The sequence below is a fragment of the Brevundimonas sp. 'scallop' genome, assembly GCF_011045535.1.
GTDB classification, from domain to species: Bacteria; Pseudomonadota; Alphaproteobacteria; order Caulobacterales; family Caulobacteraceae; genus Brevundimonas; species Brevundimonas vesicularis.
In genome coordinates this window covers 953,911-1,068,822 of the sequence record NZ_CP039382.1, presented here as the reverse complement: position 1 = coordinate 1,068,822, position 114,912 = coordinate 953,911, and the positions used below count along the sequence as shown (strand labels likewise).

The 114,912-nt window shown below is 67.1% G+C and carries 104 protein-coding genes and 1 pseudogene (2 of these 105 cut by a window edge); 39 read left to right on the top strand and 66 right to left on the bottom strand.

What is annotated here, in order from left to right:
- Window positions 1-32: the 3' portion of a class I SAM-dependent methyltransferase gene (locus tag E4341_RS05185; RefSeq protein ID WP_165115689.1), read on the top strand. Its footprint begins 1,054 nt before the window's first position; the window shows 32 of its 1,086 coding nt (coding positions 1,055-1,086); the start codon falls outside the window, past its left edge; the stop codon is at window positions 30-32.
- Between the two features lie 13 nt (window positions 33-45).
- Window positions 46-816, top strand: a complete 771-nt coding sequence (pgeF, locus tag E4341_RS05180) for a peptidoglycan editing factor PgeF (RefSeq protein WP_165115687.1) — start codon at window positions 46-48, stop codon at window positions 814-816.
- Here the strand turns inward: pgeF and lpxC are convergent.
- From lpxC to murC, 9 genes are all read right to left on the bottom strand, one after another.
- Window positions 813-1,712 carry a UDP-3-O-acyl-N-acetylglucosamine deacetylase gene (gene lpxC, locus E4341_RS05175; protein WP_165115685.1) on the bottom strand — a complete coding sequence of 300 codons (900 nt, stop codon included), beginning with the start codon at window positions 1,710-1,712 and terminating at the stop codon, window positions 813-815. The genes pgeF and lpxC overlap by 4 nt on opposite strands.
- Before the next feature lie 186 nt (window positions 1,713-1,898).
- Entirely contained in the window at window positions 1,899-3,485 is a 1,587-nt protein-coding gene (ftsZ, locus tag E4341_RS05170; RefSeq protein ID WP_165115683.1) for a cell division protein FtsZ, read from the bottom strand.
- A gap of 231 nt (window positions 3,486-3,716) precedes the next feature.
- Entirely contained in the window at window positions 3,717-6,983 is a 3,267-nt protein-coding gene (locus E4341_RS05165) for a TonB-dependent receptor domain-containing protein (protein WP_165115681.1), read from the bottom strand.
- A 240-nt stretch (window positions 6,984-7,223) separates the two neighbouring features.
- Window positions 7,224-8,558, bottom strand: a complete 1,335-nt coding sequence (gene ftsA / locus E4341_RS05160; protein WP_066626418.1) for a cell division protein FtsA — start codon at window positions 8,556-8,558, stop codon at window positions 7,224-7,226.
- Between the two features lie 13 nt (window positions 8,559-8,571).
- Entirely contained in the window at window positions 8,572-9,459 is an 888-nt protein-coding gene (locus E4341_RS05155) for a cell division protein FtsQ/DivIB (RefSeq protein WP_165115679.1), read from the bottom strand.
- On the bottom strand, window positions 9,447-10,388 hold the full coding sequence (locus E4341_RS05150; protein ID WP_165115677.1) for a D-alanine--D-alanine ligase: 942 nt from the start codon (window positions 10,386-10,388) through the stop codon (window positions 9,447-9,449). The genes E4341_RS05155 and E4341_RS05150 overlap by 13 nt, the downstream gene beginning before the upstream one ends.
- A gap of 68 nt (window positions 10,389-10,456) precedes the next feature.
- Window positions 10,457-11,737, bottom strand: a complete 1,281-nt coding sequence (locus tag E4341_RS05145; protein WP_165115675.1) for a hypothetical protein — start codon at window positions 11,735-11,737, stop codon at window positions 10,457-10,459.
- A 60-nt stretch (window positions 11,738-11,797) separates the two neighbouring features.
- Window positions 11,798-12,697 carry a UDP-N-acetylmuramate dehydrogenase gene (murB, locus tag E4341_RS05140; RefSeq protein WP_165115673.1) on the bottom strand — a complete coding sequence of 300 codons (900 nt, stop codon included), beginning with the start codon at window positions 12,695-12,697 and terminating at the stop codon, window positions 11,798-11,800.
- Window positions 12,694-14,106: a UDP-N-acetylmuramate--L-alanine ligase gene (gene murC / locus E4341_RS05135; RefSeq protein ID WP_165115671.1), complete on the bottom strand. Its 1,413-nt coding sequence runs from the start codon at window positions 14,104-14,106 to the stop codon at window positions 12,694-12,696. The genes murB and murC overlap by 4 nt, the downstream gene beginning before the upstream one ends.
- A 182-nt stretch (window positions 14,107-14,288) precedes the next feature.
- Between murC and E4341_RS05130 the strand changes: the two genes are divergently transcribed.
- Window positions 14,289-16,376 carry a catalase gene (locus E4341_RS05130; protein WP_165115669.1) on the top strand — a complete coding sequence of 696 codons (2,088 nt, stop codon included), beginning with the start codon at window positions 14,289-14,291 and terminating at the stop codon, window positions 16,374-16,376.
- Window positions 16,377-16,455: 79 nt separating this feature from the next.
- On the opposite strand, the gene E4341_RS05125 is transcribed toward E4341_RS05130, so the two are convergent.
- Genes E4341_RS05125 through E4341_RS05115 form a run of 3 tightly spaced genes read right to left on the bottom strand, consistent with a single transcriptional unit; the run spans window position 16,456 to window position 22,373 of the window.
- Entirely contained in the window at window positions 16,456-17,889 is a 1,434-nt protein-coding gene (locus E4341_RS05125; RefSeq protein ID WP_165115667.1) for an efflux transporter outer membrane subunit, read from the bottom strand.
- The gene (locus E4341_RS05120; RefSeq protein ID WP_165115665.1) at window positions 17,889-21,167 is read right to left on the bottom strand and encodes an efflux RND transporter permease subunit; all 3,279 of its coding nucleotides are present in this window, start codon (window positions 21,165-21,167) and stop codon (window positions 17,889-17,891) included. Before E4341_RS05120 ends, E4341_RS05125 begins: the two co-directional genes overlap by 1 nt.
- A gap of 3 nt (window positions 21,168-21,170) precedes the next feature.
- Entirely contained in the window at window positions 21,171-22,373 is a 1,203-nt protein-coding gene (locus E4341_RS05115) for an efflux RND transporter periplasmic adaptor subunit (protein ID WP_055803768.1), read from the bottom strand.
- 132 nt (window positions 22,374-22,505) lie between these two features.
- On the opposite strand from E4341_RS05115, the gene E4341_RS05110 reads away from it, so the two are divergent.
- Window positions 22,506-23,111, top strand: coding sequence for a TetR/AcrR family transcriptional regulator (locus E4341_RS05110; RefSeq protein WP_240893620.1), 606 nt, complete (start codon window positions 22,506-22,508; stop codon window positions 23,109-23,111).
- A 69-nt stretch (window positions 23,112-23,180) separates the two neighbouring features.
- Here E4341_RS05110 and E4341_RS05105 read toward each other — a convergent pair whose 3' ends face one another.
- Window positions 23,181-24,455: a sugar MFS transporter gene (locus tag E4341_RS05105; protein WP_165115663.1), complete on the bottom strand. Its 1,275-nt coding sequence runs from the start codon at window positions 24,453-24,455 to the stop codon at window positions 23,181-23,183.
- A 199-nt stretch (window positions 24,456-24,654) separates the two neighbouring features.
- Complete coding sequence (locus E4341_RS05100; RefSeq protein ID WP_205751364.1) at window positions 24,655-27,459, bottom strand: TonB-dependent receptor; 2,805 nt, start codon at window positions 27,457-27,459, stop codon at window positions 24,655-24,657.
- A gap of 289 nt (window positions 27,460-27,748) precedes the next feature.
- On the opposite strand from E4341_RS05100, the gene E4341_RS05095 reads away from it, so the two are divergent.
- On the top strand, window positions 27,749-29,566 hold the full coding sequence (locus E4341_RS05095) for an alpha-amylase family glycosyl hydrolase (protein ID WP_205751363.1): 1,818 nt from the start codon (window positions 27,749-27,751) through the stop codon (window positions 29,564-29,566).
- Window positions 29,563-31,206 (top strand): alpha-amylase family glycosyl hydrolase, encoded by a 1,644-nt coding sequence (locus tag E4341_RS05090; protein ID WP_240893619.1) that lies wholly within the window; start codon window positions 29,563-29,565, stop codon window positions 31,204-31,206. Before E4341_RS05095 ends, E4341_RS05090 begins: the two co-directional genes overlap by 4 nt.
- 5 nt (window positions 31,207-31,211) lie before the next feature.
- On the opposite strand, the gene E4341_RS05085 is transcribed toward E4341_RS05090, so the two are convergent.
- A complete protein-coding gene (locus E4341_RS05085; protein ID WP_017505134.1) occupies window positions 31,212-32,225 on the bottom strand; it encodes a LacI family DNA-binding transcriptional regulator in 1,014 nt (337 codons plus the stop codon).
- Window positions 32,226-32,328: 103 nt separating this feature from the next.
- Between E4341_RS05085 and E4341_RS05080 the strand changes: the two genes are divergently transcribed.
- Genes E4341_RS05080 through E4341_RS05065 form a run of 4 tightly spaced genes read left to right on the top strand, consistent with a single transcriptional unit; the run spans window position 32,329 to window position 39,222 of the window.
- Entirely contained in the window at window positions 32,329-34,395 is a 2,067-nt protein-coding gene (locus tag E4341_RS05080) for a glycoside hydrolase family 97 protein (protein ID WP_165115659.1), read from the top strand.
- Window positions 34,392-35,903, top strand: coding sequence for an MFS transporter (locus tag E4341_RS05075; protein WP_165115657.1), 1,512 nt, complete (start codon window positions 34,392-34,394; stop codon window positions 35,901-35,903). The genes E4341_RS05080 and E4341_RS05075 overlap by 4 nt, the downstream gene beginning before the upstream one ends.
- Window positions 35,900-36,841 carry an alpha/beta hydrolase gene (locus E4341_RS05070; RefSeq protein WP_165115655.1) on the top strand — a complete coding sequence of 314 codons (942 nt, stop codon included), beginning with the start codon at window positions 35,900-35,902 and terminating at the stop codon, window positions 36,839-36,841. Before E4341_RS05075 ends, E4341_RS05070 begins: the two co-directional genes overlap by 4 nt.
- 8 nt (window positions 36,842-36,849) lie before the next feature.
- On the top strand, window positions 36,850-39,222 hold the full coding sequence (locus E4341_RS05065) for a glucan 1,4-alpha-glucosidase (RefSeq protein WP_165115653.1): 2,373 nt from the start codon (window positions 36,850-36,852) through the stop codon (window positions 39,220-39,222).
- Window positions 39,223-39,281: 59 nt separating this feature from the next.
- On the opposite strand, the gene E4341_RS05060 is transcribed toward E4341_RS05065, so the two are convergent.
- From E4341_RS05060 to E4341_RS05010, 11 genes are all read right to left on the bottom strand, one after another.
- Complete coding sequence (locus tag E4341_RS05060; protein ID WP_165115651.1) at window positions 39,282-39,977, bottom strand: TorF family putative porin; 696 nt, start codon at window positions 39,975-39,977, stop codon at window positions 39,282-39,284.
- A gap of 72 nt (window positions 39,978-40,049) precedes the next feature.
- The gene (locus tag E4341_RS05055; protein ID WP_255491273.1) at window positions 40,050-41,330 is read right to left on the bottom strand and encodes an ammonium transporter; all 1,281 of its coding nucleotides are present in this window, start codon (window positions 41,328-41,330) and stop codon (window positions 40,050-40,052) included.
- A gap of 280 nt (window positions 41,331-41,610) precedes the next feature.
- A complete protein-coding gene (gene leuB / locus E4341_RS05050) occupies window positions 41,611-42,717 on the bottom strand; it encodes a 3-isopropylmalate dehydrogenase (RefSeq protein WP_165115647.1) in 1,107 nt (368 codons plus the stop codon).
- Complete coding sequence (gene leuD, locus E4341_RS05045; protein WP_066624236.1) at window positions 42,714-43,301, bottom strand: 3-isopropylmalate dehydratase small subunit; 588 nt, start codon at window positions 43,299-43,301, stop codon at window positions 42,714-42,716. Before leuD ends, leuB begins: the two co-directional genes overlap by 4 nt.
- On the bottom strand, window positions 43,294-44,706 hold the full coding sequence (gene leuC / locus E4341_RS05040) for a 3-isopropylmalate dehydratase large subunit (RefSeq protein WP_165115646.1): 1,413 nt from the start codon (window positions 44,704-44,706) through the stop codon (window positions 43,294-43,296). Before leuC ends, leuD begins: the two co-directional genes overlap by 8 nt.
- Window positions 44,699-45,949, bottom strand: a complete 1,251-nt coding sequence (locus E4341_RS05035) for a 2-isopropylmalate synthase (RefSeq protein WP_165115645.1) — start codon at window positions 45,947-45,949, stop codon at window positions 44,699-44,701. Before E4341_RS05035 ends, leuC begins: the two co-directional genes overlap by 8 nt.
- Window positions 45,949-46,200, bottom strand: coding sequence for an ACT domain-containing protein (locus tag E4341_RS05030; RefSeq protein WP_039244600.1), 252 nt, complete (start codon window positions 46,198-46,200; stop codon window positions 45,949-45,951). The genes E4341_RS05035 and E4341_RS05030 overlap by 1 nt, the downstream gene beginning before the upstream one ends.
- 1 nt (window position 46,201) lies before the next feature.
- A complete protein-coding gene (gene ilvG, locus E4341_RS05025; protein ID WP_165115644.1) occupies window positions 46,202-47,914 on the bottom strand; it encodes an acetolactate synthase 2 catalytic subunit in 1,713 nt (570 codons plus the stop codon).
- 19 nt (window positions 47,915-47,933) lie between these two features.
- Window positions 47,934-48,947: a ketol-acid reductoisomerase gene (gene ilvC / locus E4341_RS05020; protein ID WP_165115643.1), complete on the bottom strand. Its 1,014-nt coding sequence runs from the start codon at window positions 48,945-48,947 to the stop codon at window positions 47,934-47,936.
- 3 nt (window positions 48,948-48,950) lie between these two features.
- Complete coding sequence (locus E4341_RS05015) at window positions 48,951-50,690, bottom strand: dihydroxy-acid dehydratase (protein WP_165115642.1); 1,740 nt, start codon at window positions 50,688-50,690, stop codon at window positions 48,951-48,953.
- Between the two features lie 91 nt (window positions 50,691-50,781).
- The gene (locus E4341_RS05010; RefSeq protein ID WP_156494693.1) at window positions 50,782-50,934 is read right to left on the bottom strand and encodes a hypothetical protein; all 153 of its coding nucleotides are present in this window, start codon (window positions 50,932-50,934) and stop codon (window positions 50,782-50,784) included.
- A 258-nt stretch (window positions 50,935-51,192) separates the two neighbouring features.
- Between E4341_RS05010 and gap the strand changes: the two genes are divergently transcribed.
- From gap to fba, 3 genes are all read left to right on the top strand, one after another.
- Entirely contained in the window at window positions 51,193-52,200 is a 1,008-nt protein-coding gene (gap, locus tag E4341_RS05005) for a type I glyceraldehyde-3-phosphate dehydrogenase (RefSeq protein WP_165115641.1), read from the top strand.
- Between the two features lie 165 nt (window positions 52,201-52,365).
- Window positions 52,366-53,562, top strand: coding sequence for a phosphoglycerate kinase (pgk, locus tag E4341_RS05000; protein ID WP_165115640.1), 1,197 nt, complete (start codon window positions 52,366-52,368; stop codon window positions 53,560-53,562).
- Between the two features lie 144 nt (window positions 53,563-53,706).
- Window positions 53,707-54,792, top strand: coding sequence for a class II fructose-bisphosphate aldolase (gene fba, locus E4341_RS04995; RefSeq protein ID WP_055803694.1), 1,086 nt, complete (start codon window positions 53,707-53,709; stop codon window positions 54,790-54,792).
- Window positions 54,793-54,801: 9 nt separating this feature from the next.
- On the opposite strand, the gene E4341_RS04990 is transcribed toward fba, so the two are convergent.
- Entirely contained in the window at window positions 54,802-55,437 is a 636-nt protein-coding gene (locus E4341_RS04990; RefSeq protein ID WP_165115639.1) for a DUF2799 domain-containing protein, read from the bottom strand.
- Between the two features lie 83 nt (window positions 55,438-55,520).
- On the opposite strand from E4341_RS04990, the gene E4341_RS04985 reads away from it, so the two are divergent.
- Together E4341_RS04985 and rpoH are read left to right on the top strand one after the other, a co-directional pair.
- Entirely contained in the window at window positions 55,521-56,540 is a 1,020-nt protein-coding gene (locus tag E4341_RS04985; RefSeq protein ID WP_165115638.1) for an RluA family pseudouridine synthase, read from the top strand.
- A 230-nt stretch (window positions 56,541-56,770) separates the two neighbouring features.
- Complete coding sequence (gene rpoH / locus E4341_RS04980; RefSeq protein ID WP_026108409.1) at window positions 56,771-57,658, top strand: RNA polymerase sigma factor RpoH; 888 nt, start codon at window positions 56,771-56,773, stop codon at window positions 57,656-57,658.
- Between the two features lie 47 nt (window positions 57,659-57,705).
- On the opposite strand, the gene E4341_RS04975 is transcribed toward rpoH, so the two are convergent.
- The 8 genes and pseudogenes from E4341_RS04975 to E4341_RS04940 form a co-directional block, all read right to left on the bottom strand.
- A complete protein-coding gene (locus E4341_RS04975; RefSeq protein ID WP_165115637.1) occupies window positions 57,706-58,518 on the bottom strand; it encodes a response regulator in 813 nt (270 codons plus the stop codon).
- Window positions 58,519-58,625: 107 nt separating this feature from the next.
- Entirely contained in the window at window positions 58,626-59,921 is a 1,296-nt protein-coding gene (locus tag E4341_RS04970; protein WP_066552375.1) for an adenylosuccinate synthase, read from the bottom strand.
- Between the two features lie 75 nt (window positions 59,922-59,996).
- The gene (locus E4341_RS04965; RefSeq protein ID WP_165115636.1) at window positions 59,997-61,157 is read right to left on the bottom strand and encodes a phosphoserine transaminase; all 1,161 of its coding nucleotides are present in this window, start codon (window positions 61,155-61,157) and stop codon (window positions 59,997-59,999) included.
- A 46-nt stretch (window positions 61,158-61,203) separates the two neighbouring features.
- The gene (locus E4341_RS04960; protein ID WP_165115635.1) at window positions 61,204-62,130 is read right to left on the bottom strand and encodes a DnaJ C-terminal domain-containing protein; all 927 of its coding nucleotides are present in this window, start codon (window positions 62,128-62,130) and stop codon (window positions 61,204-61,206) included.
- A gap of 90 nt (window positions 62,131-62,220) precedes the next feature.
- Window positions 62,221-62,481, bottom strand: a complete 261-nt coding sequence (locus tag E4341_RS04955) for a hypothetical protein (protein ID WP_165115634.1) — start codon at window positions 62,479-62,481, stop codon at window positions 62,221-62,223.
- Between the two features lie 32 nt (window positions 62,482-62,513).
- Window positions 62,514-62,888, bottom strand: a pseudogene (locus E4341_RS04950) (hypothetical protein); the annotation flags it as partial.
- Window positions 62,889-63,142: 254 nt separating this feature from the next.
- Window positions 63,143-63,409 (bottom strand): head-tail connector protein, encoded by a 267-nt coding sequence (locus E4341_RS04945; RefSeq protein ID WP_165115632.1) that lies wholly within the window; start codon window positions 63,407-63,409, stop codon window positions 63,143-63,145.
- Between the two features lie 203 nt (window positions 63,410-63,612).
- On the bottom strand, window positions 63,613-64,851 hold the full coding sequence (locus E4341_RS04940) for a phage major capsid protein (protein WP_165115630.1): 1,239 nt from the start codon (window positions 64,849-64,851) through the stop codon (window positions 63,613-63,615).
- Between the two features lie 167 nt (window positions 64,852-65,018).
- Between E4341_RS04940 and E4341_RS04935 the strand changes: the two genes are divergently transcribed.
- A complete protein-coding gene (locus E4341_RS04935; RefSeq protein WP_165115628.1) occupies window positions 65,019-65,345 on the top strand; it encodes a hypothetical protein in 327 nt (108 codons plus the stop codon).
- Between the two features lie 6 nt (window positions 65,346-65,351).
- Entirely contained in the window at window positions 65,352-66,167 is an 816-nt protein-coding gene (locus E4341_RS04930) for a hypothetical protein (RefSeq protein WP_165115626.1), read from the top strand.
- Here the strand turns inward: E4341_RS04930 and E4341_RS04925 are convergent.
- The 11 genes from E4341_RS04925 to E4341_RS04875 form a co-directional block, all read right to left on the bottom strand.
- Window positions 66,154-66,561, bottom strand: a complete 408-nt coding sequence (locus E4341_RS04925; protein WP_165115624.1) for an HK97 family phage prohead protease — start codon at window positions 66,559-66,561, stop codon at window positions 66,154-66,156. The two genes, E4341_RS04930 and E4341_RS04925, sit on opposite strands and share 14 nt — an antisense overlap.
- Entirely contained in the window at window positions 66,558-66,788 is a 231-nt protein-coding gene (locus tag E4341_RS04920; RefSeq protein ID WP_165115622.1) for a hypothetical protein, read from the bottom strand. The genes E4341_RS04925 and E4341_RS04920 overlap by 4 nt, the downstream gene beginning before the upstream one ends.
- The gene (locus tag E4341_RS04915) at window positions 66,785-67,957 is read right to left on the bottom strand and encodes a phage portal protein (RefSeq protein ID WP_165115620.1); all 1,173 of its coding nucleotides are present in this window, start codon (window positions 67,955-67,957) and stop codon (window positions 66,785-66,787) included. The genes E4341_RS04920 and E4341_RS04915 overlap by 4 nt, the downstream gene beginning before the upstream one ends.
- Window positions 67,958-68,083: 126 nt before the next feature.
- Window positions 68,084-68,749, bottom strand: a complete 666-nt coding sequence (locus E4341_RS15645; RefSeq protein ID WP_165115618.1) for an acyltransferase — start codon at window positions 68,747-68,749, stop codon at window positions 68,084-68,086.
- Window positions 68,716-69,174, bottom strand: coding sequence for an acyltransferase (locus E4341_RS15640; RefSeq protein WP_165115616.1), 459 nt, complete (start codon window positions 69,172-69,174; stop codon window positions 68,716-68,718). Before E4341_RS15640 ends, E4341_RS15645 begins: the two co-directional genes overlap by 34 nt.
- Before the next feature lie 38 nt (window positions 69,175-69,212).
- Window positions 69,213-70,340, bottom strand: coding sequence for an SGNH/GDSL hydrolase family protein (locus tag E4341_RS04900; RefSeq protein ID WP_165115614.1), 1,128 nt, complete (start codon window positions 70,338-70,340; stop codon window positions 69,213-69,215).
- On the bottom strand, window positions 70,340-70,627 hold the full coding sequence (locus tag E4341_RS04895; protein WP_165115612.1) for a hypothetical protein: 288 nt from the start codon (window positions 70,625-70,627) through the stop codon (window positions 70,340-70,342). Before E4341_RS04895 ends, E4341_RS04900 begins: the two co-directional genes overlap by 1 nt.
- A 32-nt stretch (window positions 70,628-70,659) precedes the next feature.
- Window positions 70,660-71,886 (bottom strand): DNA-packaging protein, encoded by a 1,227-nt coding sequence (locus E4341_RS04890; protein ID WP_165115610.1) that lies wholly within the window; start codon window positions 71,884-71,886, stop codon window positions 70,660-70,662.
- Window positions 71,804-72,334: a hypothetical protein gene (locus E4341_RS04885; protein WP_165115608.1), complete on the bottom strand. Its 531-nt coding sequence runs from the start codon at window positions 72,332-72,334 to the stop codon at window positions 71,804-71,806. Before E4341_RS04885 ends, E4341_RS04890 begins: the two co-directional genes overlap by 83 nt.
- Before the next feature lie 23 nt (window positions 72,335-72,357).
- Window positions 72,358-72,819, bottom strand: coding sequence for a YcgN family cysteine cluster protein (locus E4341_RS04880; RefSeq protein ID WP_082503429.1), 462 nt, complete (start codon window positions 72,817-72,819; stop codon window positions 72,358-72,360).
- 40 nt (window positions 72,820-72,859) lie between these two features.
- Complete coding sequence (locus E4341_RS04875; RefSeq protein WP_055803632.1) at window positions 72,860-73,198, bottom strand: multidrug efflux SMR transporter; 339 nt, start codon at window positions 73,196-73,198, stop codon at window positions 72,860-72,862.
- A 175-nt stretch (window positions 73,199-73,373) separates the two neighbouring features.
- On the opposite strand from E4341_RS04875, the gene E4341_RS04870 reads away from it, so the two are divergent.
- Entirely contained in the window at window positions 73,374-75,227 is a 1,854-nt protein-coding gene (locus E4341_RS04870) for an ABC-F family ATP-binding cassette domain-containing protein (protein ID WP_165115606.1), read from the top strand.
- Between the two features lie 42 nt (window positions 75,228-75,269).
- Here E4341_RS04870 and E4341_RS04865 read toward each other — a convergent pair whose 3' ends face one another.
- A complete protein-coding gene (locus tag E4341_RS04865) occupies window positions 75,270-75,443 on the bottom strand; it encodes a hypothetical protein (protein ID WP_165115604.1) in 174 nt (57 codons plus the stop codon).
- A 92-nt stretch (window positions 75,444-75,535) separates the two neighbouring features.
- Here E4341_RS04865 and E4341_RS04860 point away from each other — a divergent pair, with 92 nt between their 5' ends.
- Window positions 75,536-76,504 carry an alpha/beta hydrolase gene (locus tag E4341_RS04860; RefSeq protein WP_165115602.1) on the top strand — a complete coding sequence of 323 codons (969 nt, stop codon included), beginning with the start codon at window positions 75,536-75,538 and terminating at the stop codon, window positions 76,502-76,504.
- Here the strand turns inward: E4341_RS04860 and E4341_RS04855 are convergent.
- Window positions 76,501-79,371: a PAS domain S-box protein gene (locus E4341_RS04855; protein WP_205751362.1), complete on the bottom strand. Its 2,871-nt coding sequence runs from the start codon at window positions 79,369-79,371 to the stop codon at window positions 76,501-76,503. The genes E4341_RS04860 and E4341_RS04855 overlap by 4 nt on opposite strands.
- A 727-nt stretch (window positions 79,372-80,098) precedes the next feature.
- Here E4341_RS04855 and E4341_RS04850 point away from each other — a divergent pair.
- The 3 genes from E4341_RS04850 to E4341_RS04840 all read left to right on the top strand — a co-directional run bounded on the left by E4341_RS04850 (window position 80,099) and on the right by E4341_RS04840 (window position 83,270).
- Window positions 80,099-81,139: an ABC transporter substrate-binding protein gene (locus E4341_RS04850; RefSeq protein WP_165115600.1), complete on the top strand. Its 1,041-nt coding sequence runs from the start codon at window positions 80,099-80,101 to the stop codon at window positions 81,137-81,139.
- Window positions 81,140-81,234: 95 nt separating this feature from the next.
- On the top strand, window positions 81,235-82,158 hold the full coding sequence (locus E4341_RS04845) for a hypothetical protein (RefSeq protein ID WP_165115598.1): 924 nt from the start codon (window positions 81,235-81,237) through the stop codon (window positions 82,156-82,158).
- The gene (locus tag E4341_RS04840; RefSeq protein WP_165115596.1) at window positions 82,155-83,270 is read left to right on the top strand and encodes a DUF2336 domain-containing protein; all 1,116 of its coding nucleotides are present in this window, start codon (window positions 82,155-82,157) and stop codon (window positions 83,268-83,270) included. Before E4341_RS04845 ends, E4341_RS04840 begins: the two co-directional genes overlap by 4 nt.
- 250 nt (window positions 83,271-83,520) lie before the next feature.
- On the opposite strand, the gene E4341_RS04835 is transcribed toward E4341_RS04840, so the two are convergent.
- The 7 genes from E4341_RS04835 to E4341_RS04805 form a co-directional block, all read right to left on the bottom strand.
- A complete protein-coding gene (locus tag E4341_RS04835; protein ID WP_017505833.1) occupies window positions 83,521-83,955 on the bottom strand; it encodes a MucR family transcriptional regulator in 435 nt (144 codons plus the stop codon).
- Between the two features lie 150 nt (window positions 83,956-84,105).
- Window positions 84,106-85,323, bottom strand: a complete 1,218-nt coding sequence (locus E4341_RS04830; RefSeq protein ID WP_165115594.1) for a DUF2336 domain-containing protein — start codon at window positions 85,321-85,323, stop codon at window positions 84,106-84,108.
- Between the two features lie 43 nt (window positions 85,324-85,366).
- Window positions 85,367-85,624, bottom strand: coding sequence for a zinc ribbon domain-containing protein (locus E4341_RS04825; RefSeq protein ID WP_165115592.1), 258 nt, complete (start codon window positions 85,622-85,624; stop codon window positions 85,367-85,369).
- Window positions 85,625-85,626: 2 nt separating this feature from the next.
- Complete coding sequence (locus tag E4341_RS04820) at window positions 85,627-86,274, bottom strand: OmpA family protein (protein ID WP_165115590.1); 648 nt, start codon at window positions 86,272-86,274, stop codon at window positions 85,627-85,629.
- Window positions 86,271-86,849: a hypothetical protein gene (locus tag E4341_RS04815; RefSeq protein ID WP_165115588.1), complete on the bottom strand. Its 579-nt coding sequence runs from the start codon at window positions 86,847-86,849 to the stop codon at window positions 86,271-86,273. Before E4341_RS04815 ends, E4341_RS04820 begins: the two co-directional genes overlap by 4 nt.
- A 170-nt stretch (window positions 86,850-87,019) precedes the next feature.
- A complete protein-coding gene (gene cysK, locus E4341_RS04810) occupies window positions 87,020-88,000 on the bottom strand; it encodes a cysteine synthase A (RefSeq protein ID WP_066629471.1) in 981 nt (326 codons plus the stop codon).
- 105 nt (window positions 88,001-88,105) lie between these two features.
- Window positions 88,106-88,867 carry a LytTR family DNA-binding domain-containing protein gene (locus E4341_RS04805; RefSeq protein ID WP_165115586.1) on the bottom strand — a complete coding sequence of 254 codons (762 nt, stop codon included), beginning with the start codon at window positions 88,865-88,867 and terminating at the stop codon, window positions 88,106-88,108.
- Window positions 88,868-89,003: 136 nt separating this feature from the next.
- Here E4341_RS04805 and E4341_RS04800 point away from each other — a divergent pair, with 136 nt between their 5' ends.
- Together E4341_RS04800 and E4341_RS04795 are read left to right on the top strand one after the other, a co-directional pair.
- Window positions 89,004-89,993: a dienelactone hydrolase gene (locus E4341_RS04800; RefSeq protein WP_165115584.1), complete on the top strand. Its 990-nt coding sequence runs from the start codon at window positions 89,004-89,006 to the stop codon at window positions 89,991-89,993.
- A 153-nt stretch (window positions 89,994-90,146) separates the two neighbouring features.
- Window positions 90,147-91,442: a sensor histidine kinase gene (locus tag E4341_RS04795; RefSeq protein ID WP_240893618.1), complete on the top strand. Its 1,296-nt coding sequence runs from the start codon at window positions 90,147-90,149 to the stop codon at window positions 91,440-91,442.
- On the opposite strand, the gene E4341_RS04790 is transcribed toward E4341_RS04795, so the two are convergent.
- Complete coding sequence (locus E4341_RS04790) at window positions 91,439-91,921, bottom strand: Lrp/AsnC family transcriptional regulator (protein WP_066629457.1); 483 nt, start codon at window positions 91,919-91,921, stop codon at window positions 91,439-91,441. The genes E4341_RS04795 and E4341_RS04790 overlap by 4 nt on opposite strands.
- 84 nt (window positions 91,922-92,005) lie before the next feature.
- On the opposite strand from E4341_RS04790, the gene E4341_RS04785 reads away from it, so the two are divergent.
- Complete coding sequence (locus tag E4341_RS04785; protein WP_066552422.1) at window positions 92,006-92,914, top strand: DMT family transporter; 909 nt, start codon at window positions 92,006-92,008, stop codon at window positions 92,912-92,914.
- Here E4341_RS04785 and E4341_RS04780 read toward each other — a convergent pair.
- The gene (locus tag E4341_RS04780) at window positions 92,911-94,404 is read right to left on the bottom strand and encodes a PAS domain-containing methyl-accepting chemotaxis protein (protein WP_240893617.1); all 1,494 of its coding nucleotides are present in this window, start codon (window positions 94,402-94,404) and stop codon (window positions 92,911-92,913) included. The genes E4341_RS04785 and E4341_RS04780 overlap by 4 nt on opposite strands.
- A 203-nt stretch (window positions 94,405-94,607) precedes the next feature.
- On the opposite strand from E4341_RS04780, the gene fliI reads away from it, so the two are divergent.
- From fliI to E4341_RS04765, 3 genes are read left to right on the top strand one after another with little or no spacing between them, the layout of a single operon-like run.
- A complete protein-coding gene (gene fliI, locus E4341_RS04775) occupies window positions 94,608-95,951 on the top strand; it encodes a flagellar protein export ATPase FliI (RefSeq protein ID WP_165115582.1) in 1,344 nt (447 codons plus the stop codon).
- A gap of 8 nt (window positions 95,952-95,959) precedes the next feature.
- Window positions 95,960-96,370, top strand: a complete 411-nt coding sequence (locus E4341_RS04770; protein ID WP_055803572.1) for a hypothetical protein — start codon at window positions 95,960-95,962, stop codon at window positions 96,368-96,370.
- A gap of 43 nt (window positions 96,371-96,413) precedes the next feature.
- On the top strand, window positions 96,414-97,481 hold the full coding sequence (locus E4341_RS04765; RefSeq protein WP_165115580.1) for an endo-1,4-beta-xylanase: 1,068 nt from the start codon (window positions 96,414-96,416) through the stop codon (window positions 97,479-97,481).
- Window positions 97,482-97,562: 81 nt separating this feature from the next.
- Here the strand turns inward: E4341_RS04765 and E4341_RS04760 are convergent, their stop codons facing one another.
- A complete protein-coding gene (locus tag E4341_RS04760) occupies window positions 97,563-97,808 on the bottom strand; it encodes a hypothetical protein (protein ID WP_055753007.1) in 246 nt (81 codons plus the stop codon).
- A gap of 91 nt (window positions 97,809-97,899) precedes the next feature.
- Window positions 97,900-98,094, bottom strand: a complete 195-nt coding sequence (locus tag E4341_RS04755; RefSeq protein WP_017505846.1) for a hypothetical protein — start codon at window positions 98,092-98,094, stop codon at window positions 97,900-97,902.
- A 195-nt stretch (window positions 98,095-98,289) separates the two neighbouring features.
- Between E4341_RS04755 and E4341_RS04750 the strand changes: the two genes are divergently transcribed.
- From E4341_RS04750 to E4341_RS04740, 3 genes are all read left to right on the top strand, one after another.
- Entirely contained in the window at window positions 98,290-99,006 is a 717-nt protein-coding gene (locus tag E4341_RS04750) for a response regulator (RefSeq protein WP_112861390.1), read from the top strand.
- Window positions 98,994-100,307, top strand: a complete 1,314-nt coding sequence (locus E4341_RS04745) for a HAMP domain-containing sensor histidine kinase (RefSeq protein WP_165115578.1) — start codon at window positions 98,994-98,996, stop codon at window positions 100,305-100,307. Before E4341_RS04750 ends, E4341_RS04745 begins: the two co-directional genes overlap by 13 nt.
- A gap of 88 nt (window positions 100,308-100,395) precedes the next feature.
- Complete coding sequence (locus E4341_RS04740) at window positions 100,396-101,775, top strand: serine hydrolase (protein ID WP_165115576.1); 1,380 nt, start codon at window positions 100,396-100,398, stop codon at window positions 101,773-101,775.
- A gap of 63 nt (window positions 101,776-101,838) precedes the next feature.
- On the opposite strand, the gene ctrA is transcribed toward E4341_RS04740, so the two are convergent.
- Window positions 101,839-102,540 (bottom strand): response regulator transcription factor CtrA, encoded by a 702-nt coding sequence (gene ctrA / locus E4341_RS04735; protein ID WP_017505852.1) that lies wholly within the window; start codon window positions 102,538-102,540, stop codon window positions 101,839-101,841.
- Window positions 102,541-102,918: 378 nt separating this feature from the next.
- Between ctrA and E4341_RS04730 the strand changes: the two genes are divergently transcribed.
- From E4341_RS04730 to E4341_RS04720, 3 genes are all read left to right on the top strand, one after another.
- Entirely contained in the window at window positions 102,919-103,275 is a 357-nt protein-coding gene (locus tag E4341_RS04730; RefSeq protein WP_205751360.1) for a chromosomal replication initiator DnaA, read from the top strand.
- Entirely contained in the window at window positions 103,272-103,982 is a 711-nt protein-coding gene (locus tag E4341_RS04725) for a DUF6456 domain-containing protein (RefSeq protein WP_165115574.1), read from the top strand. Before E4341_RS04730 ends, E4341_RS04725 begins: the two co-directional genes overlap by 4 nt.
- 96 nt (window positions 103,983-104,078) lie before the next feature.
- Window positions 104,079-104,486, top strand: a complete 408-nt coding sequence (locus E4341_RS04720) for a hypothetical protein (RefSeq protein ID WP_165115572.1) — start codon at window positions 104,079-104,081, stop codon at window positions 104,484-104,486.
- 140 nt (window positions 104,487-104,626) lie between these two features.
- Here the strand turns inward: E4341_RS04720 and E4341_RS04715 are convergent, their stop codons facing one another.
- Both E4341_RS04715 and E4341_RS04710 read right to left on the bottom strand, forming a co-directional pair.
- Window positions 104,627-105,295, bottom strand: coding sequence for a hypothetical protein (locus E4341_RS04715; RefSeq protein ID WP_165115570.1), 669 nt, complete (start codon window positions 105,293-105,295; stop codon window positions 104,627-104,629).
- A gap of 63 nt (window positions 105,296-105,358) precedes the next feature.
- Complete coding sequence (locus E4341_RS04710) at window positions 105,359-105,796, bottom strand: SufE family protein (protein ID WP_165115568.1); 438 nt, start codon at window positions 105,794-105,796, stop codon at window positions 105,359-105,361.
- Between the two features lie 164 nt (window positions 105,797-105,960).
- On the opposite strand from E4341_RS04710, the gene E4341_RS04705 reads away from it, so the two are divergent.
- Window positions 105,961-107,652, top strand: coding sequence for a HAMP domain-containing sensor histidine kinase (locus tag E4341_RS04705; protein WP_165115566.1), 1,692 nt, complete (start codon window positions 105,961-105,963; stop codon window positions 107,650-107,652).
- Between the two features lie 19 nt (window positions 107,653-107,671).
- On the opposite strand, the gene E4341_RS04700 is transcribed toward E4341_RS04705, so the two are convergent.
- Together E4341_RS04700 and E4341_RS04695 are read right to left on the bottom strand one after the other, a co-directional pair.
- A complete protein-coding gene (locus E4341_RS04700; RefSeq protein ID WP_165115564.1) occupies window positions 107,672-108,151 on the bottom strand; it encodes a hypothetical protein in 480 nt (159 codons plus the stop codon).
- A 120-nt stretch (window positions 108,152-108,271) separates the two neighbouring features.
- On the bottom strand, window positions 108,272-109,084 hold the full coding sequence (locus E4341_RS04695; RefSeq protein WP_137722558.1) for a hypothetical protein: 813 nt from the start codon (window positions 109,082-109,084) through the stop codon (window positions 108,272-108,274).
- Window positions 109,085-109,187: 103 nt separating this feature from the next.
- Between E4341_RS04695 and E4341_RS04690 the strand changes: the two genes are divergently transcribed.
- Window positions 109,188-109,517: a DUF1491 family protein gene (locus E4341_RS04690; RefSeq protein WP_165115562.1), complete on the top strand. Its 330-nt coding sequence runs from the start codon at window positions 109,188-109,190 to the stop codon at window positions 109,515-109,517.
- A 26-nt stretch (window positions 109,518-109,543) separates the two neighbouring features.
- Here the strand turns inward: E4341_RS04690 and E4341_RS04685 are convergent, their stop codons facing one another.
- Window positions 109,544-109,948: a helix-turn-helix domain-containing protein gene (locus E4341_RS04685; RefSeq protein WP_240893616.1), complete on the bottom strand. Its 405-nt coding sequence runs from the start codon at window positions 109,946-109,948 to the stop codon at window positions 109,544-109,546.
- Window positions 109,949-110,057: 109 nt separating this feature from the next.
- On the opposite strand from E4341_RS04685, the gene E4341_RS04680 reads away from it, so the two are divergent.
- A complete protein-coding gene (locus tag E4341_RS04680; protein ID WP_165115558.1) occupies window positions 110,058-110,810 on the top strand; it encodes an SDR family oxidoreductase in 753 nt (250 codons plus the stop codon).
- 58 nt (window positions 110,811-110,868) lie between these two features.
- Here the strand turns inward: E4341_RS04680 and lepA are convergent, their stop codons facing one another.
- Window positions 110,869-112,677, bottom strand: a complete 1,809-nt coding sequence (gene lepA / locus E4341_RS04675) for a translation elongation factor 4 (RefSeq protein ID WP_165115556.1) — start codon at window positions 112,675-112,677, stop codon at window positions 110,869-110,871.
- Between the two features lie 169 nt (window positions 112,678-112,846).
- On the opposite strand from lepA, the gene E4341_RS04670 reads away from it, so the two are divergent.
- Window positions 112,847-113,980: an efflux RND transporter periplasmic adaptor subunit gene (locus tag E4341_RS04670; RefSeq protein ID WP_205751358.1), complete on the top strand. Its 1,134-nt coding sequence runs from the start codon at window positions 112,847-112,849 to the stop codon at window positions 113,978-113,980.
- Between the two features lie 11 nt (window positions 113,981-113,991).
- On the top strand, window positions 113,992-114,912 hold the 5' portion of the coding sequence (locus E4341_RS04665; RefSeq protein ID WP_165115552.1) for an efflux RND transporter permease subunit. 2,172 nt of this gene lie beyond the right edge of the window; only the first 921 of its 3,093 coding nucleotides appear in the window; its start codon is at window positions 113,992-113,994; its stop codon lies off the right edge, out of view.

Genomic DNA, 114,912 nt, shown 5'->3' with positions numbered 1-114,912 from the left:
GATCCCTGGTCGTGCCCGGCTGGGACGCCTGATATAGGTGGGGGCATGAGCGATCTCGCCCCCATCACCCACCCGCTTCTGACCGCCGCCGGCATCGCCCACGGCTTCTTCACCCGCGCGGGCGGCGCCTCGACCGGCCTCTATGAAGGGTTGAACGCTGGCGTCGGCTCCAAGGACGACCCGGCCGCCGTCGCCGAAAACCGCCGGCGTGTCGCGGGCCATTTCAACGCCGACCCCGACCACCTGAACGGCTGCTACCAAATCCATTCCGCCGTGGCGCGTGTGGCCGAAGGTCCCTGGCATGGCGATCGGCCGGAGGGCGATGCCGTCGTCTCGGCCGAGCCCGGCCTGCTGTGTTCCGTCCTGACCGCCGATTGCGCGCCGATCCTGATGGCCGATACCGAGACGCGCATCGTCGCCGCCGTCCACGCCGGCTGGAAGGGCGCGCTGGGCGGCGTCATCCACTCCGCCGTTTCCGCCATGCAGGCCCTGGGCGCAGAGCCTCGGCGGGTGGTCGCCGTCGTCGGCCCCTGCATCGCGCCCGCCAGCTATGAGGTCGGCGTCGATTTCGAAGATCGCTTCACCCACCACGATCCTGGCAGCGACCGCTTCTTCCGCCCCGGAGAGACCGACGACAAACGCCAGTTCGACCTGCCCGGCTTCGTCCTGTGGCGGCTGCAGCAGGCGGGTGTCGGCCAGGCCGTCTGGACCGGCCACGACACCTGCGCGGACACAGAGCGGTTCTATTCGAACCGCCGCGCCTTCCAGCACGGCGAGCCGGACTTCGGTCGATTGATTGCGGTGATCGGGGCTTAGCCCGCGCGCGCCAGCTCCGGCACGCGGGTCACTTCACGCCAGGCGTGCGGGGCGGCCAACAGGGCGCGGACCAGCCTGTTGTTCAGGGCGTGACCGGCCTTGTAGCCTTCGTAGCGACCCAGCAGCGGCGCGCCCAGGACATACAGGTCGCCGATGGCGTCCAGCGCCTTGTGACGGACGAACTCGCGTTCCATGCGCAGGCCGCCGGGATTCAAAATCTCGTCGCCGTCGATGACCACGGCGTTCTCCAGCGAACCGCCACGCGCCAGACCCGCCTTGCGCAACGCCTCGACTTCGTGGGCGAACCCGAAGGTGCGGCAGGCCATGATCTCCTTGCGGAAGGTCGGTTCGTCCACGACGAAGTCGATCACTTGATTGCCGATCACGGCCGACGGGAAGTCGATCTCGAACCGCATCTCATAGCGGTCGCACGGCATCAGGGCCGCATGCTTGTCGCCCTCGACGACATGGACCGTTTCCAGGATCTCGATATAGCGCTGCGGCGTCGGCTGCGGTCGGAAACCGGCCCGATCCAGCAGCTTCACGAACTCCAGCGCCGAACCATCCAGGATCGGCAGCTCCGGTCCGTCCACCTCGACCACGGCGTTCGACACGCCCAGGGCGGCGAAAGCGGCCATCAGATGCTCGATCGTCGACAGGCGAACACCCGCGCCGTTCTCGATCATGGTGTTCAGGCGGGCGTCAACCACGGCCTCGCCCGACACCGGAATGCGGTTGTCGCGGTCGGTGATGTCAGTGCGCACGAAGACGATGCCCGTGCCCGACGGCGCAGGCCGAACCGCCAGCCGCACCCGGCGGCCGGTGTGCACCCCGACCCCGGCGATGATGGCCGGGGCGACGATGGTGCGTTCGTGATGGTCGTTTCTGACCGACAAACCTGAACTCGCTCTTTCCTTTGCGCGCCGCACACCGTGCGGATTGCGCCCTGGGTTTCATGTAGCGGTCATGCCGCAAGCGCGAAATCAAAGTCCGGTTTCGGATTGTTTCGGTCTGAGACACGTCCGAGAACGAGAAACGCCCCGGAGGCGGGCTCCAGGGCGTTTCATCGTCATTTGGGACGTTCAGTTGGCCAGACGGCGGAGAAAGGATGGGATTTCCAGGTCGTCATCGGCCTGTCCCGCCTCCGGTTCTGGCTGTTGGACCGGTTGAGCCGAAGAGCGCGCCTGATGCGACGATTGCGGCGCATAGGACATGTCGTGCTGAGGCTGGGTGCGTTTGCCGCGCCCGAACAGGCTCCAGCCGCTCCGGCGGTGGTCACGATCGTCGTAACCATCGTCGGCTTGGGGCTGCTGGGCCGCAGGCGCGGCGCGCTCGTAGAGATCGCCTTGCGGCGCGACGCGCGGCGCCGGGGCGCGGGTTTCATATTCCTCGACCCAAGGATCGACGATGGGGTCCAGAGTGCGCGGCTGCGGCTCGGCGACGCGGATCACCGGCTCGGGGCGCGGTTCCGGTTCGCGAGCGGCAGGGGCCTGAAAGGTCGGCACGACCGGCGCCGGCTCGATGCGGGGCTCGGGCGCCCGCGAGGCTTCGGCGCGAACTGGCTCGCGGTAGGCGTCACGGGTCGGTTCCGGGGCGCGCGAGGCTTGCGTGCCATACAGGCCGCCGGCCGAGCGACGCGCATCATGGCTGGCCAGCGGCGCGCTGGCGGCCGGCGGAGCGATGGGTTCGATGCGACGCACCTCGCCCTCGTCCATGCCGGTCGCGACGACCGAGACGCGGATCTTGCCGTCCAGAGCCGGGTCGAAGGCCGCGCCGAAGATGATGTTGGCGTCGCCGTCCACTTCTGCGCTGATGGCGTTGGCGGCCTCGTCGACTTCCAGCAGGGTCATGTCCAGACCGCCTGTGATGTTCACCAGCACGGCCTTGGCGCCCTTCAGGCTGGTCTCGTCCAGCAGCGGGTTTGCGATGGCGTTCTGGGCCGCCAGCAGCGCGCGATCGTCGCCCGTGGCCTCGCCGGTCCCCATCATCGCCTTGCCCATCTCGGACATGACGGCGCGCACGTCGGCGAAGTCCAGGTTGATCAGACCCGGCAGGATCATCAGGTCGGTGATCGAGCGCACGCCCGAGTGCAGAACCTGATCGGCCATGCCGAAGGCGTCGGCGAAGGTCGTGCGCTCATTGGCGACGCGGAACAGGTTCTGGTTCGGGATGACGATCAGGGTGTCGACATAGCGTTGCAGCTCGGCGACGCCCGCGTCGGCCAGACGCATGCGGTGACGCCCTTCAAAGGTGAAGGGCTTGGTCACGACGCCGACGGTCAGGATGCCGCGATCACGCGCGCATTTGGCGATGACAGGGGCCGCGCCGGTGCCGGTGCCGCCGCCCATGCCGCAGGTGATGAAGACCATGTGCGCACCTTCCAGGTGCTGATGGATTTCGTCGGCGGATTCCTCGGCGGCGTTCATGCCGACTTCGGGGTGGGCGCCGGCGCCCAAGCCTTGGGTGATGGTCTCGCCCAGCTGGATGCGGCGATCGGTCTTGGCGAAGCTGAGGTGCTGCGCGTCCGTGTTGGCCACGACGAACTCGACCCCTTCGAGGCCGGCGTCGATCATGTTGTTCACGGCGTTGCCGCCGGCGCCGCCGACGCCGAACACGACGATGCGGGGCTTCAGTTCAGTGTGTTGCGGCTTGACCAATGAGAGCGACATTTTCTGTTTCCGACCTGCTGACCCGCCCCTTCAAACCAACCGACCGCCCCGCCGAATCGCTTTGGTTATGAGCGCGTTAAGGATTGCGCCCATGAAGGTTAAGAGAACGTTACGGCGATAATGTGAGTCGGACCGAAGAACACCCCAAACCGGAAGCGTTGCTGGAGTTTTCCTGTCGACAACGAAAAAGGGCGGCTCTTTTGAGCCGCCCTTTCCGCATTCATCCCAGTCTTACCAGGGACGGTAGTTCAGGCTGATCGAGTAACGACGTCCGTAAGGATCGAAGTTGGAGTAGAGCGTAGCGCCCAGCCAACGCGCCTGTTCGGAGTCGAAGGCGTTCTGCACCGTGCCGGTGAGCGTCAGATCATCACGAACCTGATAACGGACCGAGAAGTCGTTCCGCATGAAGTTCTTCGTGTCCAGATATTCGGCAGGACGCGAGTCTGCGTTCTGCACGAAATCACGACGCTGAACGATGTCCTGAGCGGTTTGCCAGTCGGCAACCCATGTCACACGCAGGGGTTCGAAAGGCGTTTGCCAGGTCAGCGTCGAGGTCAGGCGGGTACGCGGATAGAACAGCGTGCTCGACAGTTCGGTGAAGTCGGCGGGGTTTTCGATGTTGTTGAAGTTCTTCTGCTCGATCAGCCAGGAGCCGTTGACCGAGTGTTGGAACACGCCCCAGTTCCGGCCGAGCATGTCTTGCGTGTCGAAGCGGTAGTTCGACGTGAAGTCCAGTCCACGAACGTTACGCTTGGCATAGTTGATCGAGCTTTGCAGGAAGTCGACCAACTGGAAACGGTCGTCGCCTGGGGTGGCCGGAATATCCACGCCCGAGCGAGTCAGCGTCTGGCAAGCGCTGGTGTTCAGCGAAGGGCCGTTGACGCAGTTTTCAGCTGCCACCTGGGCGCTGACCGCCGCGATGACCTTGTCGATGGTGATTTCGTAGTAGTCGAGGACCAGCGAAAAGTTCGGGATGAAGCGCGGCTGAAGGACCGTCGAGAAGGTGAAGGATTCCGACTCTTCCGGCACCAGGTTGGGGTTGCCGCCGTTACGACCGGCAACGCTGCTCGCATAGACCGGGCGATAGGCATTCGCCGCCGTCGGATCGGTGAAGTTGTAGGTCAGACCAAACTGAGAGGCCAAGGCGGCGCAGTTGACGATACGGTTCGCCGCACGCTCCCGATCCGCCAGGTTCTGAATGTTCAGCGTGGCGCAAGGATCAGTGAATGCGAGGAAGGTCTGCGTCTGCGGCGAGTTGGTTTCCGACAGCGTAGGCGCGCGAACCGAGGTGTTGAAACTCGACTTGAACGCGATGTCGCGGATCGGACGGTAGACCAGGTTCACGCCATAGACATCGCTCGCACCGAAGGTGGAGAAGTCGCTGTAGCGATAGGAGCCGCTCAGTTCCGCATACTCGCCCAGGAACGAGTCACGCATCAGCGGGATCGACAACTCGGCAAATGCTTCGTTGGTCTCATATTCGGCGGGCAAGAAGTCGGCGCCGCCGTTCAGTTGGGCGTAGGTTGTGCCCAGCGAGCGGCTGCGGCCCGTACCTTCGGTATATTCCTTGCGGTATTCGGCACCCAGAGCGACGCCGATCGGGCCTGCGCCCCAGAAGTCCCAAAGTTGACCTGAGACCGTAGCCAGTGCGTCGTGCTGTTCGTTGACCTGATCGATCGTCAGCTGAGCACGCACATATTGAAGCGCTTCTTCGCTCTGGTTGCCCAGACCAAACACGTTCAACGGCTTACAGTTTTGAACGACCGACGACTGCGAGTTCAGCGTGCCTGGAACGTTCGGGTTGCGGCTGGTCACGGTTCCGCCGTTTGCCGTCAGGGCTTGGACGCGGCAGACGATGTTGCCCGATCCATCGCGGATGGAGTCCATCGCGTAGGAGAAGCGTTCGATGTCCAGACCGCGTTCGGTGTTCTTGTTATCGACGCGGCCGTAAGTGTAGCCGATATCCCAGTCGATGTTCTTGACGAAGCCAAGATCGCCCGCCGACCCGTTCAGACCGATGACGTAACGCTGCAACTGCTTTTCGTTGGTTTGCGGACGGTCGAGCAGCCAGGCGCTGTAACGCGCGAAGGGAGCAGACGTGGTGCCCGTCTGGACGCCGGCCGCGCCTGCCGTCGCAGGACCATAGACCGGCGTGGTGTTGCCGCGGATAGCTGCGGCGAGGTTGGCCGGCAGGAAGGCGTTATCCGTGCGCGTCGTATAGGCCGACGTGCTGAGGATCTGCATCGAGTTGGCGGCGTTCAGCGTGTCGGCGATGTAGATATCGCCGAACGAATAGCCGGTCGCCAGGTTCGTCGTCTCGTCGACATATTTGGCTTCGGCATACAGATTGATATTGTTCGTGATCTTGAAGTTGGCGCCGACCTGGAAGCGGGCGTTTTCGGACTTCGGCAGCGTCGAATCGACGTTGAAGATCGTGTTCGGGTTCTCGCCGTCGCCGCCCACGTTGATGCCGCGGTTCGTGCCGGTCAGTTGCACCCAGTTTCCGAAATCGGCGACCCGCGCGTTGGCGCCATCGAACACATAGGTTCTTCCGGGGGCTACGCCGAAGCAGGAGGCCGACGTGATCGACGTGGTCGTGCACTGAGCGGCAGGGATCGTGTTCGGATTGTTCAGCGCGCTGGGCTGATAATTGTTAGCGAGGGTGACTTGACCCCAGCGGAGCAGTTGCAGCGTACGACGATCCTTATAAAGCAGGCTGTCGGTGACGCCATCATAAGAGGCAGCCGCCGTGTCGGCGTCGCGGCCGACCAGACCCCAACCGCCTTGCAGCCAGTCGATATCGGCCGCCAGCACTTCGTCCAGCTGCTCGTATTCGCCGAAGGCGTAGAGGTTCAGTCGGTCATCAAACAGGTTCTTGCCTGCCAGGACGGAGATACGCTTGGAATCTTGACCACCGTCGTTCAGCTGAGCCCAACGAGTGTCGATTTCCAGACCTTCGAAATCTTTGCGGAGCTTGAAGTTCAACACGCCGGACACGGCGTCCGAACCATAGACGGACGCCGCGCCGCCCGTGACGATTTCAACGCTTTCGATCAGCAGGCGCGGAATGGTGTCGACATCGACGGCCAAGGTGCCTTGCGGCGATCCAACGTGGCGACGGCCGTCAACCAGCGTCAGCGTGCGGCCCGACCCCAACGAGCGCAGGTTCGGCAGCGACAGGCCGCCCGCGTTCAAAACGCCTGCGGTCGTGTCCGACGGAACCTGCGAGTTCATCAGCGCAGGAATGGTCGCCAGATAGTCGATGACCGTGTTTTGACCGGTCGTCAGCAGGGTCTCGCGGCTGACTTGGATCAGCGGGGTGGGAGCCGTGACCGGATCGCGACGGATACGCGAACCAGTGACGACGATTTCGTCAACCTGAGTAGCGTCCGCGGCTTCAGCGGCGGTTTGCTGCGCCTGGGCCCAGGCGGGGGCCGACACGGCGAGAATGCCCGCCAGAACCGTCGTCCCGAACAAATAATTACGCTTCAGTTTCATAATCAGTCACCCCACTAGAATCGATTTGCGAACAGCCGAGCCGCAAAAGCCCATGGCTTCTCGTAAACCGTCTAGCGAAATATGGCTGTCAGGCAACCAATGTGACCCAAATCGGGCCAGCACGCGTCGATGATGTTACAATCATGACACAGTTCAGCTACCGGGGATTGGTTAGTTGCTGCCGCTGTAATGATGCGTGAGTGGATGGCGCTCGGCGCCTTTGACTGCGACTACACGATGTCAGAGATTGTCGCGGAGCCAGCCCGCCACGCGTCCCACAACATTCCCACGGTGGATGCGTGGCGCATCGGCAGCTGTAATCTGCCGTGCCATCAGCTTTCTTGCAGACACCGCTTCGCGCGGGCCGTAGGCGGCGCGGAGGAGGACGCCGGCGGTGGCGCAGAAGGCGGGACCGGAGGCGGCGTCGGCCAAATGTGGCGCCCGTTGGGGTTTTCCGAGGCGGACGGGGCGGTCGAAGACACGCACCGCCAGCTCGCGCACGCCGTTCAGCTGGCTGGCCCCGCCGGTCAGGACGAGACCCGCGCCCGGCTCCAGGCCGACGCCTGCGTTTTTCAGTCGATCACGGAGCAGTTCGAGCGTTTCCTCGACGCGGGGAGCGATGACGGTCTTCAGCATGGCGCGCGGGACAATGACGGGTCCGGCCGAGGCGTCCTCGCCGCGCGGCGGGGCCTCCAGCATTTCGCGGTCCTCATTGGCGCTGGCCATGGCCGAGCCGTGAAGGGTCTTGAGCCGTTCGGCACCGGCCTTGGACGTCGACAGGCCGCGCGCGATATCGGAGGTGACGTGGTCGCCGCCGACGTTCAGGCTTTCAATATGCAGCAGGGAGCGGCCGCCCCAGACCGCGGCGCTGGTCGAGCCGCCGCCCATGTCGATGCAGACGGCGCCCAAGTCCATCTCGTCCTCTTCCAGCGCGGCCAGCGACGACACGACAGGCGCGGCGGCGACGCCCTGCAGGTCGAGGTGGGCCAGCTCCAAGCAGTGGCTGAGGGTCGTAAAGACGTTCTCGGCCATCGAGACGACCAACAGATCGAGTCCCAGAGAACCGCCCCGCATAGAACGCGGATCATGCACGCCGCGCGCGCCGTCGACCGACCAGGCGATGGGCAGGACGTGGATCGGGCGGCGGTTGGGCAGGCGAATCTGGGCCAGGGCCATGCCGATGGCGCGGGCCAGATCGGCGTCCCCGACCGGATTGGCGCCCAGCGAGACGCGGGCCTGCACCCGGTGGCTGGCCATCTGGCCGATAGCCGTGGTGACGACGACGCCGGAAACCGGGCTCTGGGCGGCGCGCTCGGCGCGTTCGACGGCGTGGCCGATGGCCTGGGCGGCCTCATCCATGTTGATGATCGCCCCGCCCCTCACGCCCTTGGACTGGACGTGGCTGGCGCCCGCGACGCGGATGGTCCGGTCGGCGTGACGCACGCCGTCCGGCTTCATGATGAAGCACGAGACCTTGGACTGGCCGATGTCCAGCGCAGCGACCACGGGCGCACGACCGGCGCGAGGATCAATGCCCCGACCGTGATCATTCGCCGCGCCGCGTTGCTTGGTCATGTCTCTATGGTCCTTAGGCGTCGCCGGCGGGTCGCACGGCGACCTCGTCGGGGGTTCTGAGATCGACGCGGGCGAAGCCCAGGTCGAGCAGGCGTTCGCGCTGGTCCAGCGCATCGAGGCGGATCAAAGCCGCCTCCTGTTCGGTGGCGGGAAGCTGGATCAGGCTGCCGTCTTTGAGACGCAGGTCCCAGCGGCGCTCATCCACGCGCACCAAGGCGTCCACCATCCCCATCAGTCGCGGGCGCTGGGCCAGCAGAGGCAGGATTTCGCCCGCCGCCACGTCGGCGCCTTTGCCTACGACGAGCGGCAAGGTTGGATAACGACGCGCGTCGGCGCCGTCGATGACGTGGCCCCGGTTGTCGATGACCTTGATCTGACCAGCCTCCTGCCAGACGGCGAGGCGGTCGTGTTCCTTGACCTCGACGATCAGGGTGTCGGGCAACAGGCGCACCACGCGCGCCTCCTTGACCCAACCCACGCCCTGAACCCGCGTGCGGATGGCGTCCAGATCCAGGCTTGTGATCGGCTGACCGGAATACAGGCCCAGCGCGCGCTGGATCGCCGGCTCAGCCTCCGGCGAGGCGCCGGTGATGTGCACCCGCTTCAGCGTCAGGCCCATACCGGCCGTCACACTGTCCAGGCCATGCGAAACCGAGGCGCCGATACGCTCCGCGCGAGCGCCCGTGGCCAAAATTCCGACCAGCAGCAGCGCACCGGCGCCCAGCGCGATCACGGCTGTGCGCGGCGAAATATCGACACGGCCGATGGCGGCCATCTTGCCGGGAACGGCGGACGCGTTCTGGGCCCCGCTACGCGACCGTCCCACGCCTTTGGAAGCCGAACCGCGCTGTGGAGCCTGATTAGAACCCTGTCGCCGACCGCCGCGAACTACCGCGGGCATGAGGCGTCCTCCACCATCCACCGAACCAGATCGTCATAGCTCATCCCGGTATGGGCGGCCTGCTCGGGCGCGAGCGAAGTCGGGGTCATGCCGGGCTGGGTATTGACCTCCAACAGGACCAGATCGTCCTTAACATCATCATAACGGAAGTCGGATCGCGACACGCCGCGGCAGCCCATGGCGACATGCGCCGCCTCGGCCTGACGCAGCGCTTTCTCGAACACATGCGGAGGCAGGACGGCCGGCAGGACGTGCACCGATCCGCCCGGCGCATATTTGGCCTCGTAATCGTAGAAGCCCTTGGTCGGGGTGATGTCCGTGACGGTCAGGGCGCGCGGCCCGGCCGGTTCGCCCAGCACGGTGACGCACAACTCCTTGCCGGCGATATAGGGCTCGACGACAACCTGTTCGCCGTACGCCCAGCCCGGCTCGCCCACTTCGGAAACCGGACGGTTGGCGCCCTCGCGCACCAGGAAGACGCCGACGGACGAGCCCTCAGCATTGGGCTTGACCACATAGGGAGGCTCGATGACGTGGCGGCTGGCGACTTCGCGACGATCATAAAGACCACCGCCCGGCACATTGATGCCCGCCGCCCGCAGCACGGCCTTCGACTTGTCCTTGTCCATCGCCAGGGCCGAGGCCAGCACGCCGGAATGTGTGTAAGGAATCCGCAGGGTCTCCAGCACGCCCTGAACGCAGCCGTCTTCGCCCCAGGCGCCGTGCAGACAGTTCAACACCACATCGGGCTTGATCAGACCGGACAGCACATTGGCCAGGTCGCGCCCGGCGTCCACACGACTGATGCGCACGCCCTGCCGCTCAAGCGCCTGCGCGCACTGCTCACCCGACGAGAGGGACACCTCCCGCTCTGCGGAAAGGCCGCCCATCAGGACGGCGACATGAAGAGAAGAGAAGGGGCGGGTCATCGGCGGCTCCAGAACCGACTGGATGCCGCGCAGGTCGTTAACAGCCCGTCAACCAAACCGTAATGGCGTCACTGAAGTGTTGATGGCGCCGGCGTTTCGACCACGACGACTGGGTCGTCCACACCCGTGACCTGGGGCGCAGCCGCCTCTACGACCGTCTCGGATGGCGTCGTCAGGTCCAGCGCGTACAGATATGCGCCCTGACACTGTTCCTTGTCGCCATACGACCATTCCGCTGCGCGGTGACGCAGGCCTGCCGTTGCGGCCGGCGACGTGGGCGCCAACATATCGTCGCGCAACGTCATGTCCGGTCGCAACTGCTCGCCCGACAGATCAAACGCTCCCGCATAGACGGCCTCGCCGTCGCGAACCTCGAATCCGGACGTCCCCAGGCAGAAATGGGTGATGTACTGGCCGACATTGACCGCGCTCAGACGCCAGCGACCAGGCGGCACCGAGAAGATCTGGGTCACGGCCCGCGTGCGATCGCCGCGAACAGCGCCGCGCGTTGGCAGGGCGACGGCGAACAGCGCCGGACGACCGTCCTGCTCCCAGGGCTGAATATCGGGCGCAGGCCCCTGGCGGGTAAAGAACAGCGTGCGGCCGCCCTGCTCCGCCATGCCGGTCAGACGCACGGTGACGAGAGCGTCCCCGGACGCCACGGCGACGTCCTCTGGCTTCAACGCGCGCGGCGGACGCGCGGTGCGCGGGGCCTGCGGGCCTTTGCGGGCGGCCGGCGGCGTGGCGCTTTGCGGCGGCAAGGCCTGAAGGCTCAAAGACGCCTTATCCAGATCGCCCGATTTTCCGATCAATACCGTTTCACCGCGCACCGCGTCGTTGTCATAGATGCGAACGATCTCTCCCTTCGGTTGGTCGGCGCCGACGTGGTCCGCCAGGGCGACGTGGAGGTCCGCCTGCTCCAGCAAATCCAGCGCCTTGCCGTCGGTCTCATCCAGTCGAACGACACGCCAACCGTTCACCACCATGCAGTTTTCGACATTGGCGGCGACGCCTCTGCGCTCGTGCATGCCATTCATCGCGCCCTGGATGACGCCGACCACCAGCATGCCCAGCAGACCACCGGCCGCACCGGCTGCTGCGGCGCTGTTGTCATCAGGCTGCGTCATCCGCGAGGCCTCGGCCAGACACCCGTTCAACGCGGCGTCGTGCTGCGCCAGATCGGCGCCCGCGCGGTTGAAATAGGTGTACCCAGCGCTGGACCGCGTCAGATCGATCCGGTTTTGGCCGCCCTCAAGCGCAGGACCGACCGCCGTGCGGGTGACGAGTTGGGCGTGTGCCGGTTCTGCGGCCATGGCCAGAAGGCCGACGACGGCTGCGAGACGCTTCATCTGATTTCTCCCCCGAGAAATCTTCACCTAACGTGCGGCACATCCCCGCGCAACCGCCGATCAGCGTCGGCCGATCCGCTTGATTTCCCACTCCAGCTGAACGCCGGTCTTGGCCAGCACATCGGCGCGAACCGCCTCGCCCAGGCCTTCAATGTCGGCGGCTGTCGCCTCGCCGGGATTGATCATGAAGTTGGAGTGCAGTTCGCTGAACTTGGCCCCTCCCCCGGTTTCGGCGTGCAGCTTGCCGCGCCAGCCGGCCTCATCCACCAGCTTCCACGACGAATGGCCCTCGGGGTTCTTGAACGTCGAGCCGCCCGTCTTCTCGCGGATCGGCTGGGTCGTCTCGCGACGGCTGGTGATCTCGGAGATCCGGGCCGCTACCGCCTCGGGTTCGTCAGCCGCGCCGCGATAGGTCGCCTCGATCCAGATGATGTCGGCCGGCGCCTGAGAATGGCGATAGGTGTAACCGAAGTCTGCCAGATCGTAGTTGACCCACTCGCCCGCCCGCGTCAGCCCCCAGGCCGACACCAGCACGTCCTTGGTCTCAGAGCCGTAGCAACCGGCGTTCATGGTCAGGGCGCCGCCGATCGTGCCCGGAATGCCGGCGTAGAATTCCAGCCCGGCGATTCCCGCCTTGGCGGTGGCCTTGGCGACCATCGAGTCCAGCGCGCCCGCGCCGGCCGTGACCGTGTCGCCGTCCGTCGTGATCTGCGCCCACGGGCGGCCCGCCAGGCGGATCACCACCCCCTCGACCCCGCCATCACGGACGATGACGTTTGATCCGACGCCCAGAACCGTCACCGGCACGGCCGGGTCCAGCGCCTTTAGGAAGTCCGCCAGATCCTCGGCGTCCGCCGGAATGAACAGGGCCTCGGCCGCGCCGCCCACCCGGAACCAAGTATAGGGCGCCAGCGGCTCGTTCCGCAGCAGCTTGCCGCGCACTTCGGGCAGAGCGATCACGCCAGAGCCTCCAGCTGCGCCGGCAGGCCATAGGCCCAGCTGGTGATGTCGCCGGCGCCCAACAGCACGACGACGTCGCCGGATTTGGCCTCGTCCTTGATCAGGCGCGGCAGAACAGCAGCGTTCTCCAGGGCCTGGACGTGACGGTGGCCGTAGCGACGCACTCCGTCGGCCAGGGCGTGCTTGTCCACACCTTCGATCGGTTGTTCGCCGGCCGGATAGACGTCGACGACGATCACGCTGTCGGCGTCCGAGAAGCATGTCGAGAACTCGTCCATCAGATCGCGCAGACGCGTGTAGCGGTGCGGCTGAACCACAGCGATGACCCGTCCGTCCGTCACCTGACGGGCGGCCTTCAGCACGGCGGCGATCTCGACCGGGTGGTGGCCATAGTCGTCGATGATGCGAACGCCGCCCACGACGCCCGTGGTGGTGAAGCGGCGCTTGACCCCGCCGAACCCGGCCAGGCCGGTGCGGATCGCGTCGTTCGACACATCCAGTTCGCGCGCCACGGCGATCGCGGCCAGGGCGTTCGACACATTATGCCAGCCGGCCATCGGCAGATGGACGCCGGAGATCACATGGGTTTCGCCATTCTGGATGACTACGTCGAAGCGGCAGCCGTCGGGCCCCATCTCGACATTGTCGGCCCGCACCATCGCCTGCGGATTGACGCCGTAGGTCACAAGCCGCCGGTTATCGATGGCCGCGACCAGCTTTTGCACTTCGGGATGGTCCAGGCAGACAGCGGCGAAACCATAGAAGGGTATGTTCTCGACGAAATCCACGAACGCCTTCCGCACCCCGTCGAAGTCGCCGTAGTGGTCCAGATGTTCGGGGTCGATATTGGTGACGATGGCCACCGTCGATTTCAGGCGCAGGAAGCTGCCGTCCGACTCGTCCGCCTCCACCACGATCCAGTCGCCGTCGCCGACCTTGGCGTTGGTGCCGTAGGCGTTGATGATGCCGCCGTTGACCACCGTGGGATCCAGGCCCGCCGCATCCAGCAGGGCCGCCACCATCGAGGTCGTGGTCGTCTTGCCGTGTGTGCCGCCCACAGCGATCGAGAACTGTAGCCGCATCAGCTCGGCGAGCATCTCGGCCCGGCGCACCAGCGGGATGCGGCGCTCGCGGGCCGCCTTCATCTCGGGATTGTCGGCCTTGACCGCCGTCGAATAGACCACCGCTGAAACGCCCTCGCCCACATGGGCGGCGTCGTGGCCGATGAAGATCTTGGCGCCCAGCTGTTCCAGCCGCTCGGTATTGGCGCTGGCCTTGGCGTCAGAGCCCTGCACCGAATAGCCGATCTTAAGCATGATCTCGGCGATGCCGCTCATGCCGATGCCGCCGATGCCGACGAAATGAACGGGACCGAGGTCGAACGGGACGGGGCGAAGGCGTGCGATCATTTTCGCCTCATAAACGCCGCCTCGCCTCCTGCGAAGGGCGCGCCGCCTACGGAGCGAACTTTTCTAAGGACGATCGGGCGCGGCTGTGCGCGAACTCGCACAGAACTATTGCGCCTCCACCGAGTTGTCTTCGGGAACGCGCGCGGCTCCCGCTTGCGCCGCTGCTCCAAAGGACTCCCAAGATGGCCAAGAACGCAAAGCCGGCCGGCGCGCCGACAATCGGCAACGCCGGCGAGGTGCACCAGACCGCCTCGACGCCTGAGACCCGCCTGACCACAAATCACGGGACGCCGATCAGCGACAATCAGAACTCTCTCAAGGCCGGCCCGCGCGGCTCGACCCTGCTGGAAGACTTCATCCTTCGCGAGAAGATCCAGCATTTCGACCACGAGCGTATCCCTGAGCGGATCGTTCATGCCCGCGGCTCTGCCGCCCACGGCTTCTTCGAACTGACCGACAGTCTGTCGGAGTTCACCACGGCCAAGATCTTGACCGAGGTGGGCAAGAAGACCGAACTGTTCACCCGCTTCTCGACCGTCGCCGGCGGCGCGGGCTCGGTCGATACGCCGCGCGATGTGCGCGGCTTTGCGGTCAAATTCTATACGACCGAGGGCAACTGGGATCTGGTCGGCAACAACATCCCGGTCTTCTTCATCCAGGACGCGATCAAATTCCCCGACCTGATCCATTCGGTGAAGATGGAGGCCGACAAGGGCTATCCCCAGGCGGCCAGCGCCCACGACACCTTCTGGGACTTCATCGGTTTGATGCCCGAGAGCATGCACATGGTCATGTGGGCCATGTCGGATCGCGGCATCCCACGCAGCCTGCGCATGATGGAAGGTTTCGGCGTCAACACCTTCCGCCTGCTGAATGCAGAGGGCCAGGCGACCCTGGTCAAGTTCCACTGGCGGCCCAAACTGGGCACGCAATCCACCTGCTGGGACGAGGCGGTCAAGATCGCCGGCGCCGATCCCGACTATCATCGCCGTGACCTGTATGAAGCCATCGATCAGGGCGACTTCCCCGAATGGGAGTTCGGCGTGCAACTGTTCACCCAGGAACAGGCCGACGCCCTGCCCTTCGACATTCTGGACGCCACCAAGCTGGTGCCGGAAGAGGATTATCCGATCCGCGTGATCGGCCGAATGGTGCTCGACCGCAACCCGGACAACTTCTTCGCCGAGACCGAGCAGGTCGCCTTCCTGCCGACCAACATCGTGCCGGGCATCGATTTTTCGGAAGATCCGCTGCTGCAAGGGCGGCTGTTCTCCTATCAAGACACCCAGCTGTCGCGCCTGGGCACGGTCAACTTCCACCAGATCCCGATCAACCAGGCCAAGGGCTGCCCTTTCCAGAACTTCCAGCGCGACGGTCACATGCAGATGGCCGTGCCGAAGGGCCGCGCCAACTATGAGCCCAACAGCCTTGCCGAGGCGGGCGAGGACGGCGGCCCGCGCGAAGATTCTAAGGGCGGTTTCCGCACCGCGCCCATCCCGGTCGAGGGCGAAAAGGTCCGGCTGCGCGCTGAAAGCTTCGCCGATCACTACAGCCAGGCACGGCTGTTCTTCCGCTCCCAGACCGAGATCGAACAGGCCCACCTGGCCAGCGCCATTGTGTTCGAACTGTCCAAGGTGTCGATCGCCCACGTTCGCGAGCGCGTCCTGGCCAATCTGCAGAACGTCGATGAGACCCTGGCCCAGCGTGTCGCAGACGGCCTGAACCTGCCCCTGCCCAAGGCGTCCGACCCCGGTGTGGCGCCCATCGATCTGGACGCCTCGCCTGCCTTGCGCATCGTCGGCAAATATCCCGACACCCTGAAGGGCCGAAAGGTCGCCATCCTGGTCGCCGACGGTTCGGACGGTGCGGTCGTCGACGCCGTGAAGGCGGCGGTTGAAGGCGACGGCGGCTCGGTCTTCATCGTCGCGCCCAAGATCGGCGGGGCCAAGCTGAAGGGCGGCAAGGCCCTGGCCGCAGACGGGCAACTGGCCGGCAGCCCGTCGGTCCTGTTCGACGCCGTGGCGATCGTTCTGTCCGAGGACGGCTGCGCCCAGATGCTGAAAGAAGGCGCCGCAGTCGATTTCACCAAGGACGCCTTCGGCCACCTCAAGGCCATCGGCCACACCGCTGAGGCCCAGCCCCTGTTGGACAAGGCGGGCGTCGAGCCGGATGCAGGCGTGATCGATCTGTCCAAGGCCCCCAAAGGCTTCCTCGCCCCCGCCCGCACCCGCCAATGGGATCGCGAGCCCAAGGTGCGCATGTTGGCCTGACCGAAGTAAACTTGATCAGAACGACAGAGGGCCGGGCGATACGTCGCCCGGCCCTTTCGTTTTCAGCATCGCGACGCGGTCAGCTGTCGGCTTGCCAGCCGCCAGCCAAGGCGCGGAACAAGGCGATTTGGTAGCTGGTGACCAAGGCGTCGGACTGGGCCAGGGCGGCGTCCGCCGCCGCCTGGGTGCGTTCGGCGTCCAGCACCAAGAGGAAGCTGTCGGCGCCGGCGTTGAATCGCAGGCGCGACAGGTCGGCGGCGCGGGCTGCTTGGTCCCTGGCTTCGGTCAGGGCCGCACGGCGGTCCAGCTCGTTGGCGTAGTTGGACAGGGCAGTTTCCGTCTCCTGCAGGGCCGTCAGCACCGTCTGGTCGAAGTTCGCCAGGGCGGCGTCCGAACGGGCGCCGGCGGCCTTGATCTGAGCGCGGGCGGCGAAGACGTTGGGGAAGGACCAGCTGATCAGCGGACCGAAGCTGAAGCGGAAGTTCTGGTCGTCGCCCAGTTCACCCGAGTCCAGCGCGGTGGATCCGAAAGAGCCGCCCAGGCTGATCTGCGGAAACAGGTTGGCGGTCGCCACGTTCACGCGCGCGGCGGCGGCGGCCAGTTCGGCCTCGGCCTGGCGCACGTCGGGACGGCGGGCCAGAAGCGCCGCGCCATCGCCGACCGGGATCGGCTGGCTGAGCTGGGGCGGACGCACGCAGGCGGCGGCGGCCTGGCTGGCCTCGGCCGGGGTGCGGCCCGTCAGGGTGGCCAGGCGGAATAGCGCCTCGTTACGGGCCGCGCGCAGGGTCGGCAGGGTGGCCGCCGTCTGGGCCAGGGCCGCGCGGGCGCTGGCCACGTCCAGCCCCGTACCCGCCCCGCCGTCGAGCAGGGTCTGGGTCAGGTTGGCGGTGTTGCGTTGCAGCTCCAGCGTCCGTTCGGCGACCGCGATCTGCGCATTGGCCGAGCAGGTGTCGGCATAGGCGCGGGTCGTTTCGGCCGCGACCGTCACCTGGACCGTGGCCAGAGCGGCCTCGGCGGCGCGGGCGTCGGCGCGGGCGGCGCGGATGGTGGATTCCACCCGTCCGAACAGATCGACCTCATAGGCCGCCTGAATGCCGACGTCGTAGGTGTCGATCTCGGGCGCATCCTGCCCGGCAGGCAAGCCTTGAACGGTGGCGGCCGAGGCGCGGCTGCGCTGCGCCTGGGCGCTGGTCGTCGTGGTCGGGAAACGACCCACGCGGGCCTCCGACAGCGACGCCCGGACCGCGCGCAGATTGGCGAAGGCGGCCTCGAGCTGGTTGTTCTCGGCGAAGGCCTGCTGGATCAAGGCGTCCAGCGTGGGGTCTTCGTAAAGCCGCCACCAGTCGTCGCGCGCCGCAGCGGTCGAGATGGTGGGGCTAACCGCGCCGACGAAGGCGCCTGTGCCGGCGACGGGCAGGTCGGCGATCGGCGCCTTGGGCCCGACCGCGCAGGCGGCCAGCAGGGCGCTGGAGGCTGCGGCGGTCAGGAAGCTGAGGGTCTTGTTGCGGGTCATCAGATGTCCCCTCCCCGGCCGGTCGCGGGCGCAGGCGCGTTCGGATCGGTCAGGTCGCTGGTTTCGTCATAACGCACGGGCCGGTCCGAAGGACGGTCAGGCGTCGGGGTCGGTTTCTTGCCTTGCGGCAGTTTCGAGGACAGCCAGCGGCTGACCACATAGAAGACCGGGGTGAAGATCAGGCCGAAGAAGGTCACGCCCAGCATGCCCGAGAATACGGACGTGCCCAGCGACTGACGCATCTCCGCGCCCGGCCCCGAGGCCAGCATCAGCGGCACGACGCCGAGGATGAAGGCGAAGGAGGTCATCAGGATCGGACGCAGGCGGGTCTTGGCCGCGGCGACCGCAGCCTCGAACCGGTTCATGCCCTGCTCTTCTTCGGCTTGTTTGGCGAACTCGACGATCAGGATGGCGTTCTTGGCCGCCAGGGCGATCAGAACGACAAGCCCGATCTGGACCAGAATGTTGTTGTCCAGGCCGCGCAGGTTCACCCCGATGATGGCCGCCAGCAGACACATCGGCACGATCAGGATGACCGCCAGCGGTAGCGTGAACGCTTCGTACTGAGCCGCCAGCACGAGGAAGACGAACACTACCGCCATCAGGAAGATGACCGTCGCGCCGGAACCCGCCGCCTTCTGCTGATAGGCCAGACCCGTCCATTCGTAGGAGAAGCCCTGCGGCAGGGTCTGGGCGGCCATGGTTTCCATGACCTGCAGCGCCTCGCCGGAAGAGACCCCTGCTGCGGCGTTGCCCTGAAGTTCGGCCGCCGGGAACAGGTTGTAGCGCACGATCCGCGCCGGGCCGGAATCGTTGACCAGATTGGCCACCGACCCGATCGGCACCATGGCGCCCGTGGACGACTTGGTCTTCAGATTGGCGATGTCGGCGATGTCGTCGCGCGCCGTCGGCTCTGCCTGCGCCGTCACCCGGAAGGTGCGGCCCAGCATGTTGAAGTCGTTGACGTAGGACGAGCCCAGATAGACGCCTAGGGTGTCGAACACCGAACTGGGTTGGACGCCCAGCATCAGCGCCTTGTCACGGTCGACGTCGGCGGTGATGCGCGGCGAGGCCGTGTTGTAGGTCGAGAAGACCTGGCTGACCTCGGTCGGCTTCTGCGCGGCAGCGCCCATCATGGCGAAGGTCGCGCCTTCCAGCGGACGATAGCCGGCGCCTTCGCGGTCCTGGATCATCATCGAGAAGCCGTTGCCGGTGCCCAGACCCTGGACCGCCGGCGGGGCGATGACGAATATCTGAGCGTCCTCGATCTGTCCGGTCGCCTGGGTGATGGCGCCGGCCAGGGCCGTGGCGGCCTCTTCCTTGGAGCGTTCCTCGAAGCCGTTCAGACGCACGAAGATGGTGGCGGCGTTGGAGCCGAACGAGAAGCTGGAACCGTCCAGACCGGCGAAGGCTACGGTGCCGTTCACCCCGGCGGTGCCCTGGATGATCTTGGTGGCGCGTTCCATCACCGCCTGGGTGCGGTCCAGCGACGCGCCGGCCGGCAGTTGGATGACGCCGATCAGGAAGCCTTGGTCCTGTTCAGGGATAAAGCCCGAGGGGGTGTCGACCAGACGCCAGGCGGTCAGGCCCAGAAGACCGGCGTAGATGATCAGCACCAGACCGACCGTGCGCACCAGACGCGCGGTCAGGCGGCCGTAACGATCCGACAGCCAATCGAAGCCCTCGTTGAACTTCCGCCCGGCCCAGCCGCCATAATAGACGACCGTGCCCAGGACGCCCGGCTTGCGCGCGTGCTCATGATCCTTCTTGTGCGGCTTCAGCAGCAGGGCGGCCATAGCCGGCGACAGGGTCAGGGACACGAACAGCGAGATGACCGAGGCCGAGGCGATGACGACCGCGAACTGGCGATAGAAGATGCCGGGAATGCCGGGCACGAACATCGTCGGCACGAACACCGACACCAGCACCAGGCCGATGGCGATCAGGGCGCCGGAAACCTCCTGCATCGATCGATAGGCGGCCTCCTTGGGACTGAGCCCCTCACCGATGGCCCGCTCCACATTCTCAACCACGACGATGGCGTCATCCACGACGATGCCGACCGCAAGGACCAGGGCGAATAGGGACAGGGAGTTGATCGAATAGCCCAGCGCCAGCTGCACCGCGAAGGTGCCGACCAGGGCGACGGGAATGGCGACGATGGGGATGATGGCCGCGCGCCAGGTCTGCAAGAAGACCATGACCACGATAATGACCAGGACGACGGCTTCGACCAGGGTGTGCTGAACCGACTCCACCGAGGCGGCGACGAACTCGGTCGGGTTGTAGGGTACGTCCACCTTCATGCCGGCGGGCACTTCGGACTTCAGAGCCTCGACCTCTTTCAGGACTCGATCGGCGGTGCCCAGGGCGTTGGCGCCTGGCTGCTGAACGATGGCGATGCCGACGCCGCGCTGGCCGTCGAAGAAGCCGCGGATGCCGTAGTCCTGGGCGCCCAGTTCGATCCGCGCCACGTCACGCAGATAGGTGACGCGGCCCTGGGCGTCCGTCTTCAGCACGACGTTGGCGAACTCATTGGGATCGCTGAGACGACCCTGGACCTGGACCGGCAGTTGGAAGGCGGCCGCGCTGTTGGGGAACGGCGGCTGACCGATGGAGCCGGCGGCGGCCTGGACGTTCTGGGCGCGCAGGGCGGAGACGATCTCGGGACCCGTCAGACCGCGCTCGGCCGCCTTGGCCGGGTCGATCCAGACGCGCATCGAATAGTTGCCGCCGCCGAACACCTGAACCGCGCCCACGCCCTCGATCCGCAGCAGACGGTCCCGCAGCGTGGAGTTGGCGTAGTTGCCGACATAGTCGTTATCCAGGGTGCCGTCGGGCGACGTGAGGCCCAGGATCATCAGGAAGCCGCTCTCGGCCTTGTTGACCACGACGCCCGTCTGGCGAACCGCCTCGGGAAGACGGGGCTCGGCCAGCGCCACCCGGTTCTGGACAAGCACCTGAGCGGAATCCAGGTCCGTGCCGGGCTGGAAGGTCACCGTGATGGCCACCGCCCCGTCCGATGTGGACGAGGAAGAGATGTAGAGCATGTTCTCGACGCCGTTCACCTCCTGCTCGATGGGGGCGGCGACGGTTTCGGCCAGGGTCTCGGCCGAGGCGCCGGGATAGGCGGCGTTGATGGTGATCGTCGGCGGCGCGATCTCCGGATACTGCGACAGCGGCAGCAGCGGATAGGCGGCGATGCCGATGATGGAGATCACCACCGCGATCACGGCCGCGAAGATCGGCCGGTCGATGAAGAAGCGGGAGATGTTCATGGCTTAGCCGGCCGGCAGGCTGTTGGCGAAGGAGGCGCTGGACGCGGGCGCCGACTGGGTGACGGGCGCCTGGGACGCATCGCCGGCGACGGGTTCGATCTTGCCGTTCTTGGGCGTGACCTTGGAGCCCGGCTGAGCGGCGCGTTGCAGACCCGCGATGATGACGCGGTCAGTCGGGGCCAGGCCCGAGCGGACGACGCGCAAGCCCTGCACGATCGGGCCGAGCTGAACGGCCTTGTTCGTCACGGTGCCGTCGGCGTTGACCACGGCGACGGTGCGGCGGGCCTGATCGGTGCCGATGGCCGAATCCGGCACCAGCAGAGCGTCATAGGCGCCGGCGCCCGCGACCTGAGCGCTGCCGAACATGCCGGGGCGCAGGAAGCCGTCGGCGTTGGGCAGGATGGCGCGCAGACGGATCACGCCCGAGGCGGTGTCCACGGCGTTGTCCGAGAAGTCGAGACGGCCGGTGTGCTTGTAGGTGCTTTCGTCCTGCAGGCGCACATTGACGACTGCGCCCTGATTGGCGCCGCCCTGACGCAAGTATTTCAGCAGGACCGCTTCCGAGCCGTCGAAGACGAAGTGGATCGGGCCGCCCGAGATGATGGTGGTCAGGATGTCGCCGGCCGACGAACCGCCGGCGATGACATTGCCCGGATCGACGCGACGGTCGGACACGCGACCCGAGGTCGGCGCGGTGACGCGAGTGTATTCCAGGTTCAGACGCGCATTGCGGACGGCGGCGTTGCCGGCCGCCAGATTGGCCTGGGCCGCATCGACGGCCGCCTTGTTGGAATCATACTCGGCCTTGGAGACCGCCTGCGAGGCCAGCAGGGCCTCGCTGCGGGCCAGGTTGGCGCGGGCCAACGACAGCTGCGACTGAGCTTGGGCCACCTGGGCCTGAGCCTGGGCCAAGGCGGCCTGGGCCGGGCGCGGATCCAGAGTGAACAGCAGCTGGCCGCGCTGGACCATCTGACCGTCGCGGAAGTGGACCGCCTGGATATAGCCGCCAACGCGAGCGCGCACGTCCACGCTCTCGACCGCTTCGAAGCGCCCGGTGAACTCGTCCCAGTCCCGCACCTGCTGCTTCAGCGGCACAGCCACCGTCACGGGCGGCGCGCCTTGTGCGGGCGCCTCTGCCTTTGGGGAACAACCATAAAGCGCACCCGTCACCATGACGGATACCGCCGCAATCTTCAGCCCGCGCATCTGCGCATCTCCCTGTCGGAGGTAAATCCCTGTCGTGCGGACAGAGGCCGATGGGGAGTCGGCCTTGTCAACGCGTGGTGACTTAATGGTCGGAGCCGTGGCGCTTGTCAACAGGCGTTGACAAAGCCATATGTGATCTACGGTTATTGTCTGTGGAGTGTCATCACCTTGTTATGTCCCGGCCCACGCCCGAGAAACGCCGCCGCCACGCGCACGGCCATTCTCGATGCTGCGCGCGAGAGATTCGCGGCCGAGAGCTATGACGACGTGGGCATGCGCGACATCGCCCGCGATGTCGGCGTCGATGCGGCCCTGATCAGCCGCTACTTCGGCTCCAAGGACGATCTGTTCCTGGCCGCGCTGGATAGCTGCGGCGATGGCAGCGCCCTGATGCAGGGCGAAAAGGCCGACTTCGGCCGGCGCGTGGCGCACGAGATCGTCTTCGAACCCAAGAAGGCCGAAAAGCTGAAGGGCATGTCGATCATGCTGCGCTCCATCGGCTCGGCCAAGGCGTCGGAGATGGTTCAGAACACCTGCACCCAGCGGTTCTTCGGCCCGCTGGAGGAATGGCTGAGCGGGCCGGACGCCACGGTCCGCGCGCGTCTCCTGGCCGGCTTCATCATGGGCATGTCGGTCAGTCGCGAACTGGGCGGCGGCAGCTTCAACATCGAACCCGCCCAATGCGAGGAGATGCGCGACCGCCTGGCGCCCATTCTTCAGTCGCTGATCGACGGCTGACCCCATCGCCGAAATGAAAAAAGGCGCGGAGGCTGACCTCCGCGCCCTTTATCTTGTCTGACGACCGGCTCAGTGCGAGGCGGTCGAGGTCACTTCGGTCCGCGCCTTCGTGCGGATGCAGCCGATGGCGAAGATGGTCAGGCCGACGTAGCCCAGCATCGGCACGATGAAGGCGGGCTGAAGCTTGCCGGCCGCATCGGCGATATGCGCCGCGACTTGGGGCAGCAGGGCGCCGCCGATGATGCCGAACACCAGCAGGCCCGACGTCGCCGAAGTCGGAGCGGTCGAGCGCTCCAGCGTCAAGGTGAAGATGGTGGGGAACATGATCGAGTTGAACAGGCCGATCGACAGGACGGCGTAGGCCGCCGTCGGCCCGCCGATCTGGCTGACGGTCAGGCACAGCACCGCCGCCGCGACGGTGCAGCAGGCCAGGACGAGGCCGGGGCGCACCTTGGTCAGGACGGCCGAACCGATGAAGCGGCCGACCATGGCGCCGCCCCAATACAGGGCCACCATCTTCCCCGCCGTCTCGATGGGAGCGTTCAGGATGTCGGGGCTTTCCAGGAAGTTGGTCAGCATGCCGCCGATGGCGACTTCGGAACCGACGTAGAGGAAGATGGCCAGGGCGCCGAACACGGCCCACGGCGACGACAGGGCCTTCAGCGGCGAAACCGCATTGTGCGATTCAGGCGCCGCCGCATTGATCTTCTTGCGCGCCGTGAAGATGAAGACGGCGATCAAGGCGAAGAAGGCCCCCATGCCCAGGAAGGCCATGTCGATGCTGCGCAACGACTGGGTGCGGGTTGCAGCGGTGACCACAGCGCCAGCGGCGAAGACGCCGCCCGTCAGCAGGACGTGCGAGCCCAGCCAGGGGCCGACGGTCGTACCCAGCGAGTTGAAGGCCTGCGACAGGTTCAGTCGGCTGGAAGCGCCTTTGGGGTTGCCCAGTTCGGCGACCAGCGGGTTGGCCGCGACCTGCAGCAGGGTCACGCCCGAGGCGATGACGAACAGGGCGATCAGCACGCCGGGATACCAGTCGGCGGCGGTGGCGGCTGGCACGATCAGGCAGCCCGCGACCATGACGATCAGGGCGCCGATGATCGAGCGGCTGTAACCCAGCTTGCTGAGCACCGAGGCGGCCGGCAGGGACATCAGCCCGTAAGCGATGAACCAGGCGAAGGTGGTCAGGAAGGCCTCGGCGTTGTTCAGGTCGAACACCCGCTTCACCGCCGCGATCAGCGGATCGATCAGCGAGGTGGCGAAGCCCCAGGCGAAGAACAGCGTGGTGACATAGGCGAAGGCCAGGCCTGCACCCTGGCGTTTTCCGGCGTCCGGAACGGTCATGAATGATCCCCCAGTGAAATCGAACGGCCGCGCTGTGGTCGCGCGGTTCTCATCCTGCTTGGTTCGGCCATCGCGAAAGGCGCGTCCAGCCGAAAAGCGTACTCTGTAACGAAACTTTTCCGCCGCGCCGGGTCGCAGGCAAAGAAAAGGGCCGCCTCGCGAACGCGGCGGCCCAAGTTTGCTCAGAAGAGAGGGGAAATCAGAACTTGTAGTTCAGCCCGACCGCGAAGGTGCGGCCGTAGTGCTGATAGTCGATGGTCCGGCGCTCATCGCCGTTCTCGAAGGTCTTGAACGGCTCGTCGGTCAGGTTGTTGACCTGAGCCAGAACCGACAGGCCTTCCAGCGGACCGGACTGGAACTCATAGCCGACCTGGGCGTCGACGACCGTTTCAGCGGCCACCGAACGCAGGGTGCGGCCGTTGCCGAAGCCGGCGACCTCGCCCAGGTAATCCGAGCGATAACGGGCCGAAATCCGCGACTGGAAGCCATAGCGCTCGTAGTAGAGCGAGCCGTTGATCACGTTTTCCGACAGACCCGGCAGAGCGGTCGGGGCCTGGGTCGGATCGGGCTGGACTTCGCTGTCCGTGGTCGAAGCGCTGAACTGGGCGCCGAAACCTTCCAGGGCAGGATGGAAGATGTCGAACGGCGCCGAGATCGAAAGCTCAAGACCCTTGATCCAGCCGCCTTCGCCGTTGTCAGGCGCGCCGACCAGGCCTTGGCGCAAGGCCGGCTCGGGGTTTGTCGGCGAAATCACGCCGATCGGATAGCCGGTGAAGTCGAAGATCTGATTGCGATTAAAGACGTAGCTTTCCAGGTTCTTGTAGAAAGCCGCCAGCGAAATGTAGCCCTTGCGGTTGGCGAAATACTTCTCGAACGACACGTCGATCACGTCCGCGATGTACGGCCGCAGTTCCGGGTTGCCGCCGCCGCCGCCCCAGGGGGAACGGTTGATGTCGGTCGATTGGGCCAAGCTGGGGTTATAGCTGTAGTTTCGCGAGGCGCGCATATCGTCCATGCGCGGACGGGCCAGGGTGCGCGAAACCGCTAGACGCGCGAACATGTCCTCGCCGGTTTCCAGGATGAAGTTCGCGCTAGGCAAAATCTCCAGATATTCGTCGCCACCCGTCACCGCGATGGTCTCGGAGACGCCCGGTCCGACCTGCCGCGCCGAGAAGCCGCTGGAGCTTTGGTCGGTATAGACGAACTGCATGCCGACGTTGCCGGTCAGGGCTCGGCCGAACAGGTTGTGATCGATGTTGGCGCGGACGTAGGCGGTCGAGACCTTTTCCGTCACTTCCCAGTTGCCTGCGGTGACGTCGGCGTTCGGGTTGCGGACGCGGTTCAGCGCGCCACTGTTGACCAGGCCGAGAGCGTCGTAGCTCAGCACGGCGCTGATGCCGAGATAGCCAAGGTCGGTCGGGTCCAGCAGGAAGGCCGAAGGAACGGTCAAATCGCCGCCGCCGGGGACGCCGAGATAGAACTGATCGTTGACGAAGCTCTTCTGACGCTCGGTATAGTTGGCGCCGAAGTCGATCGACTTAAACGGGCTCTGGTGCAGTTGGCGCGTTACGGAGAAGCGAGCCGCCTTGATCTCGTCTTCGATGGAGGGCGTGTTCATATAGCCTGCCTGACCGCCCGGAATGACGTCGCCGCCCCAGCCTTGCGGGCTGGTGATCTTGATCAGGTTCGGATCGGCGTAGTTCAGACGGCTGGTGAAGCGGGTGACGCCATAGTCGGTCAGTTCAAAGCCCAGAGTGTCCAGCGCGCCATTGATGTTGCGGCCGGTGCCGGCGTTGGTTTCCAGGATGATGTCGTTGCGCTCGACCTTCGAATAGCTGAGGTCCAGGTTCGCCGACCAGTCGTCGCTGAGCGTGAACTCGGTGTTCCAGCCCAAGGCGGTGATGTTGCTGTCGCGCTTGTTCAGGTCGTTGCGGACCACGCCCTTGATGTTGTCCCAGGTGCCGGCGACGATGAGGCCGTCTTCGGCAGTGTAGCCGGGACGCAGCGACGGCGCCGGACGGCAGACCGCCGACGGGACGTTCACGGTGCAATCACCAGAGGAACCACCCCACGCCAGCGGGAATTCGATGCCGCGAAGGACCTGGGTGTTCTTGAACTCGGAATAGAAGGCGTCGATCGTCGAGTGGATGCGATCGTTCGGGCGCCATTCCAGCACGCCCATATAGCCGTCGCGCTCCAGCTCCGACGACATCACATAGGGCTTCACGCCGCCGGTCAGCAGGTTGCCGTCCGTGTAGTTGGGATAGCCCCAGGCGTTGAAGCGCTCCGACTGATAGGGCGAGCTCATGTGGGCATAGCCCAGGGCCACGCCCAGGGTGCCGTCCAGGAATTGGTCGATGTAGGAGATGGTGTAGCGGTCGCCGTTGTCGGTCGTGCCCGAGTTCAGGGCGCCGATCTCGTTCCACTCGTGGCGGTAGTTCATGGCGATGGCCTGGCGGCCGTAGGCCAGCGGGCGAACGGTGCGCAGGTCGACAGTGCCGCCTAGGCCCTGGCCGATCAGGGCCGCGTCCGGGGTCTTGTAGACGACGACGCTGTTCAGCAGTTCGGCGGGGAACTGGTCGAACTCGACGCCGCGGTTGTCGCCGGTGGTGACCAGTTCGCGCCCGTTCAGCAGGGCGGTGGTGAAGTCGGGGCCCAAGCCACGGATGGAGATCGCCTGGCTGCGGCCGTCGAGGCGCTGCATCGTCACGCCCGGCAGGCGCGCAAGGGATTCGGCGATCGAGACATCCGGCAGCTTGCCGATGTCTTCGGCCGAGATGACTTCGACGATCGAGGTGTTGTTGGCCTTGGCGTTGATCGCGGCTTCGATCGAACGGCGAATGCCGGTGACGACGATTTCGCCGACTTCGGTGGCTTGGTCGTCGGCCTGCGCCGTCGTGGCGGGCGCGGTTTGTGCGTGGGCCGAGCCGACCGCCATCAGGGCGGCGGCGCCGAAGGCGACGCCGGATAGCAGGCGCGCGCGCCGGTTGAGACGTTGGAACATGGTCATCCTCCCTGGGGCTGACCGCGATTCTGAACGTCGCGATCTGAAGCCGTCGCAAAAGTATGCAAATCTTTGGGAATGTTGCAAGCAGTTAATGCAGAGGTCTGATTTCCGTCGCACTTCAAGCCGGCTTAGAGGCCGTCGGCACGTGCGAATTTGCCGCTTCTCGCCATTTCCGTGACGCATTGCAGCAATTCAGCGACGCGTTGACAGCCTCGCACATTGCTGCAAAATCTTGCAAATCGATCTGGAAGGCTTTGCACTTTCCAGACGCAAGGGAGTGAGCGTCATGGCGAGGGGAACCCCCAGAAGGGCCGGGCTGCACGCGGCGATGGCGGCGGCGGCTCTGCTGAGCGGCTTTGCAACGCCGGCTGCGGCGGAAACACGCCAGGCCGAAGACGCCCTGTCAGCCCTGCGTCAACGCCTGCCTCAGGACGAGGTAATCTACTTCCTGCTGCCGGATCGCTTCGCCAATGGCGATGCCACGAACGACCACGGCGGTTACGCCGCCGACCGGCTGAAGAGTGGGTTCGATCCGGCCGATACCGATTTCTATCATGGCGGCGACCTGGCGGGCGTGACCCAACAGCTGGACTATATCCATGGCCTCGGCGCGACGGCGGTCTGGCTGGCGCCCGTGTTCAAGAACAAGCCGGTGCAGAGCCACGGCGACTACACCGGCGCGGCGCACCACGGCTATTGGATCACCGACTTCACCGCCGTCGATCCGCACTTCGGCGACGAGGCGGCGATGCGCGCTCTGGTTCAGGCGGCCCATGCGCGCGGGATGAAGGTCTATCTGGACATCGTCGCCAACCACACCGCCGACGTCATCCAGCATCGCGAATGCCCGGAGGGTCGCTGCGCCTATCGCAGCCGCGCCGACTATCCCTACACCCGTCGCGGCGGCGTCGACGGTGCGCCGATCAATGAGGGCTTTGACGGTCGCGACTTCTCGCGCCTGACCCAGCCCGACTACGCCTACACCCCCTATGTCCCGGCGGGCGAGGAGAACGCCAAGGTTCCGGCCTGGCTTAACGACCCGATCCACTATCATAACCGGGGCGAGAGCACCTTCACCGGCGAAAGCAGCCTGGACGGGGACTTCGCCGGGCTGGACGACCTGCTGACCGAGGACTTGGTGGTCATCCAGGGCATGATCGACATCTTCGGCGGCTGGATCGACAAATACGGGATCGACGGCTTCCGCATAGACACCGCCCGTCATGTGAACCCGGGCTTCTGGCAGGCCTTCATCCCCGCCATGATCGCCCGCGCCGAAGCCAAGGGCATTCCGAACTTCCACATCTTCGGCGAGGTCTATGATCCCGATCCGGCGGTGACGGCTCGGTTCACGCGGGTCGACGGCTATCCGGCGGTGCTGGACTTCCCGTTCCAGAAGCAGGCGACCGATGTGGCGGCCGGCAAGGTCGGGACCGACGCCCTGGCCAAGCTGTTCGACGCCGACACGATCTATGACAAGGGCGCCGAGACCGCCGCCATCCTGCCGACCTTCCTCGGCAACCATGACATGGGCCGGGTCGGCTTCTTCGTGAAACAGGCCAATCCGAACGCCGACGACGCCGAGGTGCTGGCGCGCATCAGACTGGCCCATGCCCTGATGATGTTCAGCCGGGGCGTGCCCACGCTCTATTACGGGGATGAACAGGGCTTCGCCGGCGCGGGCGGATACGGAAACTCGCGCCAGGACATGTGGCCCAGCCGCACGCCGGTCTATGCGAACGAGACGCCCGTTGGCGGTCGCCAGCCAGCCTATTCCACGGACGCGCCCCTCTACCAGGCGATCGCAGAGATGACCCGCATCCGCGCCGCAGAGCCGGCCCTGCGACGCGGCCGTCAGGTCGTGCGCGCCTATGGTGACAAGCCCGGTCTGTTCGCCCTGTCGCGCGTCGGCGAGGACGGATCGGAGATCCTGGCCCTGTTCAACAGCTCGACTACGCCCGTCGCTGCTCAAGTCGAGGTGGAGCCCGGTTCAATGCGGTGGCAAGCTCTGCGCGGCGATTGCGCACCCGAATCCTCCGCACCCGCCAGCGTCGCCGTTCGCGTGCCCCCCCTCGATTACCTCGTCTGCAAGAGCGTGCCGTGACTGCCCTGCCCCTCGATCTTTCCGCGGCTGACGCCGCCCCCGCATTGGCTCACGATTGGTGGCGCGGCGCGGTGCTGTATCAGATCTATCCGCGCAGCTTCGCCGACTCCAATGACGACGGCGTCGGCGATCTGAAGGGGATCACCCAGCACCTCGACCACGTCGCCTCTCTAGGCGTCGACGGCATCTGGCTGTCGCCCTTCTTCACATCGCCGATGAAGGACTTTGGCTACGACGTGTCGGACTATTGCGACGTCGATCCGATCTTCGGCACGTTGGCCGACTTCGACGCTCTGATCGCGCGCGCCCATTCCCTGGGGCTGAAGGTCGTCATCGATCAGGTGTTTTCGCACACCTCGGACGAACATCCCTGGTTCACCGACAGCCGCGCCAGCCGAAACGGCGACCACGCCGACTGGTATGTCTGGGCCGACGCCAAGCCGGACGGCTCGCCGCCCTCGAACTGGCAGTCGGTGTTCGGCGGCCCGGCCTGGACTTGGGACGCGCGGCGCGGCCAGTACTACATGCACAACTTCCTGGCCTCTCAGCCGCAGTTGAACGTCAGGAACCCGGCGGTTCAGGACGCCCTGATCTCGGCGGCGCGGTTCTGGCTGGATCGGGGGGTGGACGGCTTCCGTCTGGACGCCATCAACTTCGCCATCCATGACCCGTCCCTGCGCGACAATCCGCCGATCCAAGACGGCAAGAAGCGCACGCGGCCGTTCGATTTCCAGGACAAGATTTACAATCAGTCCCACCCTGACATCATCGGCTTCTTGAACCGCATCCGCGCCCTGACCGACAGCTATGAAGGCCGGTTCACGGTGGCGGAGGTCGGCGGTGATCACGCCGATCGCGAGATGAAGGAATTCACCGCCGGGAACGACCGTCTGCACTCGGCCTACGGCTTCCTCTATCTCTACGCCGATACGCTGAAGAGCGAACTGATCGGCGTGGGCGATGGTATGTGGCCGGATCAGCAGGGCGAGGGCTGGCCGTCCTGGACCTTCTCCAACCACGATGCGCCGCGCGCAGTGTCGCGTTGGGCCAAGGGCCGGGACGAGAAGGCCTTCTCGGAAATGGCCCTGCTGCTGCTGATGTGCCTGCGCGGCAATGTCTTCGTCTATCAGGGCGAAGAGTTGGGCCTGCCTCAGGCCGAGGTGCCGTTTGAGCGGCTGGTCGATCCCGAGGCCATCGCCAACTGGCCTGAGACTCTGGGCCGCGACGGCGCCCGCACGCCGATCCCCTGGGTGGCCTCGGCGCCCAACGCCGGCTTCTCGACTGTGGAGCCCTGGCTGCCGGTCGATCCGCGCCATCTGTCGCTGGCCGTGGATGCGCAGGAGGCGGACCCGACCTCGATCCTGCACGCCGCGCGCCGCATCATCGCCCTGCGTCAGGCCCATCCGGCGCTGCGGACCGGAGGGCTGGAGATCGAGAGCGCGGGCGATCTGGTGGTCTTCCGCCGGTTCGAACGGGCCGAGGGCGGCGAGCGTCTGCTGTGCGTGTTCAACCTGGGCTTTGAGGCTGTGGACTGGTCTGCGCCTGCCGGTGCGCGCCGGATCGCGGCGGTCAACTGGACTGAGGTGGACGGATCGACGTTGAGGCCGCTGGCCGGCCTGATCTTCGCCGACGCCGGATGACGGGGTCAGCCGCCGCAGGTCTCGCGAACGATCAGCTCGGTCGGAACGCGCTCGGAACGGCCTGCTGCGGCGCCGCCGTGATCCAGCAGTTTGGACACCATCAACCGGCCGGCCTTCATCGTGTCCTGGGCGATGGTGCTGAGCGCCGGGCGCGAGTAGCGGCTGAACGGCACATTGTCGAAACCGATGACCGAGACCTGGCCCGGCACCTCGACGCCGGCGTGCAGCAGCGCCCTTACGGCTCCGAGCGCGATCTGATCGGACGCAGCCACGACGCCATCGAAATCCAGCCCGCGTCGGATCAGGGCGTCCACGGCGGCCTCGGCGGATTCGACCTCGAAATGCGCAGGCACGATCAGGTCGGCGTCCACGTCCAGCCCGCTCTGGCTCAAGGCGTCCAGATAGCCGCGATGCCGCTGCATGGCCTCGGGCGGATCCAGATCGCCCAGGAAGACGATGCGCTTTCGCCCCAGCCGCGCCAGATGCAACGTCGCGCGGCGCCCGCCCGAGATGTTGTCCGATCCGATGGAGCAATAGTCCTGATCAGGCAGTTCGGCGCCCCAGACGACGAAACGATGATCGGCGTCGACCAGCCGGTTGAAGGCCGAGTGCAGGCTGGATTGGCCCAGGAAGATCACGCCGTCCGCCCGGCTGGTGTTCAGCGCGGCCGACAGCTCGTCATAGTTGGCGGGCGAGATATGGCTCATCAGCAGGTCGCAGCCGCGTTCGCGCGCCGCCTCGCCCACCCCAGCCAGAAGCTCCAAGAAGAAGGGGTCGCTGAGGCGCCCTTCGCGCCCCTGTGGACGCGGCACCACCAGGGCGATGGTGCCCTGGGCGCCGATCGGGCCGGCGGGCATATGGCGGCGGAACGGATAGTCGTGTTCCTTGGCCAGCTTCCAGATCGTCTGTTTGGTGCGATCGTTGACGGCGGGGCTGTCGTTCAGGGCGCGCGAGGCGGTGGCGATGGACACGCCGGCCAGGCGCGCGATGTCTTCCAGACGGGTTGTCTTGCGGCTCAAGGTCGCGGGTCCTCACAGCAGCATGGTGAAGCTGCAAAATTTTCTGCAAATATTTCAGCCACCGTTCGCGGCGGTTGGCAAGAGGCGGCGTAACGGAGTTCCCATGATGCAGCGCAGATCCTTCCTGGCCCTTGGCGGCGTATCGATCCTTGCTCTGGGGGCCACGGGCGTGCGCGCCCAGACCGCGCCGAACCATGCCCGGGCGTCCTCGCCCGGCGGCGTGCTGACCGTCGAGGCCTTCACCGACAATGACGGGCGGCCGATGTATTCGGTGCTGCGTCAGGGCCGGGTCGTCGTGGCGCCGTCCAAGCTGGGTTTCCTGCTGACTGACGCCCCGGCCATTGAGCGCGGCCTGACATTGACCGCAGGCCAGCCGGTCACGATCGACGACACCTGGGAGCAGCCGTGGGGCGAGCGGCAGTTCATCCGCAACCACTACAACGAATGGCGCGTCACCTATGCCGAGACCGGCGGCCTGCAACGCCGCGTGGACGTTGTCTTCCGTCTGTACGACGACGGTCTGGGCTTCCGTTACGAGTTCCCGCAGCAGGCCGGCCTGACCACCGTCCGGATCGGTTCGGAGATCACCGAGTTCAACCTGGCCGAAAACGGCGAGGCCCTGTGGTGCCCGGCCTGGGAGTGGAACCGCGAGGAATATCTCTACAGCCGCACGCCCATCAATGCTGTCGGCAGCGCCCAGACGCCGATGACGGTTCGGGGCCAGTCGGGCCTGCACGTCTCCATCCACGAGGCCGCCTGCATCGACTACGCAGGGATGAACCTGCGCCGGTCGGAGGAAACGAAGTTCCGCGCTCAGCTGACGCCGGGCCTCACCAATGCGGCGGTAGTGCGCGAGGCGCCGTTCAACACGCCCTGGCGGACCCTGCAAATCTCCGACAGCGCCGCGGGCTTGCTGGATTCCAGCCTGATCCTGAACCTGAACGAGCCCAACACGCTGGGCGACGTCAGCTGGTTCAAGCCGATGAAATACGTCGGCGTCTGGTGGGAGATGCACCTGGACCTGAAGACCTGGAACTCCGGTCCCAAGCACGGCGCGACCACCGAGAATGCGATCAAACATATCGACTTCGCAGCCGAACACGGCCTGGGCGGGGTGTTGGTCGAGGGCTGGAACAAGGGCTGGGACGGCCAGTGGTTCGCCAACGGTTCGGACTTCAGCTTCACCGAAGCCTATCCCGACTTCGACATTGAGGCGGTCTGCGCCCACGCGCGGTCCAAGGGCGTGCAGCTCATCGGCCACCACGAAACCGGCGGCAACGCCTTCCACTATGAGCAGCAGCTCGAGCCGGCCATGGCGCTTTATGAGCGCCTCGGCGTCCATTCGGTGAAGACGGGCTACGTCGCCGACGCGCAAGGCGCCCGCGTCGCCGGGCCGGACGGACAGATGGTCATGGCCTGGCACGAGAGCCAGGCGATGGCCCAGCACCACATGCGCGTGGTCGAGGCCGGCTATCGCCACAAGGTCGCCGTCAACGCTCACGAGCCGTTCAAGGACACCGGCCTTCGCCGCACCTATCCGAACATCATCAGCCGCGAGGGCCAGCGCGGGATGGAATATTCGGCCTGGGGCAATCCCGGCAATCCGCCCGAGCATGAGCCGAACCTGGTCTTCACCCGCCTCTTGGCCGGGCCGATGGACTATACGCCCGGCATCTTCGGCATGGAGACCCGCAGCCCCGGCGGCGTGCAGACGACCTGGGCCAAACAACTGGCGCTCTATGTCGTCATCTACAGCCCGATCCAGATGGCGGCGGATCTGCTGGTCAACTACGAGGCCAACCCTGGCCCGTTCCAGTTCATCAAGGATGTGCCGGTCGATTGGAGCAAGAGCCGCACGCTGGACGCCTCCATGGGCGACTATGTCGTCACGGTTCGCAAGCAGCGCGGCACGGATGTCTGGGCCCTGGGCGCCGTCACCGACGAGCATCCGCGCGTGCTGAAGGCCCCGCTCGACTTCCTGGACGCCGGCCGCCGCTACCGCGCCGAAATCTACCGCGACGGGCCGGACGCCGACTATCGCGGCAAGCGCGAAGACATCGTCATCGAGCAGCGCGAGGTGACGTCGTCTGACACCCTGACCCTGGCGCTGGCCCCTGGCGGCGGTCAGGCCATCCGGTTCGTGCCGATCGGCCGGGCGCGACGCGGATGACCCTGCTCTCGCACCGCCCGCGCCTGTCCGGCCTGGCGATCTGGAACATGTGCGTCGGCTTCTTCGGCATCCAGATCGGCTTCGGCCTGCAGAACGCCAACACCAGCCGCATCTTCCAGACGCTGGGCGCCGAGGTCGACAGCCTGGCGATCCTGTGGATCGCCGCGCCGCTGACGGGTCTGCTGGTCCAGCCGATCATCGGCCATTTCAGCGACAAGACCTGGACCCGGTTCGGCCGGCGGCGACCCTATTTCCTGGTCGGGGCCATCGCCACCACCCTGGCCTTGATCGCCATGCCCAACAGCCCCAGCCTGTGGTTCGCCGCGGCCATGCTGTGGATCATGGACGCCTCGATCAACATCACCATGGAGCCGTTCCGCGCCTTCGTCGGCGACAACCTGCCGGAGGAGCAGCGCACCGCCGGCTATGCCATGCAGAGCTTCTTCATCGGCGCCGGCGCGGTTTTCGCCTCGGTCCTGCCGTGGCTGTTGTCCAACGTCTTCGACATCGCCTCGACCGCCGAGGCGGGCGTGGTGCCCCTGTCGGTCAAGATCGCCTTCTACGTCGGCGCCGCCGGCCTGTTCTCGGCCGTGCTGTGGACGGTGCTGTCGACCAAGGAATACAGCCCCGAACAGATCGCGGCCTTCGAACGCGCCCGAGACGACGCGCCGAGCGCGCCCGTCGAGGCCGAAGCGCCGGCTCGCAGCGTCCAGGGCTGGATGACTTCGGGCCTGGTCTGCACCGTCCTCGGCGGGCTGGGTTTCGTGCTGATCGGCGCGCTCGATCTGGAGAAGGAGCTGCTGATCCTGGCGGGCTTCTTCGCCGGGTTCGGCCTGCTGCAGATCGCCGTCGGCATGATGCAGCGACGCCGCATCACCAACGCCGCGACCGAAATCCTGAACGACATCTTCCGCATGCCCGAGACGATGCGCGGCCTGGCTGTCGTTCAGTTCTTCAGCTGGTTCGCCCTGTTCGCCATGTGGATCTACACCACCGCGGCCGTGACCCGCGTCCATTACAGTGCGACCGACACCACCTCGGCCGCCTACGCCACGGGCGCGGACTGGGTGGGGGTTCTGTTCGGGGTCTACAACGGCGTGGCGGCCCTGGCGGCCTTCACCCTCCCGGTCATCGCCAGACGGATCGGACGCAAGGCGACCCACGCCCTGATGCTGATGCTTGGCGCCGCCGGTCTGTTCGGCGTCTTCGCCATCCGCGAACCCGGACTGCTGTGGCTGCCGATGATCGGCGTCGGTTTCGCCTGGGCGTCGATCGTTTCCATGCCTTACGCCATCCTGTCGGCGGCGGTGCCGGACCGAAAAATGGGCGTCTATATGGGCGTCTTCAACATCTTCATCGTCGTGCCCCAGCTGCTGGCCGCGACGGTTCTGGGCCTGATCCTGAAGACCCTGTTCGATGGTCAGGCGATCTGGGCCTTTGTGCTGGGCGCCGTCTCCTTCGTCCTGGCCGCCGCCAGCGCGCTGATGGTCAAGGAGCATCGCGGATGAACCGTCGGGGTCTTCTGGCCCTTATAGCCGCCCTGCCCTTCGCCGGCGAGGCGGGTGCTGAGGGCGCCATCGCAGGCGGGCGGCTGGTGCTGCATGAGGCGGTCGCGTCGGCCCATGTGAAGGCGCGCAACGTCTCGGTCTGGCTGCCGCCCGGATACGAGGCGTCCGACGCCGCGTGGCCTGTCCTCTACATGCATGACGGCCAGAACCTGTTCGATCCGGCCACGGCCAACTTCGGCGAATGGGGCGTGGACGAGCATCTCACGCGGCTGATCGAAAGCGGTCAGGTGCGGACGCCGATCGTGGTGGGGATCTGGAACACCGACCTGCGGCTGAGGGAGTATGTCCCCGCCGACCTGATCGCCGCCCTACCCGCCGACATGCGCGACGAGGTCCAGGCCATTTACGGCGGCCCGTCCTTGTCCGACGGCTATCTGCGGTTCCTGGTCGAGGAGTTGAAGCCCTTCATCGACGGCGCCTACCGCACCCTGACTGGCCCGCAGGACACGATGATCGCCGGCTCCAGCATGGGCGGCCTGATCTCCATGTATGCGGTGATGAAACAGCCGCAGGTCTTTTCCGCCGCCGCCTGTCTGTCCACCCACTGGCCGCTGAAGGTCGAAGGGCTTGAGCCCGGCGCGACGCTGGACGCCTGGCGCGAACGTCTGGTCGCGGGCTGGACCGGCGTGATCGAACGCGGCCTGCCCGAGCCGGGCGACCACCGCTTCTATTTCGACCGGGGCGACGAAACGCTGGATCAGTTCTACGCCGTCTTCCAGACCCAGGTGGACCAGACCTTCCGCCGTCGCGGCTACGGCCCCGGCGATTTCCGCAGCCTGGTCTTCCCCGGCGCTCAGCACAATGAAGCATCCTGGAACCAGCGCCTGGACGTGCCTTTGACCTTCCTTCTTTCCCCCGCCCCCACGCGCAACCCGTGAGGACCACAATGCGTCACTTCCGTACCTTCTGCCTCGCCGGCGCAGCCGGCCTGGCCCTCGCTTCCGCCGCGAGCGCCCAATCGGGCGTCGCCCCCGGCGCGCCCGGCGCCCCGCCCGTCTGGTCCAGCGCGGCCAAAACCGGCGCCGGCGCATCCTACGAGGCCTATGTTGATGGCCAGTATCGCGACGGCGGCCCGACCGGCGCGGTGTCCAAGGTCTGGTATTCCGTCGCCGACGGCGTCCTGACCGAGACCATGTACGGCCTGATCCATGAGGCCCAGATCAAGGCCCTGCGCTTCGCCGGCGTGACCCAGGACGGTCTGGTCGTCGAAGGCGACGACACAACCAGCCGCACCGAATATCTGCACGTCGACGCCCAGGGACGTCCACTCTCGCCGGCTTATCGCGTAACGACGCAGGACAAGAACGGCCGCTTTGAGATCAAGAAGCAGATCTTCAGCGATCCCGACCGCAACGCCCTGGTGTTGCGCGTCACCATCACGGCGCTGAAGGGCGATGTGACGCCCTATCTGATGCTGGAGCCGCACATCGCCAACACGGGCGTCGACGATCGCGGTCGGGTCACGCGCGACGGCTTCCACGCGTGGGAAGGCGACACCCACCTGTTCCTGAAGCCCGGCGAGGCCTTCGAAAAGGCCAGCGTCGGCTTCGTCGGCGCCTCGGACGGCCTGACCGATCTAAAGGACGGCAAGCTGGACTGGACCTACGCCTCCACCGGCGATGAGGCCGGCAATACGATGATGACCGGGGCTCTGCCGCGCCTGCGCCAAAGCAGCCGGATCACGCGTGATTTCGTCATCGGCTTCGGCGCGAGCGAGGCCGAGGCGCGCGCCGCCGCGGACGGTTCGTTCGCCACCGGTCTGGACGAGGTGCTGGCCCGCTTCAACGGCGAGGGTGAGCGCGTGGGTTGGGAGGACTATGTCGCCTCTCTCACTGAACTGCCGCGCATCGCCGAGCAGGCGACCGACGGCGGCAAGCTGGCCTACGCCTCGGCCCTGATGCTCAAGGTGCAGGAGGATCGCACCCACGCCGGCGCCCTGATCGCGTCACTGTCGAACCCGTGGGGCAACACGGTGGACGCGTCGAAGTCCTCGACAGGCTACAAGGCCGTTTGGCCGCGTGACTTCTATCAGGTGGCGATGGCTCTGGCGGCGCTAGGCGACAAGGAGACGCCGCTGGCGGCCTTCAACTATCTGCCCCAAGTCCAAGTCGGCCCGAACACGCCGGGCAACACCGGCGTCGGCGGCTGGTTCCTGCAGAAGACGCACGTGGACGGCGAACTGGAGTGGGTCGCGGTCCAGTTGGACCAGACCGCCATGCCGATCATGCTGGGTTATCGTCTGTGGAAGATGGGCTGGCTGTCCGACGCCCAGATGACCGAACACTATCGGTCCATGCTGAAGCCGGCGGCCGACTTCCTGGTGGACGGCGGCAAGATCGGGCTGATGTGGAACGACGCGGAGATCAAGCCGCCCTTCACTCAGCAGGAACGCTGGGAGGAGCAGCAGGGCTATTCTCCGTCCTCCACCGCCGCCGTGGTCGCGGGCCTGACGGTCGCCGCCGAAATGGCGCGCGCCTCGGGCGACGCCGCCGACGCGACGCGCTACCAGATCGCGGCCGACAGCTATGCGTCCAAGATCGAAGACCGGATGTTCACCACCAACGGCGACTTCGGCGACGGTCGCTACTTCATCCGCATCACTCAGAACGAAAACCCGAACGACAAGGCCCCGATCGGCGCCGCCAACGGCCAGATCGCTCCGGCCGAAGACCGCGTCGTGGACGGCGGCTTCCTCGAGCTGGTGCGCTATGGCGTGCGCAAGGCCGACGATCCGCACATCCTGGCAACCCTGCCCGTCTATGACGACCAGTCCTTGGAACCGCTTTATCGGGTTCGCTACGACTTCGGTCCCGAGGGCGACAAGACCCCGGGCTGGCGCCGTTATGGCGTCGACGGCTATGGCGAGGACCATCGGACGGGCGCCAACTACGGCGTCGGCGGGGAGATGAGCCCCGGTCAGCGCGGTCGGGTCTGGCCCTTCTTCACGGGCGAGCGCGGTCACTATGAGCTGGCGCGCGTCAGCGTGAACGGCGCCCCCTCGGCCGCCGACATCGCCGCCATTCGTCAGACCTATGTGCGCGGCATGGAGCGGTTCGCCAACGGCGGGCTGATGCTGGCCGAACAGGTGTGGGACGGCGTCGGAAACCCGACGGCCAAGGATTACGCCGTGGGTCAGAATACGGACTCGGCGACCCCGCTTGCCTGGACCCACGCGGAATATCTGAAGCTGCTGCGGTCACTCGCCGACGGTAAGGTCTGGGACAGCTACGACCCCGTCCACGACCGCTACGCTCGCTGATACGAAAACGGCCCCGGAGATCGCTCTCCGGGGCCGTTCTCATTTCACACTGACGTGGCTCAGAAGGTGAGCTTCACAGCCCCGACGATCCGATCTTCGGCGCCGGGCACGCCGTCCACATCGGTGTCGTGATAGCGGACATCGACGCCCACCTTGTCGGTCAGGGCATAGCCGACGCCGACGTTCCAAGTGGTATAGTCGTCGCTGACGTCGAGCCATTGCTTGCCGAGCGCGCCCGATACCGTCCACTTGGGCGCAGGCGAGAAGGCGGCGTTGACCTCGGCATAGGTCGCTTCCTTGTCCGCACCGAAGAAGTCGGGCGAGTAATAGACGGCCGCGCCAAACGTGGCGGGACCGACCGCGCGCGAGGCCGCAGCCTTGAACTCGGCGTAGTTATAGTCCGCGCCGTCCGGTTCCCCGACATACAGATAGCCGATCGCGCCAAAGTCGAGCGCGAAACCGCCCGCCTCCGTGCGATAGCCGCCGTAAAGGTCGACTTCCGCATCGGTGTCGTCGCCGAAGTCGACGTTGGAGGCCCAGGCCCCGGCGTAGAAACTGCCCGAGGTCAGATCGACGCCGCCCTGAATGGCGGAATTTTCACTGGTCTGGCTGAAGCCGCGGAAGACATAGTCGCTGACGGCGCCGACGTTCCAGGCGACATCGACGGTGCTCTGGGCCGAGGCTGGCGCGGCGAGGCCAATAAGTCCTGCGGCGAGGGTCGCGGCGGCGGCCGCGCGGATGATGGTCTTTTTCATAGTCTATCCCCTTGTTGTCGTTATTCGAGGTCGAGGCCGGGCGCGGGTTTGGGAGCCGCGCCCCGGTCTCCATCAGTGTTCCAGCGCCTCGCCATGCAGCGAGGTGTCCAGACCGGCGGCTTCTTCCGCTTCGCTCACGCGCAGGCCCGTGGTGAACTTGCAGATGAACAGGATGATCAGGGTGCCGACGGCGCTGTAGACGATGGTCCACAGCAGGCCCAGGGCCTGGGCGCCGACGTTGGCGCCTTCCGACAGGCTGTTGATCGCGGTCGTGGCGAACACGCCGGTCAGCAGGGCGCCGATCAGGCCGCCCGCGCCGTGGATGCCGAAGGCGTCCAGGCTGTCGTCGTAGCGCAGCAGCTTCTTGATCCACACCGATGAGGCGTAGCAGGCCGGACCGGCGATCAGGCCGATGATGACCGCGCCCTTGGGATCGACGAAGCCGGCCGCCGGGGTGATGGCGACCAGACCGGCGACGACGCCCGACAGCATGCCGATCAGCGAGACCTTCTTCTTCTCGATGTATTCAACGATTTTCCAGGTCAGGGCGGCGGCGGCGGCGGCCAGGATTGTGTTCAGCAGCGCCACGCCCATCAGGTCGTTGGCGGCGCCCGCCGAACCGGCGTTGAAGCCGATCCAGCCGACCAGCAGCAGCGAAGCGCCGATCATGGTCAGGACGGGATTGTGCGCGGTGATGACCTCTGTGCCGTAACCCTTACGCCGTCCGAGGAAGATGGCGCAGACCAGGCCCGCGACGCCCGAGTTGACGTGAACGACCGCGCCGCCCGCGAAGTCCAGCACGCCCGCCGAACCGAGGAAACCGCCGCCCCAGACCCAGTGGCAGATCGGCGCATAGACCAGTAGCGACCACAGGGCGGTGAACAGCAACAGCGCCGAATATTTGAACCGCTCGGCGAAGGCGCCGGTGATCAGCGCCGGGGTGATGATGGCGAAGGTCATCTGGAAGGAGATGAACAGGAACTCGGGAATGCCCGGCAGCAGGGCGTTGGCTGTCTTCAGCGACACGCCGTTCAGGAACAGCATGTCCAGGCTGCCGATGAAGGGCTGAAGGCCGGCGCTCTCGTTCTTGCCGAAGGCCAGGCTATAGCCGGCGATGAACCACACCAGCGACACCACGGCGAAGACGCCGACGGACTGGGTGATGGTGGCGATGACGTTCTTCTTGCGCACCATGCCGCCATAGAACAGCGCCAGACCGGGGAGGGTCATCAGCAGAACCAGGGCGGTCGAGGTGCCGAGCCATGAGGCGCCAGCGCTGTCCAGCTCACGCGCGGCCTGGTGGCCGAGCAAGGCGGGCGCGGCGTCCTGCGCATTCGCCGCGCCGGCAGCCATCAGACAGAGTGTGGGAAGCAGGAGCGCAGCCGCTCCCGTAAGTCGTTTCGTGGTCTGCGACATGAGCTAGTACCCCCTATGCAATCTCGCAGTTGCGAAGATTTTACCGCATTTGCGATAGGCGCAAGAGGCTAGACCGTGAACGGCGCAACTTTCTTGCAACGGTCACGAACAAAAAGATCAGGACCGCACGATCCTTCGATCATACGGCCCGATGTCAGATTGAGCATGCCAACGTAGCCAAGCTCTGCGGCAGGATTTTCAGCGTCAGTGCCAGCCGTCAGGCCCAATGCATCTGCACGCGATGCGCCGCCGCCCAGTGGATGGCGCGGATGGCGTCGATAACGGCCTCGGTCGCCGCGCGCGTGCCCAGCGCGCCGCCCAGATCGGCCGTCACGGCACCGGCCGCCAGAACGGCGGCGACCGCGGCCTCGATGGAATCCGCCTCGTCCTCCAGTTTCAGGCTGTGACGCAGCAGCAGGGCCGCCGACAGGATGGTCCCGACCGGATTGGCCAGATCCTGACCGGCGATGTCCGGCGCCGAGCCGTGGATCGGCTCGAACAGACCCGGCCCGCCCGCGCCCAGCGACGCCGACGGCAACAGGCCGATGGAGCCGCCCAGCACAGAGATCTCGTCCGACAGGATGTCGCCGAACATGTTTTCGGTCAGGATGACGTCGTATTCGCGCGGCTTGCGGATCAGGTGCATGGCCATGGAGTCCACCAGGGCGTGCTCCAGGGTGATGTCTGGGAACTCCTCGGCATGGATGCGGGTCACGACCTCGCGCCACAGCCGACTGGTCTCCATGACATTGGCCTTGTCGACCGAGGTCACCTTGCCGCGACGCTGTTGGGCGGTCTGGAAGGCGGCGCGGGTCACCCGCTCGATCTCCGGCACGGTGTATTCGCACAGGTCGGTGGCGCGGTCGGCGGTGCGTGTCTTCTCGCCGAAATAGACGCCGCCGGTCAGTTCGCGGAAGACGATCAGATCGACGCCCTCGACGATCTCCTTCTTCAGCGGGGAGCGGTGCGCCAGCACCGGCGACACCTGCAACGGCCGCAGATTGGCGAACAGGCCCATCGCCTTGCGGATCGCCAACAGTCCCTGTTCCGGACGCGCCTTGCCGCCATCCCATTTCGGCCCGCCGACCGCGCCCAGCAGCACAGCGTCGGACGCGACGCAGGCGGCGCGCGTCGCCTCGGGCAAGGGCTCGCCTGTCTCGTCGATGGCAGCGCCGCCGATCAGATGCTCGGCGAACTCGAAATGGTGACCATAGAAGTCGCCGATGACCCGCAAAACATCACGCGCGGCCCGCGTGACCTCCGATCCGACTCCGTCGCCGGGCAGCAGGACGATGTTGTAGGTCTTGGTGGCGGCGGTGCTCATCTTACGGTCTCTTTCGATCGCTCGTAGGCTTCGATTTCAGGCATGTTTGCTTGCAGCCAGCCCAGGGTGTCCACCCCGTCCAGCAGGCATTGGCGGGCGAAGGATTCGACCCCGAACGGCACGGGTTCGGCATTGCCGCGCTGGATCTGATTGGCCTGGAGGTCGATCGTAACCGGCTGGTCCGGCTGCGACGCCAGATCGTCCCAAACCGCCTGGCTGACGACGATGGGCAGTAGGCCGTTTTTCAGCGCATTCGATGTAAAAATGTCAGCGATTTCGGTAGAGATCACCGCCCGGAACCCATAGTCCAGCAGGGCCCAAGGCGCATGTTCGCGCGACGAACCGCAGGCGAAGTTCCGGCCCGCCAGCAGGATGCGATGCTCGGCCGGATCGATCCGGTTCAAGATGGCCTCGGGTTTTTCCGAGCCGTCGTCCTCGTAACGCCAGTCATAGAAGGCGGCCTTGCCCAGTCCTTCGCGCGTAGTCGTGGTCAGGAAACGTGCCGGAATGATCTGGTCGGTGTCGATATTGGCCTGACTCAGGGTCACGGTCTTGGAGGTCAGCACCTGGAAGGGTTCAGACATGCTCGACCTCCTTCAGAAAGACGCGCGGATCGGTCAGCACGCCAGCGACCGCCGTCGCCGCCGCCGTCGCTGGACTGGCCAGGATGGTGCGGGCGTCCTTGCCTTGGCGGCCTTCGAAATTGCGGTTCGATGTGGATACGGCCAGTTGGCCCGGCGCGACGAAATCGCCATTCATGGCGATGCACATCGAACAGCCGGGAATGCGCCATTCGGCCCCGGCGGCGATGAAGACTTGATCCAGGCCTTCAGCCTCGGCGTCGCGACGCACGGCCTCGGACCCCGGCACCACCAGCATGCGCAGACCCGGCTTGACCTTGCGGCCGCGCAGCACCTCGGCGGCGGCGCGCAGATCGGGCAGGCGCCCGTTGGTGCAGGAGCCGATGAAAACGACATCCACCGGCTGGCTGGTCGTCGCCTCCCCGGCCGTGAAGCCCATATAGGCGATGGCCTTGCGGTCTGAGTCCGACTGCGGTTGCGGCACGGGCGAGCCGATGGGCGCGCCCGCATCCGGCGTCGTGCCCCAGGTCGCCATGGGTCGGATAGCGGCGCCGTCGATGGTCACTTCTTTGTCGAAGGTCGCGCCCTGATCCGTCGCCAGTTTCAGCCATTCGGCGGTCGCCGCCTCATAGTCGGCGGGAACGTGCTTGCGGCCGCGCAGCCAGTCGATGGTGGTCTGGTCCGGGGCGATCATGCCCGCCCGCGCGCCGGCCTCGATGGACATGTTGCACAGGGTCATGCGCCCTTCCATGTCCAGCGACCGCACCGCCTCGCCCGCGTATTCGATGACATAGCCGGTGCCGCCGCCGAAACCGATGGCGGCGATGACTGCTAGGGCGACATCCTTGCCCGAGACGCCAGGCTGCAACTTTCCGTCCACCGTCACCCGCATGGCCTTGGCCTTGCGCTGCAACAGGCATTGGGTCGCCAGCACGTGACCGACTTCCGAGGTGCCGATGCCGAAGGCCAAAGCCCCAAAGGCGCCGTGCGTCGCCGTATGGCTGTCGCCGCAGACCACCGTCATGCCCGGCTGCGTCAGGCCCAGTTCCGGCCCCATGACATGAACCACGCCGCGATCGTCCGAATCCCACCCCGCCAGCGGCACGCCGTGGGCGGCGCAGTTGCGCTCCAGCGTATGGACCTGAGCCTCGGCTTGGGCGGTGACATAGGGTTTCAACCCGTTCGGCCCCGCCGGCAGGGTCGGCGTCGAATGGTCCAGGGTCGCATAGGTCCGGTCGGGTCGGCGCACCTTCAGCCCGCGCGCCTCGATCTCGCTGAAGGCCTGGGGGCTGGTGACTTCGTGGACCAGATGCAGGTCGATATACAGCACCCCCGGCGTATCGGCCGTTTCCGACCGCACGACGTGGGCGTCCCACACCTTGTCGAACAGGGTCTTGGGATCAGGCATATTGGGCCACAAACTCGGACACGCCATCGACCCGGTCGATGATGGCGATCAGTTCGGCGTCATTGATCTCGCCGATCTGATCCGCGCGCGACTTGAAGCCCGCGACCACCGCCGCCAGCCGCTCGCCCTCGATGGGACGGCCGATCGTTTCGGCGCGTTTGGCGATGGCGTGACGGCCCGAATGCTTGCCCAGCACGAACCAGCTGCCCTCGAAGCCCACGTCCTGGGGCCGCATGATCTCATAGGTGCGGCTGTCGGCCAGCATGCCGTGCTGGTGGATGCCCGCCTCGTGGGCGAAGGCGTTGATGCCCACCACTGACTTGTTGCGGGCGATCGCCGTCTCGGTGATCTCGCACAGGATCTTGGAGGCGCGCACCAGGTGACGGCTGTCGGCGCCGGTCGTGACGCCGTAACGGTCCTCGCGGACCTTCAGCGCCATGATGACCTCTTCGATCGAGGCATTGCCGGCCCGTTCGCCGATGCCGTTGATCGCGCCCTCGATCTGACGCGCCCCGCCCTGAATGGCGGCCAAAGAGTTGGCGACCGCCATGCCCAGGTCGTCGTGGCAGTGGGCCGAGAAGATCACGTGCGGATGGCGTTTTTTGATGCGCGCGGCCAGAGCGGCGAAACGTTCGCACACCTCTTCCGGCGTCGCATAGCCGACGGTGTCGGGCACGTTCAGGGTCCGGGCGCCCGCGTCGGCCGCGGCTTCCAGCACATCGGCCAGAAACTCCGGCTCGGTGCGGAAGGCGTCCTCGGCCGAGAACTCTACGTCGTCGAACAGGCTGCGGGCGTATTCCACCGACCGCACGGCCGTCGACAACACCTCATTGGTGGACATCTTCAGCTTGGCGGTGCGGTGGATCGGGCTGGTGCCGATGAACGTGTGGCAGCGACGGTGGGATTTCGGCGCCGGCGCCAGGGCGCGGAAGGTGGCGTCGATGTCCTTCTCGTTGGCGCGCGACAGGGAGCAGAAGATCGGTCCCTCGACCTCGCCCGCCACGCGGCGGATGCAGTCCTCGTCACCCGTCGAGGCGGCGGCGAAGCCGGCCTCGATAACGTCAACGCCTAGGTCCCGCAGAACCTGGGCCATCTTCACCTTGGCCTGGGCGCTCATCGAGAAGCCCGGAGCCTGTTCCCCGTCCCGCATCGTCGTGTCGAAGACGATGACGCGGTTGGGATCGGCGGCGATCTCCTCGGTGCGGGATACGCCCGATACGCGTACGCTTTCGGGGTTAATCATCACGCGGCCTCGGATTGAATAATGTCGTTGCTGATGCGACGCACGCCGAACAGCCGGTCGATCTGGCGACCCAGGTTGTCCATGCAGCGGCCCGCGTCGCGGCCGCGCACCGTCAGGGCGATGCGGCGGAAGGCGCCCTCGTCAGCCAGGGCCATGCCGTCGATGTGGAAGCCCCGGCGCTCCACCAGGCCGATGAGACGCTGAAGCGAACCGTCCGCACGGTCGATCTGGATGTGGATCGTGTTGCTCATCTCAGGAGCCCTCCATCATTTCAGCATTGCTCTTGCCCGGCGGAACCAGCGGCCAGACGTTGTCTCGGGGGTCGATGACCACATGGGCCAGGCAGGGACCGTCGGCGGCCAGCAGGCGCTGGATGCCGTCGGACACCTGATCGCGGCGATCGATGCGGAAGGCCTCGATGCCGAAGGCTTCGGCGACCTTCACGAAGTCCGGGTTGTCGGACAGGTCGATCTCGGAATAGTTCTCGGCGAAGAACAGCTCCTGCCACTGGCGCACCAGGCCCAGCGAGGAATTGTCGATCAGCACGATCTTCAACGGGATGCCGTAACGCTTCAGCGTCGCCAGCTCCTGGATGTTCATCATGAAGCCGCCGTCGCCGGCGATGGTGACGACCGTCGCGGACGGATCGGCCAGCTTGGCCCCGATGCCGGCGGGCAGGCCAAAGCCCATCGCGCCCAGACCGCCCGAGGTGATGTGGGCTTCCGGCTTGGCGAAGCGACAGTGCATGGCCGCCCACATCTGATGCTGGCCCACGTCGCAGGCGGCAACGAAGTCATCGCCCGCCGCTTCCGAGATTTCCTTCAGCAGGGCGGGCGCATAGACCCCCTCACCCGGCGCGTCATAGCGGTGCGCGCCGGATTCGGCCGCGCGCGCGCAGTCGTCGGCCCAGGCCTGGATGTCCAGCGCCGCGCCCGACCGCATGCGCGCGGTCAGCGCCTCAACGCCTTCGCGCAGCTCGCCGACGACGGCGACATTGGCGCTGCGCAGCTTGCCGACTTCCGAGGCGTCGATGTCGAAATGGACGATGCGGGCATTGGGCGCGAACTCGGCCAGCTTGCCGGTCGCGCGGTCGTCGAACCGGGCCCCGACGACGATCAACAGATCGCTGTCCTGCACCGCGTGGTTGGCGGCGCGCGTGCCGTGCATGCCCAGCATGCCCAGCATGCCCGGCGCATCGGTCGGGATGGTGCCCAGGGCGTTCAGGGTCGAGACCTGGGGGATGCCGGTCGCGGCGACGAAGGCGCGCAGGGCTTTTGTCGCGCCACCGATCTTCACTCCGCCGCCGATATAGACCAACGGCTTCTTCGCCGCCCGGATCGCGGCCTCGGCGGCGGCGATGGCGTCGTGATCGACGCGCGGCGTCTCGTTGGGAATCGAGAAACCGTAGTCGTCCGCGGTCGTCTCGAACTGCACGTCCTTTGGCAGATCGACCAGGACCGGCCCGGGGCGGCCCGAGCGAGCGATATGGAAGGCTTCCTCGATCGCGGCCGGAACCTCGGCGGCCGAGCGGACCAGGATCGAATGTTTCACGATCGGCAGGGTGACGCCCAGGATGTCGATTTCCTGAAAGGCGTCGGTGCCCATCAGGCCTTGAGCGACATTGCCGGTGATGCAGACGATCGGCACCGAATCCATCATCGCATTGGCGATGCCGGTGACCAGATTGGTGGCGCCGGGGCCTGACGTCGCCATGCAGACCCCGACCTTGCCGCTCTTCCTGGCATAGGCGTCGGCCGAAAAGGCCGCGCCCTGCTCATGGCGGACAAGGATGTGTTTCAGCTTGGAGCCGGCCAGGGCGTCATAGACCGGCATGATGGCGCCGCCCGGATAGCCGAACACCACCTCCACCCCCAGCCGCTCCAGGGTGGAGACCAGCAGACGCGCACCCGACTGGGGAGCGGTCTCGGCTGAGGGTTTGAAGGCGGCGGCGGTCATCAGGGTCATCCGGTCGTTCAGGCGGCGATCAGGCCGCTTCGGCCTTGGGCGTGTTCAGCCAGGCCATGCGTTCGCGCAGACGCGCGCCGACCTGTTCGATCTGGCTCTCGCGGTCCGCCTTCAGCCAGGCCTCGTACTGCGGCTTGCCGGCCTCGTTCTCGGCGATCCAGTTGCGCGCGAAGGTGCCGTCCTGGATCTCGTCCAGAATGGTCTTCATGCGGGCCTTGGTCTCTTCGGTCACGACGCGCGGGCCGCTGGCGACCGCGCCGTACTTGGCGGTTTCCGAGATGAAGTGGTGCATCTTGGAGATGCCGCCTTCGTAGAATAGGTCCACGATCAGCTTCAGCTCGTGCAGGCATTCGAAATAGGCGATCTCGGGCTGGTAGCCGGCCTCGACCAGGGTGTTGAAGCCCTGGATGACCAGCTCCTTGGCGCCGCCGCACAGGACGGCCTGTTCGCCGAACAGATCGGTCTCGGTCTCTTCGCGGAAGGTGGTTTCCAGCAGGCCGCCGGTCGCGCCGCCATTGCCCTTGGCGTAGCCCATGGCCCGATCGCGCGCCTTGCCGGTCACGTCCTTCTCGATGGCGAACAGGCTAGGCACGCCGCGACCGCGCTGAAACTCGCGACGGACCAGATCGCCCGGTCCCTTCGGCGCGACCAGGATCACGTCCATATCCTCGCGCGGCGTGATGCGCTCGTAGATGATCGAAAAGCCGTGGGCGAACAGCAGGGCCGAGCCCTCCTTGGCGTTCGGCTCGATGATGTCGCGATAGACGTCGCCCTGAACCATGTCGGGGGTCAGGATGGCGATGATGTCGGCGCCCTTGACGGCCTCGGCCGGCTCGGCGGTCGGCACGCCGTCGGCGGTGGCGTGTTTCCAGCCCGTGCCGCCGTGACGGACGCCGGCGACCACGTCATGGCCGCTGTCCTTCAGGTTCTGTGCATGGGCGCGACCCTGCGAGCCGTAGCCGATGATGGCGATGCGCTGGCCGGCGATGGCGCCCGGCTTGATGTCTTCGTTGGTGTAGATGGTGATAGCCATGGGTCAGGCGTCCTGAGCAGCGTTGGTTTTGTGGCTTGCCGGGATTTGGGCCGGCGGCGGATTGGGAATGGTGACGGCGCCCTGGGCGGCCGAGGCGACCGAGGCGCGGTATTTGGCGAAGACACCTCGCGCCGGGCGGACTACGTGGGGCGTAAAGCCCGCCCGGCGCGTCGCCAGATCGACATTGACGTCGATGCGGCGGTTGGTGACGTCGATGGTGATGCGATCACCATCGCGAATGAGGGCGATCGGGCCGCCCACGGCGGCTTCCGGCGAGACGTGCCCGGCGACGAAGCCGTAGCTGGCGCCCGAGAAACGGCCGTCGGTCAGCAGGGCGACGTTGTCGATCTTGCGGCCCTTCAGGGCGGCGGTGACCTGCAGCATCTCACGCATGCCCGGACCGCCCTTGGGTCCTTCGTAGCGGATGATGATCACGTCGCCCTCGCCGACCGATCCGTCTTGAACGGCGTGGAAGGCGTCTTCCTCTGAGTCGAAGACGCAGGCCGGACCTTCGAACGTGTCAACCTTGTGGCCCGTCAGCTTGATGACCGCGCCTTCCGGGGCGACATCGCCATAGATGACGGCGAAGCTGCCGCGATCCATCACAGGGGCGTCGAAGGTGGTCACGACCACCTGACCCGGCGTCTCCTCCGCCTCGGCCGCCTCTGCGAACAGGCTGCGGCCGGTGACGGTGGGGGTGTTCACGATCTTGCCCGCCTCGGCCATCCGCTGGGTGACCAGACGGGTGCCGCCGGCGGCGAACAGGTGCGAGGCCAGGAAGCGGCCGCCCGGCTTCAGATCGCAGATGACCGGCGCCTCGACGCAGGCCTGGTGGCAGTCCTCGACGCCGAACTCGACGCCGGCCTCCGCCGCGATGGCCGTCAGGTGCATGACCGCATTGGTCGACCCGCCCGAGGCCGAGACCGCGACGGCGGCGTTCTTCAGGCTGGCGCGGGTGATGTATTTGCGGGCCGTGTCGCCGGAAAAGACGCGCTCGACGATCAGGCGACCGCAACGCTCGCCCTCGGCGGTTTTGTTCGGATCGACGGCGGGCACGTCGTTGGCGCCCATGGGGCTGATGCCCATGACCGACAGGGCCATGGCCATGGTGTTGGCCGTAAACTGGCCGCCGCAGGCCCCGGCGCCGGGGCAGACGGCCTGTTCGACCGCCTTCAGACCTTCGTCGTCCAGGGCGCCGGCCGAATGGGCGCCGATGGCCTCGAACACTTCCTGGACCGAGACCTCCTTAGTCCCGATCACGCCGGGCATGATGGTGCCGCCGTAATAGACCAGGCCGGGGATATCCATCCGCGCCAGGGCCATGGCCGCCGCCGGGATCGTCTTGTCGCAGCCGACGATGCAGACCACGCCGTCCAGCTGGTGGCCCTCGATGGCCAGTTCGATCGAGTCGGCGACGACCTCGCGGCTGATCAGCGAGGCCTTCATGCCCGCCGTGCCCATCGAGATGCCGTCGGTGACGACGATTGTGTTGAAATCGACCGGATAGCCGCTTGCCGCAATGATCCCGGCCCGCACGTCCTTAGCCAGTCGGTCCAGATGCATGTTGCACGGCGTGACCGTCGACCAGGTGTTGACGATGCCGATCATCGGCTTGTCGAAGTCGGCGTCCTGCATGCCGGCGGCGCGCAGATAAGAGCGGGCGGCCGCCCGGTTCGGGCCAGCCGTCACCGCCGCGCTGCGCGCATTGGGCTTTCTGGGCTGGGAGGTAGAATTTTGCGTCATCGGTCCGGTTCGTTTCGAACCGCCGCGCACTAAAAACCCCGCTTCCTTTCGGAGGCGGGGTGGTGCGAGGCGATCCTGAGTGTGTCTAGGGTCAGGTCGCGTGCATCCACGCCGCTTGCGTAAGCAGGCCGAGAAGTACGAGGGTAATGAGGAATACGGGGCTTTCCAGGCCGACCGGCGCGCGAACGGCTGCGACCGCCTTGGCGGTGCGTCCCTTCGTCATGTCGCGCGTCATCGTGGCCACGGGTGGCTCCCTGTTCTGACGCCAAGAAACCATAGCCGCTGGAGTCGCACAACCCCCGTTGCAATAATTTTGCGCAAGGGATCGAAAAGAACCTCGCTCGGGGTGTTTCTTACCTCAAGCCGACGCAGGCGGTTTTCGAAGCGTAACCGTACATCACATCATGTTACGTGTGCGGGGTTGAAACCAGTCCGCGACCGCTCCATTGAGACGCCAACCTATATCTAGCGCACAACACCCTACCGTTCAGAGGAGCTTCCCATGACCGTTCGCGTCGCCATCAATGGTTTCGGCCGCATTGGCCGTCTGGTTCTTCGCTCGATCATCGAGCATGGCCGCACGGACATCGAGGTAGTGGCGATCAACGATCTGGGTCCGGTCGAGACCAATGCCCACCTGTTCCGCTACGATTCGGTCCACGGCCGCTTCCCCGGCACCGTGACGTCGGGCGAAGACTGGATCGACGTCGGCACGGGCAAGATCAAGGTCACGGCCGAGCGCGATCCCGCCAATCTGCCGCACGCCGAGCTGAAGGTGGACATCGCCTTCGAATGCACCGGCATCTTCACCTCCAAGGACAAGGCCAGCGCCCACCTGAAGGCTGGTGCCAAGCGCGTCCTGGTCTCGGCGCCCGCCGACAACGCCGACAAGACCATCGTCTACAAGGTCAACCACGAGACCCTGACCGCCGACGACATCGTCGTGTCGAACGGCTCGTGCACCACCAACGCCCTGGCCCCGGTGGCCAAGGTGCTGAACGACCTGTTCGGCATCGAGCGCGGCTATATGACCACCATCCACTCCTACACTGGCGACCAGCCGACGCTGGATACGATGCACAAGGACCTGTACCGCGCCCGCGCCGCGGCCCTGTCGATGATCCCGACCTCGACCGGCGCCGCCAAGGCCCTGGGCCTGGTCCTGCCGGAGCTGAAGGGCAAGCTGGACGGTTCGTCGATCCGCGTCCCGACCCCGAACGTCTCGGTCGTGGACCTCAAGGTCGTCGCCGGTCGCGAGGTCACGGTCGAAGAGATCAACGCGGCGCTTCAGGCCGCCGCCGACGGTCCGATGCAGGGCGTCCTGTTCACGACGACCGACCCGCTGGTCTCGCACGACCTGAACCACATCGCCGCCTCCTCCACCGCCGCCCTGCCCCAGACCCAGGTCGTCGACGGCAAGCTGGCCCGCGTGTTGAGCTGGTACGACAACGAGTGGGGCTTCGCGACGCGCATGAGCGACACGGCGTTGCAGATGGCGAAGTTCCTGTAGGATCGCAAAAGTCTCCTCCCCACACCGTGGGGAGGGGGACCACGAAGTGGTGGAGGGGCTCTTTCCATCGCACCGAACTTGGGGCCAAAGCCCCTCCGTCACGGCGCAAGCGCGCCGCGCCACCTCCCCATCGCTTTGCGACAGGGAGGAGACAGGGAAACGATCATGACCTTCCGCACCCTCGACGACGCCAAGAACCTTGCCGGCAAGACGGCTCTGGTCCGCGTGGATTTCAACGTCCCGATGGAGGGCGGCAAGGTCACGGACGACACCCGTCTGCGGGTCGCCCTGCCGACGATCCAGCGCCTGCGCGACGCGGGCGCCAAGGTCGCTCTTCTGGCCCATTTCGACCGCCCCAAGGGCCAGCGCGTTCCGTCGATGAGCCTGAAACCCGTCGTCCAGCCGCTGGAAGAACTGCTCGGCGCCCCCGTCCGCTTCGCCGACGACTGTATCGGTCCCGACGCAGTCGAGGCCATTCGCGATCTAGACGCGGGCGGCGTGGTCCTGCTGGAAAACGTGCGCTTCCATGCGGCGGAAGAGGCCAATGATCCGGTCTTCGCCCAAAAGCTGGCGGATCTCGGCGATCTCTACGTCAACGACGCCTTCTCGGCCGCGCACCGCGCCCACGCCTCGACCGAAGGTGTCGCCCACCACATCCCGGCCTATGCCGGCGAATCCATGCGCCGCGAACTAGACGCGCTCGACGCCGCCTTGGGCAATCCGCAGAAGCCGGTCGTCGGCATCGTGGGCGGCTCCAAGGTCTCGACCAAGCTCGACCTGCTGAAGAACCTGGTCGGCAAGCTGGACACCTTGGCCATCGGCGGCGGCATGGCCAACACCTTCCTTTATGCCCAAGGCGTCGATATCGGCGGCTCGCTGGCCGAAAAGGATATGGCGGACACGGCGCGCGAAATCCTGGCGGAAGCCGAAGCCAAGGGCTGCGACATCCTGCTGCCCGTCGATGTCGTGGTGGCGACCGAGGTCAAGCCCGGCGCCGAGGCCCGCACCGTCAAGACCGGCGAAGCCCTCTCGACTGAAGACAAGATCCTGGACGCCGGCCCCGACACCGTCGCGCGCCTCAACGCCGCGATCGACGGCTCCAAGACCCTGATCTGGAACGGCCCGTTGGGCGTGTTCGAGGTGCCGCCCTTCGACGCCGCCACGGTCGCGGCCGCCAAGCACGTCGCCGAGCGCACCAAGGCCGGCGCGCTGATCGCGGTGGCGGGTGGCGGCGACACGGTCGCGGCCGTCGGTCATGCCGGCGTCGCGGCGGACCTGACCTTCGTCTCCACGGCCGGCGGCGCCTTCCTGGAATGGATGGAGGGCAAGCCCCTGCCCGGCGTCGAGGCCCTGCGCGCCTGAAGGCTCAGCGATGCAGGCGGATCACGCCTGCATCCTGTCTTCGAAATCGGCGCTGAAACGGCTGTAACACGGCGTGACTTCGCGCTGTCCGACGTCTAATCTCTCGCCCAACCAAAAAGACTATTCGGCTCAGGAGACTACCCCATGGCGCGCATCACGCTGCGACAGCTGCTCGACCACGCGGCAGAGAACGATTACGGCCTGCCGGCCTACAACATCAACAATATGGAACAGGGTCTGGCGATCATGGAGGCGGCCCATGAGGTCAATGCCCCCGTCATCATTCAGGCCTCGCGCGGCGCCCGGAACTACGCCAACGACATCGTTCTGGCCAAGCTGATCGACGCCCTGGCCGAGCTCTATCCTCACATCCCGGTCTGTATGCACCAGGATCACGGCAACGGCCCGGCCACCTGCGCCACCGCCATCCAGTACGGCTTCACCTCGGTGATGATGGACGGCTCGCTGGAGGAGGACGCCAAGACGCCTGCCAGCTACGAATACAACGTCGACGTCACCCGTCGCGTCACCGAAATGGCCCACGCCTGCGGCGTCTCGGTCGAGGGTGAACTGGGCGTGCTGGGTTCGCTGGAAACCGGCATGGGCGAGGCCGAGGACGGCCACGGTTTCGAGGGCAAGCTGGACCACTCACAACTGCTGACCGACCCGGATCAGGCCGTCGACTTCGTCGCGGCCACCAAGGTCGACGCCCTGGCAATCGCCATGGGCACCAGCCACGGCGCCTACAAGTTTACGCGTCAGCCGGACGGCGAGGTCCTGGCCATGAACGTGATCGAGGAAATCCACCGCCGCCTGCCCAACACCCACTTGGTGATGCACGGCTCGTCGTCGGTGCCGCAGGATTTGCAGGACATCATCAACCAGTACGGCGGCGAAATGCCCCAGACCTGGGGCGTGCCGGTCGAGGAAATCCAGCGCGGCATCAAGCACGGTGTGCGCAAGGTCAACATCGACACCGACAACCGCATGGCCATCACCGGCGCTATCCGTAAGGCGTTGATGGAGAAGCCGGGCGAGTTCGACCCGCGCTATTATCTGAAGCCTGCCAAGGAGGCGATGAAGAAGCTCTGCATGGAGCGCTACCAGCAGTTCGGCTGCGAGGGTCAGGCCTCCAAGATCCGTCCCCTCTCTACCGCCCAGATGGCCAAACGCTATGCCTCGGGCGACCTCGATCCGTCCTTCCGCGGCGCATCCGTCAAGGCCGCCTAGGACCGACGCCTAGACCGGGTAGCGGCCGCTCAGTTCACGCCGCACCCGGCGAACGTCCCATTCCGCCTGATCCAGCGCGTCGCGTGCCTCCCGGGCATTGCGACGCGCATCGCGGATCTCGCCTCTGACCTCTTGGATGCGGTCACGAATGCGCTCCCGCTCCTCGTCCGTCAGGCCCTCCCCGCGCAGTTCTCGCTCCTTGGCCTCCAGCTTGTCTTCGCGGTTCTCGATCCGGGCCTCAGCGCTGTTCGAGGCGCTTTCCGCCGTTTCGTACGTGTCCTCGACCTCATGCAGCGTTCGGCCGTCACGATAGGCCGGCAGAAACGCCTGCTCCTCCTCGGGCCGACAGACGCCATAATAGGCATTGCCCGCCCGCCCTTCCTCCCAGCCGCGCTGGAAGGTGCAGTAGGTCCGCAAGCCATCCTCACGCGCCGAGCCATAGGCGGCCGAGTTGGGTGCGATCTGAAACTTGGCGCAGGCCTTGGCGTGGTCGTCCAGTCGCGTCATCGGATAGCCCGACGCCCCGTCGGCATAGCCCTTCTCGCCCCAGGCGCCGGCGAGGCATTCGTCCTTGCTCATGGTCGTGCAGCTGCTCAGCAGCGCCGCCGCGGCGAACGCGCCCCCGGCGATCATCAACCGCTTCATCGGATGTCCCCTACGCCCCCAAGCTTGACTATCACCTCACCCGCGCCCCTCGCGCAAGCGGCCGGTCGTGCTAGGGAGACGGCGTGTCCGCCCATGATCTGATCGACGAAGACGAAGACCCCGCGACCGGCGCCCCCGCCGAGGTGCTGGAGGCCCGCATCGACGCGGCCGGCGTTCGCCTGGACAAGGCCCTGGCCGGCGCCTTCCCTACCCTGTCGCGCGCCCGGCTCCAGGCCCTGCTGGCCGAGGGCGCCGTCAGCCGCGATGGCGCGGTCCTGACCGGCGGTTCCGCCAAGGCCCAGCCCGGCCTCTATGCCGTCGCCCTGCCGCCCGTCGCGCCGGCCACGCCCCAGCCCCAGGCCATTCCCCTGACCGTTCTCTACGAGGACGCCGACCTTATCGTCATCGACAAGCCTGCGGGCATGGCCGCCCACCCCGCGCCCGGCACGCCCGACGGCACCCTGGTCAATGCGCTGCTGGCCCATTGCGGCGACAGCCTCTCGGGCATCGGCGGCGTCGCCCGCCCCGGAATCGTTCACCGGCTGGACAAGGACACCTCCGGCGTCATGGTCGCCGCCAAGACCGACCGCGCCCACGCCGGCCTCTCCGCCCTGTTCGCTGCGCACGACATCGAGCGCACCTACATCGCCCTGACACGCGGCGCGCCGTCGCCCGCGACCGGCCGTATCCACACCCGCATCGGGCGCTCCACCGGCGACCGCAAGAAGATGGCGGTCCTCAAGGCCTGCGGTCGCGAGGCCATCACCGACTATGTCGTCCAAGCGACCTTCGGGCAGCCCGCGAAAGCTGGCGGCGCACCCATGGCTGCGCGTGTCGCCTGCACCCTGCACACCGGCCGCACCCATCAGATCCGCGTCCACCTGTCGTCCAAAGGCGCGCCCATCCTTGGCGACGCGACCTATGGCTCAGGCAGTCCAGCCATTCCCGTTCGCACCGCCATCGCAGAAGCGGCCCTCGAGCGTCAGGCCCTCCACGCCGCCGTCCTGGGCTTTGTCCACCCTGTCACGGGCGAGGCGCTTCGCTTCGAGACCGCGCCGCCGTACGACATGCAGCGTCTCGAAACACGGCTCGCCGAACTCTGAACAGCCGTCCGTGTAGGCAGGTCTTGAATAGCAACTGACAAAGTTCTATATAGGACGTCGATCGGCGCGAGTGGCGCCAGGGCCACGGTCACGCTTTCGTGTGACGATCCGCCTCTAAAAATGGCGGCAACCCATCGCTACTTTACCGGTTGAGGGGTGAGACGTCGGCGCACACACCGTGGCCGATGACGAAGAGCCCGCTCGTTCAAGACGGTCGGAGGGACCTGTATATGGCTGCCAATAGTACGCTCGCGGTGATGTCGCCTGAACAAGGCCTGTCGCGCTATCTGACGGAAATCCGCAAATTTCCGATGCTGACCAAGGATGAGGAGTTCATGCTCGCCAAGCGTTGGTCTGAGCACCAGGACCCCGAAGCCGCCCACCGTCTCGTCACCTCGCACCTTCGTCTCGTGGCCAAGATCGCCATGGGGTATCGCGGCTACGGCCTGCCGATCGGCGAAGTCATTTCCGAGGGCAACGTCGGCCTGATGCAGGCCGTCAAGAAATTCGACGCCGATAAGGGCTTCCGCCTGGCGACCTACGCCATGTGGTGGATTCGCGCTTCGATCCAGGAATACATCCTGCGCAGCTGGTCGCTCGTGAAGATGGGCACCACCGCGGCGCAGAAGAAGTTGTTCTTCAACCTGCGCAAGGCCAAGAGCCAGATCTCGGCATTCGAGGAAGGCGATCTGCATCCTGAACACCTCGCCGCCATCGCCACCAAACTGGGCGTGACGGAGGAAGAGGTCACCAACATGAACCGCCGTCTCGGCGGCGACGCCTCGCTTAACGCCCCTTTGCGCGCCGACGGCGAAAGCGAGTGGCAGGACTGGCTGGCCGACGACACGGCCGTGTCTCAGGAAACCCAACTCGCCGACGACGAGGAAAAGGGCATCCGCATGAGCCTCCTGCAAGAGGCCATGGAAGAGCTGACCGACCGTGAGAAGCACATCCTCACGGAACGTCGCCTCAAGGACGATCCGGTCACGCTGGAAGAACTCGCCGGCCAGTATGGCGTCTCGCGCGAGCGCGTGCGTCAGATCGAGGTCCGCGCCTTCGAGAAGCTGCAAAAGGCCATGCGCGCCGCCGCCGAAGAGCGGAACTTGGTCGACGCCTGAGCAACTCGGTTCGCTGCGCCCTCAACGGCGCGGCGAACCGTCGATGGTCACGACGCGCGCGCCACTGGGGCCGTATCGTCGGCCGCTCTCGCAGCCGCCACCACCGTTCCGACGGGCTGGGCCAGTCCGGCCTTCGTCACCTGACCGCTGGCCACATAGGCCTGCAGGGTCGCCACAGCCATCGCCAGTCGGGCGTCCGCCGTCTTGATGGCCAGACCGTTCAGCGTCTCGGCCTGCTGGCGAATGGCGCGCGTCGCCTGCGACGGGTCCTGCTCGAACTGCGACATGGCCGAAACCAGAATCCGCGACGCCTGATCGCGCATTTCAGCGGCGCCGCCTCCGGCCGCGCCATCGCTGCGGCGCTTGCGCGCGCCCGAATATTCACCTGAGTTGAACCGACGACGATCCGGCCCGACATAGCCGACGGCCTCGATCCAGGGTCGCGGCTTCAACGTCACATTCTCGACCCGCTTGAACAGGTCGCCTGTCGTGAACGGCTTTCTCAGGAACTCGTGGATGCCGGCGTCGCGCGCGCCTTTGATCGCCGCGGCGGTTGCCTCGCCCGTCACCATGATGATCGGCGACATGCGGCACGACATGCTGGAGCGCCGAATGCGCCGCGCCAGCGTCTCGCCGTTCAGCCTGTCTCCGGACCGTTCTGTGAAGATCACGCCCGGCTCGACGTCGCGCAGCAGCTCCAGCGCCCGTTCCTCGTCGCCCTCGGAATAGACCTCGCGCGCGCCCATGCCCTTCATGATGTCGGTCAGCAGTCGCGCCGACGACAGATTGGCGTCCACGATGACCACCCGACGAAGCGCAGGCTCCATGCGGCTTATGGTTCTGGCGTTTGCGGCGAACACATCAGACTCCGAGTTTGGAGCCGTTATCCTTACCGCCCACGGGTTAAGACCTGTTGAATAGGTCTTTCTGCGTAGTCCGCCGCCTCACGCCGCCCCCTTCCAAGACCTCAGCCCTGGAACGGATCGCGCATCAGAATGGTGTCGTCGCGCTCTGGGCTCGTCGACAGCAGGGCCACTGGGGCGCCGATCAACTCCTCGATCCGGCGCACATATTTGATAGCGTTGGCGTTGATGTCCTTGAAGCTGCGGACGCCGGCGGTGCTTTCGCTCCAACCTTCCAGCTCTTCGAACACTGGCTCGGCCGCGCCCTGGGCCTTCAGGCTTGAGGGCAGATAGTCCAGCACCTCGCCATCGACCTTGTAGCCGACGCAGATCTTCAGCGTCTTCAACCCGTCCAGCACGTCCAGCTTGGTCAGGGCTATGCCGTCGATGCCGTTGATCGCCACGGACTGGCGCACCAATACGGCGTCGAACCAGCCGCAGCGGCGCGCGCGGCCGGTGTTCACCCCGACCTCGCGGCCCACGGTCGCCAGATGCGCGCCGACTTCATCGTTCAGTTCGCAGGCGAAGGGGCCCTCGCCGACGCGCGTCGTATAGGCCTTCACGATGCCGAGCACATAACCGACGCCGCGCGGCCCGATGCCCGACCCCGCCGCCGCCTGGCCGGCTACGGTGTTGGAGCTGGTGACATAGGGATAGGTGCCGTGATCCACGTCTAGGAAGGCGCCCTGCGCCCCTTCGAACAGCACGCGCTTGCCGTCCTTCTGCGCCTGATCCAGTACGCGCCAGGCCGGTTTCACATAGGGCAGGATCTTCGGCGCGATCTCCAACAGAGACGCCAGCAGCGCATCGGGATCGATCGGCTCCAGCCCCAGACCGGCGCGCAGCGGATCGTGGTGCGAGCGCAAACGGTCGATCTTGACCTTTAGGTCGTCTTCATTGGCCAGATCGCAAACCCGAATGGCGCGACGCCCCACCTTGTCCTCATAGGCCGGACCGATGCCCCGCCCGGTCGTGCCGATCTTGGCGCCCGGCGCGCTGGCCGCCGCCTCGCGCGCCACGTCCAGCGCAGGGTGGATGGGCAGGATCAGACAGGCGTTGTCCGCAATGGTCAGGATTTCAGGACTGATCGCCACGCCTTGGGCGGCGATCTTCTCGATCTCGCCGACCAGATGCCAGGGATCGACGACCACGCCGTTGCCGATGATCGACGGCTTGCCCTGCACGACGCCCGAAGGCAGCAGCGCCAGCTTATAGACCTTGCCGTCCACGACCAGCGTATGGCCCGCGTTGTGACCACCCTGGAACCGCACGACCATGTCGGCGCGGTTGGACAGCCAGTCCACGATCTTGCCCTTGCCCTCGTCGCCCCACTGGGCGCCGACCACCGCTACGTTCGCCAAAACCGTCTCTCCGCACTGGAATGCGGGCGCAGCCTATAGCGAGGGAATCGTCTTATGTCGTCCCGTCAGGCGGATTTATCCGACTTCGCTGACCGCTGTCTCGAACGCCCATTCCAGCCAGGGCGTCGCCGCGATCACATCGGCCGTCTCGACCGTGCAGCCGCACCATAGCCGCAGGCCAGGCGGCGCATTGCGGTGCGGCTCCATATCGAACACGGCCGCTTCGCCTTCCAGCAGGGCCTTGAACCGCATGACGAAGGCCTTTTGCGCCTTGTCGTCCAGCGCGGCGATCCGCGCATCGGTGAACTTGAGGCAGACCGAGGTCGTCGATCGTATCTCCGGCCGATCCGGCAGGAAGGCGATCCAGTCTGTCCGCTCCACCCATTCCGCCAACGCGGCATAGTTGGCGTCTGTCCGCCGGATCAATTCGCTCAACCCGCCGATGTCCTTGGCCCAGCCCAGGGCGTCGATCCAGTCTTCGATGGTCAGGATCGAGAAGGTGTTGATCGCCACCCCGTCCGCCAGCGCCCGATCGAACCGTCCCTTGCCGTCGGTCAGCCGCAGCAGCTTGGGAATCGCCCGATCCGGTCGGTACATATCCAGCCGCTCGACCGCGCGCGACGACAGCACCATCACCCCGATGCCCGCCTCGCCGCCCAGCGCCTTCTGGAAGCTGAAGGTCACCACATCCAGCTTGTCCCACGGCAGCGGCATGGCGAAGGCGGCCGAGGTCGCGTCGCAGATCGCCAGCCCCTCGCGATCGTCGGCAATCCAGTCGGCGTCCGGCACACGCACGCCCGAGGTCGTGCCGTTCCAAGGAAACACCACATCCTTTGACCAGTCGGCCCGGCTCAGATCCGGCAGTTCGCCCCACGGCGCCGTCAGGGCCTCGGGCTCCAGCCCCAGATGATCCTTCACGTCCGCCAGCCAGGTCAGGCCGAAGTTCTCGAACGCCACGACCTGCACCGGCCGCGCGCCCAGCATGCCCCACAGCGCCGCCTCGACCGCACCTGTGTCAGACCCCGGCGTATAAAGCATCACGTGGCTGTCAGGCACTTCCAGCACCTCGCGCGTCAGCCGAAGGCCGTGCGCGAACCGCTCGACCACCTCCGGCGCGCGAATACCGCGTCCCAGCAGATCAGACGGCAATCCACCCAGCGCATAGCCCGGCCGCTTCGCCGTCGGCCCCGCCGAAAACCACGGCCGCGCCGGCTTCACATCAGGCTTCGTGCTCATGCTCTTTTCCTTCGGCGCTACCGCGTTTCGCGCGGCTTGAGCGCGCTCACCGCCCCGGCGTATAGGGCCGCTTGGCCCGCCAATCCTCGGCGAACTGGGTCAGTTCGGCGTCCGGCGCATCGGGCAGCGTCACCATGACCCGAGCCAGCAAATCGCCGCGCCTGCCTTGCGCAAAAGCGCCGCGCCCCTTCAGCCTCAGCACCTTGCCCGAGTTCGATCCCGCCGGCAGCGTCATCTGCACCACGCCCTCGGGCGTCCGCACCCGCACCTTGGCGCCCAGCACCGCATCGGGCACCGACACCGGCAGGTCCATGGTCAGGTCCGCGCCGTCGCGCTTGTAAATGGGGTGCGGTTCGATCCTCAGTTCGATCAGGGCGTCGCCGTTCTCGGCCCCGCGTCCCGGCGATCCCTGACCGCGCAGGCGGATCGTCTGGCCTTCCGACGCGCCCTTGGGAATGGTCACGTCCAGGGTGCGTCCATCCGAAAACTGGATCCGCCGCGTCGCCCCGGCGATGGCGTCTTCCAGACTGATGTCCAGCGTGGCCTTCACGTCCTGGCCGCGCGAGGTGAAGTCCCGCGCGCCGCGCTGACGTCCGGCCCCGCCGAACATGCCGAACAGGTCGTCCAGATCGACGCCTTCAAAGTTGGCCCGGCCGCCCGGCCCGCCGCCTTGTCCGAACGGATTGCCGCCCTGGCCAAACGGGCTGCCGCCGGCGCGACCGCCCCCGCCGAAGCCGCGGTACTGTTCGTTGCCGTCGCCGTCGATCTGGCCCGCGTCGTATTTGGCGCGCTTTTCCTTGTCGCCCAGGATGTCGAAGGCCGCCGTCACCCGTTTGAACTTGTCCTCCGTGATCTTGTCGCCGGGGTTCTTGTCGGGATGAAGCTCCTTGGCGAGCTTGCGATACGCCTTCTTGACCTCGTCCGCGCTCGCGCCCTTCGAAACGCCCAGTTCCTTGTAGGGGTCGCCTGCCACGTCCGTTGTCGCTCCAGCTGAAAAAGGTCGAGAGGCCGTCAGTTAAGCCATGCCCCGCCCCGCGCAAAGGGCTGGACCCGCCCTATTTCGTCAGACCGGCCGGATTTCCGCCTCGACTTCAGCTTCTGGGCCCCAGCCAAACCCCTCCCCCCACTGCGCCACGGCGATCCGCGCCGTCGATGTCACGCCTTCTGGGAAGTCCGCCGCCATGTCGGCCGCAGAATAGGATGCCGACCGCCCCTCGACCTCCATCGTCCGAGCCAAGAGGTCATGATCAAACACGCGCAGCCGGAACCGCATCGGATCGACCGCTGTCGGTTCCCCATCCCAACTGTCGCCGAACAGGCGCACGCTTGGAGTCCATCCAATCTTCAGACCGTCGGCCGACGTCTCGACCAGACCCGCCCGACCCCGTCGATCTCGCCCTCGCAAAGCGCCACGGCGAAACTCAGCGAATAGACATAGTCGACCGTCTTCGGACCGCCCTTGCCCGCCCGGCCCTTGGACTTGCTTTCTAGGAACCGCGCCGCCCAGATCACCTGACCCGTCACCCGCGCCCGTCCAAAGACGCAGGCCATCGGCGCCCCTTCCGCCGTGCCCTGAACCTTCAGTGTCTCCAGCCTGGGCCCCACCTGCCGCGCCGGACCCAGCGAGCCCACCACCCGATTGTCGATCGCCCGCCCAAGGGTCGCGCCGATCACCCGCCCGACCGGCCCGCCAACCGACTGCCCGACCGCGCTCAAAACGACTTGCGCCATCTATGCCTCCAAAAATCCTCCCCCGTTCACGGGGGAGGGGGACCACGAAGTGGTGGAGAGGGCGGCCGCACCTCCGACTTCTGATCCTGCTTCACCAAAATCCGTGCGACTTTCGCCCCCTCCACCCCGCTTCGCGCGGTCCCCCTCCCCCGCTTCGCGGTGGAGGATTGGAAACCGGAACACGGCCGCCAGCCGTCTTCGCCACCAGACGCCCATCCAGCTTTCGACCACCGCCCGTCCCCAATAGGCGTGGATCATCCTCGGCTCACCACGCGGTATGGCGCGATCCAGCCCTCCACCGGCTGGATCTCCACCGCCTCGCCTCGCTCATAGGCCCGCAGGACGAGCATCAGGATCGCCAGCCGCAACGGCGCCGGCGAGGTCGATGTCAGGCTCAATCCCACATCCCCCTCCACCTTCGCCTGCGCCGCCGCGATCAGGGTCTGGATCAAGCCGTCCTCGACCTCGTGCTCGACCCTCAGAAACAGCTTCGCCTCCGCCACCGTCACCGGCTGCGCCATGGCAATCTCCATTGTCAGATTCGGAATTCTCCCTCCCCGCTCCGGGGAGGGTGGTCGCGCAGCGACCGGGTGGGGGCGGCCCGGCAAGGCCGCACGCTTGGTCGATGACCTAACTTCGATCGCCCGGCCGTCCCCACCCGACTTCGGCTGCACCTCAGCCACCCTCCCCCGCAGGGGGAGGGAAAGTCGTCATCACTGCGCGACTAGGTCGCGGCGAACTTCATCACTTTGATCGCGTCGAAGTTTTGCACCCCGCCGCCCACACGCTTGGTCGTGTAGAACAGCACATAGGGCTTGGCCGAATAGGGATCGCGCAGCACCCGCACCCCTGCCCGGTCCACGATCAGATACCCCCGCTGGAAGTCCCCGAACGCGATCGACAGACTGTTCGCCGCCACGTCCGGCATGGTCTCGATCTCGGTCACCGGATAGCCCAGCAGGCTCGCCGTCTCGCCCAACCGCGTCGCCGGCTGCCAGATATAGTTGCCGTCAGCGTCCTTGAACTTGCGCACGGCTGAGACCGTCTTGCGGTTCATCACGAACCGCCCGTTCGGGCGGTACTGGGCCTTGGGTGCGTAGATCAGGTCGATCAGGCGATCCGCCGGACTGGTCGCCGCAAAGCCGCCCGCCGCCCCGGACGCCACATAACCGATCTGACCCCAGGCCTGACCCGCATCCGCCACGGTCGGATAGGACAGCAGCCCCTTGGGCTTGTTCACCCCGTCGCCATTGACGAAGGCCTGGGTTTCCTGCGCCGCAAAGGCGTCCTCGACCTCGGCCGCCAGCCATTCGTCCAGGTCGACCATGGCGTCGTCCAGCAACGCCTGCGTCGCCGCCGGATTGGCGTAGAGATCGGCCGACGGAAACTCCAGCAGGGCCAGGGTCGCCGGGTCCGTCTCGGGCCGCGCGGCGGTCTCCGCCACCCAGCCGCAGGCCACGCCCGCCGTCGAAACCGGCTTTCTGAACACGCCGGCCGCCACGGTGCGCACCGTCGCGATCTCGCGCATCGGACTGGCCGCCATCAGACGCCGCTCGATGGCCCGCTCGGTCTCATACGGCACGACATAGCCGCCCGAGGTCGCCCCGCCCGACAGACCCGCCTTGACCTCCAGACCGCCCGCCAGATGAGGAGACTGACCCGTCTTCAGATAGCCGTCCCACGCCGCCTTCGCCTCGGGCGGAGACGCCGGCTCGGCAGGTTCGCCTCCAATCACCGGCCGACGGCTCTGGCTCATCACCCGATCTAGGCGCGCCTGGGCCGAGGCGACCGCCTGGTCGATACGCGCCACCTTCTCCTCCAGCAGCACATCGGCCGCCGCCTTCTTCTCGATCTCGTCCAGCCGGACGTCGTTCGCCCCTTTGAACGCCTCGAACGCCGCCATCATCTCGCGCACGACATCGCGCGCCTCGGGCTGGCCCGAAGCCTGTTTGGTCTCTTTCATGGTGTCTCCTGCTGAAACGATCCTCCCCCGCGATGCGGGGGAAGGGGGACCGCCGAAGGCGGTGGAGGGGGCGGCCGCGTCTCGACCTTCCCATTTCGCGAGCGGCCGTCATCGACCACCCGAAACCTGTGATTGCGGCGGCTTCTGGCGACCGCTAGGCTCGCCTCATGCCCGCGCCGATCTTCGTCGAAGCCGATCTCTACAGCCCGCTGCTTCATGCAGCCGCGCTGATCCTTTTCGCGATCCTCTTTCCGCCCGGCACGCTTTCAGCAGGGCCGCGACGTGTGGCCCGCTGGCCATGGGCGGCGGCCATCGGCCTTCCGGTCATCGTCTACACGATTGCCGATATCGTCCTGACCGCTCTGCATCGCGGCGCCGAGGCTGAGGGCGAAAGCGGCCTGCCCTACCGCGCGGCGCAGATCGCCATACTCGTCCTGATCCTCGGCATCGTGGTTTTGATGCTGCGTCGCAACGCTGCATCCAAGTCGTCCTAGCGCCCCATGTCCCACCTGACGCCCCTCGAAAGCGCCGTCATGGACGCCATGATCTGGCAGATGGGCGACAGCGTGCCGGACCTGCGCGCCCAGGTCGCCGCCAGTTCGCCGGGCCTGCGTCGCAACACCGGCGCCGGCCTCTATTCCCAGATCGTCGTCGACGCGGACCGCGCGACCGCCAACCCGGACGCCACCGGCCTGTTCGGCACCGTCCATGCCATGGTCGCCGGCCTGCCCGACCCCGTCGGCTTCCAGATCGAGCTGCGCCAAGGCCGGCTGACGGCCCTGCATGGCCAGAGCTATGGCCAGGACACCCGCGCCATCGACTTCTCGACCACCGCCTTCGAAGAGGTCTTCACCGTCGACGAAGCCGGCCGCTCGATCCTGTTCCGTCCCGCCCGGCGCACGCCGGATCCGATCCCGCCCAGGCCAAAACCCGCCCGACCGGCCGCTGCACCCGCCGCCCAGGCCACGCCGCAAAAGCAATCCAAACCCGCGTCCCAACCGGCGTCAAAGTCCTCCGATCACGCCCTGCCGTCCGCCGCCGCCTCGCCGGGCCTGGCCGAGATCATCGCCGGCCTGTCGAACCCCACGGCGTCGCGCGGCGGCCAGCTGGCCCTGGTCTATCTCGGCGCCTATGCGCTGGCGGCCGTCTTCATCCTGTTCGCCAACCTGATGCTGCACGTCGGCTGGATCTTCGGCCTGGTGCTCGCCGGCTGGGCCTTGCGCTATCTCCACGGCAAGAAGGGCCGCGCCCAGATGGCCGCCCTCGCCGAAACCCTCGACCGCAACGGCGCTTTCCAGGCGCTCAAGCCAAACTGAACCGCGCCCCCGGCAGCATGGGAAACGTCACCAGCGACACCTCCCACAGCTCGACCGCGCTCAGCACGCGCAGCCGTCCCTGACGCCGGGCCCGCGCCGTGCGGTAGCCGATCGACAGCCCATCCAGCGCCCCGGCCCGGCTCAACGCCCCGGCGAACCGCGCCTCGGCCGACCAGTCCTCGATCCGGCCGCGCACGAACAGACCGCGCGCATCCTCGACGATCTGCTCCCAGACCCCGACCGGTGCGCGCGCATTGTGCTGGTTCAGCATTCGCACCCCCTCAGCCCCCGTCTTGGCCAGACTGTCCGCAAACGCCCCCGCCTGCACCACGTCCCCGTTCAGATCCGCCACGCCCCACAGCGAGGCGTAGCCTTCGATGGCCAGTGCGCTCATTTCCCCTCCAACCTACGCTCGATCCGTTCCACCGCCGCCGCCGTCGCCTCGCCTTGGACCTCCAGCCGCGCCAGCCGTTCGGCGACCAGCCGCTGCTCCCCGACCCGCTGCTCCAGCGTCGCGATCCGCGCCGCGGCGCCCCCGGCCCAGACCAGGCCGCCCACCGTCTGCACAACGACGGCGATCAGCAGCGCAGTCGGCACGCGTCGAATCTGATGTTCGATCATGCCCCCATCCCCGCCATCCGCCGACGTTCCTCGTCCGTCAGGAAGCTCGCCGCCTCCAGCCGCGCCCACAGGGCGTCACGCTCGGGCTGCAGCGCCGAGACTGCATCCAGGTCCGCCCGGATTTCGCACCCCGCGAACCGCTCGCCCAGCCAGCCCGTCATCGCGCCCCCCGCCTTTCTCACCAGCGGGATCACCGTCTGTCGCCAGAAGGCCGCATTGGCCTCGCGATAGTTGGCGTAGGTCGCATCGCCCGGAATCCCCAGGAGCTGCGGCGGAACCCCGAAGGCCAGGGCGATCTCGCGCGCCGCCGCATGTTTGCCGGCTGTGAAATCCATTTCCGCCGGCGTCAGGCTCAGCGGCTTCCAGTCCATCCCGCCCTCCAGCAGGATCGGCCGCCCGGCGTTGGTCGCCCCTGCATAGACGTTCGACAACTGATCCTTCAGCGCCTCGAACTGCCCGTCCGTCAGCCGCTCGCCGTTCTTCGCCCCATAGACCAGCGCCCCCGACGGCCGCGCGGCATTGTCCAGCAGGGCCTTGTTCCATGCGCCCGCCGCATTGTGCGCATCCACCCCTTGCGCCGCCGCCTCCAGCGGCGACAGCCCGTACCAGTCGTCCAGCGGGTGCCACAGCTTCAGGTGCATCACCGGCGCCCAGCCGTCCGCCGCCCGCCCGATCCGCATCGACCGTCCGTCCACGGAATAATCCCACGCCTCGGGCCAGCCCGACCGGCCCGGAACCACCTTCACCCGATCCGACCGCAGCGCCCACAGCTCGTCCGGCGCCCCGTCCCCGTCCGCATCGCCGGTCGCCTCGACATAGGCGTTGCCCGACACCTGCAGCGCGCCATAGACCGCCTCCATCAGCTCCGCCCCCGACTGCTCGGGATTGGGCCGACGCATCAGTTTCGCCAGCGGATGCGCATCGTCGCGCGCCCCGTCCACGAACACCGCGAACGGCGCAGCCGCCGCCGCCTCGGCGATCATGCGGATGCAGCGATAGGCCACGGCATTCTTCTGATACCCCTCGCGCGCCAGGCTGGCGTAGTCGTTGGGCGTCCACCTGGGCCGCCCCACCCCCGACAAGGCGATCACCCCGCCCGCCCGGCTCTCCTTGCCCTCAGGCGCGCGCACGCGCCCCGCCTGGCCGAACGGCCACCGGATCGAAACCATCGCAATCTCCTCAGATTTCTTGTCCCTTCTCCCAGTGGGAGAAGGTGGCTCGAAGAGCCGGATGAGGGTCGGCCGGCGTGCCAGTCCGCACGAGCGCGACCCTCACCCTTTCGCGTTGACCGATCGCTACGCTCTCGGACGCTCAAGCCCTCTCCCAGCGGGAGAGGGCGTCATCAGCCGCAACAACGGCCGCTCGATCCAGACGTGGACGACAGCCCCCGCCGCCAGACTGGCGAGCACAGTCAGCCCCACCACCGCATCTCCCGGCAGGGCGACCATCCCGCTCTCGAACATCCGCCCCAAGGCCCGTATGACCAGCACATGGACCAGATAGATCGAATAGGACGCATCCCCCATGAAGGCTGCCGCCCGCGCCAGCCGCCCCGGCGCCCGATCCGTCCGCTCCATCCGCACCACGCCGAACACCAGCAGGGCGCTGGGCAACCCCCAGATCAGCACGCGCCTCAACCCGTTCCACGGATCGTTCAGCGCCCGCACATCGTCGATGCCGCCATAGCCAAAGACCAGGCTCAACCCGAACCCGACCAGCGCCAGACCGACCGCCCACAGCGCCAACCCACGCGGCGCGAACCGCCAAACCGAGGCGATCCCGACGCCCAGCAGAAACTCCAGAATGATCGGCGCGCCCCAGAACCTCAGCACCGGCGCCGCCACGACCAATCCGACCGCCAGCATCACTGCATAGGCCCCGACCAGCCCCCAGCCGACCCGCCGGCCGCCCGCCATCGCCCCACCCGCTATGGCCAGGCCGAACCCGACGTAGAACAGCATTTCAAAACACAGGGTCCACCCGGCCCCAGCGCCGGAAACGTCATCTCCAGTCCGCTGAACGGCCAAAACAGGAACGTGGCCGCCGCCACCTCCGGGCTCAGCGTCCCGCCCCGCGCCATGCCAATCAGGATCGGCAGCGACAGCAGCCAATAGATCGGCGCCACCCGCCGAAACCGCCGCCACAAAAACGCGCCGGCCGCCTCGACGCCCGCCTGCCCCCGCGTGGTCGTGGCGATGATGAAGCCGCTGATGACGAAGAACACGTCCACGCCCACGGCGCCGAAGTTCTCCAGCGTCCCGCCGGCCAGCGCCGTCTCCAGCCCCAGCCCCAGCCGCGTCCCGGCCAGATCCACGGCGTGCGTGACGACCACCGCCGTCGCCGCCGCGAACCGCAGCGCCTGCACCCCATAGAACCGCTCCCCCATCCGCCACGGTTACCACCGCGCGAGCGCGCGAGACAACCTCAGATCATCACGCGCGCCCGCACCGCCTCGGCGATTTTCGCCTGGCCCGCCGCATTGGGATGGACGGAATCGAACATCAGGCCGCCAGCGAAACCCCCGCCGAACAGGGCCGTCCCGTCGATGGGCGCCGCCAAGCCCCGGGTCGCCGCCACCTCGAACACCGCGTCCCGCAACGCGGCTTGCGCGGCATAGCTCGCCTTGCCCTGGGCCGGGTCCGACGGACATCCGGTCATCAGCAGCACGTCCCCCGTCGTCAGGCACCGATCCGCCAGCGTCCCCAGCCCGGTCTTGTAGGTCGCGACCGCCGTCCCCGCGTTCCAGTCGTTGATCGTCAGACACACGACCGACAGATCAGGCGCCGCCGCCGGGATAGACCCATAGGCCCGGTACGGCTGGTCCGTCGTGATCCAGTCCGCGATCCGGGCTCCGCCCCATCCCGCGTTGATCACCCGCGTCCGGCGCACATCTGACCGCCACGCAAACCCGCCTGCAATGAACACCGCCCCGCCCGAGGCCCAGCGCACGCTCACCGGCCCGGCGGTCTCGGGAAAGGCCACGGTCGTGACCTCCATCGACGCCGCCTTGGTGGTGCTGACCGTCGCCCGCACTGCGCCGTCCGTCTCGACCGTCAGCACCCCCAGCGCCGTATTGATCACGGCCCACAGGTCGAACCGATCCACCGGCCGGTCCGGCTGAAAGCTCCACACGCCCGTCGACGACGCCGCACCCGAGAACAGCTTGCCGCCCATCCCGGTCAGGGCGTTTACGCCCCACCCGGCGCCCATCGTCACCCGCGGATCATAGGCGGGATAGCCTCCGCTGGCCCCATCCGCCGCCCCCGCGCCCGCCACCGACGCCGCCGAGGCCGGCAGGCCCCGCCCGCTCATCATCCCCGCCAGCCGCTCGGGCCAGGCGCTCGCCCGACCGTTCGGCGTCCAGCCGCCCGAGACCCCGCCATAGCCTTGGGTCACGCTGTCGCCGATGCACAGCAGCCGCGCCTCGCGCCCGCCCGCCTGCATGGTCCTGACCGCCGCCGACCAGACGGGCAGGTCGAGCACGGAGAACCGCGCTCTCCCCAGAACCCCGCCCGGCGCCGCCGTCGCCGCTCCGATCTCGACCCCCGACATCAGTCGAAGGCCGCCACGATCTGCGTCGCCGTCGTGCCGGTCGCCAGCACCCGCCGCACCTGCACCGGCAACCACCCCACCGGATGGTTGGCGAAGGTCACGGCGTCCCCGTCCTCTGCCCCGGCCGTCAGCACACGGACATTGCCCGCCCCGCCGACATACAGCGCCTTGGCGTAGGTCGTCAGATCGGCCGCATCGCTGGGCGTGACCGCCGCCGCGCGCCTCGCCGGCCCGCCCGCGTCGCGCCCATGGTTCAGCAATCCGTCCCGCTCGGGAATGGCCGGCATATCGTCTCTCCTGTCGTTGAAATCTTGAGGCTCTAAAGCCCCCGCAATCGCGGTCCCGCCGACTGCGGCCCCAGCATCAGCCGCGTGATCGCCCACACCAGGGCGTCGGCGCGATCCGGGCTGGGTCCGCCCTCGATGCCCAGCGCCAGCATCTCTTCCTCCAGCGCCGGGAAGGCGTCGCAGTGGACCACCCGCCCCTGTTCATAGAGCAGGGCCACCGGCTCGGCCCGCGCCGCCTTGGACCGCGAGGCGTGGACCATCTCGATCCGGCAAGGACACGCGCTGATGGCCAGAACCGAGCGCACCATGTCGCCGCCCTGATTGCTCTCGGCGACCACCTCGTGCGCGCCGAACTCGCGTGCGGCCGCGCTGACCGCCCCGCCCCAGCTCTGGGGCGAGCGTCCCTGCACCGTCCGGTCGGCCAGTACGAAGGCCTGGCGACCTTTTCGCCCCACGACCACGATGCCGCAGGCGTCTCCGGTCGCGGTCGCCGGCGGATCCACCGCCACGACGATCCGGTCCAGTTCGACCGGCCGCGCGCCTCTGGCCCGTTTCAGATCCGCGATGCGGAACAGGGCGCCCTCGCCCTCGACCACCACGCCTTCCAGCTCCTGCGCCGCCAGCCGCGTCCCGCCATAGACGTCGTTCAGATGCGCCAGAAAGCCGGGCGACAGGTTCTGCGCGTTCAGCGCCGTCGCCGCCCGTTCCGTCACCGTCCCCGCCTCGGCCATCAACCGCCTCAGCGCAGGGATCGGCCGGGGCGTCGTCGTCACCGCCAGCAGCGGCGAGGCCCCCAGCCGTAGTCCGAACCTCAGGTTCGACAGCACCATCTCCGGCCGTCGCCAGGCGCAGAATTCGTCCGCCCAGGCGGCATGAAACTGCGACCCCCTCAGACTGTCGGGATCCTCGGCCGAAAACGCATAGGCCGCCGACTGATTTTTCCACACCAGCCGACGCCGCCCCGCTTCCCAACGCGGCCGGTCGCCCGGCTCCGCCAGCGCCTTGATCCCCGACGCCCCCTCCACCATCACCTCGCGCACATCGTGCAGAGCGGGGCCGACCAGCGCCAGGGTGACGCCGGGTGTCTTTCGCGCCATCTTGTCGATCCAGACCGACCCGGCGAAAGTCTTGCCTGACCCTCGTCCCCCCAACAGAAGCCAGGTCCGCAGGTCGAGGTCACGCGGCTTGTGTTGGTGCTCCAGCAGCCGCGCATGATTGCGCTTCAGCCTTAGCTCGCGCCCGTTCAGCTGCTTCAGCATCCTTTCTCTCGATGATGCTGTCGATCCGCTCGTATTCGACGAGCAACTCTCGTCGGATTCGCTCGTCCTCGGCGGGGTCGTAGGTTCGTCCACCCATCTCGTCCTCTTCGTTGTCGCTCAGGCACAGCAGTCGCATCGCCTCGACCGCCTTGGCCGACCGCGCGATCACCCCGATCTGGCGCGCGACCTTCTCGGCGACGGCGGCGTCCTTGACGTCGGTCTCGCAGACGCTTTTCGCCGTCTCCTCGATCTTGGCCTTCATCATCAGGAACAGGGGCTCCATCCACCCGGCGCAGGACGCAGCCGTCTCGCGCGCGCCGCAGCCGCCCTCTCCGTCTTCCCGATTTCCCGTCATGCCCAAACCATAGCGGACCAGCGTCCTCAGGCCGGAAGAACGCCCACACAATTCGCCAATGGCTTGTTTTCTCAGCCTTTCAACCAGCGTCATTGCGCTGGCTAGGGGGTGCTACCCTATCGCTCCCGGCCGCGTTCGACCGTCCATTCCGGCGCCTCGAAATCCAGCGCATCTTCCGGCTCGGCCAGCGACAGCTCCGAAATCGTCTGGCCCCGCACCGACACGCCCGCCGTATGGACCGTCTCGCGACTGCCCGAGATCAGATGATGCCATTTGGCCAGCGGCCGCCCCTCGTGCAGCCGGCGATAGGCGCACGACTTGGGCATCCACTCCAACGCCTCGATGTTTCCGGGCGTCAGCTTGATGCAGTCCGGCACCTGGGCCTTGCGGTTCGCATAGTCCGAACAGGCGCAGGCGTCGGGGTCGAACAGCTTGCAATGCACCCGGGTCGGAATGACCTCGCCCGTATCCTCATCCTCGAACCGGATCACGCAGCACAGCCCGCACCCGTCGCACAGCCCCTCCCACTCGGAAGGCGACATCTCGGCCAGGGTCTTGGTTTCCCAGTAGGGCTGCATGGCGCGCCTCATACGCGCCGCGCCGCCGCTTGTCACAGCCTCAATGCCCGACCGTCTTGGAGAACAGGTTTATCACCACCACTCCGCCGACGATCATCGCCAGCCCGACCATCGCCGGCAGGTCCAACCTCTGGCGGAACACCACCGTCCCGATCACCGAGATCAGCACCACCCCCAACCCGCTCCAGATCGCATAGGCGATCCCCACCGGCATCTGCCGCAAGGCGATCGACAGCAGATAGAAGGCCAGGCCGTAGCAGACCGCCATCCCCGCCGTCGGCCAGGCCCGCGTGAACTGCTGCGAGGCCTGCAGCATCGTCGTGCCCGCCACCTCCAGCGCGATGGCGCCCAGCAGCGCGGCCCAGGTGATCATGCTCATGACAGGCCCATAGCCCGGCCCGACGCCCGGCCGCAAATCCACAGCCTGCGGCTCGTATCGCCTTTCCAGTGGCGAAATGGGCCTGAACCCCTTAGATCACACCCGTTTCCGCCCCCCTCCGCCGCGCTGTGCGCGGTTTCCCTCTCCGGCGTCGCCCGAGAGGATCGAAAGTCACATGGCAGCCAGACCCCCTCTCGTCGCACTCAAGGACGTCCGTCTTCAGGACGGCCAGCGCCCCCTCTTCGACGGCGTCGACCTTGCGGTCGAACCGCGCAGCCGCGCCGCCCTGGTGGGGCGCAACGGCGCGGGCAAGTCCACCCTGATGAAGGTCGTCATGGGCCTGATCGAGCCGGACAGCGGCGACCGCTCCATCCAGTCCGCCGTCCGCTTCGCCTATGTGCCGCAAGAGCCGGATCTCAGCCCGCCCTCAAGTAGCGCCCGCGATAGGGCGACAAAGGAGTGGACCCTGCTGGACTATGCGTCGTCGGGCGAGGCCGAGACATGGACGGCCGAAAGCTGGCTGGAGACCTTCGGCCTGAACCCGGCGAAGTCGACGCAAGGGTTGTCTGGCGGCGAAACCCGCCGCGCCGCCCTGGCCAAGGCTTTCGCCGAAGAACCCGACCTGCTGCTGCTGGACGAGCCGACCAACCACCTCGACATCCTGGCCATCGAACTGCTGGAGAACGAGCTGATTCAGGCCCGGTTCGCCCTGCTGGTCGTCAGCCACGACCGCGCCTTCCTGAACCGCGTCACCAACACCGTCCACTGGCTGGAAGGCCGCCGCGTCCGCACCCTGAACAAGGGCTTCGTCGAGTTCGACGAATGGTCCTCCAAGGTGCTGGAGGAAGAGGCCGAATCCCTGCGCCGCCTGACCAAGACCATCGAGCGTGAGACCGCCACCTTCTACTCCTCCATCACCGCTCGCCGCAGCCGCAACGAGGGCCGCGCCCGCTCGCTCCAGGCGCTACGCGCCGAACGCGCCGAGAAGATGAAGGACGTGCCGCGCGAACTGTATCTCGGCGTCGATTCCGGCTCGACCTCGGGCAAGCTGGTCGCCGAGATCAAGCATGTCTCAAAGGGCTTCAACGGCCGCACCCTGTTCAAGGACCTGACCACCCGCATCATCCGCGGCGACCGTCTGGGCATCGTCGGTCCTAACGGCGCGGGCAAGACCACCCTGGTCAAGACCCTGCTGGGCGAACTCGCGCCCGACGAGGGTACGGTGCGCATGGGCGCGAACCTCGAGCCAGTCTATCTGGACCAGTCGCGCGAGGGGCTGAAGTCGGACATGACCCTGTGGGACGCCCTGACCCCGGGCGGCGGCGACAGCATTCTGGTGCGCGGCGTGTCCAAACACGTCGCCGCCTACGCCAAGGACTTCCTGTTCTCCGAGGCCCAGCTTCGCCAGCCGATCTCGACCCTGTCGGGCGGCGAGCGCAACCGCCTGCTGCTGGCCAGGGCGTTGGCCAAGCCGGCCAATATGCTGATCCTCGACGAACCGACCAACGACCTGGACATGGACACGTTGGACAAGCTGGAAGAGCTGCTGGAGGGCTATGACGGCACCCTGATCCTGGTCTCCCACGACCGCGATTTCATCGACCGCCTGTCCACCTCGACCCTGGCTTTGAACGGGCGCGGCGACATCGTCGAGACCCCCGGCGGCTGGACCGACTTCATCCGCCAGAACCCCGGCTTCCTTCAGCCCGGTTCGAACCCCCGCCCCCAGGACAAGGCCGCCGCCCAGCGCGCCGCCGCGGCGCCCCCGCCCGCCGTCGCCCCCAAGAAGACCGCCAAACTCTCCTTCAAGGACGCCCACCGCCTGAAGGAGCTGGAAGCCCTCATCGACACCTTGCCCGCGACCATCGCCAAACACGATGCGACCCTGGCCGACCCCGGCCTCTACGCCCGCGACCCGAAGGCTTTCGACGCCGCCATGAAGGCTGCCGAGAAAGCCCGCGCCGAGCTGGAATCCGCCGAACTGGAATGGCTGGAGCTGGAAGAGAAGAAGGCGGCCCTGGCGGGATAGAGACCGAACGGCTCGTCACTTTGGCGAGGACGGCTTTAGGGCCTAACCCTGACTGTCCGGATCCCCGGGCGGCGTCTTCGCCGCGCCCCGGTTCTGCATCACGCTGACGGCGATGCAGGCGACCAGGCCGAACGCAAACCACAGGCCGAACTTGCCCGTCAAAAGCCCGATCAGGCCAAAGATCAACAGGACGCCGAAGGGGGTGAGCCGTTTCATGGGGCGGACGATAACCGGCTTTGTCGTGGCTGACGAGGCTGCGCCAAAGGCCCGGACTTGAAACCAAACCCGCCGCTGCACACTCAAGCTTCATGACCCTGCGCAGCCATCTCGTCGAATTCGCCCCGCCCCAGCAGGCGGCGGTGCGGCGGATCAACGCCGTCCTCGCCCGCGCGCCCCGTCTGCGCACCGACGGCTGGCGGATCGATGCGGGCCAGCGGCTGTCGCTGTGGCTGGACGTGGCCGCCGGGCGGGTCACCACGCCGCGTCTCAGGAAGCGCGGCGTCACGGTGGAGATCATCCAGACGGACGGCGATCACCCCGTTCCTTTGCGCATCCTGCATCCGACGGGCACGCCCCGCGCCGTCATTCTGGACATCCACGGCGGCGGCTGGGTGCTGGGCAGCGCCGGGCTGAACGACCGGCTGAACGCCCATCTGGCGCACCACGGCTTCTGCGTGGTCTCGGTGGATTATCGCCTGCTGTCCGAGCGGCGTCAGATCTATATCGACGCCGCCATCGCCGACTGTCTGGCCGCCGCCTATTGGACGGTCACGAATGTCGATCGACTGGGCGCCTCGACCCTGTTTCTGGCGGGCGAATCCGCCGGCGGGCATTTGGCCGCCCTGACCGCCGTCGCCCTGCGCGACCAGGGGCTGATTGATTTGGTGAAGGGCTGCGTCTTCACCTACGGCGTTTTCGATCTGTCGGGCACCGAAAGCGTGCGTTCGGCCGGGCCAGAAACCCTGCTGTTCAACGGCCCGACGATGCAGGCCGATCTGGCGCGCCTGGCGCCGGATCGCGACGAGGCGGCCTTGCGCCAGCCCGACGTCTCGCCGCTGTATGCCGACCTGACCGGCCTGCCGCCCGCCCTGTTCCTCGCCGGCGAACAGGACCCTCTGTTCGAAGACAGTCTGTTGATGGCCACCCGCTGGGGCGAGGCCTCTGACGCCGACCTGATCCGCGTGCCCGAGACCCCGCATGGCTTCCTACATTTCGGCGGCCCGGCCGCGCGCGGCGCGCGCAAGGCGATCCGCACCTGGCTGAACGCCCGGCTTTAGCTCGCCTCGATCAGCTCGCGGATCCGGCTGCCCAGCGCCTCCATGGCGAACGGCTTGGTCATGACGTGCATGCCGGGATCCAGGTGCCCGTTGCCGACCACCGCATTCTCGGCATAGCCGGTGATGAACAGCACCTTCAGGTCCGGCCGATCGATCCGCGCCGCATCCGCCATCTGACGCCCGTTCATCCCGCCCGGCAGACCCACATCAGTCACGAGCAGGTCGATCCGCGCGCCCGATTGCAGCAGCTTCAGCCCCGCCACGCCGTCGGACGCCTCGATGCACTGATAGCCCAGCTCATGCAGGATTTCGGCGACCAGCATCCGTACCGTCGGCTCGTCGTCCACGACCATGACCGTCTCGCCGGCCTGGGCGCGCGGAGCCTGTTCGACCTCGGGGATCAGATCGGCGTCGTCCACCTCGCCGAAGTGGCGCGGCAGATACAGGCAGATCATCGCCCCCTCGCCCGCCTCGGAATAGATTCGCACCTGCCCGCCCGACTGGCGCACGAAGCCATAGATCATCGACAGGCCCAGGCCCGTCCCCTCGCCCAGCGGCTTGGTGGTGAAGAAGGGCTCGAACGCGCGCGCCGCCACCTCGGGCGCCATGCCCGTGCCGGTGTCGCTGACGCAGATGGAGACATATTGGCCCGGCTCCAGATCCTGGGCCTTGGCCGTGCGCGCGTCGATCCAGCGATTGGCGGTCTCGATGGTCAGACGCCCCCCGCTCGGCATAGCGTCGCGCGCATTGATGCACAGGTTCAGCACCGCGTTTTCCAGCTGGTGCGCGTCGATCAGCACGGGCCACAGGCCGGCGCCGGCGACCACCTCGACCTCGATGCCCGGCCCGGTCGTGCGCCGCACCAGATCCTCCATCCCGCGGATCAGGCGGTTGGGATCGGTCGGCTTGGGATCCAGGGTCTGACGCCGCGAGAAGGCCAGCAGCCGGTGCGTCAGGGCCGCCGCGCGTTTCGCCGCCCCCTGCGCCGCCACCGTGAACCGCTCCACCTCGGCATGACGCCCCTGCGCGATGCGGTTGGTGATCAGTTCCAGGTTGCCGCTGATGCCGGCGAGCAGATTGTTGAAGTCGTGGGCGATGCCGCCGGTCAGCTGTCCGACCGCCTCCATCTTCTGGCTCTGGCGCAGCGCCTCCTCGGCCTGCATCAGGGCGCTGGTGCGTTCGGCGACCTGTTCTTCCAGCGTCTCGTTGAACCGCGCCAATTCGGCCGACTGGCGGCGCAGGTCCTCGATGTCGGTGTTGGACCCGACCCAGCGCAGGATCCGCCCCTCTTCGTCGTGCACCGGCTCGGCCCGAACCATGAAGGTGCGATAGACGCCGTCGTGGCGGCGGATGCGGAACTCGTTCTCATAGACCTGGCCGCTGGCCAGGGCCTGGACCCATCGCTCGGACGCCCAGTCCAGGTCGTCCGGGTGAACGACCTTGCCCCACCCGGTCGTGCCGTCCAATGCGCCCTCTGCAAGGCCGGAGTAGGCATAGACCTGGGGGTTGAACCAATACAGCGACCCGTCCGCCCAGCTGGCCCAGATCTGGATCGGCGTGGCCTGGGCGAAGACCCGGAACTGGGCCTCGCTGTCGCGCAGGGCCGCCTCGCTGCGGGCACGCTCGGTCGCCGTGCGAACCCGTTCGGCCACCTCGCGCATCAGCCGCAGGTCGCTGTCCGAATAGTGGCGCGGCGTCGCGTTGTTGACGAAGACCATCGCCACGACCCGCCCCTGTTCCATCAGCGGCATGTTGACGAAGGACCCCGCGCTGATCCGCTTCAGCACGTCGGCCGTGTCGGCGGTGCGCGGGTCCAGCGCGACATCGGCGATCGCCACCGTCTCGCCGCGCTTGATGTCCTCGATGTAGGAGCCGTGTTCGCGGAAGGCCAGGGTGCCGGCGATGCTGCTCACCCCCGGCTGGTTGAAGTCGCGCGCGATGGTGATCGTCTCGGCGACCGTGTCCACCGTGCCGTATCCCGCCCGGCTGACGCCCATGGTGCGGGCCAGAACCTCGGCCGAGGCCTGGGCGATGTCGCCGGCGTCGGTCAGGTCGCGGATCGCGTCGTTCAGCTCCAGCAGGGCGTTCTGGCGCGTCTCGCTCTGTTTGCGCTCGGTGATGTTGTTGAACAGGATCGCGACCTGCCAAGCGCCCGGCTGGCCGATCCTCAGCGCCTGCACGTCATACCAGCGACCGAAGATGTCGGCCGGGTTCTCGAAACGGACCGGCTCGCCCGTCCGCGCCACCCCGCCGTAGAGATCGAACCAGTGCTGCTCCAGCCCCGGCGCGATCTCGCTGACCCATTTGCCGTAAGGGTCGACCAGGCCGGTCATCTCTTCGAAGGCCTTGTTGCCCTCGACGATCCTGTAATCGACCGGTCGATCGGCCGCGTCGAACTTCATCTCGATGACGCAGAAGCCCGTCGCCATCGCCGCGAACAGGGCGCCGTATCGCGCTTCGCTCAACGCCAGCGCCTGGTCCGCCCGGTGGCGATCCGACACGTCCATCCCCTGGATGAACACGCCCCAGACCCGACCGTCCTCCTTCAACGGCTGGAAGACGAAATCGACGTAACGGTCCACGATCTCGCCGCCCGGCTCGGCCTGAACGGCGTACAGGGCGCTGTCGGCCCGGTGCGCCTCGCCGCTGCGGTAAACTTGGTCCAGCAGATCCAGATAGCCTTGCGCCACCGCATCGGTCAGCACCTCGCCCACCGTGCGCCCGATCACCTCGCGGTGGCCGATCACCTTCTGGTAGTTGGGATTGGTCAGCTCGAACCGATGGTCCGGGCCCGTGACCAGCGCCATGAACCCCGGCGCATGGGCGAACATCTGGGCCAGCTGGCTGCGATTGATACCGATAGACAAGGCGTGGTCAGAGCCGGTGTTGGACAACGAATTCCCCCAAGGACTTTTGTCCGTTGATCACAGAACCCAAAGCGCGCCGCACGGTTGCAGCGCAATGTGTCCGACGCCGGACATAGCGCTCTATCGCCGCGTTTCTGTGGACAAGACAAGACGCTGATCCGCAATCGCGAATTTGATCCGTCCACCGATGTTCACAGGCTTGTCCACCGCCGCCGGGCCAATCGTGCACACTGGGGCGAGTTCGGGCGCTTGCCTCATAGCCGGTTTCGTCCGAACGTCAACAGGCCAAGGGACACGGGGCAGCGGAAATCCAGGGAGACCTGGACCTCCAGCGAACCGGCCCGGCTCTCCGACCCGGCGCTTCGGGCGATCTTCGGATCGTAACGTGCGACAGGCGGGATCCAGGCTCCAGTCTTCGACGGTCTTCGGATCGACGGCAGACAGGAGAACCGGATCGGGATCGACGGACGACGCGGCCGCAATGCCGTGGGACGCCGAAGACCAGGAGCGCGACAGGATACAGCCGACCGCCCTTTCGGGTTCGCTCGAAACGGCGCTGACGCCAAGGTCCAGACCCGAACGGCCAAGTCCAACCCGGACTTGGCGAGGGGACGAAGCTGACGGGTCCGCCCGCACGCTTCGTCCCCTCGCTCAATTGGGGCGCCGACAACGCGGCCGACTGACGCTCTGCCTTCCCAAGGCCCCTATCGCCCCGTAAGTCAGGGGCATGAGCTTGTTGGGGAATCGCCTGCTGACCCGTCGCCGTGCGCTGATCGCGGGCGGTGCGGCTGTGGCGGCGGGGACGATCGGGCTTCGGGCCTGCGGGCGGGCCGAGGCGCCGGTGGACGAACAGGGCCGGGTGCGCCTGCGTTTCGCCACCGACTGGCGCGCCCAGGCCGAACAGGGCGGCTTCTATCAGGCGCTCGCCAGCGGGGCCTATGAGAAGCGCGGGCTGAACGTCCAGATCGTCCAGGGCGGCCCCGGCGTGAACGTGCCGCACCTGCTGGCCTCGGGCGCGGTCGAACTGGGCATGGGCTCCAACAGCTTCATCCCCCTGAACCTGGTCGCGTCCGGTGCGCCGGTGAAGGCGGTCGCCGCCTTCTTCCAGAAGGATCCGCAGGTCTTGATGGCCCATCCCGACGCGGCGCTGGAGACTATCGCCGATCTGGCCGGCCGACCCTTCCTGCTGTCCGGGGCCGGGATCAGCACCTTCTGGGTCTGGCTGAAAGCCAAATACGGCTTTACCGACGAGCAGCTGCGCCCATTCGCCTATGACCCCGCCGCCTTCATCGCCAATGCGCGGGCTGTGCAGCAGGGCTATCTGACCAGCGATCCCTACGCCATCGAACAGACGGCCGATTTCGACCCGCGCGTCTTCCTGCTGGCCGACGAGGGCTATCCCTCCTACGCCGCCATGGTCCTGGCGCCAAACGCCTTCGCCCGCGACAATGCGGCGGCGCTGCGCAGCTTCATCGCCGCCTCGGCGGAAGGGTGGCGCGACTATATCCGCGGCGACGCCTCGGCCGCCGACGCTCTGATCCGCAAGGACAACCCGGACATGACCCAGGCTGTGCTGGATCAGGCCCGCGAGCGCCTGCGCGACTACGCCATCGTCGATGGCGGCGACGCGGCGCTTTACGGCCTTGGCGCCCTGACCGAGGAACGTTGGCAAGCCTTCTTCGATGTGACCTCGAAAGCCGGGGTTTACGAGGTCGGTCTGAACTGGCGCGACGCCTTCACCGACAACTATCTGCCCGGTCGCGGCTGACACGCGGTCGTTGTCGAATCCTGGCTTCACATTAGCGCGGGATTAAGGGTCCGAGCCCTAGTGTGTGCGCTGGAATTCCTCTCCGGAGAGCCGCCGTGCGCCGCGCCCTCGCAGTTTCGATCGTCCTGACCGCCGTCAATCTGGCGGCCGGCGCCGCCGTGGCGCAGCAGGCGCCGACCAACGCGTCGGGCCTGCGCTACCTGTCCTGGCCCGGCAAGCCGGCGGTCGCCGCGCGCGCAACCCCGACGCCCGCCGTCATCCAGGCCGAGGCGCCCGCCCCGACCGTGACCGCCGCAAATCGCACCCTGCCCGGCGCCATCCCCCTGGCCCGCCTGTCGCCCGCGCCTTCGGTCACCCCCTCGATCTCCACGCCGCGCAGCAACGGCCTGACGCCCGCCAGCGCCTGGATGCCCCAGCGTGCCCCGATGCAGGCCGAGCCTGCGCATAGTGCACCCGTAGAGGCCGCACCCGTAGAAACCGCACCGCCGCAGGCGACGGCGACGCGCGTCGCGCCCTCGCCCTATGTTCCGGAGCCGCAGCCTTCCGCGCCTCAACCTGAGCCTGAACCCCAGATGCAGGCCGAGCCGGCGCCCATCCCGCAACAGGCCGCGCAGGCCGAGCCGCAACCCGCGCCCCAGACTGCAGTTCAGCCCGCGCCCCAGCCGGCGGTCGCCGACCCGATGGCCCCGCGCCGCGACGCCCCTATCTATCGCCTGCAACGGCCCCAGGCCGGCGCGCCGCTGGACGCCGCCGCCGTCGCCGCCAGAGGTCAGGCCGCCCCGACGCCCGCAGCCGGCGACAACAGCGCCCGCTACTATTCGGTTCACCGCCAAGCCGGCCGCCACCCCGACGCCATCCCTGCGCCGCAGCAGACCTACCTCGACGCCCTGCCCGTCCAGATGGCCCAGACGCCGCAATCCAGCGACCTGGCCCAGCCGGACGGTCCGCCTGCCCTGATCCGCAACGCCAACGGCAGCCTGCGCGCCGTGCCCCAGACCGAAGCCGACAACCTGCCATGAGCGATCGCGCCGTGATCGAACCTGCCGAGATCAAAGGCTCGCGCCTGCCCGAACTCATCGCCCTGGCCAGCGAGGAGTCCAGCGAGAAGCGTCGTCTGCTGCTGCGCGAACTGACGGCCCACTTCTTCGGCGCGCCTTCGCCGAACGCCAATGAAACCGCGCTCTACGGCACGGTGTTGGCCAAGTTGTCGGCCGAGATGGAGGTCGCGGTCCGCGCCGAACTGGCCGCCCGTTTCGCCCAGGCCCCCAACGCCCCCCACAGCCTGATCCGCCGTTTCGCCGACGACGAGATCGAGGTCGCCGAACAGGTTCTGCGCGCCTCCACCGTCTTGACCGACGAGGATCTGATCCAGGTCGTGCGCAAGCGCAGCCAGGGCCATCTGCGCGCCGTCTCAGGCCGCGCGACGGTATCCGAGGCGGTTTCCGACGTCATCGTCGAGCACGGCGACGACGACACCTTGAACACCCTGCTGCGCAACGACGGCGCCCAGCTGTCGCGCGCCGCCTCCGAAACCGCCATCGAGCGCGCCAAGGCCAATCCGGCCCTGCACGCCGCCACGGTCGAGCGCCAGAGCCTGCCCGCCGACCTGCTGAACGAGATGTATTTCGTCGTCGAGGCGCGGCTGCGTCACCAGATCCTGGAACAGAACGCGCGCATGGATCCGGCCCTGCTGGAGGCGGCGCTGGCCGCCGGCCGCACTCGCGTCGCCACCGACGACGGCGCCCTGCCGGCCGACTATGCTGAGAACCTGGCCTATATCGATGAGCTTCAGGCCGCCGGCCAGCTGACGCCCCAGACCCTGATCCGCTTCCTGCGCTCCAACGGCCGCACGCCCTTCCTGATCGCCCTGTCCAAGCTGGCCGACATCGACTTCCACACCGCGCGCGGCATTGTCGAGCGCAAGGATCTGGATGCCCTGTCAGTGGTCTGCAAGGCGGCCGACATGGACCGCGCCGTCTATCTGACCTACGCCGTCGCCGTCCTGGGCGCCGAGGACAATCCGATGGGCAAGGCCGCCGCCTATGGCCGCATGTACGGCGAACTGACCCGCGACGCGGCGCTGCGCACCCTGCGCTTCTGGCGCATGCGCCGGACCGCCCAGGCAGCGTAAGCAGTAATGATTTCTCCCTCCCCCTGCGGGGGAGGGTGGTCGCGCAGCGACCGGGTGGGGGCGGCCCGGGCACGGGCGCACTCCTTTGACAGACCAGGTCCGTGGGACGTCGTCCGGTTGTCCCCACCCGCCTTCGGCTGCGCCTCAGCCACCCTCCCCGGTACGGGGAGGGAGAATGCTCGTGCGCCCCCAAAGCAAAAACGCCCGCCTCCTGATGGAAGCGGGCGTCTCCAGACCGAAAAACCTCGGCTTATTTCTTCGCGCGGGTTCCGGCGGCGCGGGCGGGCTTGCGGCCGCCTTGGCCCAGGCCCATCGACTTGGCCAGTTCCGAACGCGCCTTGGCGTAGTTCGGAGCGACCATCGGATAGTCTTTCGGCAGACCCCATTTGGTGCGGTATTCTTCGGGGCTCATGTCGTATTTGGTGCGCAGGTGGCGCTTCAACGACTTGAACTTGCGGCCGTCTTCCAGGCAGATCAGGAAATCGGGCGCGATCGACTTGCGGATCGGCACCGCCGGTTCCTTGGGTTCAGGTTCGGCCTCGACCGGACCGTTCGACACACCCGATAGGGCGGCGTGAATATTGGCGATAAGCGCAGGCAGGGCCTCTGCCGAGACCGAGTTATTGCCGACATAGGCCGACACGATGTCTGCGGTCATCTCCAGCAGTTCGGGCTTATCTTCCATTATCGGCTTCGCTTTCCTGATTTATTGAGTTCGGCTGATTCTCCAACCGAACGACCCCAATAGCGTCATAGGGTTGTTTCGCCGCGAAAGCAAACACGCGTATAAGCGGTGCGATATGCACGTCTATGCATTCGACTTTAGTGATCAGACCTATCGGCCGAAGTCTTCGGCCAGCACCATCATCGCCGCCCGCTCCGGCGCCGAATATTCATCGACGGCGTCATCCTCGCCGTCGCGAATGGCGCGCAACAGCGTGGGCGTCAGGGCCGACGACAAAGACCAGTTCCAGTAACGCAGCACCGTCTGGGCGCGATCGACGGCCAGCATTTCATAGGTGATCTGCACGCGCTCCCAGTCGGGATGGATCTTGCCGTCCGCTGTCGTCTCGGGCCGCCGCATCGAGCGCCACAGATTGGTCAGATCGACGCGCGACATCCCCGTCGCCTTGCACAGGATCGCCAGCGGCTCGCCGCCAGGATCGCCCAGCAGCTTGGCCCCCGTCAGCGGCTTGATCCCCGCCAGGAAGGCGATCTCGGACGCCGTCTCGCGCGTCAGGCCATCGCTGGCGGCGACCATGACGGCGTGTTCAAGATTGTCGAACGGGCTCTTTTCGATGGCCGCGCGATTGCGCTGACGGCGCTCGATGAACTGAAGCGCCTTGCGCGCGACAGGATCGGACCAGCTTTCGTCATTGGCGATGGCGAAGACGTCCTCGGACGCCTCCTGCATGACTTCGCGCGATACGGCGAACCGTTGCAGGATGGTGCGGCGATCCTCGGGCGCGCACCACCAGAACATGACATAGGCGCCTGACGGCCTCAGCTCGGACCGCTTCAGCAAGGGGCTGCACAGGCTCGGCGACTGGCGGCTCAGGCCCACCACCGTCTCGATGCCCAGCTGCGACAGGCGCGCGGTCGTATTGCGCAGCACCGCCTCGATCACCTCCATCTCGCCGAAGGAGAACAGGGTCTCGGTCACGATCTCCGACAGGCCCCGGCGCACCGCCAGCAGCATCCGGTGTTCGAAACTGGCGTCGCGCGCACAGCCGACGATATCCGCATCGCTCAGGGAGGCGCATTGTTCGATCAGCAATCCGGCGATGTCCGGATCGTCGCGCAACAGGATGCGCGCCACGCTGTTGGGCAGTTCGGCCAACGGCGCCAGACGCGCCGCCACGCGTTTGCGCTCATCGTGCGAGGCCAGCCGCAGCATCTCGACCAGCAGGTCGCCCGTCACCGCCCGCTCAAAGGCGTTGATGCGGCTGGCGGGCAGGGACACGACGTCGGCCAGACGCTTCAGCAGCGCCCGGCGCGCACGCAGCGGCGGCGGCGTCGCCTCTTCCCCGATCATGGCTGCCAGATCGCCCATCCCCCCACTTTAGAAGCGAGCGGTTAACCGGGCGTGAGCCGGATCAGCTCTTGTTGACTACCACCACGATGGCCAGGATCACGAAAGCGATGACCGCCAGCACCCGCGCGATCCACGGCGCGGCGACGAAGACGCCCAGGACGGTGATCCCGCTCTTGACCGCATCGGGCCGCGTCAGGGCCTCCTTGAACGTGCCCGACGGCGGCGCCGCGTCGCCCGCGATCGGATGGCCGCAGTTGGGACAGGCGACCGCCGCCTCAGACACCTGACGCCCGCAGGCGGGGCAAGGGATCAAGGCCATGCTCAGCCTCCCGCGCGCGGCGTGATGCGGATCTCGACGCGGCGGTTCTTCTGACGCCCGTCGGGATCGTCCGAGCCGTCCGGCTTGACGTTGGGGGCAACGGGCCTCCGCTCGCCAAAGCCCTCGGCGCCCAAGGTGCGCCCGGCCTCGCGTTGCAGCCGCGCCGCCACCGCCCGCGCGCGGCGCAGCGACAGGCCCTCGTTATAGGCGTCGTCGCCCTTGGCGTCGGTATGGCCGCCGATGCTGACCTGGGCCTGCGGATAGCTTTTCAGCAGTTCCGCCGCCCGCGTCAGGGCCGGCTCGGCGTCCGCCCGGATCGTCGCCTTGTCGAAGTCGAACAGAACATCGGCCGGCAGGTCGATCACGATCACCCCGTCGGTGCGCCGCGCGTTCAGCTCGCTCAGCAGGCTGCGGGTCGTCTCGACCCGTTCGGGCGCGACCTCGGACGAGACGAACACGCTTTCCAGCGCGCTGTCCGGCCCCGACTTGGCGAAGGTGGACCGGGGCGCGGCCATGTCCTTTTCGAAGGTTGAGCGCAGGCCGATGGCGCTGCCGCTCATCAGCCGCACCGTCAGGGCCGAGGCGACGCAGGGCGTCAGACCCGCGGCCAACAGCGCCGCCGCCATGGCGGGCGCGTGTCGTCCCGTCATCCGGCCGCTCCGCTCGTCGCGTTCTGGGCAGCCTGGGCCGTCAGCGGAATGGTCATGCGCAGGAACGGACCGATGATGCTGTCCGACGTCGAGCCCTCGTTAAATACGACTGAAATCTGGTTCACCCCGGCCGGCACCGCGCCCATGAAGACCAGGCGGCCGTTCATGGTATCGCCCTTGACGATATTCATGTTCGGATTGCCCTCGGGCGGCTTCAGTCGCAGCTTCTGGCCGTTGGGCAGTTCGATATAGGTGGCGTTGGTCGCCATCTGCACATTGTTCGTCATGTCGCTGGCGAACGAGATGCTGACGTCCAGGATGGTCGCGTCCTCGGCCAGATCGACGTTCTTGACCCGAACCGTGGCGCCCACATCGGTCACGCCCTGCACATCCACCGGCACATTGCGGATCTGGCGCGGCTGGGCGGTGACGGGGGTGTTGGCGGCGGCTGCGGCCTGTTGCTCGGGCGACATCGACGGATCGACCGCCGCCTTGTCGTCATTGTTGGAACAGGCGGCGAGCGCCAGGGCCGAGACCCCGGCGACGGCGATCAGGCGAAGGGCGGCGACAGGCATAAAACGCTCCGGCGTTGTTGATCCGCCGCGCGCCGTCCCTCATCCCAAGCGGAGCCGCACGCGCGTCCGTTATCGAACACGCGAACGGCCTAAAGGCTCCGCTTGGAGCGTGATCGTTTTTTGACGAAGCCGTGCGGCGGCGGCGTCAAAAAGCGTGAATCATGCTCCCTTCAAAGCCCTTCGAAAAGCGCGGTCGACAGATAGCGTTCGGCGAAGGACGGGATGATCACCACGATGGTCTTGCCGGCATTCTCCTCGCGCGCGGCGATGCGGAAGGCGGCGGTCAGGGCCGCACCCGAGCTGATGCCGACGGGGATGCCCTCGACCCGCGCGGCCTTTCTGGCCATGTCGAAACTGTCGTCGTTGGACACCTGCTCGACCCCATCGACCACCGACGGATCATAGATGGCGGGCACGAAGCCAGCGCCGATGCCCTGGATTTTGTGCGGGCCGGGCGCGCCGCCGGACAACACCGGAGAGGCCTCGGGCTCGACGGCGATGAACTGCACCGACGCCTTCTTGGCCTTCAGCGCCTGGCCCACGCCCGAGATGGTGCCGCCGGTGCCGACGCCGGCGACGACGATGTCCACCGCACCGGCCGTGTCGTTCCAGATTTCTTCGGCCGTCGTGACGCGGTGAATGGCGGGATTGGCCAGGTTCTCGAACTGCGACGGGCTGACGGAGTTCGGCGTGGTCTCCAGCAGTTCCTGCGCCCGCGCGATCGCGCCCTTCATACCCTTTTCGGCCGGCGTCAGCTCAAGCCGCGCGCCGAGAAGCGCCAGCATCTTGCGCCGCTCGATCGACATGCTTTCGGGCATGCAAAGCGTCAGCTTCAGCCCCTTGGCCGCCGCCACAAAGGCCAGGGCGATGCCGGTGTTGCCGCTGGTCGGCTCGATCAGCACCGTGTCCTGATCGATCTTGCCAGCCTCCTGCAACGCCTCGACCATGGCCACGCCGATCCGGTCCTTGACCGAGGCGATCGGGTTGAAGAACTCCAGCTTGGCCAGCACCGTCGCCTTCGTATCGTATTCCGCCGACAGACGCGGCAGCCGCACGATGGGGGTGTCGCCGATGGTGTCGACGATCGAGTCATAGACCTTGCCCCGGCCCTTCTTCAGGTGGCGGGACGCATCATAGCTGAAGTCGGTCATGGAAAAGGTCTCCTCGAATGCTGGCGCACAACAGATAAGGCCTTGCCGGCCCACGCAAGGGGTGACGCGCGATGATTTCTGCGAACGACCGTCAGAACCCTTGACCTAAAGCCAGCCGGCGGCCCGCAGATTGGCCACCCGCGCGCGCGACACCGGCGCCGTCAGACCACCGGTCAGGGCCAGGCGCAGGTTACGGCCGTCCTCGACGACCCCGACGATGGCCGCGCGCGCCACCCACCACGAGCGATGGGTCTGAAGCCCCTCTACGCCCTTCAACGCCGAGACGGCCTGCGACAGCGACATCAGAACAAGCTGCGACCCCCGCGTCGTATGCACGCGTACATAATGGTCTTCCATTTGCAGGCAGATCAGGTCACGCCCCAACCCCGTAGGCAGGGTGCGCGCAAAACCCGGATCGCCTTCACCTGCTCGCGTCGCCGCATCGGACGTCCGCATCCGCAACAGGGCGTAGAGCGCCACATAGACGGCCCCGATCAGCAGGGCCTGTCCATACCATTCGACCCAGCCGACACGTTGGCGAATGCCGGGCCACAGGATCACGGCGATGATCCGGCTGATCAAGGCGGTCGGCCCGCTGGCGACGGCGATCAGCATGGGCAGCCAGAACCGCATGGACACGCGTCTGCGGCGCATCCTGGGCCAGGCCCAGCGGATCGCAGCGCCGAACACCGCGCCGCTGATCACCAGAACCGCCGTCCAATAGCCGATCCGCACCGCCAGCCCATCGTTGAAGAAGCTGCCGAAGGGACCGACCGCGCCCAACACCGCCCCCGTCAGCGCGCAGGCCGCCAGATCGACGGCCCAGGCGCGCGGCGTATTCAGTCTGTCAGCGGCGTTCTGCGTCATCGTCCCTTCCCTCGTCAGCCCACTATCGTCGAACCCTTCGCCCGTCCACGCAACCGTTCGCCCATTGGCGAAATGCGACTGGCGCTTGCTCGCCGTCGGCCAGAACCCTGGCCCGTCTCGACCAAAGGAAACCGACATGACCCATCGCTCGCCGCCCCAAAACCTGATCGCCGGCCTCAGCCTGGCCCTGATTCTTCTGGCCGGCGCCGCATCGCCCGTGCAGGCGACCGCGCCACAAGCCCGAGGCCCGGCGCGCGCCCAGACCGACCCGCAGGCGCCCGACCAGGTCTTCACCTTTCCCGGCGGACCGGACGGCGCGGTCGAGGCCGGGGTCTGGCTGCCGAGCCGCCGCGCCGATGGCCGGCCCGCGCCTCTGGTCGTCATCTCGCACGGCAACGGCGGCGGTTTGCGCAGCCATGCCGACACCGCCAGAGCCCTGGCCGACGCCGGCTTTGTGGTCGCCGCCCTGACCCATCCCGGCGACAACTATCGCGACATGAGCCGCTCCACCCAACTGACCAATCGCGCGCCCCAGCTCAGCCGCCTGATCGACTATATGACCGGCGACTGGTCCGCGCGGCCGGGCGGCGTCGCCATCGATCCGAACCGCATCGGCGCCTTTGGCTTCTCGGCGGGCGGCTTCACGGTCACCTCGGCCATTGGCGGGGTCTCGGACGCGGCGGCCATCGGCGACCATTGCCAGGCCCATCCCGGTTTCTTCGCCTGCCGCCTGCTGGACGCGATGGGGATCGACCTGTCGACCTGGCGTCCGCGTGCGAAGGACGACCGGATCAAGGCCGCCGTCATCGCCGCCCCGGCCCTGGGTTTCTCCTTCACGTCCGACAGCCTCGCCGCCGTGCGCATTCCGGTTCAGCTGTGGCAGGCGGGCGCCGACGACATTCTGCCCGCGCCCTATAATGTAGAGCCGATCCGCGATCGGCTGGGCGCCGCGCCCGAGTACCACCGCGTCGAAGGCGCAGGTCATTACGACTTCCTGCCGCCCTGCTCGCCGGCCCTGGCGACCGAGGCGCCGCAGATCTGCACGCCGACGCCACACTTCGACCGCGCTGATTTTCACAAGGATCTCAATCGCGAGATCGTCCGCTTCTTCCAGCGAACGCTGTAGCGCCGCGGGGACCGGCCCAGCCGAAACCAATACGGATGACCATGGCTCTTGCCGCTCCACGCAAGGGGTGACGCGCGATGATTTCTGCGCAAACCTTTCAGAGCGGCTATGTCAGCCTATATGTCGCCGTCGCGCGAACCGAGATTTCCGTCCTTGCCCCACACCCGCCCGCCCTCCGACCCCGGCCTGACCCCGGAGATCGCCGAACTGGTCGCCGAGGTGTGGGCCGACGCGGCGGCACAGACCCAGATCCAGATGGACGATCCGGTCGCGCCCAAGGTTGAGGATGCGCCGACGCCCGAGACCCGTTCCATCGCCGACGAGCTGCGCTATCGCCTGAAGCAGCAGTCGCTGCTGGCGCGTTTCGGCGAGGTGGCCCTGCGCGAACGCGATCGTCAGGCACTGCTCGACGCCGCCTGCGTGGTCTGCGCCGACGGCCTGGAGACGCCCCTGTCCAAGGTGCTGATCCACAATGAAAGCCGCGACCGGCTGGTCTTGGTCGCCGGCGTGGGCTGGAGCGGCGAGGTCGAGGGTCACGCCTCGCTGGGCGTCGAGCTGGATTCACCTGCCGGCTACGCCTTCCAGACCGGCAAGCCGCTGATCTCCAACCATCTGGAGAACGAACAGCGCTTCCATACGCCCAAGCTTCTGGCCGACCACGGCGTGCGGCGCGCCATCAACGTCCTGATCCGGCCCGAACTGGACGGCGAACCCTGGGGCGTGCTGGAGGTCGACAGCCCCGACGAGGGTCAGTTCGACGCCCGCGACGCACTGTTCCTGGACGCCTTCGCCGCCGTCGTCGGCGCCGCCATCGCCCGCCAGCAGACCGAGCAGCGGCTGCTCGCCGCCATCGAACATCAGGCCCTTCTGACGCGAGAGGTCAGCCACCGGGTCAAGAACAGCCTGTCCCTGGTCTCCAGCCTGCTGTCGATGCAGGCGCGCGGCGCGGCCTCCGACGAGGTGCGCGCCGCCCTGGCCACGGCCGGGTCGCGCATCCAGGCCATCAGCCAGGTCCACGACCAACTGTGGCGCGGCGCCGACGTCCAGACCGTGATCCTGTCCGACTTCCTGTGCCAGCTGTGCGAGGCCATCGACGCCGGCAGCGACCGCCATGTCGTCACCTGCGAGGCGTCCGATGCGCCGCTGGGCGCCGACATCGCCATCCCGCTCGGTCTGATCGTGAACGAGCTGGTCACCAACGCCATCAAATACGCCTATGGCCCCGAGGGCGGAGGCGTCTCGGTCACAGGCCGCATCGCCGACGGACGCCTAACCGTCACCGTGGCGGACCAAGGCAAGGGCTTCGACCTGATCGCCGCCCGCAGCGACCGCAGCCTGGGCATGCGCGTCATCGACAGCCTGGTCCGCCAGATCGGCGGCACGATCGAGAACCGCAGTCCTGATTCGGGCCAAGGCGCGACCCTGGTGGTTGAGGCCCCGGCGACCTAGCGCTCCAGCACCGCCCGTCCCGGATCGAAGCCGACGACCTCGCGGATGACGATCATGCTCTTGAAGCCGCGCACGCCCTTTTCGGGGACCAGTTCGCGAATGCCGAAGGCCTCATAGTCCTGCATGGAGCGCACGGCGACGGTGAGCAGATAGTCGGTTTCGCCCGTCACGTCCCAGCAGCCCTGAACCTCGGGGCTGGCCTTCATGGCGCGCTGGAAGGCGTCCATGACTTTACGATCCTGGGTGTTCATCTCGACCTGGACATGCAGGACGATGCGCGGCTCGACCCGGGCCGGATCAATCACGGCGACGTCGGCGGCGATGACGCCCTCGGCCCGCAGGCGACGCAGGCGGCGCAGGACGGCGGATTCCGATAGACCCACCGCCTCGGCCGTCACCCGCGCCGGCTCCAGATTGTTGCGCCGGACCCGCATCAGCAGCTTATGGTCGAAATCGTCGAGCGTGACGAAATTCGTCATTACAGAGTCTCCAGTGACGATTTCCGTCGCATTCAAGCGGAAAATCGCCGGGAAGCGCAAGCGGCGTTACGCTAGCTTTACGCCATGACGTCGCTGGCCCTGAAAACCCACCTGAACTCGCCGCTGGCGGCGCGCCTGGTCCCCTATCTGGCGCTGTTTGCGGGTATGGTGACGCTGGCGTGCGGCACCTCCTTCGCCAAGACCCTGTTTCCAGCGATCGGGGCGGAGGGGACCTCGGCCTATCGCGTCGGAATTTCGGCCGTTCTGCTGGTCGCCGTCTTCCGGCCCTGGCGGTTCCGCCTGACCCGCGCGGACCTGGGCGCCATCGCGCTTTACGGCGTCGTGCTGGGGGCGATGAACCTCAGCTTCTACATGGCCCTGCGCACCATTCCGTTGGGTCTGGCCATCGCCATCGAGTTCATTGGGCCCCTGACCCTGGCCCTGATCCATTCCCGAAAGCCCATCCATTTCGCCTGCATCGGTCTGGCCGTCGTGGGCTTGGGCCTGCTGCTGCCGATCAAGGCCGGCGCCGGCGCGCTGGATCCCGTCGGCATGGCGCTGGCGGCCTTCGCCGGCCTGTGCTGGGCGCTGTACATCGTCTTCGGCAAGCGGCTGTCGCACCTGCACGCCGGTCAGTCGGTGGCGCTGGGCATGAGCGTGGCGGCCATGGTCGTCGTGCCATTTGGCGTGGCCCATGCGGGCGCCGCCCTGCTGAATCCCGCCATCATCCTGGCGGGCGTGGCGGTGGCGATCTTCTCCAGCGCCCTGCCCTATTCGCTGGAAATGGTCGCCTTGCGCAGCATCCCCAAACGCACCTTCGGCGTGGTGCTCAGCGCCGAGCCGGCCGTCGGCGCACTGGCGGGGCTTGCGATTCTGCACGAGCACCTGACGGGCCAGCAATGGCTCGCCATCGCCGCCATCGTCGCCGCCTCGATCGGCGCCATCGCGACGACGCGGGAGGCGAAGATCGAGCTGGAGCCGAGCGCGCCCTAGAACTCTTCCCAGCCCGCGCTCGACGCCGCAGTCGCGCCGCCGCTGGCGAAGGCCCGGATGCGGGCGCGTTCGCGGGCCAGGGGGACGGGGGCGGCGGCTTGCGACAGGTCGTGGATGCGGGTCTGAGCCGGCGCCTCGCCCGTCTCGAACCGTTCGACCAGCAGGGCCAGTTGTTCGGTTTCGGACTTCAGGCTCATGGCGGCGGCTGTCGTTTGTTCGACCATGGCCGCATTCTGCTGGGTGACCTGGTCCATCTGGTTGACGGCCGTGTTGACCTGGCTCAGCCCCGTCGCCTGTTCCTGAGCCGAGGCGGCGATCTCGCTGACCAGGGCGTCCATCTCCGCCACCTTGACCGCGATCGCCGACAGAGCCGCGCCGGTCTCGTCGACCAGCTTGACCCCTTGCGCCACCTCCTGGCCCGAGGTGGTGATCAGGGTCTTGATCTCCTTCGCGGCTTCCGCCGAACGCTGCGCCAGAGCCCGCACTTCGGAGGCGACGACGGCGAAGCCGCGTCCCGCCTCTCCCGCCCGCGCCGCCTCGACCCCGGCGTTCAGGGCCAAGAGATTGGTCTGGAACGCGATCTCGTCGATCACCCCGATGATATCGCTGATCTGGGCCGAACTGCGCTTGATGCCGTCCATCGCCGCGATCGCCTGGCGCACCACTTCGCCCGACCGGTCCGCCTCGGCGCGCGCGCCCAGGGCCGCAGCCGAGGCCTGTTTGGCGCCGTCCGCGCTGCGCTTCACCGTGGCGGTGATCTGGTCCAGCGCCGCGGCCGTTTCTTCCAGACTGGCGGCCTGCTGTTCGGTGCGGCGCGACAGGTCGTCAGACGCGCTGGAGATTTCGCCCACCCCGCCCCTCAGACCCGACACGGCCCGCAGCGCCTGTCCCATCGTCTGGCGCAGGCTTTCGACCGCAGCGTTATAATCGTCGCGCACCCGCACATGGTCGCCCTTCACCGGCGCATCAATCCGCGCGGTCAGGTCGCCGGCCGACAGCTTGTTCAGCACCCCAGCCAAGGCATCGACCAGCAGGGTCTGGGTGCTTTCCGCCTCGACCCGTTCGGCCTCGCGGCGCCCGGCCTCCTGCTCGTCGGCGGTGATGTCGATGGCCAGTTTGATGACCTTGGTCGGCCGCCCGTCGGGGCCGAACACCGGATTGTAGGAGGCCTGCAGCCAGACCTCGCGGCCGCCTTTGGCCAGGCGGCGGAACTTGCGCGCCAGGAACTGCCCCGCGTTCAGCTCGCGCCAGAAGGCGGCGTAGTCGGGCGAAGCCGCCTCGGCCGGGTCCATGAAGGTCCTGTGGTGGGCGCCCCGGATCTCGTCCAGACTATAGCCCATCGTGGTCAGGAGGTTCTGGTTGGCGTCGATGATGGTGCCGTCCAGCTTGAACTCGATCACCGCCTGCGACCGGCCGATGGCGGCCATCTTGCCCTCCAGATCGATCAGCCGATCCTGCATGTCCGATGACTTCGGTTTACGCGCGAACATAGGCCCCAACCTCTTCGCTATCGGCCGGCCCCCGCCCGCCTCGGTTGCAAGATTAACAGGCTAATTAGTTGAAAAACCGTTTCACGTTTGAGTTGCAATCGAGACGCAATAATCGCTGGCCTATCCCCCGCCTTTCGGCAGCGCTTCATCGCTCGTTAACCACGATGGCGCATCTGTTAACGCCTGTTCCTGGGGTCTGATTTTTGCGCAATCTCGTCGCCGCCGTCGAAGCGATCGATCCGCTGGTCGTGACCGGCAAGGTCGCGGGCGTGTCGGGCCTGCTGATCGAGTCGCGCGGCGGCCTGTCGCGTCTCGCCGTCGGCGCCCGGGCCGAGATCGGACGGCGCGGCCACGATCCCCTGCCCGCCGAGGTGGTCGGTTTCCGCGATTCCAAGGCCCTGCTGATGCCCTTCGGTCCGGTCGAGGGCGTGGCCCCCGGCGCCGACATCCGCATCATCGATCAGGCCGCCAGCGTGCGCCCGACGACCGCCTGGCTGGGCCGCATCATCGACGCCTTCGGCCAGGCCATCGACGGCAAGGGACCGCTGCCGCAAGGCCCCGCCCCCTATCCCCTGCGCGCCCCGCCCCCGCCCGCCCATTCGCGCGGCCGGGTGGGCGAGCGTCTGGACCTGGGCGTGCGGGCCATGGACGTCTTCACCACCACTTGCCGGGGCCAGCGCCTGGGCATCTTCGCCGGGTCGGGCGTGGGCAAGTCGGTGCTGCTGTCCATGCTGGCCAAGGAGGCGACGTGCGACGCCGTCGTGGTCGGCCTGATCGGCGAACGGGGCCGCGAGGTGCGCGAGTTCGTGGAAGAGACCCTGGGCGAAGAGGGGCTGAAACGCGCCGTCGTCGTGGTCGCCACGTCGGACGAACCGGCCCTGAAGCGCCGTCAGTCAGCCTATATGACCATGGCCATCGCCGAATATCTTCGCGACCAAGACCTGGAAGTGCTGTGCCTGATGGACAGCGTCACCCGTTTTGCCATGGCCCAGCGCGAGATCGGGCTGGCCGCTGGCGAGCCCCCGACCACCAAGGGCTACACCCCCACCGTCTTCACCGAACTGCCCAAGCTGCTGGAGCGCGCCGGTCCCGGCCCGATCCGCCCCGACGGCACGACGGCGGCGCCCATCACCGCCTTGTTCACCGTGCTGGTGGACGGCGGCGACCATGACGAGCCGATCGCCGACGCCGTGCGCGGTATTCTGGACGGCCACATCGTCATGGATCGCAAGATCGCCGAGCGTGGGCGCTTCCCCGCCATCGACGTGTTGAAGTCGGTCAGCCGCACCCTGCCCGGCTGTCAGACCCCGCCCGAGCGCGAGCTGAACAAGCGCGCGCGCCAGTGCCTGAGCGCCTACGCCAATATGGAAGAGCTGATCAAGATCGGCGCCTACCGCACCGGCGCCGACCCGATCGTGGACCGGGCCATCGCCCTGAATCCGGCGCTCGAAGATTTTCTGGGACAAGACAAGGACGATGCGACGCGTCTTTCCGATTCCTTTACCCGGCTGGAAGCAATCCTGAACCAAGGCATGATCAGGGAGTGATGATTTAGATGACCGCTTGGGCCCAATCCCTGATCCGCATCTCCAACTATGAGGTCGAGACGCTGCAGAAGCGCTTGGCCGAGATCGCCGAACGCCGCGCCGGCGCCGAACTCCGCATCGCCGTGCTGGACGCCGAGGCCGAGGGCGAACGCAACCGCGCCCGCATGGATGCTGAGGCCGGCATGATGCTTGGCGCCTATCTGAACGGCTGGAAATCAAGGAAGGCCGCCGCCGAAGGCGACCTGTCGGTGCTGGACGCCGAGGAAGCCGGGGCCCGCGACGCCCTGACCGGCGCGTTCGAAGAGCTGAAGAAGTTCGAACACGTCGCCGAGACCACGCGCCTGAACCAGCTGATCGCCCTCGCCAAGCGCGAAACCGCCGCCTTCGACGAGTTGGGCCTGCGGAAGCGTGCGGTCTGACGACCCGCAGCCTTCTAGGTCTGCCTTCGCTGGAGGGAGACGCATGACGCCCACCCGCCGCGCTATCCTCGCCGCCCCGCTCGCGCTTGCCGCTTGCGATCGCCTCGCCTCGGCGGAGCCGTCGCCGCCCAACGTCCCCCCGCTGAAGTCCATCGCCCCCGCCCCCTTCGGCACGGCGATCAAGGCCAGCCAGATCGACGACCCGGACTGGATCGCGCTGGCCCGCGCCAACGTCTCCCAACTCACGCCCGAGTGGGAGATGAAGATGGAATACATCCTGGCCGACGGCCTGGACCGGCCCAACTTCGACCGCTCGGATCGTATCGCCGCCTTCGCCCGGGCCGAGGGCATGGCGATGCATGGCCACACCCTGATCTGGTACGCCCAAGGCAAGGAGGCCTTCGCCGGTCTGTCGGGCGCCGGCTTCGACCGCGCCTTCGACGGCTATATCGCCGCCGTCGCCGGCCGCTATCGCGGCAAGGTCCGCAGCTGGGACGTGGTCAATGAGCCGATCCTGGACGACGGCTCGGGCATGCGCGACTGTCACTGGTCGGCGCGATACGGCCAGGACGGCTATATCCTGCGCGCCTTCGAAAAGGCCCGGATCGCGGATCCTGACGCCGTCCTGTTTCTGAACGAATACAATCAGGAAAGCGTGCCGGCCAAGGGCGCGCAGTTCCTGAAACTGGTCGAGCGGCTGCTGAAGGCCGGCTGTCCGCTGCAGGGCCTGGGCCTGCAATCCCACCTGTGGATCGACATCCCCGAGGGCGTCATCGCCGCCTATATGCGCGAGATCAGCCAGTTCGGCCTGCCGATCCATGTGTCGGAGCTGGACTGCACCCTGCGCACCGAAAACCGTCTGGATCTCCGCAGCCAGGCCGACCGGATCGCGGCGCAAAGCGCCCGCGTCACCGAACTGACCTCGGCCTTCGCCGCCCTGCCCAAGGCCCAGCAGTTCGCCTTCACCGTCTGGGGCCTGCGCGACACCGACAGCTGGTATCGCCAGGGCGACAAGGACGACGGCCGGGACAAGCCCCTGCCCTTCGACAGCTTCGGCCGTCCCAATCCGATGGCGGCCGCCATCGCGGCGGGCTTCAAGACCCCCGCCTGACGACAGGCCTCTGAATACGGAAACGCCCGGCCGTCTTGCGACAGCCGGGCGTTCCTGTGCGAACCGGAGGGGGCGGCCGGTTTACTTCTTCTTGGCGGTCACGGTCGCCGGCGCCTGGACCGAAGTCTGGGCCTGGGCTTGATGACCACGACGGTGCGCACGCGGGGCGCGGGCCGACGGCGCAGGGGTCGTCGCCGAAGCGGTCGCGGCCGGACGGGCGGTCATGGCGGTCGAGGGCGCCGGGGTCGTGCCGGCGAAGGCGGCGCCGCTGGTCAGGGCGACGAAGGCGACGGCGGAAACGGCGGCGGCGGTGCGGAAGGATTTCATGTCGATGTCTTTCGTTTGAAGGTCGAAGTCTCAGGCGTGTCGGGGGTCCTGCCGGCCGGGGACGCCGGCAGGGCCAGCAAGGCGTCGGGCCTTACTTCTTCTTGGCGGGCGTCACGGCGCGGTGGGTGCGGGCGTGGCTGACCCGATGATGCGCACGGGCGGAGGCGGCGGGGCGGGCGTGAGCGCCCGACGACGGGGCCGAAGGGGTGCCGGCGAAGGCTGCGCCGCTGGTCAGGATCACCAGTGCGGCGGCGCCGAAAGCGGCGGTGGAACGGAAGGACTTCATGGCGGGTCTTTCTGTGGGTTTGGCGTCCGGCCTCGTGTCGGACAGCTGCTGTTTCGGACCCGCGTCCGGCCGGTTCGGGGCTGGTCGGTGTCGCCGCGTATCGTCGGCGAAGAGAATTGTGTCCGACTGTATCCGCCGCGCTTTGGCCATGAGACAGGACGACAGATCCCGCTTCTTCCCGCTCGCCGAACGCCAATGTCCCAGACCTCCGCCGCCCCCGTCCTTCTGGTCGTCGACGACGATCGCGAGATCCGAAACCTGTTGTCCGACCATCTGGAGCAGCACGGATTTCGCACGGTGAAGGCCGCCGACGGCCGGGCCATGAAGGCGGCGCTGGAGGCCGGGCCGGTCGATCTGGTGGTGCTGGACCTGAACCTGCCGGACGAGGACGGCCTGTCGCTGTGTCGCGGCATCCGGGCGGCGTCGAAAACGCCGGTCATCATCCTGACGGCGCGCGGCGATCCCATCGACCGGATCGTGGGGCTGGAGATGGGCGCCGACGACTATATGGCCAAACCCTTCGAGCCCCGCGAGCTGGTGGCCCGCATCCGCACCGTTCTGCGTCGCACCGGCGGCGAGGCGACGACGAACGAAGGGCGACACGCCGACTTCTCCGGCTGGTCGCTGGACATCGCCGCGCGGGCGCTGACGGCGCCGGACGGACGGCTGGCCCCGCTGTCGGGCGCCGATTTCGACCTGCTGCACGCCCTGGTCAGGAACGGCGGCAAGCCCCTGTCGCGCGAGCGGATCCGCGCCCTGTCCACCGTCGCCGACGCCGACGACCGCGCCATCGACCTGAGGGTCAGCCGCCTGCGCCAAAAGCTGGGCGACGACGCCAAGGCCCCGGCTCTGATCCGCACGGTGCGCAGCCTGGGCTATATGCTGGCGGGGCCTGTGACATGGCGCGCCTGACCCCACGCCACGGCCGGGCCGAGGCCGAGACCACGCGGCTGTTCCTGCTGCTGTTGGTCGGAGCCCTGCTGGCGGCGGGCGTGACCTTCGCCGCCTTGGGCCTCAATCATCGTCACCGCCTGTCGCAGGCCCATGACTTCACCACCGCCGAAAGGATCGTGGACCTGGCCGGCTCCAGCGACGATCCCGCCGCCGGCCTGACCGACGGACTGCCGGATGCGGCGGGCCAGAGGCTGGGCGCGCCCGACCCGTCGCTGACCGATGCGGTCGCGGAGGCCTTGAAGCGGCGCGGTGTGGACGGGGTCTCGGTCAAGGCGTTCGAGGCCTCGGCCGGGGCGTGCGGCGCGGCGACCGATCGCCTGCGGTGCCGCATCCTGGTCCTGCGGCCGGTCAATGGCGCGCCTGTCCCGGTGGCGATCAGCCTGCCGCCCGCCCCGCGCCCCTGGACGCTCAGCCGCGAGGCCGCCGCCCTGCTGTTTGCGGGTCTGGCCGCCGTGCTGCTGACCGGCTGGATGGCCTCGCGGCTGGCGGCCGGTCCGCTGAACCGCCTGTCCCAGGGCGCCGTCGCCCTCAGTCACGATCTGGATCGCCCGCCGCTGGTCGAGGAGGGCGCGCGCGAGGTGCGCGAGGCCGCCGCCGCCCTGAACGCCATGCAGACCCGGCTTAAGGCCCTGATCGAGGATCGCACGCGCGTGCTGGCCGCCGTCGCCCACGACCTGCAGACGCCCCTGACCCGGATGCGGCTGCGTGTCGAAAAGATCGAGGACGAGACGCTGCGCGCCCAGTTCATCAGCGACCTGGCCGGCATGCAGCATCTGGTCCGCGAAGGGTTGGACCTGGCCCGGATCGAAACCACGGTCGAGGCCGTGACCCCCGTCGATCTGGACGCGCTACTGTCCGCCATCTGCGAGGACGCGGCCGAGGCGGGCCAGCCGGTCGTCTTCACCCAGGGCTGCAACGCCGTCGTGCCGACCCGGCCCCAGGCCCTGCGCCGCTGCCTGACCAATCTGATCGACAACGCCGTCCGCCACGGCGGCGATGCGGCCGTCAGCGCCATGCGCGCTGACAATGCGGTGCGCCTGATCGTGCGCGATCACGGGCCAGGCGTGGCGCGGGATCAGTTGGAACGCCTGTTCGAGCCCTTCTACCGCCTCGATCCGTCCCGCTCGCGCGACAGCGGCGGTTCGGGCCTGGGGCTGACCATCGCGCGCCGCATGGCCGAACGCGCCGGCGCCCATCTGGCGCTCGCCAACGCCGACGGCGGCGGGCTGGAGGCGACCCTGACCTTTCCGCAGCCCTGACAGAAAAGGTCGCGGCGCCTGCATCCGAACACCGCTCTCGCCGCCTCTCTCTGAAAGCGTTAGCGTGACGCGTTCAGGAGACCGCCCCTTGCCTCATTCGTCCCTCGCCCGCCGTCGTCCGGCCATCCTGCTGCTGGCCGCCAGCGCCCTGGCCCTCACGCTCAGCCCGCTGGCCAGCCGCCCGGCCGCCGCCCAGGACGCGGCGCGCATGGACCAGGTGATCCGCGCCTCCAGCGACGCCGACGCCTTTTCCGGCTCCGTCCTGGTCGCCCGCGACGGTCGTATCCTTCTGGATCAGGGCTACGGCCTGGCCAACCGCGAGTGGAACATCCCCAACGACGGTGATGTGAAGTTCCGCCTCGGCTCGCTGTCGAAACAGTTCACCGCCGTCGCGGTCATGCTGCTGAACCAGCAGGGCAAGCTGGATCTGGATGCGCCGATCAAGACCTGGCTGCCCGACGCCCCGGCCGCCTGGGACGCGATCACCCCGCGCCATCTGCTCAGCCACACGGCGGGCGTGCCCAACTTCACCGCCTTTTCCGACTTTGAGGCCCAGAAGACCCGGCCCGCGACGCTGCCGCAGTTGATCGCCCGGTTTCGCGACCGGCCGCTGGATTTCGCGCCCGGCTCCCGGTTCGCCTATTCCAACTCGGGCTATGTGCTGCTCAGCGCCATCATCGAGGCGGCCAGCGGCCAGACCTACGCCGATTTCGTCACCGCCAATCTGTTCCAGCCGCTGGGCATGAGCGACAGCGGTTACGACCGCCACGACGTGATCCTGCCCCGCCGGGCCTCGGGCTATGCGCCGGGCGCCGACGGCGTCGTCAACGCCGACTATGTGGACATGACCATCCCGACCGGGGCCGGCGCCTTGTATTCGACCACCCACGACCTGCTGAAGTGGGAACAGGGCCTGTTCAGCGGCCGACTACTGAACGCCCAGTCGATGACCGCCCTGACCACGCCGGTCCGCAACGGCTACGCTATGGGGCTGATGGTGTCCGAGGCCGACAGCAAGCGTCTGATCTGGCACAACGGCGCCATCGAGGGCTTCAACACCTATATGGCCTATGATCCGGGCGACCGGACCGCCGTCATCGTCCTGGGCAATCTGAACGGCGAGGCGCCGGACAAGCTGGGCGCGGCCCTGGTCACCCTGGCGCGCGGCGGAACCGTCACCCTGCCCAGCGAACGCCGCGCCGTCGCCCTCTCGCCCGACGTGCTGAAGGCTTATGAGGGGGTCTATAATCTGGCCCCGACCTTCGCCCTGACGATCTCGGTCGTGGACGGCAAGCTGATGGCCCAGGCCACCGGCCAGCCGGCCTTCGCACTGACGGCGGAGGCTGAGGACGCCTTCTACCTGACCGCCGTCGACGCCCAGATCACCTTCACCCGCAACGCCGCCGGCGCCGTCGAAGGCCTGGTCCTGCACCAGGGCGGCCGCGACATGCCGGCCAAGCGTCAGTAGGCTCCCAACGCAAAACGCCCGCCGTCACCGGCGGGCGTTTCGAAATCGCGGATCGAAGGTCGATCAGGCGGCGACGGTGACGACGCCCTCGGCCGGATCGCGCAGGACGTAGCCGCGGCCCCAGACGGTTTCGATATAGTGTTTGCCATCGGCGGCGGTGGCCAGCTTCTTGCGCAGCTTGCAGATGAAGACGTCGATGATCTTCAGCTCGGGCTCGTCCATGCCGCCGTACAGGTGGTTCAGGAACATTTCCTTGGTCAGGGTCGTGCCCTTGCGGAGCGAGAGCAGCTCCAGCATCTGGTATTCCTTGCCCGTCAGGTGGACGCGGTGACCGTTCACCTCGACCGTCTTGGCGTCCAGGTTCACGGCGATCTCGCCGGTGTGGATGATCGCCTGGGCGTGACCCTTGGAGCGGCGGACCACGGCGTGGGTGCGCGCGATCAGTTCGTCCTTGTGGAAGGGCTTGGTCATATAGTCGTCGGCGCCGCCGCCGAAGGTCTTGACCTTGGTTTCGATCTCGTGGCTGCCCGACAGGATCATGACCGGGGTGTTGACCTTGCCGACGCGCAGCTGGCGCAGGACTTCCAGGCCGCTCATGTCCGGCAGGTTCAGGTCAAGAAGAATGAGGTCGTAGTCATAGATCTTGCCCAGATCGATGCCTTCCTCGCCCAGGTCTGTCGTATAGACGTTGAAGCCTTCCGACTTCAGCATCAGTTCGATGCTTTGGGCGGTTGCGTGATCGTCTTCAATCAACAGGACGCGCATACGTGCCCCTCCAGGCAAAAGCTTTGCGGTAACCACCCTGACACACGGCCGGGTAACCTTGTTCGCAAGTTAAGACGTGAAAACCTTAAGAAGGGTTAACGCCATCCATCTGAGGCGAATCTAGGCTGATTTGCGAATCGGCGTCGAGAGGCTGGAGTCAACGATTCGAAATTTATTAACCATGTTGGACCCGCGCTCCGTGTTCGGCCGACATACCGCCCGTCCTCTCACCTCCCTCACGCACGACGTGCTGCCCGCAACCGCAAGGCGGTTAAGCCGCCACGACCGATTTTGGCGCATAGTAGGACGATATTCCTATCGCGACGTCAGGGCCGCCTATGATGCCGGCGTCGAGAGTTCGTGAGAGGGAGACGTTTCGTGCTGGAGGAATACAGGGTGCCGGTCACCGAGGAGGATCAGGTCAAGGCCGGGCTGGCCATTCATCTGATCGCGGCGCGCACCGGCGCCCATCCGTCGCAGATGACCGGCCGGGGCCGGATGAACCCGCGCGCGGCCCGCCCGCGCTGGCTGGCCATGTACTTGTCGCACGTCGCCTATGGCTGGACATTGGAGCGGGTCGGCCACGTGTTCGGCGTCAATCGCGCCAGCGTCGGCGCCGCCTGTCGCTGGGTCGAGGACGAACGCGAACGGCGCAGCATCGACGATCTGATGAACGACCTCGAAGGCTGCATCCATGGCCTGTATCAGTCGCCCCGCCTGGAGTTGCCGCAATGAGCCGGCTTCTGGAACGCGCGCGCGATCTGATGGCCAAGCCCGGCGCCTGGCTGTCGGCCGAGGGCGGCGCCTATGCCTTGCGTCTGTCGCCGGATCGCCGCAGCCGCATCAGCCTGACCCTGACCGAGACCGAGTTTCGCGCCCTGATCGACCAGCCCGGCCTGCGCGTGCGGCCAGGCGGCGGCTGGTCGGGACGCGCCCAGCCGGACCCGACGCCGTCCCCTGCTCCCGGCCGTCCCGGCTTCGTCGCGGGCCAGCGCGACCTGATGCACGCGGACGGCCGCATGGTGCGGGCGCGGGCGAATCTGGGCGAAAGCCCCATCGCCTGGCTGGCGCGGCGCAAGGATGCGTCCGGCCGCCCCTGGCTGACCCCGGCCGAGACCGCCGCCGGCGAACGGCTGCGGCGCGAGGCGGAACAGGCGACGAAGGGCGCGTCGGTCACCATGCGCTGGGACGCCCTGCCGACCTCCGGCTCGGGAACCGCCGCGCGGATGGAGCCGACCGACCGCGCCCTCTCGGCCGCCCGCCGCGTCGAACAGGCGCTGACCGCCGTCGGCCCGCGCCTTCGCCCCATCCTGACCCGCATCTGCATCCACGGCGACAGCCTGCAACTGGCCGAAACCGGCCTGGGCCTACGCCGCCGCCAAGGCAAGACCGTGCTGAAACAGGCGCTGCAGGCCCTGGCGGATCACTATGGGATCGGGTGAAGTTTTGATGCGCTATCGGATGTGACGAAAGCCTGCTGTAAGTGGGAAGCGGACATGCCCAAGTGACTTTGCTGCGCAGGCAGATATTCTGAGCGTATGATGGAGACCAACCTTCAAGAGCCACCTGCAATAATCGAGCTGCGCAGAGATGCAGAAGCGATTGCGCGGCTGAGGCTCTACGGTGATGACTGTGCAATGATGGGCTGGACCGGCGACTACAGGAGCAATTCGCCAGTAGTCGCATTTCTGGCGAAGTCTGAGGCTTCGAATACCAGCACCATCAAAGCCGTGGAAATCTTACTGGAGCAAACAAGCGAAGCAATCTACCATTGGAGTGTGGAATTTCTCAAACAAGACACGATGAAGCTTGCCGAGTTTCTGTCGACCACCTGTCCAGACCTGGCCCAGCGCTTTCCAAATATCCTCGTTGCGGATGGCGATGAGCCAGAAACGCCCCAACAGTTTCACGCGAAGTTGCGCAGCTTCGTAATCAGAGTGTCCTAGCGACAGGTCCGCATCACAGAAGTTGGGCACGCATGTCTGCAATGGGTCGAAAGCCGAAGCAGCCATCGCGCCGGGCAACGGACCTTCGCTTACATTCTGCGCGCTGTAATCGCACCCCCACTAGACCCTGTCTTGTCCGCTCAGATCAGGGCGATGGGGATCAGGATGGCCAGGAGGTAGATCAGCGCCCGGATCAGGGCCAGCACGGCGATGACGGCGGCGCGCCCCTTTGACACGTTCAGCCGCCGGGCGAACCAGCGGGACTGCACGACGACGAACCAGGCCGTGCCGCCGATCATGATCGCGGCGCCGACCGCATTGGGCAGTTCGGGTCGCTGAAAGATGGTCCCGCCCGCCGAGACGAAGGCGGCGCAGACGGCGGCGAGATAGCATTGCGCATAGAAGGGCGCGCGCAGGGTCTCGCGGGCGATACGCTTCTTCTCATGGCGCAGCAGGGTGACGGCGGCGACCAGCGGGATCAGGCTGAAGGCCAGCGAGCGGAACAGGACCAGGTTCTGCTGGGACGCATAGACCATGCGGCTGAGGTCGGTCGCCTCGGGCGGCGGCGGCACATGCAGCGCCATCGACAGCAGATTGGTCAGGACGATGGTGGCCAAGAGGAACAGCGGCGGGCTGAGCGCATCGTCGTAGCGACGCTCCTCGCTGTCGCTCTGCTCGCGGTCCGAATAGTCCATCGCCGCCAGCGGCCCGCGCAGGATGCGCCACAGGGTCAGGGGATAGAAGACCAGCCAGCTGACCGCCTCGAAGAGAAACTCCTCGAAACTGCGCAGGATCTTCAGCAGGTCCATTCGCGCCCCCGGTTACGACCCCGCGATCGTGGGTCGCCGGGCCGGCGCTTGCAACCCTCCCGACTACTGAACCGCCAGCGCCGCCTCGCGGATGCGGCCGACCATGCTGTTCAGGCCGTTGGCGCGCTGGCGCGTCAGGGCCGAGGGCAGGCCCAGCCGGTCGAGGGCCGCGCGGGCGTCGAAGGCGACGATCTCCTGCGGCGTGCGGCCGGAGTACAGTTTCAGCAGCAGGGCGATATTGCCCTTGGACAGGGCGCTGTCGCTGTCGGCGGCGAACCACAGCCGCCCGTCGTCCTGCGTCGTCGCCAGCCAGACCTGGGCGGCACAGCCCGGCACCTTGTTGGCCTCGATGCGGTCGGCCTGGTCCAGCGGGGCCAGCCCCTTGCCCAGTTCGATGACATATTCGATCCGCTGCTCCCAATCGCCCAGCAGGTCGAAATCCTCGGCCAGTTCGGCCAGGGTCTGGTCCAGGGTGTCGGTCGGCGGCGCGCGGTCGGTCATGCGCCGCCAGATAGGCCGCGCGGCCGTTAACGACAACCGGCCGTTTTGTCCCCCGATATTCATGGTGAACGCCGCAATGGGGTTCGCCTCAGGGGGGAGCGGCCTCGCACCGACTCAGCCGCAGCCCTAGTCTGGGCGCAGACGAAACCCATGGCCCGCCCTTCTTGAAACCCGACGCCCACGCCAGATTCGAGGACGACCCGACGCACGACGCGGCGTTGGGCGCTCCGCTGGTCGCCTTATGGCATGCCATCTGGGCGGTCGCTGTGGCGCTGACGGCGCTTGCGGCCCAGATGATGGACGGGCTGAAGGACGCGCCGCTGGCCGCCCTGCTGCTGATGGCCTTCCCCGGCGTGTTCGGCGTCGTGCTGATGGTGCGCGACAGCGTGGGGCTGAGGCTGGCGGTCATGGGCGGCTGGATCCTGGCCGCCACCGCCTCGGCCGGCCTGACCGGCGGCGTGACCGGCGCCCTGCCCGGTCTGATCCTGACGCCGCTGGCGGCGGGGATCGCCCTCGATCATGCCCGCGTCGGCGCCGACCGTCTGACCCGGATGGGCGCCTTTGCGGTGGCCCTGCCGCTGCTGGCAGGGCTGATCTCGACCTGGCTGAACGGGGCGGAGGCGCAAGGCCCCTTGCTGGCCGCCGTTTCGGGCCTGCTGGCCATGGGCGCGATCATCGCCGCCATGCGCCTGACCTGGAGCGCGCGCCAGCGTCGTCTGGCCGAAGCCGAGGACGAGGCCGCCCGGATCGCCGCTCTGCTGGAGGATCAGCCGGCCCTGACGCTGCTGCTCGATCCATCCGGCCGCGCGGTCGCGACCTGGGGCACGCCGCCGCCCGCCCTGTCGGTGCTGGCCCTGACCGAACAGGGCCTGATCTCGGCCGTCCATGCGCCGGATCGCCCGGCCGTGTCCGCGGCCCTGGCCCGCGCCCTGTCGGGCCAGTCGGTCGAAGTCCAGTTCACCCCGCGCATCGCCCTGGACCGCCGGGTCGTCATGATCCTGGGCCCGTTCCAGCACGAGACGGACCGCCCGCGCCTGATCGCCCAGGCGTTCGACGGCACGGCCCAGTTCGCCCGCGAGCTGGGGCTGGAGACCGCCCGCGTCGAGGCCGAGGCCCAGTCCGCCGGCAAGACCCGCTTCCTGGCCAATATGAGCCACGAGCTGCGCACCCCCCTGAACGCCGTCATCGGCTTTGCGGACATCATGCGCCAGAAGCTGTTCGGCCCCCTGCCCGAACGCTACGCCGGCTACGCCGACGCCATCCACCAGGCGGGCGGCCACCTGCTGGACCTGATCAACGACGTTCTGGACCTGTCCAAGATCGAGGCCGAACGCTACCAGCTGGCGATGGAGACGTTCGACGCCCGCGACGCCGTGTCCGCCGCCGTCGCCCTGGTCCGGCTCCAGGCCGACGACAAGGGGGTCGATCTGGCCGCCGTCCTGCCGTCAGAGCCGATCAAGGTCCGCGCCGACGCCCGCGCCCTGAAGCAGATGGCGCTGAACCTGCTGTCCAATGCGGTCAAGTTCACCCCGGCCGGCGGCTCGGTCACCATCACCCTGGACGCCGATGGACCGGACCTGGATCTGGCCGTCTCCGACACCGGCGTCGGCATCGCGCCGCAGGACCTGCAACGCCTGGGCCGCCCCTTCGAACAGGCCGGCGGCGCCGACCAGAAGGCGCAAGGCACCGGCCTGGGCCTATCCCTGGTCCGCAGCCTGACCGAACTGCACGGCGGCCGCATGACCATCGACAGCACCCTGGGCGAAGGCGCGGCGGTGATGATCCGGTTGCCGGTGATGGTGGTGGAGACTAGCGAGGCGGCTGTCGATGCGACGCCGGTCACGGTCGAAGCCTAACCGCTCCATCAATCGCGATTTATTTAATCTCGGCGGCTGTTTGGCATTGTCGGATGAAGGTGTCCGCCAGCTCTCTTGGCGGAGGCGGATATCGCGTCGCTCCATCGCCATCAGCATAGACTTCGCTCACCTCAAACCATGGCCCGCGTAGCAGCTGATTGAGCTCGGCTTGCGAAGGGTGCAGGACATAGTGCGCCGACTTGCTGAAGCCCCCATATTCCCATATCGGCTCGGCCAACAGCGACACGTCTCGGCTTCGAAGACCGAACATCGGCATCAAACGCGGCGGCCCGCCGAGATCGGTGCCGAACTCGTAGACTTTTCCCCAGACCGTCAGGCTCCTGTCTGCCTTGCATGAAAGCAGAACTTTGACGTCAGGGACTGACGGGTACAGGCTGTCTCTCTCGGCGATCACCAACGTCGGCGTGTTCGCCCATATCGCGGGTGCGCGGTCCCAGACATAGAGGCGGTCGAAGTCGTGTTGGGCGAACACCATCACTGGCGGTCGCGACGGCTCTTCTCCTGAACAGGCTGAGATCAGAGCTGCAACAGCGACAACTGACAAGACATTGCGCATAGCCAGATGGATGCACGTCAGGCGAACGCCGACAACCGAAACCTAAACCTGCCCCATCGCCAGGAAGGCGCGGCCCGCCGCGAAATCCCCGGCCTCGAAGGTGGAGCGGGCGATGCTGCCGTCGCGGAACAGGAACTCGACGGTGAAGACCTCGCGCGGGTCCAGGGCCGACAGGGCGTCGGCGGCGGCGGCGGGGAACAGCCAGGCCTGACCGGCCGGGCGACCTTCGGGCAGCAGCATCGGTTCGGCGCTGGTCACGCCGGCGGCCCAGAAGGCGCGGCGTTGCGCGGCGGGCGGCAGGTCGTGCGACAGCCACGGACGCGGCGCCACCGTGTGGTCACGCATCACCACCCGCACCCCGGTCGGTCGCGAGCGCCCCTGCCAGGACACCACGGCGGCCAACTGGTCAGGCCGGTCCATGCCGCCCACCACGCCGAACCGCACGGGCGAGGCGCCGGTCACGGTCGCCTGCATCAGCCGCCAGGTCGGGCGCGCATAGGCCGCGCGGTCCGCGCTCCACTTTCGGCGATCACCGGGAAACTCCATCCGCGTCGTGCGCGACCAGCCGGAAAAGGCGGTCTGGACCCGGCCCTGAACCGTCTTCAGATCGGTGGATCCGCACGGCGTCGTGTTCGCCCGCGCCCGCGCCCGCTGGGCCGTCTCGGCCAGTTGCCGGTCGCTGGATCCCGCGCGCAGGGCCGCGCCCCGCGCCTGCCAGGCGGCAGCCGTCAGGGCGGCGGTCAACTGCGGCTCGAACAGGCCGCAGCGGTCGTTGGCGGCCAGCACGAAGCTGCGCTCATAGAAGCGGTCCTGCGGCGCGGCGAAGGCGGCGACGGGCGTCGCGGCGATCAGCATGGCCGACGCGAAACCTCTGGCTTGCCGGGGGGAAAGGCCTATCCTCATGCCCCGACCCTAGCGCGCCAGGGTTGGGGTTCCGTGTTCGAGCAGGGTTAGCGAATTGCTTCTTTCCAGCGACCTGTGGGTCAGCGCCCTGATCCGCCGCGCCCAGATCGAGGGCGCCTATGCGACCGTGGTCAAGAAGGGCGACGCCCGCGCCGGCTCGGTCATCGTCAAGGCCTACGACACCTCCACCCGCACCGCCCGCCTGTTCACCGAAGCCTTCGGAACCGACGGCGACCGCCTGTGGATCCAGCCCGTCACCTCCGACAGCGAAAGCGACCTGGACGCCTATATCGCCCGCCAGCGCGGGTATGATCCGGACCTGTGGGTGGTCGAGATCGAAGACCGTCAGGGCCGGCATTTCATCACGGAGACGGTGCAGGCTTGATTCCCTGCGCTCTGACTTGAGCGGGATTATTTATCTCGCCCATCAAACGCCGCGCGCGCCGCCTCGATGCGGTCGATGTTTTTTTCGGCCCACATCCAGACGCCGCAAAAGGCTTCGGCCAGGGTGAAGCCCAGGTCGGTCAGGCGGTATTCGACCTTGGGCGGGATGATGGGGTGGACGGTGCGGATCACCAGGCCGTCGCGCTCCATCTGGCGCAGGGTCTGGGTCAGCATCTTCTGGCTGATGCCCCCGACGAGTTCGCCGACGCGGGTGAAACGGGTCTCGCCGTGCTCGGCCAGAACCTCCAGGATCAGCATGGTCCATTTGTCGGCGACGCGGCCAATCACGTCGTTGACCAAGGCCTCCACGCGCGGATCGGCGACCTCGCCGGTCTCGGGATGAGCGATTCTTGCGGGCGGAAGCTCCGTCATAGCCATTTCTTTCTGGACGGTAAGTAGGGCAGTTCCGAGTGCCTACTTTCGATTAGAGAGTGATCGCCATACCTCGCTTTCATCGCTGACGCATCCCGAGGAGACGATCATGAACATCACCGGCAACACCATACTGATCACCGGCGGCGGCACGGGCATCGGCCGCGCCCTCGCCGAGGCGCTGCACGCGCGCGGCAATCAGATCATCATCACCGGCCGTCGCGAAGGCGTGCTGAAAAAGACGGCGTCCGCCAATCCCGGCATGGCCTGGGCGACTCTGGACATGGAGGACGCCGCGGCCGTCGCCGACTTCGGCGCCCAAGTCGTCAAGGACCACCCCGCCCTGAATGTCGTCATTCTGAACGCCGGCATCATGAAGGCAGAGGACTTGAAGGCCCAGCCGTTTGACCTAGCCGCCGTGGAGACGATCATCGCCACCAATCTGTTGGGGCCGATCCGCCTGACAGCCGCTCTGCTGCCGCATCTGACGGCCCAGCCAAAGGCGACGGTGATGACGGTGACGTCGGGCCTGGCCTTCGTCCCGCTGACGGCGACGCCGACATACAATGCGACCAAGGCGGCGTTGCATTCGTGGAGCCAATCCCTGCGGCATCAACTGGCGGACACCGCGGTCGAGGTGCTGGAACTGGCCCCGCCCGGCGTCGCCACCGACATAATGCCAGGCCATGCGGAAAACCCCGCCTCCATGCCGCTGGCCGACTATACGGCCGAGGTCATCGGCCTGATCGAACGCGGCGAGACCCCGCGCGGCGAAATCCTGGTCGAGCGGGTCAAGCCGCTGCGGTTTGCGGAAGCGAATGGCTACGACGCGGTGTTCGAGCAGTTGAACGGCGCGCACTGAGGCCGCGCACCAAGACCTCTCCCTTCCCCCGGCGGGGACGGAGAGGTCCAGCGCGGGATCAATCCTCGTCCATCTTCAGGGCGGCGATGAAGGCCTCCTGCGGGATTTCGACCTTGCCGAACTGGCGCATGCGCTTCTTGCCGGCCTTCTGCTTTTCCAGCAGCTTCTTCTTGCGGGTGGCGTCGCCGCCGTAGCATTTCGAGGTCACATCCTTGCGCAGGGCGCGGACGGTCTCGCGGGCGATGATCTTGCCGCCGATGGCCGCCTGGATCGGGATCTGGAACAGGTGGGGCGGAATCAGTTCCTTCATCTTCTCGACCATGCCCCGGCCGCGCGTCTCGGCGCGGGCGCGGTGGACCAGCATGGACAGGGCGTCGACCGGCTCGGCGTTGACCAGGATGGACATCTTCACCAGGTCGCCGACCTTGTATTCGGTGATCTCGTAGTCGAACGAGGCGTAACCCTTCGAGATCGACTTCAGCCGGTCGTAGAAGTCGAACACCACCTCGTTCAGCGGCAGCTCATAGACCACCATGGCGCGGTTGCCGACGTAGGACAGTTCGATCTGCTGGCCGCGACGGTCCTGGCACAGCTTGATGACGCCGCCGAGGTATTCGTCCGGCGTCAGGACGGTGGCCTTGATCCAGGGCTCGGCGATGGTCTCGATCTGCATCACGTCGGGCAGGTCGGCCGGGTTGTGCAGATCCATTTCAGACCCGTCGCGCAGGCCGATCTTGTAGACGACGGACGGCGCCGTGGCGATCAGGTCGAGGTTGAACTCGCGGCTCAGGCGCTCCTGGATGATCTCAAGGTGCAGCAAGCCCAGGAAGCCGCAGCGGAAGCCGAAGCCCAGCGCCGCCGAGCTTTCCATCTCATAGGTGAAGGAGGCGTCGTTCAGACGCAGTTTGCCGATCGCGGCGCGCAGGTCCTCGAAGTCGGCGGCGTCCACCGGGAACAGGCCGCAGAAGACGACCGACTGGACTTCCTTGAACCCCTTCAGCGGCTCGGCGGTCGGCTTCTTCTCATCGGTGATGGTGTCGCCGACGGCGGCGTGGGCCACTTCCTTGATCTGGGCGGTGATGAAGCCGACCTCGCCGGGGCCGAGTTGATCGACCGGCGTGTTCTTGGGCAGGAAGACGCCGACCCGGTCGATCAGGTGGGTCGAGCCGTTGCGCATCATCTTGACCCGCATGCCGGTCTTCAGCACGCCGTCGAAGACCCGCACCAGCACGACGACGCCGAGGTATGGGTCGTACCAGGCGTCGACCAGCATGGCCTTCAGCGGCGCGTTCACATCGCCCTTGGGCGCCGGCAGCTTGGTGACGATGGCCTCCAGCACCTCCTCGATGCCGATGCCGGACTTGGCGCTGGCCAGGACCGCTTCGGAGGCGTCGATGCCGATCACGTCCTCGATCTGGGCGCGCACGCGGTCCGGCTCGGCCGCCGGCAGATCGACCTTGTTCAGGACCGGGACGATCTCGTGGTTGTTGTCGATGGCCTGATAGACATTGGCCAGGGTCTGGGCCTCGACCCCTTGCGAGGCGTCCACGACCAGCAGCGAGCCTTCGCAGGCGGCTAGGGACCGGCTGACCTCATAGGCGAAGTCCACGTGGCCCGGCGTGTCCATCAGGTTCAGGATATAGTCCTGCCCGTCCTTGGCCCGATAGGTCAGGCGTACGGTCTGGGCCTTGATGGTGATGCCCCGTTCCTTCTCGATCTCCATATTGTCGAGCACCTGCTCGGACATCTCGCGCGCGGTCAGGCCGCCGGTGTGCTGGATCAGGCGGTCGGACAGGGTCGACTTGCCATGGTCGATGTGCGCGACCACGCTGAAGTTGCGAATGTTCGAGATCGGGGGAGTCGTCATCCGCGCGCCCCTATCACGCGCGGGCGCCGGGGACCAGACGCGGCACGATCCGCAGCCAGCACGACCGCGTATTACAGCTTGGCAATGATGGCGTTTGTCTTTGAGCGCGGCCCTTGGACGCTATAAGGGAAACAGCCATCGCCTGATCGCTCTTCAAGGACGTTTTTCCGTGCTCCAGACGACCCGACCCACACTTCTGGCCGGTGCGGCCATTCTGGCCGTCCTGGTGCTGGCCGGCTGCGGCGGCGGAGACGACAAGAAGGCCGACGGCAAGGAGGCGGCCGGCGCGCGCCAGACCGTGACCGCCGCGACCGTGACCCAGATCAACCTGGCCCGCACCGTCAACGCCTCGGGCTCCGTCTCCGCCTGGGAAGAGGTGCCGGTGGCGGCCGAGACCGGCGGGCTGACCGCCGTCGCCGTCTATGTGGACGAAGGCTCCTACGTGCGTCAGGGCCAGCCGCTGGTGCAGATGAACGACGTCCTGCTGCGCGCCCAGCTGCGCCAGCAGCAGGCCCAGGTGCAGCTGGCCGAGGCCAATGTGGCCCGCGACAACGCCGCGCTCGATCGCGCGCAGCAGCTGAAGGAACGCGGCTTCCTCAGCCAGGCGTCGCTGGACACGGCCCTGGCGAACCAGCGCAGCTCGAACGCCAATCTGGCCGCCGCCCGCGCGGCCCTCAGCCAGACCCAGACCCAGCTGTCGCAGGCGACCATCCGCGCGCCCGTCAGCGGCCTGATCATCAGCCGCAGCGTCACCAAGGGCCAGATCATCGCCGCCGGGACCGAGCTGTTCCGCATGGTGCGCGACGGCCGGCTTGAGCTGGACGCCCAGGTGCCGGAGACCGAACTGTCGCTGGTGCGCGCCGGTCAGTCCGCGATCGTGACCTCCAGCGAGGCCGGTCAGACCACCGGCTCGGTCCGCATCGTCACGCCCGAGGTCGACGCCACCACCCGCCTGGGCCTGGCCCGCATTTCCCTGGCGCCCGGCGCCCAGCTGCGGCCCGGCATGTTCGCCCGCGCCGACATCGCCGTCGGTGATCAGCCGGCGACCACCGTGCCGACCGGGGCGGTCCTGTATCGCGACAACAAGCCCGGCGTCTTCGTAGTCCGCGGCGACAACACCGTCCACTTCCAGCCCGTGAGCATCCTGTCGCGGACCGAGGCCCAGACGGCGGTCAGCGGCGTCGATGTCGGCGTCCGCGTCGCGGTGGACGGCGCGGGCTTCCTGAACGAAGGCGACCGCGTCAACGTGGCCCGAGCGGTCGGCAATGCGCCCGCCCCGGCCGCCCAGCCTGCCTCCAAGTAGGACCGACGACCATGAACCAGATGTCGTCCTGGGCGATCAAGAACCCGATCCCGATCATCCTGCTGTTCCTGCTGCTGACGCTCGGCGGCGTGGTCGGCTTCATGGGGATGCGGATCAATCAGAACCCCGACATCGACTTTCCGCTGGTCGCCGTCACGGCCGCCCGCCCCGGCTCGGCCCCGGCGGAAATGGAGATCCAAGTCACGCGCCTGATCGAGGATTCGCTGGCCGGCCTGTCGGGCGTGCGCCACATCACGTCCAACATCACCGACGGCGTCTCGACCACGACCATCGAGTTCGAGCTGGGCACCGACACCGATCGCGCGACCAACGACGTGCGCAACGCCATGACCGGCCTGCGCGCGTCCTTGCCACAGGACATGCAGGAACCGGCGGTCCAGCGCATCGACATCACCGGCGACGCCTTGATCAACTACGTCGTCCGCTCGCCGACCATGACGCCGGAAGAGATCAGCTGGTTCATCGACAACGAGGTCAGCCGCAGCCTGCTGGCCTTGGGCGGCGTGGGAGAGGTCAACCGCTCGGGCGGGGTGGATCGCGAGATCCGCGTCGAGCTGGATCCGCAACGCCTGGCCGCCTACGGCGTCACCGCCGCCGAGGTCAGCCAGGCGCTGAACAACGTCAACAACAATCTGCCGGGCGGCCGCGTCACCATTGCAGGGTCCGAGAGAGCCGTCCGCACCCTCGGCGCCGCAACCTCGGTGGCGCAACTTCGCGACACCCTGGTCCCCCTGGGCGACGGTAAGACCATCCGCCTCGATAACCTGGGCACGGTCGAGGACAAGTGGAGCGAGCCGCGCCGCCTGGCCCGCTACAACGGTCAGGAAGCCGTCACCTTCAACTTCCTGCGTTCGCGCACCGCCTCCGAGGTCAAGGTCGCCGAACGGGTCCGTGAGGAGGTCAAGAAGCTC

Excerpts from the sequence above, each read along its gene's own strand:
- pgeF (WP_165115687.1), top strand. The coding sequence starts at position 46 with ATGAGCGATCTCGCCCCCATCACCCACCCGCTTCTGACCGCCGCCGGC.
- ftsZ (WP_165115683.1), bottom strand. The coding sequence starts at position 3,485 with ATGTCGCTCTCATTGGTCAAGCCGCAACACACTGAACTGAAGCCCCGC.
- E4341_RS05165 (WP_165115681.1), bottom strand. The coding sequence starts at position 6,983 with ATGAAACTGAAGCGTAATTATTTGTTCGGGACGACGGTTCTGGCGGGC.
- ftsA (WP_066626418.1), bottom strand. The coding sequence starts at position 8,558 with ATGACCAAGCAACGCGGCGCGGCGAATGATCACGGTCGGGGCATTGAT.
- E4341_RS05155 (WP_165115679.1), bottom strand. The coding sequence starts at position 9,459 with ATGCCCGCGGTAGTTCGCGGCGGTCGGCGACAGGGTTCTAATCAGGCT.
- E4341_RS05150 (WP_165115677.1), bottom strand. The coding sequence starts at position 10,388 with ATGACCCGCCCCTTCTCTTCTCTTCATGTCGCCGTCCTGATGGGCGGC.
- E4341_RS05145 (WP_165115675.1), bottom strand. The coding sequence starts at position 11,737 with ATGAAGCGTCTCGCAGCCGTCGTCGGCCTTCTGGCCATGGCCGCAGAA.
- murC (WP_165115671.1), bottom strand. The coding sequence starts at position 14,106 with ATGATCGCACGCCTTCGCCCCGTCCCGTTCGACCTCGGTCCCGTTCAT.
- E4341_RS05130 (WP_165115669.1), top strand. The coding sequence starts at position 14,289 with ATGGCCAAGAACGCAAAGCCGGCCGGCGCGCCGACAATCGGCAACGCC.
- E4341_RS05125 (WP_165115667.1), bottom strand. The coding sequence starts at position 17,889 with ATGACCCGCAACAAGACCCTCAGCTTCCTGACCGCCGCAGCCTCCAGC.
- E4341_RS05120 (WP_165115665.1), bottom strand. The coding sequence starts at position 21,167 with ATGAACATCTCCCGCTTCTTCATCGACCGGCCGATCTTCGCGGCCGTG.
- E4341_RS05115 (WP_055803768.1), bottom strand. The coding sequence starts at position 22,373 with ATGCGCGGGCTGAAGATTGCGGCGGTATCCGTCATGGTGACGGGTGCG.
- E4341_RS05105 (WP_165115663.1), bottom strand. The coding sequence starts at position 24,455 with ATGACCGTTCCGGACGCCGGAAAACGCCAGGGTGCAGGCCTGGCCTTC.
- E4341_RS05100 (WP_205751364.1), bottom strand. The coding sequence starts at position 27,459 with ATGTTCCAACGTCTCAACCGGCGCGCGCGCCTGCTATCCGGCGTCGCC.
- E4341_RS05095 (WP_205751363.1), top strand. The coding sequence starts at position 27,749 with ATGGCGAGGGGAACCCCCAGAAGGGCCGGGCTGCACGCGGCGATGGCG.
- E4341_RS05080 (WP_165115659.1), top strand. The coding sequence starts at position 32,329 with ATGATGCAGCGCAGATCCTTCCTGGCCCTTGGCGGCGTATCGATCCTT.
- E4341_RS05075 (WP_165115657.1), top strand. The coding sequence starts at position 34,392 with ATGACCCTGCTCTCGCACCGCCCGCGCCTGTCCGGCCTGGCGATCTGG.
- E4341_RS05070 (WP_165115655.1), top strand. The coding sequence starts at position 35,900 with ATGAACCGTCGGGGTCTTCTGGCCCTTATAGCCGCCCTGCCCTTCGCC.
- E4341_RS05065 (WP_165115653.1), top strand. The coding sequence starts at position 36,850 with ATGCGTCACTTCCGTACCTTCTGCCTCGCCGGCGCAGCCGGCCTGGCC.
- E4341_RS05060 (WP_165115651.1), bottom strand. The coding sequence starts at position 39,977 with ATGAAAAAGACCATCATCCGCGCGGCCGCCGCCGCGACCCTCGCCGCA.
- E4341_RS05055 (WP_255491273.1), bottom strand. The coding sequence starts at position 41,330 with ATGGCTGCCGGCGCGGCGAATGCGCAGGACGCCGCGCCCGCCTTGCTC.
- leuB (WP_165115647.1), bottom strand. The coding sequence starts at position 42,717 with ATGAGCACCGCCGCCACCAAGACCTACAACATCGTCCTGCTGCCCGGC.
- leuD (WP_066624236.1), bottom strand. The coding sequence starts at position 43,301 with ATGTCTGAACCCTTCCAGGTGCTGACCTCCAAGACCGTGACCCTGAGT.
- leuC (WP_165115646.1), bottom strand. The coding sequence starts at position 44,706 with ATGCCTGATCCCAAGACCCTGTTCGACAAGGTGTGGGACGCCCACGTC.
- E4341_RS05035 (WP_165115645.1), bottom strand. The coding sequence starts at position 45,949 with ATGATTAACCCCGAAAGCGTACGCGTATCGGGCGTATCCCGCACCGAG.
- E4341_RS05030 (WP_039244600.1), bottom strand. The coding sequence starts at position 46,200 with ATGAGCAACACGATCCACATCCAGATCGACCGTGCGGACGGTTCGCTT.
- ilvG (WP_165115644.1), bottom strand. The coding sequence starts at position 47,914 with ATGACCCTGATGACCGCCGCCGCCTTCAAACCCTCAGCCGAGACCGCT.
- ilvC (WP_165115643.1), bottom strand. The coding sequence starts at position 48,947 with ATGGCTATCACCATCTACACCAACGAAGACATCAAGCCGGGCGCCATC.
- E4341_RS05015 (WP_165115642.1), bottom strand. The coding sequence starts at position 50,690 with ATGACGCAAAATTCTACCTCCCAGCCCAGAAAGCCCAATGCGCGCAGC.
- gap (WP_165115641.1), top strand. The coding sequence starts at position 51,193 with ATGACCGTTCGCGTCGCCATCAATGGTTTCGGCCGCATTGGCCGTCTG.
- pgk (WP_165115640.1), top strand. The coding sequence starts at position 52,366 with ATGACCTTCCGCACCCTCGACGACGCCAAGAACCTTGCCGGCAAGACG.
- fba (WP_055803694.1), top strand. The coding sequence starts at position 53,707 with ATGGCGCGCATCACGCTGCGACAGCTGCTCGACCACGCGGCAGAGAAC.
- E4341_RS04990 (WP_165115639.1), bottom strand. The coding sequence starts at position 55,437 with ATGAAGCGGTTGATGATCGCCGGGGGCGCGTTCGCCGCGGCGGCGCTG.
- rpoH (WP_026108409.1), top strand. The coding sequence starts at position 56,771 with ATGGCTGCCAATAGTACGCTCGCGGTGATGTCGCCTGAACAAGGCCTG.
- E4341_RS04965 (WP_165115636.1), bottom strand. The coding sequence starts at position 61,157 with ATGAGCACGAAGCCTGATGTGAAGCCGGCGCGGCCGTGGTTTTCGGCG.
- E4341_RS04945 (WP_165115632.1), bottom strand. The coding sequence starts at position 63,409 with ATGGCGCAGCCGGTGACGGTGGCGGAGGCGAAGCTGTTTCTGAGGGTC.
- E4341_RS04940 (WP_165115630.1), bottom strand. The coding sequence starts at position 64,851 with ATGAAAGAGACCAAACAGGCTTCGGGCCAGCCCGAGGCGCGCGATGTC.
- E4341_RS04935 (WP_165115628.1), top strand. The coding sequence starts at position 65,019 with ATGCCCGCGCCGATCTTCGTCGAAGCCGATCTCTACAGCCCGCTGCTT.
- E4341_RS04930 (WP_165115626.1), top strand. The coding sequence starts at position 65,352 with ATGTCCCACCTGACGCCCCTCGAAAGCGCCGTCATGGACGCCATGATC.
- E4341_RS04925 (WP_165115624.1), bottom strand. The coding sequence starts at position 66,561 with ATGAGCGCACTGGCCATCGAAGGCTACGCCTCGCTGTGGGGCGTGGCG.
- E4341_RS04920 (WP_165115622.1), bottom strand. The coding sequence starts at position 66,788 with ATGATCGAACATCAGATTCGACGCGTGCCGACTGCGCTGCTGATCGCC.
- E4341_RS04915 (WP_165115620.1), bottom strand. The coding sequence starts at position 67,957 with ATGGTTTCGATCCGGTGGCCGTTCGGCCAGGCGGGGCGCGTGCGCGCG.
- E4341_RS15645 (WP_165115618.1), bottom strand. The coding sequence starts at position 68,749 with ATGCTGTTCTACGTCGGGTTCGGCCTGGCCATAGCGGGTGGGGCGATG.
- E4341_RS15640 (WP_165115616.1), bottom strand. The coding sequence starts at position 69,174 with ATGGGGGAGCGGTTCTATGGGGTGCAGGCGCTGCGGTTCGCGGCGGCG.
- E4341_RS04900 (WP_165115614.1), bottom strand. The coding sequence starts at position 70,340 with ATGTCGGGGGTCGAGATCGGAGCGGCGACGGCGGCGCCGGGCGGGGTT.
- E4341_RS04895 (WP_165115612.1), bottom strand. The coding sequence starts at position 70,627 with ATGCCGGCCATTCCCGAGCGGGACGGATTGCTGAACCATGGGCGCGAC.
- E4341_RS04890 (WP_165115610.1), bottom strand. The coding sequence starts at position 71,886 with ATGCTGAAGCAGCTGAACGGGCGCGAGCTAAGGCTGAAGCGCAATCAT.
- E4341_RS04885 (WP_165115608.1), bottom strand. The coding sequence starts at position 72,334 with ATGACGCTGGTTGAAAGGCTGAGAAAACAAGCCATTGGCGAATTGTGT.
- E4341_RS04880 (WP_082503429.1), bottom strand. The coding sequence starts at position 72,819 with ATGCAGCCCTACTGGGAAACCAAGACCCTGGCCGAGATGTCGCCTTCC.
- E4341_RS04875 (WP_055803632.1), bottom strand. The coding sequence starts at position 73,198 with ATGAGCATGATCACCTGGGCCGCGCTGCTGGGCGCCATCGCGCTGGAG.
- E4341_RS04870 (WP_165115606.1), top strand. The coding sequence starts at position 73,374 with ATGGCAGCCAGACCCCCTCTCGTCGCACTCAAGGACGTCCGTCTTCAG.
- E4341_RS04865 (WP_165115604.1), bottom strand. The coding sequence starts at position 75,443 with ATGAAACGGCTCACCCCCTTCGGCGTCCTGTTGATCTTTGGCCTGATC.
- E4341_RS04860 (WP_165115602.1), top strand. The coding sequence starts at position 75,536 with ATGACCCTGCGCAGCCATCTCGTCGAATTCGCCCCGCCCCAGCAGGCG.
- E4341_RS04850 (WP_165115600.1), top strand. The coding sequence starts at position 80,099 with ATGAGCTTGTTGGGGAATCGCCTGCTGACCCGTCGCCGTGCGCTGATC.
- E4341_RS04840 (WP_165115596.1), top strand. The coding sequence starts at position 82,155 with ATGAGCGATCGCGCCGTGATCGAACCTGCCGAGATCAAAGGCTCGCGC.
- E4341_RS04835 (WP_017505833.1), bottom strand. The coding sequence starts at position 83,955 with ATGGAAGATAAGCCCGAACTGCTGGAGATGACCGCAGACATCGTGTCG.
- E4341_RS04830 (WP_165115594.1), bottom strand. The coding sequence starts at position 85,323 with ATGGGCGATCTGGCAGCCATGATCGGGGAAGAGGCGACGCCGCCGCCG.
- E4341_RS04825 (WP_165115592.1), bottom strand. The coding sequence starts at position 85,624 with ATGGCCTTGATCCCTTGCCCCGCCTGCGGGCGTCAGGTGTCTGAGGCG.
- E4341_RS04820 (WP_165115590.1), bottom strand. The coding sequence starts at position 86,274 with ATGACGGGACGACACGCGCCCGCCATGGCGGCGGCGCTGTTGGCCGCG.
- E4341_RS04815 (WP_165115588.1), bottom strand. The coding sequence starts at position 86,849 with ATGCCTGTCGCCGCCCTTCGCCTGATCGCCGTCGCCGGGGTCTCGGCC.
- cysK (WP_066629471.1), bottom strand. The coding sequence starts at position 88,000 with ATGACCGACTTCAGCTATGATGCGTCCCGCCACCTGAAGAAGGGCCGG.
- E4341_RS04805 (WP_165115586.1), bottom strand. The coding sequence starts at position 88,867 with ATGACGCAGAACGCCGCTGACAGACTGAATACGCCGCGCGCCTGGGCC.
- E4341_RS04800 (WP_165115584.1), top strand. The coding sequence starts at position 89,004 with ATGACCCATCGCTCGCCGCCCCAAAACCTGATCGCCGGCCTCAGCCTG.
- E4341_RS04790 (WP_066629457.1), bottom strand. The coding sequence starts at position 91,921 with ATGACGAATTTCGTCACGCTCGACGATTTCGACCATAAGCTGCTGATG.
- E4341_RS04785 (WP_066552422.1), top strand. The coding sequence starts at position 92,006 with ATGACGTCGCTGGCCCTGAAAACCCACCTGAACTCGCCGCTGGCGGCG.
- E4341_RS04780 (WP_240893617.1), bottom strand. The coding sequence starts at position 94,404 with ATGTTCGCGCGTAAACCGAAGTCATCGGACATGCAGGATCGGCTGATC.
- E4341_RS04770 (WP_055803572.1), top strand. The coding sequence starts at position 95,960 with ATGACCGCTTGGGCCCAATCCCTGATCCGCATCTCCAACTATGAGGTC.
- E4341_RS04765 (WP_165115580.1), top strand. The coding sequence starts at position 96,414 with ATGACGCCCACCCGCCGCGCTATCCTCGCCGCCCCGCTCGCGCTTGCC.
- E4341_RS04760 (WP_055753007.1), bottom strand. The coding sequence starts at position 97,808 with ATGAAATCCTTCCGCACCGCCGCCGCCGTTTCCGCCGTCGCCTTCGTC.
- E4341_RS04755 (WP_017505846.1), bottom strand. The coding sequence starts at position 98,094 with ATGAAGTCCTTCCGTTCCACCGCCGCTTTCGGCGCCGCCGCACTGGTG.
- E4341_RS04750 (WP_112861390.1), top strand. The coding sequence starts at position 98,290 with ATGTCCCAGACCTCCGCCGCCCCCGTCCTTCTGGTCGTCGACGACGAT.
- E4341_RS04745 (WP_165115578.1), top strand. The coding sequence starts at position 98,994 with ATGGCGCGCCTGACCCCACGCCACGGCCGGGCCGAGGCCGAGACCACG.
- ctrA (WP_017505852.1), bottom strand. The coding sequence starts at position 102,540 with ATGCGCGTCCTGTTGATTGAAGACGATCACGCAACCGCCCAAAGCATC.
- E4341_RS04725 (WP_165115574.1), top strand. The coding sequence starts at position 103,272 with ATGAGCCGGCTTCTGGAACGCGCGCGCGATCTGATGGCCAAGCCCGGC.
- E4341_RS04720 (WP_165115572.1), top strand. The coding sequence starts at position 104,079 with ATGATGGAGACCAACCTTCAAGAGCCACCTGCAATAATCGAGCTGCGC.
- E4341_RS04715 (WP_165115570.1), bottom strand. The coding sequence starts at position 105,295 with ATGGACCTGCTGAAGATCCTGCGCAGTTTCGAGGAGTTTCTCTTCGAG.
- E4341_RS04710 (WP_165115568.1), bottom strand. The coding sequence starts at position 105,796 with ATGACCGACCGCGCGCCGCCGACCGACACCCTGGACCAGACCCTGGCC.
- E4341_RS04695 (WP_137722558.1), bottom strand. The coding sequence starts at position 109,084 with ATGCTGATCGCCGCGACGCCCGTCGCCGCCTTCGCCGCGCCGCAGGAC.
- E4341_RS04685 (WP_240893616.1), bottom strand. The coding sequence starts at position 109,948 with ATGACGGAGCTTCCGCCCGCAAGAATCGCTCATCCCGAGACCGGCGAG.
- E4341_RS04680 (WP_165115558.1), top strand. The coding sequence starts at position 110,058 with ATGAACATCACCGGCAACACCATACTGATCACCGGCGGCGGCACGGGC.
- lepA (WP_165115556.1), bottom strand. The coding sequence starts at position 112,677 with ATGACGACTCCCCCGATCTCGAACATTCGCAACTTCAGCGTGGTCGCG.